This window comes from Paenarthrobacter sp. PAE-2, assembly GCF_026013155.1.
GTDB classification, from domain to species: domain Bacteria; phylum Actinomycetota; class Actinomycetes; order Actinomycetales; family Micrococcaceae; genus Arthrobacter; species Arthrobacter ureafaciens.
Genome location: NZ_JAPDNV010000008.1, coordinates 57,672 through 173,014, shown reverse-complemented (window position 1 = coordinate 173,014; position 115,343 = coordinate 57,672). Strand labels below are relative to the sequence as shown.

At 63.2% G+C, this 115,343-nt stretch carries 104 protein-coding genes (2 of these 104 cut by a window edge); 57 read left to right on the top strand and 47 right to left on the bottom strand.

The features are described from left to right. The 12 genes in view from OCL88_RS07465 to OCL88_RS07410 are tightly spaced (at most 45 nt apart) and all read left to right on the top strand, a layout consistent with a single transcriptional unit that may run on beyond the window. A protein-coding gene (locus OCL88_RS07465; RefSeq protein WP_264962082.1) for a sugar transferase crosses the window boundary here: on the top strand, positions 1 to 1,286 show its 3' portion. The gene continues 394 nt to the left of window position 1, outside the view; the window shows 1,286 of its 1,680 coding nt (coding positions 395-1,680); its start codon lies off the left edge, out of view; its stop codon occupies positions 1,284 to 1,286. Between the two features lie 45 nt (positions 1,287 to 1,331). Continuing rightward, positions 1,332 to 2,441: a Gfo/Idh/MocA family protein gene (locus OCL88_RS07460; RefSeq protein WP_264962081.1), complete on the top strand. Its 1,110-nt coding sequence runs from the start codon at positions 1,332 to 1,334 to the stop codon at positions 2,439 to 2,441. Then, on the top strand, positions 2,438 to 3,457 hold the full coding sequence (locus OCL88_RS07455) for an NAD-dependent epimerase/dehydratase family protein (protein ID WP_264962080.1): 1,020 nt from the start codon (positions 2,438 to 2,440) through the stop codon (positions 3,455 to 3,457). Before OCL88_RS07460 ends, OCL88_RS07455 begins: the two co-directional genes overlap by 4 nt. Next, complete coding sequence (locus tag OCL88_RS07450) at positions 3,454 to 4,626, top strand: DegT/DnrJ/EryC1/StrS family aminotransferase (protein WP_264962079.1); 1,173 nt, start codon at positions 3,454 to 3,456, stop codon at positions 4,624 to 4,626. Before OCL88_RS07455 ends, OCL88_RS07450 begins: the two co-directional genes overlap by 4 nt. Continuing rightward, on the top strand, positions 4,623 to 5,285 hold the full coding sequence (locus OCL88_RS07445; RefSeq protein ID WP_264962078.1) for an acetyltransferase: 663 nt from the start codon (positions 4,623 to 4,625) through the stop codon (positions 5,283 to 5,285). Before OCL88_RS07450 ends, OCL88_RS07445 begins: the two co-directional genes overlap by 4 nt. Continuing rightward, complete coding sequence (locus tag OCL88_RS07440; protein ID WP_264962077.1) at positions 5,282 to 6,748, top strand: oligosaccharide flippase family protein; 1,467 nt, start codon at positions 5,282 to 5,284, stop codon at positions 6,746 to 6,748. The genes OCL88_RS07445 and OCL88_RS07440 overlap by 4 nt, the downstream gene beginning before the upstream one ends. Next, positions 6,745 to 8,040: a glycosyltransferase family 4 protein gene (locus OCL88_RS07435; protein ID WP_264962076.1), complete on the top strand. Its 1,296-nt coding sequence runs from the start codon at positions 6,745 to 6,747 to the stop codon at positions 8,038 to 8,040. Before OCL88_RS07440 ends, OCL88_RS07435 begins: the two co-directional genes overlap by 4 nt. Then, the gene (locus tag OCL88_RS07430) at positions 8,037 to 9,203 is read left to right on the top strand and encodes a glycosyltransferase (protein ID WP_264962075.1); all 1,167 of its coding nucleotides are present in this window, start codon (positions 8,037 to 8,039) and stop codon (positions 9,201 to 9,203) included. The genes OCL88_RS07435 and OCL88_RS07430 overlap by 4 nt, the downstream gene beginning before the upstream one ends. Further along, positions 9,203 to 9,979: a hypothetical protein gene (locus OCL88_RS07425; RefSeq protein ID WP_264962074.1), complete on the top strand. Its 777-nt coding sequence runs from the start codon at positions 9,203 to 9,205 to the stop codon at positions 9,977 to 9,979. The genes OCL88_RS07430 and OCL88_RS07425 overlap by 1 nt, the downstream gene beginning before the upstream one ends. 2 nt (positions 9,980 to 9,981) lie before the next feature. Next, positions 9,982 to 10,701, top strand: a complete 720-nt coding sequence (locus OCL88_RS07420) for a hypothetical protein (RefSeq protein WP_264962073.1) — start codon at positions 9,982 to 9,984, stop codon at positions 10,699 to 10,701. Next, entirely contained in the window at positions 10,682 to 12,031 is a 1,350-nt protein-coding gene (locus OCL88_RS07415; protein ID WP_264962072.1) for an O-antigen ligase family protein, read from the top strand. The genes OCL88_RS07420 and OCL88_RS07415 overlap by 20 nt, the downstream gene beginning before the upstream one ends. Beyond that, the gene (locus OCL88_RS07410) at positions 12,028 to 13,359 is read left to right on the top strand and encodes a hypothetical protein (protein ID WP_264962071.1); all 1,332 of its coding nucleotides are present in this window, start codon (positions 12,028 to 12,030) and stop codon (positions 13,357 to 13,359) included. Before OCL88_RS07415 ends, OCL88_RS07410 begins: the two co-directional genes overlap by 4 nt. Here the strand turns inward: OCL88_RS07410 and OCL88_RS07405 are convergent, their stop codons facing one another. The 3 genes from OCL88_RS07405 to rfbB all read right to left on the bottom strand — a co-directional run bounded on the left by OCL88_RS07405 (position 13,360) and on the right by rfbB (position 18,735). Then, positions 13,360 to 16,107, bottom strand: coding sequence for a WecB/TagA/CpsF family glycosyltransferase (locus OCL88_RS07405; RefSeq protein WP_264962070.1), 2,748 nt, complete (start codon positions 16,105 to 16,107; stop codon positions 13,360 to 13,362). A 203-nt stretch (positions 16,108 to 16,310) separates the two neighbouring features. Beyond that, on the bottom strand, positions 16,311 to 17,732 hold the full coding sequence (locus OCL88_RS07400) for a bifunctional dTDP-4-dehydrorhamnose 3,5-epimerase family protein/NAD(P)-dependent oxidoreductase (RefSeq protein ID WP_264962069.1): 1,422 nt from the start codon (positions 17,730 to 17,732) through the stop codon (positions 16,311 to 16,313). Between the two features lie 4 nt (positions 17,733 to 17,736). After that, entirely contained in the window at positions 17,737 to 18,735 is a 999-nt protein-coding gene (gene rfbB, locus OCL88_RS07395; RefSeq protein ID WP_264962068.1) for a dTDP-glucose 4,6-dehydratase, read from the bottom strand. Between the two features lie 53 nt (positions 18,736 to 18,788). Here rfbB and rfbA point away from each other — a divergent pair, with 53 nt between their 5' ends. Next, entirely contained in the window at positions 18,789 to 19,655 is an 867-nt protein-coding gene (gene rfbA / locus OCL88_RS07390) for a glucose-1-phosphate thymidylyltransferase RfbA (RefSeq protein ID WP_193591339.1), read from the top strand. On the opposite strand, the gene OCL88_RS07385 is transcribed toward rfbA, so the two are convergent. Further along, positions 19,652 to 20,578, bottom strand: a complete 927-nt coding sequence (locus OCL88_RS07385) for an aldo/keto reductase (RefSeq protein WP_021470482.1) — start codon at positions 20,576 to 20,578, stop codon at positions 19,652 to 19,654. The two genes, rfbA and OCL88_RS07385, sit on opposite strands and share 4 nt — an antisense overlap. Before the next feature lie 51 nt (positions 20,579 to 20,629). Between OCL88_RS07385 and OCL88_RS07380 the strand changes: the two genes are divergently transcribed. Beyond that, positions 20,630 to 21,463 carry an undecaprenyl-diphosphate phosphatase gene (locus tag OCL88_RS07380; RefSeq protein ID WP_166184320.1) on the top strand — a complete coding sequence of 278 codons (834 nt, stop codon included), beginning with the start codon at positions 20,630 to 20,632 and terminating at the stop codon, positions 21,461 to 21,463. Between the two features lie 15 nt (positions 21,464 to 21,478). Then, positions 21,479 to 22,762: a cysteine--1-D-myo-inosityl 2-amino-2-deoxy-alpha-D-glucopyranoside ligase gene (gene mshC / locus OCL88_RS07375; protein ID WP_264962067.1), complete on the top strand. Its 1,284-nt coding sequence runs from the start codon at positions 21,479 to 21,481 to the stop codon at positions 22,760 to 22,762. A gap of 69 nt (positions 22,763 to 22,831) precedes the next feature. Here mshC and OCL88_RS07370 read toward each other — a convergent pair whose 3' ends face one another. Then, positions 22,832 to 23,737, bottom strand: coding sequence for a PAC2 family protein (locus OCL88_RS07370; RefSeq protein ID WP_166184324.1), 906 nt, complete (start codon positions 23,735 to 23,737; stop codon positions 22,832 to 22,834). 123 nt (positions 23,738 to 23,860) lie between these two features. Between OCL88_RS07370 and OCL88_RS07365 the strand changes: the two genes are divergently transcribed. From OCL88_RS07365 to OCL88_RS07280, 18 genes are all read left to right on the top strand, one after another. Continuing rightward, positions 23,861 to 24,601 (top strand): HAD family hydrolase, encoded by a 741-nt coding sequence (locus OCL88_RS07365; protein WP_264962066.1) that lies wholly within the window; start codon positions 23,861 to 23,863, stop codon positions 24,599 to 24,601. Then, positions 24,598 to 25,764: a site-2 protease family protein gene (locus OCL88_RS07360; RefSeq protein WP_264962065.1), complete on the top strand. Its 1,167-nt coding sequence runs from the start codon at positions 24,598 to 24,600 to the stop codon at positions 25,762 to 25,764. Before OCL88_RS07365 ends, OCL88_RS07360 begins: the two co-directional genes overlap by 4 nt. A 111-nt stretch (positions 25,765 to 25,875) precedes the next feature. Continuing rightward, positions 25,876 to 26,922 (top strand): tRNA (adenine-N1)-methyltransferase, encoded by a 1,047-nt coding sequence (locus tag OCL88_RS07355; protein WP_264962064.1) that lies wholly within the window; start codon positions 25,876 to 25,878, stop codon positions 26,920 to 26,922. A 97-nt stretch (positions 26,923 to 27,019) separates the two neighbouring features. Beyond that, positions 27,020 to 28,828: a proteasome ATPase gene (arc, locus tag OCL88_RS07350; RefSeq protein ID WP_264962063.1), complete on the top strand. Its 1,809-nt coding sequence runs from the start codon at positions 27,020 to 27,022 to the stop codon at positions 28,826 to 28,828. Between the two features lie 50 nt (positions 28,829 to 28,878). Then, positions 28,879 to 30,495 (top strand): depupylase/deamidase Dop, encoded by a 1,617-nt coding sequence (gene dop / locus OCL88_RS07345; RefSeq protein ID WP_264962090.1) that lies wholly within the window; start codon positions 28,879 to 28,881, stop codon positions 30,493 to 30,495. A gap of 115 nt (positions 30,496 to 30,610) precedes the next feature. Further along, positions 30,611 to 30,814: a ubiquitin-like protein Pup gene (locus OCL88_RS07340; protein WP_062096884.1), complete on the top strand. Its 204-nt coding sequence runs from the start codon at positions 30,611 to 30,613 to the stop codon at positions 30,812 to 30,814. A 76-nt stretch (positions 30,815 to 30,890) separates the two neighbouring features. After that, positions 30,891 to 31,700: a proteasome subunit beta gene (gene prcB / locus OCL88_RS07335; RefSeq protein ID WP_264962062.1), complete on the top strand. Its 810-nt coding sequence runs from the start codon at positions 30,891 to 30,893 to the stop codon at positions 31,698 to 31,700. A 1-nt stretch (position 31,701) separates the two neighbouring features. Continuing rightward, a complete protein-coding gene (prcA, locus tag OCL88_RS07330) occupies positions 31,702 to 32,409 on the top strand; it encodes a proteasome subunit alpha (RefSeq protein WP_264962061.1) in 708 nt (235 codons plus the stop codon). Between the two features lies 1 nt (position 32,410). After that, positions 32,411 to 33,775 (top strand): Pup--protein ligase, encoded by a 1,365-nt coding sequence (gene pafA / locus OCL88_RS07325; RefSeq protein ID WP_021470494.1) that lies wholly within the window; start codon positions 32,411 to 32,413, stop codon positions 33,773 to 33,775. A gap of 136 nt (positions 33,776 to 33,911) precedes the next feature. Next, the gene (locus tag OCL88_RS07320; protein ID WP_193591332.1) at positions 33,912 to 34,838 is read left to right on the top strand and encodes an FKBP-type peptidyl-prolyl cis-trans isomerase; all 927 of its coding nucleotides are present in this window, start codon (positions 33,912 to 33,914) and stop codon (positions 34,836 to 34,838) included. An 85-nt stretch (positions 34,839 to 34,923) separates the two neighbouring features. Further along, positions 34,924 to 35,319, top strand: coding sequence for an FKBP-type peptidyl-prolyl cis-trans isomerase (locus OCL88_RS07315; RefSeq protein ID WP_021470496.1), 396 nt, complete (start codon positions 34,924 to 34,926; stop codon positions 35,317 to 35,319). Positions 35,320 to 35,412: 93 nt separating this feature from the next. After that, positions 35,413 to 37,434 (top strand): helix-turn-helix transcriptional regulator, encoded by a 2,022-nt coding sequence (locus tag OCL88_RS07310; RefSeq protein ID WP_264962060.1) that lies wholly within the window; start codon positions 35,413 to 35,415, stop codon positions 37,432 to 37,434. A gap of 9 nt (positions 37,435 to 37,443) precedes the next feature. Beyond that, entirely contained in the window at positions 37,444 to 37,806 is a 363-nt protein-coding gene (locus OCL88_RS07305; RefSeq protein ID WP_264962059.1) for a hypothetical protein, read from the top strand. A 36-nt stretch (positions 37,807 to 37,842) separates the two neighbouring features. Continuing rightward, positions 37,843 to 38,112 (top strand): Sec-independent protein translocase subunit TatA, encoded by a 270-nt coding sequence (gene tatA / locus OCL88_RS07300; protein ID WP_021470499.1) that lies wholly within the window; start codon positions 37,843 to 37,845, stop codon positions 38,110 to 38,112. Between the two features lie 6 nt (positions 38,113 to 38,118). After that, positions 38,119 to 38,955, top strand: a complete 837-nt coding sequence (gene tatC / locus OCL88_RS07295; RefSeq protein ID WP_043426327.1) for a twin-arginine translocase subunit TatC — start codon at positions 38,119 to 38,121, stop codon at positions 38,953 to 38,955. Between the two features lie 24 nt (positions 38,956 to 38,979). After that, positions 38,980 to 41,940 (top strand): DEAD/DEAH box helicase, encoded by a 2,961-nt coding sequence (locus OCL88_RS07290; protein ID WP_264962058.1) that lies wholly within the window; start codon positions 38,980 to 38,982, stop codon positions 41,938 to 41,940. A gap of 85 nt (positions 41,941 to 42,025) precedes the next feature. Further along, the gene (locus OCL88_RS07285) at positions 42,026 to 43,675 is read left to right on the top strand and encodes an amidohydrolase (protein WP_264962057.1); all 1,650 of its coding nucleotides are present in this window, start codon (positions 42,026 to 42,028) and stop codon (positions 43,673 to 43,675) included. 141 nt (positions 43,676 to 43,816) lie between these two features. Next, positions 43,817 to 44,560 (top strand): polyprenol monophosphomannose synthase, encoded by a 744-nt coding sequence (locus OCL88_RS07280; RefSeq protein ID WP_021470503.1) that lies wholly within the window; start codon positions 43,817 to 43,819, stop codon positions 44,558 to 44,560. Positions 44,561 to 44,638: 78 nt separating this feature from the next. Here the strand turns inward: OCL88_RS07280 and OCL88_RS07275 are convergent, their stop codons facing one another. From OCL88_RS07275 to OCL88_RS07260, 4 genes are all read right to left on the bottom strand, one after another. Beyond that, positions 44,639 to 44,986 (bottom strand): RNA polymerase-binding protein RbpA, encoded by a 348-nt coding sequence (locus tag OCL88_RS07275; protein ID WP_021470504.1) that lies wholly within the window; start codon positions 44,984 to 44,986, stop codon positions 44,639 to 44,641. 286 nt (positions 44,987 to 45,272) lie between these two features. Then, positions 45,273 to 46,247: an SPFH domain-containing protein gene (locus OCL88_RS07270; RefSeq protein ID WP_264962056.1), complete on the bottom strand. Its 975-nt coding sequence runs from the start codon at positions 46,245 to 46,247 to the stop codon at positions 45,273 to 45,275. A gap of 82 nt (positions 46,248 to 46,329) precedes the next feature. After that, a complete protein-coding gene (locus tag OCL88_RS07265) occupies positions 46,330 to 46,791 on the bottom strand; it encodes an NfeD family protein (protein WP_264962055.1) in 462 nt (153 codons plus the stop codon). 78 nt (positions 46,792 to 46,869) lie between these two features. Further along, complete coding sequence (locus tag OCL88_RS07260; RefSeq protein ID WP_264962054.1) at positions 46,870 to 47,724, bottom strand: methyltransferase domain-containing protein; 855 nt, start codon at positions 47,722 to 47,724, stop codon at positions 46,870 to 46,872. Between the two features lie 68 nt (positions 47,725 to 47,792). Here OCL88_RS07260 and OCL88_RS07255 point away from each other — a divergent pair, with 68 nt between their 5' ends. Then, complete coding sequence (locus OCL88_RS07255; protein WP_264962053.1) at positions 47,793 to 49,844, top strand: alpha/beta hydrolase family protein; 2,052 nt, start codon at positions 47,793 to 47,795, stop codon at positions 49,842 to 49,844. On the opposite strand, the gene OCL88_RS07250 is transcribed toward OCL88_RS07255, so the two are convergent. Next, positions 49,841 to 50,563 carry a peptide deformylase gene (locus tag OCL88_RS07250; RefSeq protein WP_264962052.1) on the bottom strand — a complete coding sequence of 241 codons (723 nt, stop codon included), beginning with the start codon at positions 50,561 to 50,563 and terminating at the stop codon, positions 49,841 to 49,843. The genes OCL88_RS07255 and OCL88_RS07250 overlap by 4 nt on opposite strands. Positions 50,564 to 50,601: 38 nt before the next feature. Between OCL88_RS07250 and OCL88_RS07245 the strand changes: the two genes are divergently transcribed. Continuing rightward, on the top strand, positions 50,602 to 51,015 hold the full coding sequence (locus OCL88_RS07245) for a nuclear transport factor 2 family protein (RefSeq protein ID WP_264962051.1): 414 nt from the start codon (positions 50,602 to 50,604) through the stop codon (positions 51,013 to 51,015). A gap of 45 nt (positions 51,016 to 51,060) precedes the next feature. Here the strand turns inward: OCL88_RS07245 and OCL88_RS07240 are convergent, their stop codons facing one another. From OCL88_RS07240 to OCL88_RS07230, 3 genes are read right to left on the bottom strand one after another with little or no spacing between them, the layout of a single operon-like run. Next, positions 51,061 to 52,200, bottom strand: a complete 1,140-nt coding sequence (locus OCL88_RS07240) for an FAD-dependent oxidoreductase (RefSeq protein ID WP_264962050.1) — start codon at positions 52,198 to 52,200, stop codon at positions 51,061 to 51,063. Next, positions 52,197 to 52,907 carry a class I SAM-dependent methyltransferase gene (locus OCL88_RS07235; protein WP_264962049.1) on the bottom strand — a complete coding sequence of 237 codons (711 nt, stop codon included), beginning with the start codon at positions 52,905 to 52,907 and terminating at the stop codon, positions 52,197 to 52,199. Before OCL88_RS07235 ends, OCL88_RS07240 begins: the two co-directional genes overlap by 4 nt. Next, positions 52,904 to 54,040: a type III polyketide synthase gene (locus OCL88_RS07230; protein WP_264962048.1), complete on the bottom strand. Its 1,137-nt coding sequence runs from the start codon at positions 54,038 to 54,040 to the stop codon at positions 52,904 to 52,906. The genes OCL88_RS07235 and OCL88_RS07230 overlap by 4 nt, the downstream gene beginning before the upstream one ends. Positions 54,041 to 54,255: 215 nt before the next feature. On the opposite strand from OCL88_RS07230, the gene OCL88_RS07225 reads away from it, so the two are divergent. Then, positions 54,256 to 56,649 carry an excinuclease ABC subunit UvrA gene (locus tag OCL88_RS07225; protein WP_264962047.1) on the top strand — a complete coding sequence of 798 codons (2,394 nt, stop codon included), beginning with the start codon at positions 54,256 to 54,258 and terminating at the stop codon, positions 56,647 to 56,649. 71 nt (positions 56,650 to 56,720) lie between these two features. Here the strand turns inward: OCL88_RS07225 and OCL88_RS07220 are convergent, their stop codons facing one another. The 3 genes from OCL88_RS07220 to OCL88_RS07210 all read right to left on the bottom strand — a co-directional run bounded on the left by OCL88_RS07220 (position 56,721) and on the right by OCL88_RS07210 (position 59,365). Continuing rightward, on the bottom strand, positions 56,721 to 57,698 hold the full coding sequence (locus OCL88_RS07220; protein ID WP_166184359.1) for an aldo/keto reductase: 978 nt from the start codon (positions 57,696 to 57,698) through the stop codon (positions 56,721 to 56,723). A gap of 333 nt (positions 57,699 to 58,031) precedes the next feature. Next, complete coding sequence (locus OCL88_RS07215; protein ID WP_264962046.1) at positions 58,032 to 58,772, bottom strand: peptidase M56 family protein; 741 nt, start codon at positions 58,770 to 58,772, stop codon at positions 58,032 to 58,034. Then, complete coding sequence (locus OCL88_RS07210) at positions 58,769 to 59,365, bottom strand: RNA polymerase sigma factor (RefSeq protein WP_264962045.1); 597 nt, start codon at positions 59,363 to 59,365, stop codon at positions 58,769 to 58,771. Before OCL88_RS07210 ends, OCL88_RS07215 begins: the two co-directional genes overlap by 4 nt. Positions 59,366 to 59,844: 479 nt before the next feature. Here OCL88_RS07210 and OCL88_RS07205 point away from each other — a divergent pair, with 479 nt between their 5' ends. Next, positions 59,845 to 60,042, top strand: coding sequence for a hypothetical protein (locus OCL88_RS07205; protein ID WP_264962044.1), 198 nt, complete (start codon positions 59,845 to 59,847; stop codon positions 60,040 to 60,042). A gap of 72 nt (positions 60,043 to 60,114) precedes the next feature. Here OCL88_RS07205 and OCL88_RS07200 read toward each other — a convergent pair whose 3' ends face one another. Next, on the bottom strand, positions 60,115 to 60,438 hold the full coding sequence (locus tag OCL88_RS07200) for a hypothetical protein (RefSeq protein ID WP_264962043.1): 324 nt from the start codon (positions 60,436 to 60,438) through the stop codon (positions 60,115 to 60,117). 200 nt (positions 60,439 to 60,638) lie between these two features. Between OCL88_RS07200 and OCL88_RS07195 the strand changes: the two genes are divergently transcribed. After that, positions 60,639 to 61,469, top strand: coding sequence for a hypothetical protein (locus OCL88_RS07195; RefSeq protein ID WP_264962042.1), 831 nt, complete (start codon positions 60,639 to 60,641; stop codon positions 61,467 to 61,469). Between the two features lie 7 nt (positions 61,470 to 61,476). Here OCL88_RS07195 and OCL88_RS07190 read toward each other — a convergent pair whose 3' ends face one another. Further along, complete coding sequence (locus tag OCL88_RS07190) at positions 61,477 to 61,902, bottom strand: VOC family protein (protein ID WP_264962041.1); 426 nt, start codon at positions 61,900 to 61,902, stop codon at positions 61,477 to 61,479. A 216-nt stretch (positions 61,903 to 62,118) separates the two neighbouring features. On the opposite strand from OCL88_RS07190, the gene OCL88_RS07185 reads away from it, so the two are divergent. Together OCL88_RS07185 and OCL88_RS07180 are read left to right on the top strand one after the other, a co-directional pair. Continuing rightward, positions 62,119 to 62,508 (top strand): DUF3054 domain-containing protein, encoded by a 390-nt coding sequence (locus OCL88_RS07185; RefSeq protein WP_021470539.1) that lies wholly within the window; start codon positions 62,119 to 62,121, stop codon positions 62,506 to 62,508. A 71-nt stretch (positions 62,509 to 62,579) separates the two neighbouring features. Further along, positions 62,580 to 62,858 carry an Lrp/AsnC family transcriptional regulator gene (locus OCL88_RS07180; protein ID WP_018777675.1) on the top strand — a complete coding sequence of 93 codons (279 nt, stop codon included), beginning with the start codon at positions 62,580 to 62,582 and terminating at the stop codon, positions 62,856 to 62,858. A gap of 6 nt (positions 62,859 to 62,864) precedes the next feature. On the opposite strand, the gene trpD is transcribed toward OCL88_RS07180, so the two are convergent. Beyond that, positions 62,865 to 63,929, bottom strand: coding sequence for an anthranilate phosphoribosyltransferase (gene trpD, locus OCL88_RS07175; protein ID WP_264962040.1), 1,065 nt, complete (start codon positions 63,927 to 63,929; stop codon positions 62,865 to 62,867). 148 nt (positions 63,930 to 64,077) lie between these two features. Here trpD and OCL88_RS07170 point away from each other — a divergent pair, with 148 nt between their 5' ends. The 4 genes from OCL88_RS07170 to OCL88_RS07155 all read left to right on the top strand — a co-directional run bounded on the left by OCL88_RS07170 (position 64,078) and on the right by OCL88_RS07155 (position 68,412). Beyond that, on the top strand, positions 64,078 to 64,716 hold the full coding sequence (locus tag OCL88_RS07170) for a heme-copper oxidase subunit III (protein ID WP_079941267.1): 639 nt from the start codon (positions 64,078 to 64,080) through the stop codon (positions 64,714 to 64,716). An 87-nt stretch (positions 64,717 to 64,803) separates the two neighbouring features. Further along, on the top strand, positions 64,804 to 65,592 hold the full coding sequence (locus OCL88_RS07165) for a c-type cytochrome (RefSeq protein ID WP_264962039.1): 789 nt from the start codon (positions 64,804 to 64,806) through the stop codon (positions 65,590 to 65,592). A 98-nt stretch (positions 65,593 to 65,690) separates the two neighbouring features. Then, a complete protein-coding gene (locus OCL88_RS07160; protein WP_021470543.1) occupies positions 65,691 to 66,761 on the top strand; it encodes a ubiquinol-cytochrome c reductase iron-sulfur subunit in 1,071 nt (356 codons plus the stop codon). After that, positions 66,739 to 68,412: a cytochrome b gene (locus OCL88_RS07155; RefSeq protein WP_021470544.1), complete on the top strand. Its 1,674-nt coding sequence runs from the start codon at positions 66,739 to 66,741 to the stop codon at positions 68,410 to 68,412. Before OCL88_RS07160 ends, OCL88_RS07155 begins: the two co-directional genes overlap by 23 nt. Before the next feature lie 86 nt (positions 68,413 to 68,498). Here OCL88_RS07155 and OCL88_RS07150 read toward each other — a convergent pair whose 3' ends face one another. Beyond that, positions 68,499 to 69,287, bottom strand: a complete 789-nt coding sequence (locus tag OCL88_RS07150; RefSeq protein WP_166184375.1) for a GntR family transcriptional regulator — start codon at positions 69,285 to 69,287, stop codon at positions 68,499 to 68,501. A gap of 174 nt (positions 69,288 to 69,461) precedes the next feature. Here OCL88_RS07150 and OCL88_RS07145 point away from each other — a divergent pair, with 174 nt between their 5' ends. Continuing rightward, positions 69,462 to 69,746, top strand: coding sequence for an HPr family phosphocarrier protein (locus tag OCL88_RS07145; protein WP_264962038.1), 285 nt, complete (start codon positions 69,462 to 69,464; stop codon positions 69,744 to 69,746). A gap of 103 nt (positions 69,747 to 69,849) precedes the next feature. Here the strand turns inward: OCL88_RS07145 and OCL88_RS07140 are convergent, their stop codons facing one another. From OCL88_RS07140 to OCL88_RS07120, 5 genes are all read right to left on the bottom strand, one after another. Next, positions 69,850 to 70,251 (bottom strand): cytochrome c oxidase subunit 4, encoded by a 402-nt coding sequence (locus OCL88_RS07140; RefSeq protein ID WP_021470547.1) that lies wholly within the window; start codon positions 70,249 to 70,251, stop codon positions 69,850 to 69,852. Further along, complete coding sequence (gene ctaD / locus OCL88_RS07135) at positions 70,248 to 71,969, bottom strand: cytochrome c oxidase subunit I (protein WP_021470548.1); 1,722 nt, start codon at positions 71,967 to 71,969, stop codon at positions 70,248 to 70,250. The genes OCL88_RS07140 and ctaD overlap by 4 nt, the downstream gene beginning before the upstream one ends. Before the next feature lie 9 nt (positions 71,970 to 71,978). Then, positions 71,979 to 72,851 (bottom strand): cytochrome c oxidase subunit II, encoded by an 873-nt coding sequence (coxB, locus tag OCL88_RS07130; protein WP_021470549.1) that lies wholly within the window; start codon positions 72,849 to 72,851, stop codon positions 71,979 to 71,981. Between the two features lie 185 nt (positions 72,852 to 73,036). Then, entirely contained in the window at positions 73,037 to 73,426 is a 390-nt protein-coding gene (locus tag OCL88_RS07125; RefSeq protein WP_021470550.1) for a HesB/IscA family protein, read from the bottom strand. 200 nt (positions 73,427 to 73,626) lie between these two features. After that, the gene (locus OCL88_RS07120) at positions 73,627 to 75,090 is read right to left on the bottom strand and encodes a dipeptidase (protein ID WP_264962037.1); all 1,464 of its coding nucleotides are present in this window, start codon (positions 75,088 to 75,090) and stop codon (positions 73,627 to 73,629) included. A 73-nt stretch (positions 75,091 to 75,163) separates the two neighbouring features. Here OCL88_RS07120 and OCL88_RS07115 point away from each other — a divergent pair, with 73 nt between their 5' ends. Continuing rightward, a complete protein-coding gene (locus tag OCL88_RS07115; RefSeq protein ID WP_021470552.1) occupies positions 75,164 to 75,757 on the top strand; it encodes a DUF3043 domain-containing protein in 594 nt (197 codons plus the stop codon). 111 nt (positions 75,758 to 75,868) lie between these two features. Here the strand turns inward: OCL88_RS07115 and OCL88_RS07110 are convergent, their stop codons facing one another. Further along, positions 75,869 to 76,948 carry a quinone-dependent dihydroorotate dehydrogenase gene (locus OCL88_RS07110; RefSeq protein WP_264962036.1) on the bottom strand — a complete coding sequence of 360 codons (1,080 nt, stop codon included), beginning with the start codon at positions 76,946 to 76,948 and terminating at the stop codon, positions 75,869 to 75,871. 66 nt (positions 76,949 to 77,014) lie between these two features. Between OCL88_RS07110 and OCL88_RS07105 the strand changes: the two genes are divergently transcribed. Genes OCL88_RS07105 through OCL88_RS07095 form a run of 3 tightly spaced genes read left to right on the top strand, consistent with a single transcriptional unit; the run spans position 77,015 to position 80,787 of the window. After that, positions 77,015 to 78,691, top strand: coding sequence for an FAD-binding dehydrogenase (locus OCL88_RS07105; RefSeq protein WP_264962035.1), 1,677 nt, complete (start codon positions 77,015 to 77,017; stop codon positions 78,689 to 78,691). 9 nt (positions 78,692 to 78,700) lie between these two features. Continuing rightward, positions 78,701 to 79,717, top strand: coding sequence for an alpha/beta hydrolase (locus OCL88_RS07100; protein WP_264962034.1), 1,017 nt, complete (start codon positions 78,701 to 78,703; stop codon positions 79,715 to 79,717). Further along, entirely contained in the window at positions 79,714 to 80,787 is a 1,074-nt protein-coding gene (locus OCL88_RS07095) for an alpha/beta hydrolase (RefSeq protein WP_166184386.1), read from the top strand. The genes OCL88_RS07100 and OCL88_RS07095 overlap by 4 nt, the downstream gene beginning before the upstream one ends. A gap of 61 nt (positions 80,788 to 80,848) precedes the next feature. On the opposite strand, the gene OCL88_RS07090 is transcribed toward OCL88_RS07095, so the two are convergent. From OCL88_RS07090 to leuA, 3 genes are all read right to left on the bottom strand, one after another. After that, positions 80,849 to 81,670, bottom strand: a complete 822-nt coding sequence (locus OCL88_RS07090) for an isoprenyl transferase (RefSeq protein WP_264962033.1) — start codon at positions 81,668 to 81,670, stop codon at positions 80,849 to 80,851. Positions 81,671 to 81,672: 2 nt separating this feature from the next. Next, positions 81,673 to 82,428, bottom strand: coding sequence for a DNA repair protein RecO (gene recO, locus OCL88_RS07085; RefSeq protein WP_021470558.1), 756 nt, complete (start codon positions 82,426 to 82,428; stop codon positions 81,673 to 81,675). Positions 82,429 to 82,513: 85 nt separating this feature from the next. Next, entirely contained in the window at positions 82,514 to 84,253 is a 1,740-nt protein-coding gene (gene leuA, locus OCL88_RS07080) for a 2-isopropylmalate synthase (protein WP_264962032.1), read from the bottom strand. 252 nt (positions 84,254 to 84,505) lie between these two features. On the opposite strand from leuA, the gene OCL88_RS07075 reads away from it, so the two are divergent. Beyond that, positions 84,506 to 86,458, top strand: coding sequence for a M13 family metallopeptidase (locus tag OCL88_RS07075; protein WP_305082397.1), 1,953 nt, complete (start codon positions 84,506 to 84,508; stop codon positions 86,456 to 86,458). Positions 86,459 to 86,525: 67 nt separating this feature from the next. Here the strand turns inward: OCL88_RS07075 and OCL88_RS07070 are convergent, their stop codons facing one another. From OCL88_RS07070 to OCL88_RS07050, 5 genes are all read right to left on the bottom strand, one after another. Next, a complete protein-coding gene (locus tag OCL88_RS07070; protein ID WP_021470561.1) occupies positions 86,526 to 87,989 on the bottom strand; it encodes an LCP family protein in 1,464 nt (487 codons plus the stop codon). Between the two features lie 196 nt (positions 87,990 to 88,185). Next, positions 88,186 to 89,148 (bottom strand): GTPase Era, encoded by a 963-nt coding sequence (gene era, locus OCL88_RS07065; RefSeq protein ID WP_264962031.1) that lies wholly within the window; start codon positions 89,146 to 89,148, stop codon positions 88,186 to 88,188. Beyond that, complete coding sequence (locus tag OCL88_RS07060; RefSeq protein WP_062096907.1) at positions 89,132 to 90,463, bottom strand: hemolysin family protein; 1,332 nt, start codon at positions 90,461 to 90,463, stop codon at positions 89,132 to 89,134. Before OCL88_RS07060 ends, era begins: the two co-directional genes overlap by 17 nt. After that, positions 90,460 to 90,933 (bottom strand): rRNA maturation RNase YbeY, encoded by a 474-nt coding sequence (gene ybeY / locus OCL88_RS07055; RefSeq protein WP_264962030.1) that lies wholly within the window; start codon positions 90,931 to 90,933, stop codon positions 90,460 to 90,462. The genes OCL88_RS07060 and ybeY overlap by 4 nt, the downstream gene beginning before the upstream one ends. Continuing rightward, complete coding sequence (locus tag OCL88_RS07050; RefSeq protein WP_264962029.1) at positions 90,930 to 92,015, bottom strand: PhoH family protein; 1,086 nt, start codon at positions 92,013 to 92,015, stop codon at positions 90,930 to 90,932. The genes ybeY and OCL88_RS07050 overlap by 4 nt, the downstream gene beginning before the upstream one ends. 262 nt (positions 92,016 to 92,277) lie before the next feature. Here OCL88_RS07050 and OCL88_RS07045 point away from each other — a divergent pair, with 262 nt between their 5' ends. Then, positions 92,278 to 93,309, top strand: a complete 1,032-nt coding sequence (locus tag OCL88_RS07045) for a GerMN domain-containing protein (protein WP_410868227.1) — start codon at positions 92,278 to 92,280, stop codon at positions 93,307 to 93,309. A 36-nt stretch (positions 93,310 to 93,345) separates the two neighbouring features. Here the strand turns inward: OCL88_RS07045 and OCL88_RS07040 are convergent, their stop codons facing one another. Genes OCL88_RS07040 through hrcA form a run of 3 tightly spaced genes read right to left on the bottom strand, consistent with a single transcriptional unit; the run spans position 93,346 to position 96,309 of the window. Continuing rightward, positions 93,346 to 94,122: a 16S rRNA (uracil(1498)-N(3))-methyltransferase gene (locus tag OCL88_RS07040; RefSeq protein ID WP_193593603.1), complete on the bottom strand. Its 777-nt coding sequence runs from the start codon at positions 94,120 to 94,122 to the stop codon at positions 93,346 to 93,348. Positions 94,123 to 94,124: 2 nt separating this feature from the next. Beyond that, the gene (gene dnaJ / locus OCL88_RS07035; protein ID WP_021470568.1) at positions 94,125 to 95,252 is read right to left on the bottom strand and encodes a molecular chaperone DnaJ; all 1,128 of its coding nucleotides are present in this window, start codon (positions 95,250 to 95,252) and stop codon (positions 94,125 to 94,127) included. A 49-nt stretch (positions 95,253 to 95,301) separates the two neighbouring features. Continuing rightward, positions 95,302 to 96,309: a heat-inducible transcriptional repressor HrcA gene (hrcA, locus tag OCL88_RS07030; RefSeq protein ID WP_193593602.1), complete on the bottom strand. Its 1,008-nt coding sequence runs from the start codon at positions 96,307 to 96,309 to the stop codon at positions 95,302 to 95,304. 216 nt (positions 96,310 to 96,525) lie between these two features. On the opposite strand from hrcA, the gene OCL88_RS07025 reads away from it, so the two are divergent. Next, positions 96,526 to 97,377, top strand: a complete 852-nt coding sequence (locus OCL88_RS07025) for a DUF3097 domain-containing protein (RefSeq protein WP_264962087.1) — start codon at positions 96,526 to 96,528, stop codon at positions 97,375 to 97,377. 115 nt (positions 97,378 to 97,492) lie between these two features. After that, entirely contained in the window at positions 97,493 to 97,906 is a 414-nt protein-coding gene (locus tag OCL88_RS07020; RefSeq protein WP_021470571.1) for a DUF4870 domain-containing protein, read from the top strand. 40 nt (positions 97,907 to 97,946) lie between these two features. Here the strand turns inward: OCL88_RS07020 and hemW are convergent, their stop codons facing one another. Both hemW and lepA read right to left on the bottom strand, forming a co-directional pair. Continuing rightward, on the bottom strand, positions 97,947 to 99,176 hold the full coding sequence (gene hemW, locus OCL88_RS07015; protein WP_264962028.1) for a radical SAM family heme chaperone HemW: 1,230 nt from the start codon (positions 99,174 to 99,176) through the stop codon (positions 97,947 to 97,949). Then, positions 99,177 to 101,030 carry a translation elongation factor 4 gene (gene lepA / locus OCL88_RS07010; RefSeq protein ID WP_043426564.1) on the bottom strand — a complete coding sequence of 618 codons (1,854 nt, stop codon included), beginning with the start codon at positions 101,028 to 101,030 and terminating at the stop codon, positions 99,177 to 99,179. A gap of 174 nt (positions 101,031 to 101,204) precedes the next feature. Between lepA and OCL88_RS07005 the strand changes: the two genes are divergently transcribed. Together OCL88_RS07005 and rpsT are read left to right on the top strand one after the other, a co-directional pair. After that, positions 101,205 to 101,753, top strand: coding sequence for a type II toxin-antitoxin system PemK/MazF family toxin (locus OCL88_RS07005; RefSeq protein WP_264962027.1), 549 nt, complete (start codon positions 101,205 to 101,207; stop codon positions 101,751 to 101,753). A gap of 167 nt (positions 101,754 to 101,920) precedes the next feature. Beyond that, positions 101,921 to 102,181, top strand: coding sequence for a 30S ribosomal protein S20 (gene rpsT, locus OCL88_RS07000; RefSeq protein ID WP_021470575.1), 261 nt, complete (start codon positions 101,921 to 101,923; stop codon positions 102,179 to 102,181). Positions 102,182 to 102,286: 105 nt separating this feature from the next. On the opposite strand, the gene holA is transcribed toward rpsT, so the two are convergent. From holA to OCL88_RS06960, 8 genes are all read right to left on the bottom strand, one after another. Then, complete coding sequence (holA, locus tag OCL88_RS06995) at positions 102,287 to 103,321, bottom strand: DNA polymerase III subunit delta (RefSeq protein WP_166184402.1); 1,035 nt, start codon at positions 103,319 to 103,321, stop codon at positions 102,287 to 102,289. Then, positions 103,222 to 105,030, bottom strand: coding sequence for a ComEC/Rec2 family competence protein (locus OCL88_RS06990; protein ID WP_264962026.1), 1,809 nt, complete (start codon positions 105,028 to 105,030; stop codon positions 103,222 to 103,224). Before OCL88_RS06990 ends, holA begins: the two co-directional genes overlap by 100 nt. Beyond that, positions 105,023 to 105,901, bottom strand: a complete 879-nt coding sequence (locus OCL88_RS06985) for a ComEA family DNA-binding protein (protein WP_264962025.1) — start codon at positions 105,899 to 105,901, stop codon at positions 105,023 to 105,025. Before OCL88_RS06985 ends, OCL88_RS06990 begins: the two co-directional genes overlap by 8 nt. Before the next feature lie 64 nt (positions 105,902 to 105,965). Continuing rightward, complete coding sequence (locus OCL88_RS06980; protein WP_031215966.1) at positions 105,966 to 106,949, bottom strand: DegV family protein; 984 nt, start codon at positions 106,947 to 106,949, stop codon at positions 105,966 to 105,968. Positions 106,950 to 107,026: 77 nt separating this feature from the next. Further along, positions 107,027 to 109,555 carry a leucine--tRNA ligase gene (gene leuS, locus OCL88_RS06975; protein WP_193593597.1) on the bottom strand — a complete coding sequence of 843 codons (2,529 nt, stop codon included), beginning with the start codon at positions 109,553 to 109,555 and terminating at the stop codon, positions 107,027 to 107,029. Between the two features lie 301 nt (positions 109,556 to 109,856). Next, positions 109,857 to 111,371, bottom strand: a complete 1,515-nt coding sequence (gene glpK, locus OCL88_RS06970; protein WP_021470581.1) for a glycerol kinase GlpK — start codon at positions 111,369 to 111,371, stop codon at positions 109,857 to 109,859. A 62-nt stretch (positions 111,372 to 111,433) separates the two neighbouring features. Further along, positions 111,434 to 112,186 carry an MIP/aquaporin family protein gene (locus OCL88_RS06965; RefSeq protein WP_021470582.1) on the bottom strand — a complete coding sequence of 251 codons (753 nt, stop codon included), beginning with the start codon at positions 112,184 to 112,186 and terminating at the stop codon, positions 111,434 to 111,436. A gap of 92 nt (positions 112,187 to 112,278) precedes the next feature. Further along, positions 112,279 to 114,066 carry a glycerol-3-phosphate dehydrogenase/oxidase gene (locus OCL88_RS06960; RefSeq protein ID WP_264962024.1) on the bottom strand — a complete coding sequence of 596 codons (1,788 nt, stop codon included), beginning with the start codon at positions 114,064 to 114,066 and terminating at the stop codon, positions 112,279 to 112,281. Between the two features lie 120 nt (positions 114,067 to 114,186). Between OCL88_RS06960 and OCL88_RS06955 the strand changes: the two genes are divergently transcribed. Then, on the top strand, positions 114,187 to 115,173 hold the full coding sequence (locus OCL88_RS06955; RefSeq protein WP_193593594.1) for a sugar-binding transcriptional regulator: 987 nt from the start codon (positions 114,187 to 114,189) through the stop codon (positions 115,171 to 115,173). 10 nt (positions 115,174 to 115,183) lie between these two features. After that, on the top strand, positions 115,184 to 115,343 hold the 5' portion of the coding sequence (locus OCL88_RS06950; RefSeq protein ID WP_264962023.1) for an aldo/keto reductase. Its footprint extends 722 nt past the window's final position; the window shows 160 of its 882 coding nt (coding positions 1-160); it begins with the start codon at positions 115,184 to 115,186; its stop codon lies beyond the right edge, outside the window.

Here is a 115,343-nt window from a genome sequence, read left to right as displayed (position 1 = left end):
GGCAAACTGTCCTGGCCTTCGTGATCGCACTGGCGTGGATAGGGGCGCTTGAGGTCTACCGCACCCGCGATCCCAAAGTCCTGGGCATCGGCGCCGAAGAATACAAGCGCGTCCTCTCCGCGAGCCTCAGGGTGTTCGGTTTCCTGGCCGTCGCGGCGCTGGTCCTCAGAATCGAATCCGCGAGCACGTTCGTGCTCGTTTCCTTGCCTTTGGGGGTCACCATACTGGCCCTGAACCGATGGGTGTTCCGGCGATGGCTGGGACGGCAGAAGGCGAGGGGCCTTTGCTTGTCCCGTGCCGTCGTCGTCGGCGAACCGGAGGACGTGCGGTACGTCATTAAGCAGATCAACCGCAGGTCCTGCGCGCCCTACGACATCGTTGGCGCCTGCCTCCCGGGAGCCCGTCGCGGGGCCTCCCTGGTAGTGGACGCAGTGCGTGTACCGGTCCTTTCCTCGATCTATGGCGTCGCTCGCACGGTGCACCAGACCGGTGCCAATGCGGTCATCGTGGCAGGACCAGTGCCGGGCGGAAACCAGTTCATCCGGGAACTCGGATGGCGGCTCGAAGAAGATGCCGCCGAACTGGTCCTCGCGGCCACTTTGACCAACGTGGCCGGCCCAAGGATCCACTGGCGCCCGGTGGAAGGCCTCCCGCTGATGCACGTTGATATCCCGCACTATTCAGGGGGCAAGCACACCCTGAAGCGGCTCATGGATATTTGCATCGCCTCAATGGCCCTCCTGGTGCTGGCACCGTTGCTTCTGGTGCTGTCGATAATCGTCAAGGCGGACAGCGCAGGCCCGGTACTGTTCCGGCAGGAGCGGATCGGTAAGCGGGGCACCACCTTCAAGATGCTCAAGTTCCGTTCCATGGTGGTCAATGCCGAGGAACGGCTGGCTGAACTCACCGCGCAGGACGAAGGTGCCGGGGTGCTGTTCAAAGTCCGGAACGACCCCCGCATCACCAAGTGCGGGCGGTGGATGCGCAAATATTCCTTGGACGAATTGCCCCAGTTCTGGAACGTCCTCACCGGCTCCATGAGCCTCGTAGGCCCGCGTCCACCCCTGTTCCGCGAGGTGGACGGCTACGAACAACACACCCACCGCAGGCTGCTGATCAAACCGGGCATCACAGGCTTGTGGCAAATCAACGGCAGGTCCGACCTCCCCTGGGAAGAGGCGGTCCGGCTTGACCTCTACTACGTGGAGAACTGGTCCATCGCGGGCGACCTGATCATCATGTGGCGGACCTTCCGGGCGATGATGCGACCGTCCGGGGCTTACTGAGCCACCTCCCTATCCAAGTCAACATCACAAGAATCCGAGTGGAAAATGAGCATAGGAACCATTCCCTCAGGCCACCTGAACGGCCGCGCGCTGCTGCCCAAACTACGGATCGCCGTCGTCGGAGCGGGCTATTGGGGACCCAACCTGGCCCGAAACCTCAAGGCGAGCCCGGACTGGGAACTCGTGGCGATCTGCGACCTGGACGTTGACCGGGGCCTGCGGCTGGCCGAGACGGTAGGCGGTGTGGCCGTCGTCGAATCCTTGGACGAACTGCTGGACACCTACAACCTCGACGCGGTCGCCGTGGCGACACCGGCGCACACCCATCACGGCGTAGTGATGACGGCGCTGCGCGCGGGCAAACATGTCCTGGTGGAGAAGCCGCTCGCGGACAGCCGCAGCAAGGGCCTGGAAATGGTGGAAGAAGCCAGATCCCGCGGACTGGTGCTCATGGCGGACCACACTTATTGCTTCACCCCTGCGGTATTGAAGATCCAGGAGCTCGTCTCCAGCGGGGCCTTGGGGGACATCCTCTACGTGGACTCCGTACGGATCAATTTGGGCCTGGTGCAACCTGATGTGAACGTATTTTGGGACCTGGCCCCGCATGATCTCTCCATCCTGGACTTTGTCCTGCCCGGCGGACTGCACCCCACGGAAATATCGGCCCACGGCGCAGACCCCCTCGGAACCGGAAGGGACTGCGTGGGGCACCTGACCTTCGGCCTTCCCAATGATGCGATGGTGCACATCCACGTGAACTGGCTCAGCCCCACCAAGATCCGGCAAATGATCATCGGCGGCTCCAAAAGGACACTGGTGTGGGATGACCTGAACCCGCAGCAGCGGATCAGTGTCTACGATCGCGGAGTCAGCCTGGAGCACCAGCCCCGCTCCACCGCGGACAAGAAGGCGAGCGCCATCTCCTACCGGCTGGGGGACACATGGTCCCCGGCGCTGCAGGAACGTGAACCGCTCACCCAAGTGGTGGCTGAACTTGCTGCGTCCATCCGCAACCGGACAACACCGCGCACCAGCGGCGAATCGGGGCTCAGGGTGCTGTCCGTGCTGGAAGCCGTGACCCGGAGCCTCGGCACCGACGGACAGTCCGCCGTCGTAGCAGGTAACGATGCTTCCTTGCAGGTTTCGCCATGAATGCGCTGCTCGGCGCGACGGCGCTGGTGACGGGGGGAGCCGGGACCATCGGTTCTACCTTGGTGGACCAGTTGCTCGACGCCGGTGCGGCGCACGTGGACGTCCTCGACAATCTGGTTCGCGGGCGCCGGGCAAACCTTGACGACGCACTCGCCTCGGGCCGGGTCAGGCTGGTCGAGGGGGACTTGCGTGACCGGGATCTGGTGCACGATCTGGCCAAGGATAAGGACGTGGTCTTCCATCAGGCCGCCATCCGCATCACCCAGTGCGCAGAGGAACCCAGGCTTGCGCTTGAAGTTCTGGTGGACGGCAGCTTCAACGTCTTCGAAGCCGCTGCCGAGCACAATGTGGGAAAGCTCATCGCCGCCTCAAGCGCCTCCGTGTACGGGATGGCCGAGGAATTTCCCACCCCCGAAAGGCACCACCACCACAACAACGACACCTTTTACGGAGCGGCGAAGTCCTTCAACGAAGGGATGGCACGCAGCTTCCGGGCGATGTCCGGCCTGGATTACGTGCTGTTGCGCTACTTCAACGTCTACGGGCCCAGGATGGACGTCCACGGCCTGTACACCGAGGTGCTGGTCCGTTGGATGGAACGGATTGTGGATGGTATGCCGCCGCTCATCTTCGGCAGCGGTCAACAGACTATGGATTTCATCCACACGGCCGACGTAGCGCGGGCAAACGTCCTGGCAGCGGCGAGTGACGTCACCGAAGGGGTCTACAACGTGGCCAGCGGGACGGAGACGAGCCTGGCCGAACTGGCCCGGACGTTGCTGCGGGTCATGGAGTCGCCCCTTCATGTGGAGCACGGCCCCGAACGGGCGGTCAACGGAGTGGTCCGTCGACTGGCAGATGTCACGAATGCGCGCCGGGACCTCGGTTTCGAAGCCGCAGTGGGGTTGGAAGACGGATTGCGTTCCCTCGTCCAATGGTGGCGGCCCCTGCGGGAAGAGATAGCCGCAGCCCGGTTGACTGCCCGCCCTGACGCCGCACAGGCGGTGGCCCCATGACCACTTCCGGTGTTGAGGCGGCGGTGGCACGCATCGATGTGATGAAACCGTGGCTCGGCGAAGAAGAAACCCGGGCCGTCGCGGAAGTCATCGCCTCCGGATGGGTGGCACAGGGCCCCAAGGTGCAGGAGTTCGAAGAAGCGTTCGCCGGGGAACAGCATGTTGCGTGTGCGGTTGCCGTCTCAAGCTGCACTTCGGCGCTGCATCTTGCGCTCGCCGTAGCCGGGGTGGGACCGGGCCAGGACGTGGTGGTTCCCTCCTTCTCCTTCATCGCCACGGCCAACGCGCCGACGTACGTGGGCGCGCGTCCGGTGTTCGCCGACGTCGACCGCGTGACCGGTTGCGTGACGGCCGGGACAGTTGCCGCCGTCCTGACCCCTGAGACCAGGGCGGTCATCGCCGTGGACCAAGGCGGTGTCCCGGTGGACCTGGACCCCATCCGGGCGTTGTGCGACCCGCTGGGTATCACGGTCATCGAGGATGCGGCCTGCGCCATAGGTTCCCATTATCGCGGGAGGCCGGTGGGGGCCGCAGCGGAGCTCGCTGCGTGGTCATTCCATCCGCGCAAGATCCTCACCACGGGGGAAGGGGGCATGCTCTCCACCCCGAACGAAGGCCTCGCCGGCCATGCGCGGCGGCTGCGCGAACACGCAATGAGCGTCTCCGCGGCTGAACGGCACGCGAGCCTGCTGGCACCTGCGGAGGAATACCTCGAAATTGGCTACAACTACCGCATGACCGACCTTCAGGCCGCCGTCGGGCTGGTCCAGCTGGGGCGCCTGCACGCTGCGGTAGCCCGCCGTCGTCATCTTGCGGCGAACTACGCCGACGCATTTGCCGACGTCGAGGGACTGAGGCTGGTGGGCGATCCCGCTTACGGGACCGGCAACTACCAGTCATGCTGGCTGGAAATCGGTGAAGCCTTCCCGGTGGGCCGCGATGACCTGATGACGCACCTGGCAGGTGACGGGATCTCTGCCCGGCGCGGCATCATGGCCGCCCACCGGCAGCCCGCCTACTCTGCCCGGGACACCGGCAGCGCCACCCTGGACGCCACGGAATGGTTGACCGACCACACACTGATCCTCCCGCTCTACCACCAGTTGACTCTTGGCGATCAGTTGCGGGTTATCGATTCGATCCTCAGGGCAGCGGGGCGGGGACGATGAGCGAGCTCCTCCTCATCGCCGCCAGCGGCCTGGCCCGCGAAGTGCTGGCGATGGTGCGCAGCAGCGGCCCGTTCGACATTATCGGCATCCTCGACGACGACGAGGACAAGCTCGGGCGCGTGGTGGACGGCGCCCATGTGCTGGGACCGATCCGTGACGCTTTGAAGTTCCCGCACGCCAAACTCCTCGTCTGCATAGGCTCCGGAACCGGCCGCGAAAGCGTGGTGATGCGCCTGCGCGCCCTCGGATTGGCCGAAGACCGGTACGCCACGGCGATCGATACCTCGGTCCACGTTCCTGAAGGCTGCAAAATCGGGCACGGAAGCATCATCCTGGCCCACGTCACCATGACAGCGTCGGTGACCCTGGGAAACCATGTCGTGGCAATGCCCGGAGTGACTTTCACGCACGACGACGTGGTGGGCGACTTCGCCACCTTTGCCGCGGGCGTGTCACTTGGCGGAAATGTCCGCATAGGACGCGGAGCGTACATCGGGATGAACGCCAGTGTCCGCGAGCGCCGGTCCGTCGGTGCGGGGGCGACCATCGGCATGGGCGCCGCCGTTCTCAGTGATGTTCCCGACGAGGAGACCTGGGCCGGCGTGCCGGCAAGGGTGATCCGGAGGGGCAACTTTCCGGCGCTGGAGGGGATCTTGTGACACTTTCCAAGCAGTCCACGACGCGGGGCCGGCCCACGCCATCAAAGGCATTCGGGCTTGGTGTCATCAACGCGTTCGTGACCCGCTTGGGAACCATCGGCATTGGCATCGCCCTCGCCCGCTTGCTGGGACCCGAAGAGTTCGGCACGTACGCGGTGGCGTTCGTGGCACTTATTGCCGTGTTGAGCTTCAACGAACTGGGCGTCAGCCTTGCCATAGTCCGCTGGCCCGGGGATCCGAAGTCCATCGCTGCAACGGTCACCACCATTTCCACGGGATGCAGTGTCATCCTTTTTGCCGCTACTTACTTTGCTGCACCGTACTTTGCCTCAGCGATGGGGAACCCCGCCGCCACTGACGTTGTGCGCGTCATGGCCGCCTGCATCGTCCTCAACGGTCTGGTAGCCACCCCTGCTGCCTTGCTGCAACGGTATTTCCGGCAAGGCCAACGCATGGCCGTTGACCAGGTCAACGTGTGGCTGGGGGCAGGAGTATCCCTTGCACTGGTCATTGCCGGGATGGGTGCAATGAGCCTCGCCGTGGGGCGCGTGGCGGCTAGCGTCGTGTCGGGGATCCTGTTCGTGGCCCTCTCACCCCTGCCTTTCCGTTTCGGGTTTTCCGCGAAATCAGCCAAGGAACTCCTCCTGTTCGGGCTGCCCCTGGCAGGTGCCAGCCTGGTGGCTTTCGGGGTGGGCTACGTGGACCAGTTCGTTGCCGGCAACATGCTCGGTTCGGTGACCCTGGGCCTGTACGTCATGGCGTTCAACATGGCGGGCTGGCCCGCGGCCCTCCTGTCACAGCCCCTGCGCAGTGTCGCACCGGCCACGTTCGCCAGGCTGCAGGACAGGCCCGGAGACATGCGCGCGGCGTTGCTGTCACTGCTGGGCGTCCTTTCTGCCGTGCTGCTTCCGGTCTGCGCGGTCATGATGGGATGCTCAGTGGCCCTGGTGACCTTCGTGTACGGGGATGCCTGGGCACCGGCGGGACTGGCCCTGGTGTGGTTGGCTCCGCTGGCCGCGCTGCGGATCATCCATGAACTGCTCTATGACTACTTGGTGGTCCTTGGCCTTTCGATGTCCATCTTCAACGTGCAGGCGGCAGCCCTGGTGGCCCTGATTCCAGCTCTCATCGCGGGCGCTGCATGGGGCGGAATGCCCGGGCTTGCCGCTGCACCCTTCGCGGTTGCCGTGGCGGTAACCACCCCGATGTACCTGCGCACCCTGCGGCGGGCAGGGGTGCGAACCAAGGACATGGCCGGACGCCTGGCACTTCCGGTGGGGGCCGCCGTCGTGACCGGAGCGGGGTCCTTCCTTGCTGCGCAGGAACTGCGCTCGCCGGTTGTGGCGGTCCTCGCCGGATCCGGAATCGGCTTGGTTGCGATCGTCGCCACCCTGGCCTTCAAGCGCGCCGAGCTGCGGGACGTGCGCCGTTGGGGCAGGGGACGTGAGGAGGCAATGGCATGAGGATCCTCATCTACCCCCACGACCTTGGGCTGGGCGGCAGCCAGCTTAACGCGATCGAACTTGGTGCCGCCGTTCAGGCTTTGGGACACGGCGTGGTGCTGTTTGGCCAGCCGGGGGCTTTGGTGCGGCACGCGACGGAACTGGGCCTGGACTATGTGGAGGCGCCCCTGCCGGGCAAGCGTCCTTCTCCCCGTGTTGTCCGCGCCCTGGCAAAGACCGTCCGCGAGCGCAGGATCGAGGTGCTCCACGGTTACGAGTGGCCGCCCGCTTTGGAATGCCTGGCCGCCGCCAGGCTCGTCCCGGGCACGACGGCCGTGTGCACGGTCATGTCCATGGCGGTGGCGCCGTTCATTCCGTACACAATGCCCTTGGTGGTCGGCACGGAACAGATCCGCCAGGTGGAGACCGACGCCGGACGCCGCCGTGTGGCGCTCATGGAACCGCCGGTTGACACCTCCGTCAACAGTGTGGCAGCTGTCAGTGCGGCAACTGTCAGTGCGGCAGCTGTCAGCGGCGGCACTTTCCGCAGCCACTGGGGATTGGGCGATGACGCTTTGGCCGTCGTGTGCGTTACGCGCCTGGCTCAGGAGCTGAAGCTGGAAGGAATACTGGCAGCGATGGAGTCCGTACGGGCTCTTTCCCGGGAGTGGCCCGTGCGGCTCATTATTGCGGGCTCGGGGCCGGCTGCCGAGGTAGTGCATCACCATGCCCGCCGCATCAACGACGAAGCGGGCCGACGGCTTGTGATCCTCACCGGTGAACTGGCCGATCCCCGCCCCGCCTACGCCGCAGCCGATGTGGTGTTGGGCATGGGGGGTTCGGCGCTGCGGGGGCTGGCGTTTGGAAAGCCACTGGTAGTGCAGGGGGAGCAGGGCTTCTGGGAGCTCCTCACCCCGGAGACGTTGCCGACGTTCCTCTGGCAAGGCTGGTATGGCTCGGGTCCGGGCACCACCGGGGAAGGCATTCCGGCCCTTACGGCTATCCTGGCCCGCCTGTTCGACGACCCGGGCCTCCGACGGGCGTTGGGGTCGCTTGGGCGGAATGTGGTTGAGGACAGGTTCTCCTTAAGCCGCGCTGCCGAACGCCAAGTGGAGTTGTACGGGCAGTTCACCGTCTCCCGCCCCGGGGCAGCCGAGGCAGCACGTGCGGAGGCGGTCGCTTTTGCACGATACTGCTCCTACGTCGCCGGCAGGCGCTGGCAACGATTGACGGGCCGGGCCGCCACGGACGACTTCAATGCCCGGCCCGTCGCTGCTGCGCACATACCCGTTCCGGCGGTGTCCAGGCCATGACCGGGGCCATCATGTACATCTCCGGCGGCCGCTGGGACGGCATCCCGGGAACTGACCGGCTGCTGGCAGAGGCGCTGGCTGAAGCCTCGCCCGTCCTGTGGGTGGACCAGCCTGTCTCGATAGCGCGGCATGCCGATGTCCGCCGCAGCATCCTGGCGAGCATCCGTGGCCGCACCGAATTGGTTAAGCCAGGAGTCCGACGCCTGCGCTTACCCGCTTTGCCCGGTTTCAGCCGCCCCTTCATACGACGCAGCACCGAAGCAATCAGCCGTTGCTCCCTGCGGGCTCTGGCCGGGGACCACAACGGCCGCATCAAAGGAGTCATCAACGCATCGCCCCTGGTCCTGTTTCCCCGCGAAGTCCACGCACCACGGGTCCTTCACGTAACGGACGACTGGTTGGGGTCCGCCCCACTCCTCGGACTTGCGCCAGCGCATGTGGAACGCGTCCTGAGGGAGAACCTCGCCTTAGCCGACATCGTCACCGCCGTCTCTCCAGGTTTGGCGCACAAAATTCAGGCATTTTCCGGCCGGCAGGTGAATTTGCTTCCCAACGGCTGCAGGACACCCAAGGCACTGAAACACAGGGGAACGATGCCCGTCGCGGCTCTGGTAGGCCAGCTGAATGAGCGGTTGGACGCCCGTATACTCGAAGAACTCGGCGAATCGGGTCTTCCGCTGGTTGTATTAGGTCCCCGTACCGAAAAAGAAGCAGCGACCCGTCGCGCCCTGGACCGCTTCCTCTCCCGGCCAACCATCCAATGGCGCGGCCCGGTCGGTCCTGACGAAGTCAGCCATCTGCTCTCAACAGCCTGCGTTGGACTGACGCCTTATGCCGAATCCGAATTCAACGTCTCCAGCTTCCCCCTGAAGACCCTTGAATACTTGTCGTTCGGACTTCCCGTCGTCGCGACAGACCTGCCGGCCGCAAGGTGGCTAGGTAATCCGTACGTTTGCATCGCAGGTTCGCCAACAGAATTCGTCAACGGTGTCAGGGATGCCCTGCAGACTCTGCCTGCCCACCAGCAGCGGCTGCGCATCCAGTCAACAGCCCGATCCCACACCTGGTGTGTCCGGGCCGAACAGATGCTTGCCCTCATCGAGGGCCGGCAAACCACGGAACCGGGCACTTCGAGCGGTCCACATCAAGTTGGGAGCAGATGATGCAATTTCGTACCGTTCTAGCGAGCGTCGCGCGGCGGTGGTATGTCGTGGTTGCAGGCCTGCTGGTGACCGCCATGCTCTGCGTTGCCGTGCAAATGAACGCCCCGGACAAATTCAAAGCCCAAGCCAGCCTGGTGCTTATGCCTTCCAGCCAAAGCATCGGGGAAGCCGGAAACCCATACCTCTACCTTGGCGGCATGAGCGAAGCCCTGGACATCCTTATTCGGAAGCTATCCTCCCAGCCGGTCAAGGAGCGTGTCACGGAGAACTTCGGAACCGCCACCTACACCGTGGAACCAGACCGAGGTACCAACGGAGCCATCCTTGTCATCACCGCCAACGCAGACACGCCGGAAGTCACCATGTCCTTTTTGAAAGCAGTCATGGACGAGGCCCCGCGCTCTCTCAACGAGATGCAAGAAGCACTCAACGTAGCTGCGCCCGCAAGGATCACCACCATGAGCCTCCTCGTGGACCGGCAAGCCACACCAGAGGTGAAAGCCCGCACGCAGTTGGTCCTGATATCCGGCGCAGGAGGCGCAGCACTGACACTCCTCGTAGCAGTCCTCCTTGACGGACTGCTCCTCACCAGGAAACGCCGCAAGCAGGAGATCCCAACAGACGAATCCACGCAGCCCAACGGTGCGGTGATTATGGAGGCAATCAACATCGACGGTGTCCTCAAAGGGACCACCGTCAGCACCACCGCCAAACAGCCAGCCGACGATGCCCGTAAGACCGGCGGGGTCATGCCACTGCCCTCCGGACCAAGCTAGCCATGACAGCGGCAACATTTCTGGGGATCCTCCTACGCCGTTGGTATCTGGTCGCCTTGGGCCTCGTCCTCGGAATAGCAGCACTAGGAGCCATCCGATCGTCCGAACCGGTCTTCTGGACCGAAGCTGACGTCACATTCCTTGCCCCGGAGCGGGAACCGGCCTACTGGATCTCAGGCGGCAGCGCCATGACCCTGGTGGAGTTCGCGGACATGGTCAAACGACGCGTTAACCAGGACCAACAGGCCGTGGACCTTTCCCTGACAAATGGCACCCTCTACGGGGCCGGCGTCCAAAATGGCTTCTCCGTGACGCTGCCCAACAACGGAGGGCAATGGAATAAGACGTTTACACAGCCGGTCCTGAAGGTCCAGGTAGTGGACTCCAGCGCCGAAGCAGTCAACAACGTACTGAACAACCTCCTGGATCGGATCACCAACGCCACCAAGGATCTCCAAGCCGAACAATCGGTAAAGGGAGACCTCATCACAACACAAACAACACCGTCGAAGTCCGAGGTCGTCTTCGGCGGCGGCACACCGGTCACCCGGCTCAAGGGGGCAGTGGTGTTGGAGGGCTTGTGCCTGGCCGTAACCAGCGTCGCTACCGTCTACGTGGACAGGCTGCTGCTGCGCCGCCGGGCGAGCCGGCACGCCAAGCATTCCGCCGGCCCCACGACTAAGAGCCGCCAGGAGATGTCCCATGACCTATCGCGCGCCTGAGACGATGACCCTCCCGGCCGCTCTCCCGGAACGAACGGAACGGCGCGACGTTTCCAGGTTCGTCATCGCTTACCTGCTGCTCACCTGCGCCTTCCCTTCGAACCTGACCATTTCCGCGTTGGGGTCGGTCGGCAAGCCCTCCACACTCTGTGGACTCCTGGCGCTCGCATGGTGGCTGCTTTACCAACTTCAGCGAACCAACCCCACCCGGGCCGGACGACAAATGGTCCGCACCGCCATGGCCGTCTTCCTCGGAGTGGCGCTCGCAAGCTATGCACTGGCTATGTTGCATGGTGTGCCGGCGCCGGAGACCAGTCCCGCTGACAGTGGCTTAATTCGCCTGGCTGGCTGGGCAGGCATCTTCCTCCTCGTCAATGACGGCATCGCCAGTCAGCAGACCCTGACAAAAGTACTGCGTGCTCTGGTCTGGGTGGGCAGCGGAACAGCCCTCCTCGGCCTTCTGCAGTTCGCCACAGGGTCATCGCTGGTGGACTGGATCAGCCTCCCGGGATTCAGCGCAGCCACGGAATTGACCGGAGTGCAGTCCAGGGGCGGATTCATCCGCGCCGCAGGCCTGGCCAGCCACCCGCTTGAGTACGGGGTAGTCCTCGTGGCCACTCTTCCGGTCGCCATCTCACTCGCGGTCACTGACCGTGCCCGAAGCTGGTTTTTACGCTGGCTCCCTCCGGCAGTCATCTCCTTCGCCGCAGTCATGTCGGTGTCCCGGTCGGCACTGGCTGCGTTTGCCGTAGCGGTCGCGGCACTGATCCCCGCCTGGCCCAAGAAGCTCCGCCGCGGTGCCATGCTCCTGGCCGTGGTCCTTGCCGCGGCCATGTACGTCCTTACCCCCGGGATGCTCGGAACCCTGCGCGGCTTGTTCACCGTGGGGACTGCAGACCCCAGCATCAGCTCCCGGACCAGTGCCTACACCACAGCATTTGGCATGTTGGCCAACAACCCTGTGATCGGACGGGGCTTCGGCACCTTCCTTCCGGATTACGTGATCGTGGACAACCAGTACCTCGGCATCCTCGTGGAGCTGGGATTCCTCGGTTTCTTATCCTTCCTTGCCCTGCTCGCTTGCGCACTCATCGCCGCTTGGCGGGCCCGGAAGCTGGCCGCCACTCCTGGTCCGCAGCAAACCGCCCAGGCGGTGCTGGCCTCCATAGCAGCCATCGCCGTAACGTACGCCTTCTTTGATGCGTTGTCCTTCACGATGTCGGCCAACCTGTTGTTTGTCATGCTGGGCATAGCCGGGGCTCAGTGGCGGCTGGCGCGAATGCCGCAAAGCATCCCGCCAACCACAAACCACACCGCCGACCGGGCATGAAGAAGAATGCAGCGGCAGCCCTCGGCGCTCTGGCGTTGCTGGGATTCCTGGGCGCAGTTGCTGTGAGCGATGCCGTGCCCATCTCTTTCCATGGCAACCAGTCCGGCGAAACAGCCCAGCCACTGTTCACACCCAGCCACCCCGCAGGAACAACATTGCGCACCATTGACGGCGGAGCAGCGTTCTACGCCCAGTTCGCCAATCCGCTCCCCGTCAGTGAGGACTACTTCCCTGTGGGTGTTTGGTTCGAAAGCGCCCTCGAGAAGGATTACGTCGCAAAGGACGCCGCCGCTGGCCTGAACGTCTACGTGGTTCTCACACCCGATTCGGATCTGGAACTTGTCCGAAACTCTCATATGTACGCCATACCGACCTTCCCGGCCGCCCGTGCATCAGGTTTCGCCCTGGGGGATGAGGTGGACATGTGGGCCGGAGGAGGAGATGCCATATGGACCGGAAAGTACCCGGGCGAGGGGCCTATCTGCGAACCCGAACAGGCCAAGTGCGGCCACACCGTTCAACGTCGCCTCAATGCCGAAGCTCCTCCCGGAGTCATGAAGTATGCCAACTACGGCAAGGGCGTCACCTTTTGGCTGAGTGACGACCAAGCACGCAGCTTCGTCAACGACTACCAAGACGTCGCATCAGCAGACAACTACTGGTTCACCGACCCCAACATCTGTGCGAAATCAGAAGGCGGAGCCCTCAACGGCCACCTCCGGGACCTCACCGACGAAGAATGCCGCCTGGCCGCAAACTACGGATGGACGGTTGAACGTGTTCGCGAGCTGGCCGGCAAGGACTCACCAGTGTGGGCTTTCGTCGAAGTTGGACACCCATTTGAAGACGCCCCCTCGGCCGGAACCATCACAGGACCGCAAATACGTGCAGCCGTCTGGAGCAGCCTCATCCACGGCGCACGCGGCATCTTGTACTTCAACCACAGCTTTGGCGGCACGTGCGTCACCCAACACGTTCTGCGCGACTGCCCGGGTGACGCCCGCCCGGCGGTGACCGCCGTGAACAAACAAATCAAGGAACTCGCGCCCGTGCTCAATGCCCCCTTCCTTGATGGAGCGGTTACCAGCACCGGTCCCGTTGACCATGCCACCAAGCTCCACGACGGCAAACTGTATATCCTCAGCGCCGCCAACAAGCACACCGGCGGACAGGCCGAATTCCACACCTCCTGCGGCGGCAGCTCCGCCGTCGTTATCGATGAAAACCGGACGCTCTCCGTCACTGACGGCAAATTCACCGACGCCTTCGCCGACGGCAACGCCGTCCACCTCTACCGCATCGAAGGCGGCGGAAGCTGCGGCTTCTAGCTAACGGCTGGTTTCGTCCCGCTCCCACGCCACGGGCGGGCGGCCGGAGAAGAAAGCACGACGCCGGCCAGCACCGGCAAACGCCGCGTACACCGCAGCATCAAGAACGCTGACAGGCCCCCGCACCGAGGCCGCCAACTGCCGCACCCTCCGGCGCATGGAAGCACCTCCGTCGCGTGCGTCCTGCTCGGCATTGCCCCGGTAAGTGCGCCGCAAAACCGCCATCAATCCATCCACGGAGCGCGGCGTCCTCACCACCACAGGGTCTGTCCCAACCACAGCCTTCTCTTCAGGTGAAAATATCCGGTCAACGTAGTAGTCGTCACCGGTCAATGGGGGAAACTTTCCCAGACGCGCGTGCCCCGCCTCACTAAGCGCATACGCCCCCGCGCCCCACAACGCCTCCGAGTTTCCCCGGATCCTGAGCCGGGCCCGGTAGTAGGCCCGGACGGGCACGGAGGCTCCCGCGGTGTCATATCGAAACGCAGGACGGGCAGCCAACAACCCCTCCCCGCCCAAAGCCGCGAAAACGGCAGCCACAGCCCCCGCACTTACCTCGATATCTGCATCCAGGTACAACCGGGGCCAACCCTGCACGACTTCATCGGCAGCATTCAAAGCCGCCGTTTTCGATGCCTGGCCAACGCGCAGCACCCGGACACCGGCAAATCCGGCCGCGATCTCCTCGGTCCCATCAGTACAGCCGTTGCAGGCGACAACAACCTCCACAGTGCCCCACATCAAAACCCCGCGAAGAGACTCCAACGTACGCCCAATCACAGCGGCCTCGTTATGGGCCGGGATGACCACCGCACCGGCGGCGGGCACGTGTTGAACACTGTCACCGGTGGTCGCATGGGGCAGGGAGGACCAACGACGCCGGTTCAACAGCGCCAGCAACGCCTCGCGGTGACCAGGGAAACCCAGACGCGCCACTTCGCCGGCCACAACAGCGGCACGGAACAGCCCCGCTTTCCCGGCACCCACATGCTTCTGCACATAACGAACCCGGTTGACCGCCATCAACGCCGCCAACTGCGCGGACGTACCCGACCCACCTCGTTCATGCCACATCCGGGCAGCGGGTTCGAACCAGATCGAAAAGCCGGCCCCACGCACGCGATGGCAATAGTCCGTCTCCTCCGAATACAGGAAGAACTGTTCATCCCAAGCACCCACAACCCGAGCCGCACCCGCGTCGATCAGCAACGCAGCACCGGTAGCCCACTCAACGCAGTGTGCATACTTGTAGCTCTCCGGTTCATAGTCCATTTCCGACAACCAGCCCGGCCGGCCGGCAAAATGGCTGCCGCAGACAGCGTCGCCCAGAGCCCGCAGGAGGGCGGGCTCGCGCCTGAGGGAGGGGTACACGCTGCCGTCATCATCCAACAGGACTGGCACCACCACGCCGGCACCGCATGCTTCCATGCGGCGGCGCAGTGCCTGGACAGATCCCCGCTCCACCCGCAGGTCCGGGTTCAACACAAGGTAGGAATCCGCCGGTCCGGCTTCCCGCAGGGCTGCATTGATACCTCCGGCGTAGCCCAGGTTTCCACCTGTCCCGTGGGCGATCACGTCCGGGAACGCGGCCAATGCTGCCATCGTCCTGCCGTCCGGGGAATTGTCCGCTACGACCACTTTCATCGACTGATCGGCGGTCTCGGCCCTGAGGCTGGCGATCAGTGGACCGACGTCGTCCGCGTTGTTGTAGGACACCACGATGACGGCGACGTCCGCGAATTCGCGCGCAGGCACGAATGAGCCCGCAGCATGACTGAAGGCGGCACTCTCATGCGGCGCACCGTTGAGCCGTCGGTGGGCCAACGCATCTGTTGTGCCGCTGTCCCGCCGAAGCCTCCAGTAAGCTTCGGGACCGTCAACAAGGTAGCGGCGGGCGAGCCTGCGGGGTTCCAACATCAGCCGCCACGCCCACTCCATGCCGTGGCCACTGACCCACGCAGGGGCGCGCTTGATGTGACCGGCAAGGAAGTCCACCACTGCTCCAAACGCGAGCAGGACTTTGGCCCCCGTCAGTTCACCGTACTGATGGATCCATAATTCCTGGCGTGGTTTGCCCAGCCCGACCACCAGTATGTCGACTGAACTGCCGGCAATATCCGCCGCAAGTCGGCGGGATGCGTCGTCGTCCGTGACAACCTCCCTGTCCGGAGCCCACCATCCGGCCACCGTCAGCCCGGGCCGCTCCACCGCGAACCGCTCCTTGATCATGCGGTGTGCTTGCTCCGAACCGCCCAGGAACCCGACCCGCAACCTCCGACGTTCCGCTTCTTCAAGAATCGGTTCCACGAGGTCGCTGCCGGCCAATCGTGGCCACGGGATTCCGGTGAGGCGGAGGGCTTCACTCGCCAGGGGAGAACCATCGATGAGGGTCAGCCACTCCACGCCAGGCGATTCCAGTGTGCCGGACCACCTGCCGCCGACACCAAAATGGCGGATGTGATCAAGGTTTGCTGAGCAGACTCCCAATACAGGTGCACCGGCCGATGCTGCCCTCGCGGCTATGGCTTCCAAGGCCGAGGCAGCATCCAAGAGGTCGACGCGAACGCCGCCGAGGTTCACCGCGTTACGGAACCCGTCCGTGGCAGGCGCGGGGGAGTGGTCCGGGCTCTTGGACGGGGCGGTGGCCGCCTTGCCCGACCGGACCCGGGGGCCCGGGACAGACCTGCGGTGCCGTGACACCAACACATGGAACAGGGCTGCGATGGAATAGATGCGCGGCAGCAGCATTATCGGCTCTCCAGACTCCGGGTTCGCGCAAGCGCGCCAACTCAAGGCACAAACAATGACCGGCGATCCCGGGCTGCTGCACCGCCTTGGATCGCCGTGGGCGGCCGATGCCACCCTGACCAACTTGTTTATTTGAGTTGTCTCCCGGCCCCGTCTGTTCGAGGTTGCCGTAGGGATACTTTAGGCCCAATAGGCCCCGGCCGCTAGGGCACGCGGGACTCCTTGAGGCTGGATACGTAGCCGGCAAGCCGTGATTCCACGGGCGCCGGAACAAATCCGGAAGCCTCGATCTTAGACAGCGCCAGGGTGCTGTTGCGCGGGCGGGGCGCCGTACCTGGTTTGGAATACTGCTCAGTGCTCACAGGCACCACCATGTCCGGGTCCGAACCGCACAGCCGGTACACCTCACGGGCAATCCCAGCCCACGATTTTGGTTCCCCTCCACCGCTGAGGTTGTACGTGCCGTAGGGGGCGCCCGAGGCCAGCAGATGCTTGATGCCGGCAGCAATATCGGCCGCGAATGTCAGCCGTCCTCGCTGGTCGTCCACCACGGAGGGCCGCACGCCCCGTTCAGCCAGTTGTGCCATAGTCCGCACGAAGTTCGGCCCGTCGCCAACCACCCAGCTGCTTCGCACAATGTAGTGCTTCGGAATGGCTGCCACGGCTGTGTCACCGGCAGCCTTGCTCTGCCCGTACACGCCCAGCGGACTCAGTGGCTCATCCTCGGTATGGACCTCCGCCGAGCCGTCAAAAACGTAGTCGCTGGAGACGTGGACCAAAGTCAGGGAATGTTCGACGGCGGTCCTCGCCAGGCGGGATACGGCGCCTGCGTTGACACTCCACGCAGCGATCCGTCCCGCCGCTGTCTCCGCCGCATCGACGCCAGTGAAGGCCGTGGCGTTGATGACGGTGGAGTACTTGCGCCAGGGAATGCTCCGGTAGGCGTCTTCGTCAGTTACGTCGAATTCATCCCGGGTGGCGAAGTCGACGTAATCGACGTCCGCGAAAGCCTCCCGGAGTGCCCTGCCCAACTGCCCGTTGGCCCCTGGAACCAGGATTCGGCGGGGTTTCACGGGGACCACGGATTCAAGGCGGGGATGATTTTTGTCCTGCTCGGACAGGGTGGCTTGGTTCAATGGCAGGGGCCACGGTACAGCGGCGTGGGGGTCCGCCAGATTCAGGAAGGTGTATTCATCCTGGGCGCCGGCGCTCCAATGGTCGTTGACAAGGTAGGTGTACGCAGTGTTGTCCTCGAGGGTCTGGAACGCATTTCCGACGCCCCTGGGCACGAACACCGCGTCTCCGGGTGTCATCTCGCAGTGGAACACTGCCCCGAAGGAAGGCCCCTCCCGCAGGTCCACCCATGCCCCGAATATCTCTCCGGACGCCAGGGAGATGAACTTGTCCCACGGCTCGGCATGGATTCCCCGCGTGGTTCCGCGGCGGGCGTTGAAAGAAATGTTGTTCTGGACGGGACCGAAATCCGGGAGGCCGAGGGCGCCCATGCTGCTCCGGTTCCAGTTCTCCTTGAACCACCCCCGCTGATCGCCGTGCACGGGCAGCCCGAAGACCAGCAGGCCCGGGATTGGTGTGGTCCGGGAGGTTACTGCTGCTGCCGCTGCCATGGCCTCAGTGGCCCTGTCCTGCGTACTTGAGTTCCGTTTCGGCCTTTTTGGGCCGCCACCATGCCTCGTTCTCCCGGTACCAGCGCAAGGTGGCAGCCAGCCCGGCGTCGAAGTCACCGTAGCGCGGTGTCCACCCCAATTCCCTTCGCAGCTTGCCCGAGTCGATGGCATAACGGAGGTCATGGCCGGGGCGGTCCGTTACCAGGTCGTAGGCATCGGGGGACTGGCCCACCTGAACCAGCAGCTTCTCCACGACGGTACGGTTGGACAGTTCACCGTCCGCTCCGATCAGGTACGTCTCACCGATCCTGCCCCGTTCGAGGATGGCCGCCACTGCCGAGGAATGGTCCTCCACATGGATCCAGTCCCGCACATTCCGGCCTTCCCCGTACAGCCGGGGCCGGATGCCGTCCAGGAGGTTGGTGATTTGGCGCGGAATGAACTTCTCCACGTGCTGGTACGGTCCGTAATTGTTTGAGCAGTTGCTGATGGTCGCCCGCAACCCGAACGACCTGACCCAGGCCCTGACCAGCAGGTCCGATCCCGCCTTGGTGGCCGAGTACGGACTCGTGGGCCGGTACACGGACTCCTCCGTGAACCGGGCGGGATCATCCAGGGCGAGGTCGCCATAGACCTCGTCGGTGGAAATGTGGTGAAACCGCGTTCCGTATTTGCGGGCCGCCTCGATAAGGGTGAAAGTGCCCACGAGGTTCGTGTCCACGAACGGCCGCGGCTCCTCCAGTGAATTGTCGTTGTGCGATTCGGCCGCGAAGTGCACAACGGCATCCACTTGCCCGGTCAGCTTTTCCACCAGGGCCGCATCGCAGATATCGCCTTTGACAAACTCGAACCTCTCCGGCGGTAAACCCGCCAGCGACGCGCGGTTGCCTGCATAGGTCAATTTGTCCAGGACGGTGACATGAAGGCTGCTGTGGCCCATGATGTAGTGAACAAAGTTGCATCCGATGAACCCGGCCCCGCCGGTGACAAGGATTCTCTGCATGGCGATAGCGTAGCCGCGCACGCCGCGCCACGGCAGGGGAGAGGACAACAATGATGCGAGGAATTATCCTGGCCGGTGGAACAGGTTCACGGCTTCACCCCATAACGCTCGGAATCAGCAAACAATTGGTTCCCGTCTTTGATAAGCCGATGATTTATTACCCTTTATGCACCCTCATGTTGGCCGGCATCCGGGACATTCTGGTGATCACCACTCCCACGGACGCCGACCAATTCCAGAAGCTGCTGGGCGACGGTTCCCAGTTCGGCATCTCGCTCAGCTACGCGCAGCAGCCGACGCCTGATGGCCTGGCCCAGGCTTTCGTCCTTGGCGAAGATCACATTGCCGGAGGCAAAGTGGCGCTGGTCCTCGGCGACAACATCTTCAACGGCCCCGGCATGGGCGCCCAACTGCGCCACTACAGCGACGTCGACGGCGGAGCAGTCTTTGGTTATTGGGTCAAGGACCCCAGCGCCTACGGCGTTGTGGAGTTCGACGACGACGGCCTCGCCATTTCCATCGAGGAGAAACCAGCCGAGCCTAAGAGCAATTACGCAGTTCCGGGCCTGTACTTTTACGACAACGACGTCGTTGCCATGGCAAAAGAGCTGCAACCGTCCGCGCGGGGTGAATTGGAAATTACCGATATCAACCGCCAATACATGAAGCTGGGAAAACTACATGTGCAGAAATTCCCCCGCGGCACGGCATGGCTGGATACAGGAACCTTCAGTGACCTAAACGACGCGTCGAACTACGTCCGCACCACCGAGAACAGGCAGGGCCTGAAGATCGGCGCACCCGAGGAAGTGGCGTGGAGGATGGGCTACCTCGACGACGACGGTCTTCGCCAGCAAGCAGCGAAGCTCGCCAAAAGCGGCTACGGGAGCTACCTGCTGGACATCCTGGACCGTCGCTAGGAAACGTCTTCCAAAGCCCGGGATATCTCGGCAGGCAGGACGGCGAGCTGAGCGTCCAGAAGCTCCTTGAGGTGGACCGCGTTCCGGGGTCCAACAATTGCCGTGGAGACCCCCGGACGGGAGAGCAGCCAACTCAATGACACATCCAGGGGTGAGCGCCCCAGTCCGCGGGCTGCCATGGCAACAGCTTCCACCACCCGTGATCCCCGCGGCTCCAGGTACGGTTCAACGTAGGCTGTGAGGCGCCCTTGCGCGGCCCGGGAATCGGCTGGAATCTGGCCGCGGTACTTTCCGCTGAGGACGCCGCGACCCAGCGGTGCCCAGGCCATGAGCCCCAGGCCGGCGTCCTCGATCGCGGGAATCAGCTCTTCTTCGGGCTTGCGCTGCAGGAGGGAGTACTCGGACTGGTTGGCCACCAGCGTGAAGCCGGCCACCGCTGCGGCCTTTGCGGTCTGCCACCCGTTGTAATTGGAGATTCCTACGTAACGGGCACGGCCCGTCCGTTGCGCCAGTTCCAACGCGGACAGCGTTTCGTCGAGCGGCACGTTCGGATCCCACTCGTGCGCAAACCAGATGTCGATGTAATCGGTACCGAGCCTGGCAAGGCTCGCGTCGAGGGCAGCCAGCATGGCCCCCCGGGAGGCATTGATGCTGCGCCTGGAGTCGGACAGGGATACCCCTGCCTTGGTGGAAATCACCACCTCGGAGCGCGCAACAACTACGCCGAGCATGGAACCAAGCAACGCTTCGGCCTGCCCTTGCGCATAGGAAGCAGCCGTGTCGATCGTCGTGCCGCCGGCATCCACAAAAGCATGAAGCAGTTCGGAGGCATCCTGCTCATCAGTTTCCTGTGCCCAGGACATCGTTCCGAGGGACAATGACGACACCCGGAACCCGCTGTTTCCGACATAACGCTGCTGCATGCTGATAGCTTACGGGGAGTTCCCATACTTCATGACGTAGGGTCTATTCACGTGAACTGGATAGAAGCAGCCTTGCTGGGCCTGGTGCAGGGCCTCACCGAATTCCTCCCGATCTCCTCGAGCGCCCACCTGCGCATTGTCGGCTCGTTCCTGCCGAATGCCGCCGACCCCGGCGCTGCCTTTACGGCCATCACGCAGCTGGGCACGGAGACAGCGGTGATCGTGTACTTCTGGCGGGACATCGTCAGGATCATCGGAGCCTGGTTCGGCTCACTGACCGGGAAAGTAGCCAGGAACAATCCCGATGCCCGCATGGGCTGGCTGGTCATTCTCGGCAGCCTTCCCATCATTGTTCTCGGCCTCCTCTTCCAGGACCAGATCGAGTCGGTGTTCCGCAGCATGTGGATTGTGGCCACCATGCTGATCGTCTTTGGCATGATCCTCGCCGTGGCCGACGCGATCGGCCGCCAGGAACGCGACCTCACCCAACTGACGTACAAGCACGGCATCCTGTACGGATTTGCCCAGGCCATGGCCCTGATCCCGGGGGTATCCCGCTCCGGCGGCACCATTACGGCCGGCCTGCTCATGGGCTACACCCGCGAGGCAGCCGCCCGCTATTCCTTCCTGCTGGCCATTCCGGCCGTCTTCGGCAGCGGGCTCTACCAGCTGTACAAGACCGTTTCCAACGACGGCATCGCCGGGCCCTACGGACTTGCCGAGACTGCCTTGGCCACCGTCATCGCGTTCGTGGTGGGTTATGTCATCATCGGATGGTTCCTCAAGTTCGTTTCCACGCGAAGCTACCGGCTGTTCGTCTGGTACCGGATCCTGCTGGGCCTGGCCCTGTATGTCCTGCTCGGTTTCGGTGTGATCAGCGCCTAGCACTAAGGTTGAGTCGTGAAATCGTGGATCTCCCGCCCTGTTCCCGGGCTGCCCGGCAGCCTTCCGCACCTGCGCCTGTTCGACACCGCGTTGGGCCGCGTCGTTGACATTGCTTCTCAACCGGAACAGTCCATGTATGTGTGCGGCATTACGCCGTACGACGCCACGCACATGGGGCACGCTGCAAGCTACGTAGCTTTTGATCTCCTCAACCGGGCTTGGCGGGATGCCGGATCCAAGGTTTCCTACGTCCAGAACGTGACGGACATCGACGATCCCCTTCTGGAGCGGGCCAACGCCACCAACGTGGACTGGCGTGAACTGGCAGCCAGCCAGATCGAGCTGTTTCACACGGACATGGATGCGCTCAATGTCCTGGCTCCGGATCACTACATCGGCGCCGTCGAAGCCATCCCGGACATCGTTCCCGCCATCGAGAAACTCATTGCCGACGGAGTCGCCTACCGCGTCCACGGAACCGACGGGGAGCCCGACGGTGATGTCTACTATGACGTCGAGGCGGCAGGAAAGCACTCCTCGGCGACGGACGCCTGGACGCTGGGGGCTGTTTCCGGCCTCGGCGAGGCCGAGATGATGGAACTCTTCGCCGAACGCGGCGGGGATCCCGCCCGGCCCGGTAAGAGGCAGGCCCTGGACCCTCTCCTGTGGCGTGTTGCCAGGGAGGGTGAACCGAGCTGGCCCGGAGCAAGCCTGGGCGACGGGCGCCCCGGGTGGCACATCGAATGTACCGTGATCGCACAGAAGTATTTGCCTGCCCCGTTCACGGTTCAGGGCGGTGGCTCTGACCTCGTCTTCCCCCACCACGAGATGGGGGCGGGACATGCTTACTCACTGGCCGGAGTTCCTTTGGCCCACCACTACGCCCATGCCGGCATGGTGGGGCTTGACGGCGAGAAGATGAGCAAATCCAAGGGCAACCTGGTGCTGGTCTCAAAGCTGCGGGCCGCGGGGGAGGAGCCGGCTGCCATCAGGCTGGCCATCCTGGCCCACCACTACCGCTCCGACTGGTCCTGGACCGATGACGGGTTCGCGGCGGCGAAGGACCGGCTGGCCACGTGGCGCAAAGCTGTAACCCGGGCGGCTGCCGGTTCGGCCGCGCCGCTCATCGCCGCCATGCGCACCGAGCTGGCGGAGGACCTCAACGCCCCCGGCGCCCTCGCCGCCGTCGACCGTTGGGCGGCAGAATCGCTCCGCACCGAAAGCGGCAGTGCCGCATCTTCGGCCGATGGCGCCTTGGTGAGTGATGCCGTTAACGCCTTGCTCGGCGTCGAACTCTAGGCCCCTGCTGAAACGAACGGCCCCGGCGTCCGCCAGACGCCGGGGCCGTTCGTTCGTGCAGCTACGGCGTCAGGGCCGGTCCTTGCCCCGCCGCTTGAGGTAGCGCTCAAATTCCCTGGCAATCGACTCACCGGAGGCTTCCGGGAGGTCTGCTGTGTCCTTTGCTTCCTCAAGCTGCCGGACATAGGCCGCGATTTCCGGATCTTCGGTTGCGAGTTCGTCTACGCCCCGTTCCCAGGCCTCCGATTCCTCGGCCAGCGCCTGGCTGTCCACCGGAACCTGGAGCAGGTCCTCGATCTTGTGAAGGATGGCCAGCTGCGCCTTAGGGGACGGCGGCTGGGCGACGTAGTGCGGAACTGCTGCCCACAAAGAAACGGTCGGCAGCCCGGCGAGCATGGCAAACTCCGCCAGGACTCCAACGATCCCTACCGGGCCTTCATACTGCGATGCCTCCAGATTCAGGCGTTCGCGCAGTGAGTCGTCCTCGGTCGTAGTGCTCACGGGGATGGGCCGGCTGTGGGGCACATCGGCCAGGAGGGCGCCCACCAGGATTACTGCATCCACCTTGAGGGCTTCGGCGTGGACCAGCAGCTCGGTGGTGTAGGCCCGCCAACGGTAGGACGGTTCCGTGCCGAGGACAAAAACCACGTCCACGTTGCTGTCCGGGACCGCCGCCTTATAGATACGGGTGGACGGCCATTTCACCTTCCGCGCACCCGATGATGTGCGGCGAACGGTGGGGCGGGTGAACTGGAAATCGTAGTACTCCTCGGCATCTACGGTTCCAACCTTCTTGCCGTCCCACAATTTGTTCAGGTAGTGCAAAGCATCACTGGCAGCTTCTCCGGCGTCATTCCAGCCTTCGAACGCAGCGATCATTACAGTGACGCGCTGGCCCTCCGCAGGTTCCTTGAGGAAGCGCTCAACCTCAGCAGCACCATCGTGTCCATCCGGGTTCCCGTCCACACTGTTCATCCACTCACCCTACGTCCAAGACCCTCGCCGATGCATGGCATTTACGCGGGCGCGTGTCCCGGATTCGCGGACAGCAAAATGACCCGGCAAGGGCGGGCCCAGGTTCCACGTAGACTTGAACCCATGCATTCTTCACCCAGCCAGCCCTCCCTGAAAGCCGTGCTCTGGGATATGGATGGCACGCTCGTGGATACGGAGCCCTACTGGATTTCCGCGGAACGGGCGCTGGTTGAAGCGCATGGCGGAACCTGGTCCCACCAGCAGGCCATGCAGCTCGTGGGCCAATCCCTCCTCCATTCCGCAGGGATCCTGCAGGCGGCAGGCGTGCGCATGGAAGCCCGCCACATCATCGATACCCTGAGCAGTGAGGTCATCGCCCAGGTCCGGAACCAAGTGCCGTGGCGTCCCGGCGCCCGGGAGTTACTGGATGACCTGCACGGGGCCGGAGTCCGGTGCGCTCTCGTCACCATGTCTGAAGGCCCCTTGGCGTCAGTAGTGGTTGAGAGCCTGGCCAAGCCCTACTTCGAGTTCCTGATCACGGGAGACACCGTCACTAACGGCAAACCCCATCCGGAGGCCTACCTCACGGCCGTCGATCGACTCCGGCTCGACGATCCTTCCCTGGGGATCGAGCACTGCGTGGCGTTGGAAGACTCTGTTCCCGGCGCCACCGCGGCCATGGCTTCGGGCGTCATCACCGTGGGAGTTCCGCACCAGGTCCCGTTGCCTGATGATGCCCGCATGATTCTGTGGGAAACGCTGAGCGGACGGACGTCAGCCGACCTGGCGCAATTGGTGACCGACCGTCATCTTCAGTCCGCTCCGACGCCCACCGGAAACACGCTCGAAGGGGCATATAAGTGAGCAGTCCCTCTGCGCCCCATCACCACGCTGCCCCCAAGAAGGACGGCATCCCCCTGGGGAAAATTGCCGGGATCCCCGTTTACCTTGCCTACTCCTGGTTCCTGATCGCGGCTTTCACGGTGATCGTCTACGGACCGGCCGTCCTGATCCAGTTTCCGGGCTTGGGCATCGGCGCGTACTTCGTGGCGTTCGGGTACGCCCTGCTACTGGCCGTTTCGGTACTGGTCCATGAGCTTGCCCACGCACTGAGCGCAAAAGCCTTCAAGTGGCCCACCGACAGGATCGTGCTCAACCTCTGGGGCGGGCACACACAGTTCCAGAACTTCACCTCATCGCCCGGCCGTGCCGTGGTGGTGGCCATGGCGGGCCCGGCCTCGAACTTCATCCTGGCCGGGGCACTGGCCCCCTTCGTCTTTGGCGGGGTTTTTGAGGGCGTCATCGAGATGCTGGCAAACATCCTCATGTGGGCCAACTTCCTGATAGGCATCTTCAACGTCCTTCCCGGCACCCCCCTGGACGGCGGCCGGCTGGTGGAGTCCGCCGTCTGGAAGGCCACCGGAAGCCAGGAGAAGGGCGCAATCGCCGCAGGATGGTCCGGTCGCGCCATTGCCGTGGCACTGTTCATCTGGTTCATCGCCCTGCCGTTCCTCAGCGGTTCGCGGCTGGATCTGAACCTGACGCTGATCACGGTCCTCGTTTGCGGCTTCCTCTGGGTAGGCGCTTCCAGCTCCATCCAGCACGGTAAACTCCGCAGCCGCCTCTACCTCGTCAGCGCCGCCGGCCTGGCCGATCCCGCCGTCGGAATTCCGAACACCGCCACGGTCGCCGACGCCTTGGCCTTGGCCCCCGCCGGAACTCCCGCCGTCGTCATTTGCGGCCCGGACGGCAAGCCCCAGGGCGTCCTCAATCCCGGAGCCGCAGCCGCGGTGCCACCCCAGGTCCATTCGACGACGCCGGTCACCGCCGTTGCGCACCCGCTGGCCGCCGGTGCGTACGTCCCTGAATGGTCCAAGGGCCAGGAGCTCATCCAGTACCTGGCCAAGCTCGACGGCGGTGAGTACGCGGTGGTGGACCACAACGGATACGTCACCGGCCTGCTCCGGCAAGAAGCAGTAGTGACGGCTATAACAGGTAAAGAAGCCCGCCGGAGCGGGCGCGCCTGACACTCTTGCCGGTAGAGTTACCTGCCGGCCCGCAATAAGAACAAACAGATTTTTAGCGTCCATGGGCAGCAAGCCATTGCAGTCCAGCCGCACAGGAGCGAGGAAAACCAGATGAGCAGCGAAACCGCCGCCACGGAGACAAGCGCAGCCACGGGCGCTGCCCAGCCAACCGGGGCAGCCCGCCGTCGGGGACCTTTCCGGGTGGGGGAACGCGTCCAGCTCACTGATGAGCGTGGACGCATGAACACCATCACCTTGGAAGTCGGCGGCGCCTTCCACACCCACCGCGGGTTCCTGAACCACGACGAGATCATCGGCAAAGTTGATGGTTCCGTTGTCAGCAACAACATCGGCCAGCAGTACCAGACCCTGCGTCCGCTGCTTTCGGACTTCGTGCTGTCCATGCCTCGCGGCGCTGCGGTGGTCTACCCGAAAGACGCCGGCCAGATCGTCACCATGGCCGATATCTTCCCCGGCGCCCGGGTAGTGGAAGCCGGTGTCGGCTCCGGCGCGCTGTCCATTTCGCTGCTTCGGGCAATCGGCGACGGCGGTTACCTCCACTCGTTCGAACGGCGCGAGGAATTCGCGGACATCGCCCGCGGAAACGTGGAAACCATCTTCGGCGGACCGCACCCTGCCTGGCAGATCTCCCTCGGGGATTTCCAGGAGGAAGTGGTCAAGGCCGAGGCACCCGGTTCCGTCGACCGCGTGGTACTGGACATGCTCGCGCCCTGGGAATGCCTCGACGCGGTCGCCACGGTCCTTGCTCCGGGCGGGGTGTGGATCAACTACGTTGCCACCGTTACCCAGCTTTCGCGCACTGCCGAAGCCATCAGGGCCGATGGCCGTTTCACTGAACCGGATGCGTGGGAATCCATGGTCCGCGGCTGGCACCTTGAAGGCCTGGCTGTCCGACCGGACCACCGCATGGTTGCCCACACGGGGTTCCTTCTGGTGACCCGCCGCCTGGCCGACGGCGTGACCGGAATTTCGGTCAAGCGCCGCCCGTCCAAGACTGAATTCAGCGAAGAGGACCTCAACGCCTGGACACCGGGTGCCGTGGGAGAGCGCTTGGTCTCCGACAAGAAGCTTCGCCGGGCCGCAAGGGACGCCATTGCCGGAACCAACGTCCAGGATGATCCCCCGGTCACAAACTGACAAAGGTCACAATAGGGTCCGCATTCCGGATGTCACACAGCCCCCTGAGCTTTTCGGGACTATGGTCTTGTTAAGCGCAGGAAGGGGCTGATGAATCGTGGATACGTCGAACAACGACATTGGACGGCCGACGCCGGAAGAAGCGAATGCCGCAGCGGAAGAGGCTGCCCGCCAAAGGCGGGGCACCATCCAACCGCCGGACCCTTCCAGTGAATTGACTGTGGCTGAGCGGCAGATCAACATCCTGAGGGACAAACTTCGCCACATCGACCGCCAGCTCGCAGCCGCCACCCAGAACAACAGCAAACTGGTCAACATGCTGGAAACAGCCAAGGCTGAGATCCTCCGGCTCAAGGGTGCCCTCGAGCAGGAAGGCCAACCGCCGTACAGCTTCGGCACCGTTGTCCAGATCAATCCCCGCCGCCAGCCGACGGCAGGAAATTCCGGGCAGGCAGCCACTGAAGAGTCAGTGGACATCTTCAACGCCGGCCGGAAGATGCGGGTTGGCATCAGCCCGTTGGTTAACGTCAACCAGCTCGCAGTCGGGCAGGAAGTCCTCCTCAACGAGGCACTCCTGGTTGTTGCGGCGCTCGGCTATGAACGCGCCGGCGAACTGGTAACGCTCAAGGAGCTTCTGGGCAAGGACCGTGCCCTGGTGGTCGGCCGCGCTGACGAGGAACGCGTTGTCCGGCTCTCGGGTGCCCTCCAAAACGTCCACCTGAAGGTGGGAGACGCACTGTCCCTGGATTCGCGGACGGGCTACGCCTTGGAAAAGGTGCCCCGCGCCGAGGTTGAAAACCTCGTGCTGGAGGAAGTCCCTGACATCACCTACCAGGACATCGGCGGCCTCGGTCCGCAGATCGAACAGATCCGCGACGCCGTTGAACTGCCGTTCCTGCACCCCGACCTCTACCGGGAGCACGGCCTCAAGGCACCCAAGGGAATCCTCCTTTACGGTCCTCCGGGGTGCGGCAAGACGCTCATCGCCAAGGCAGTGGCCAATTCCCTGGCTGCCCGGGCTGCCGAGCGCGCAGGCAACACCGACCTCAAGAGCTACTTCCTGAACATCAAGGGGCCGGAGCTCCTGGACAAGTACGTCGGCGAGACCGAGCGGCACATCCGCCTGATCTTCGCCCGGGCCCGCGAGAAGGCTTCGGACGGCAGCCCCGTCGTGGTGTTCTTCGACGAGATGGATTCGCTGTTCCGCACCCGCGGCACCGGTGTCTCTTCCGACGTCGAGACCACCATCGTCCCGCAGCTGCTCAGCGAGATCGACGGCGTGGAACGGCTCGACAACGTCATCGTGATCGGTGCCTCAAACCGCGAGGACATGATCGACCCCGCCATCCTGCGGCCGGGCCGCCTGGACGTGAAGGTAAAAATCCAGCGGCCCGACGCTGAGGCAGCAGCTGACATCTTCGGCAAGTACATCACCACCGACCTGCCGTTCCATGCCCAGGACCTCGCCGAATACGGCGGAGATGTCCAGGCCACGGTGGATGCGATGATCCAGCGGACCGTGGAGGCGATGTACTCCACGGAGAAGTCGAACGAATACCTCGAGGTCACCTATGCCAACGGTGATACCGAGATGCTGTATTTCAAGGACTTCAACTCCGGGGCAGTCGTGCAAAACGTGGTTGACCGCGCCAAGAAGTACGCCATCAAGGACCTCCTCACCAACCACCAGAAGGGCCTGCGCATCGATCACCTGCTCAAGGCGGTAGTGGATGAGTTCCGCGAGCACGAGGACATGCCCAACACCACCAATCCGGACGACTGGGCCCGGATCTCGGGCAAGAAGGGTGAACGCATCACGTACATCCGCACCATCGTCCAGGGCAAGGCCGGCCAGGAACCCGGCAAGTCGATTGAAACTACGGCGAATACGGGCCAATACCTGTGACCTCACGAGACGACAACCTGCCCCAGGAGAAACTGCCTGCAGGCGGGGCAATGCGCGTCATGGGTTCGGAGACGGAGTATGGGATCCATGCTCCGTCTGCGCCCGGCGCCAATGCCACCATGATGTCTGCCAGGATTATCCAGGCGTACGCGACCGTCACGCGGCAGCGAGCTGCCGGGGGAGCGGAGACGCGCTGGGATTACACCGACGAGGAACCACTCCACGACGCCCGGGGCTGGACCTTGGAACGTTCGGCCGCGGATCCGAGCCAGCTCACCGACCAGCCGCCGGTGCTCGACGCCGAGGCCGTCGCCTTGGCGTACGGGCGCCAGGAACTGGAGCTTGACGGCGCGGACGAATCCGGCTCCCTCCTGATGAACATGGTGCTCGGCAACGGCGCCAGGCTGTACGTAGACCATGCCCACCCCGAGTACTCCAGCCCCGAAGTCACCAACCCGCGCGATGCCGTGACCTGGGACGCAGCAGGGGACCTGGTTGCCTTGGCCACGGTGCGCAAGGTTGCCGCAGATACCAACCTGCCGCCGATTAACCTCTACAAGAACAACACGGACAACAAGGCCGTGTCCTACGGCTCGCACGAGAACTACCTCATGCCGCGATCGGTTCCGTTTGGGGACATCATCCGCGGGCTGACTCCGTTCTTCATCTCGCGGCAAGTGGTCTGCGGGGCGGGCCGCGTGGGCCTGGGGCAGGATAGCTCCACCCCCGGCTATCAGATCAGCCAAAGGGCGGACTTCTTCGAGGCTGAGGTGGGCCTTGAGACGACCATCCGCAGGCCGATTATCAACACCCGGGACGAACCGCACGCCACGGCGGACAAGTACCGCCGCCTGCACGTCATCATCGGCGACGCCAACCTCAGCCAGCTGTCGAACTTCCTTAAGTTCGGCACCACTGCCATGGTGCTGAGCCTCATCGAGGCCGGCCAGGCGCCCAGGATCGAAGTCCACGAGCCGGTTCACGCCCTGCAGGCGGTCAGCCACGACACCAGCCTCACCGCCACCGTACGGCTCACGGACGGCCGTCGCGTGACAGCCTCGGACCTGCAGTGGATGTACTTCGAGGCGGCGGCGAAGCTCGCCCAGGAAACCGGCGTCGCGGATGCCATCAGCGGTGACGGCCACACCCATGAGGTGCTGGAGCGCTGGGAGTCCACGCTGACGGCGCTGGGCACGGACCCGGCCTCGGCAACGTCCGTGGAATGGGTGGCCAAGAAGTCGCTCCTGGAGGGCTACCGCAGCCGCGACGGGTTGGAGTGGGATGACGCCCGGCTGGGCCTCGTGGACCTGCAGTGGTCAGATATCCGGCCGGAGAAAGGCCTCTACTATCGGATGCTTTCCAGGAACCGCATGCTGCGGATAGTCGACGACGCCGATGTCACCAGGGCGGTAAGCGAACCACCGGTGGACACCCGGGCCTACTTCCGCGGTAAATGCGTTTCCACTTTTGGCAAGGACGTCGTGGGAGCCAGCTGGGACTCGGTTATTTTCGATGTCCCGGGACTGGGGAAACTGCAGCGCGTACCCACCAGGGAGCCATTGCGCGGTACGCAGGCGCTCACGGAACCACTGTTCCGGAAGCACCAGGAAGCAGGCCCGTTCCTTGCCGAGTTGCTTGGCCGGAAACCTGCGGCGCCCAGAGACTGACCAACAGCAGTCACCTGCGGAAACAGCCCGGCCGAAGCCGGGCGGAGCAGCCCATCGCGTGGCAATATGGCAGTAGGAAGTCCGCATCCCGCGGACGGACAGTAGGGAGAAAGAAATGGCAGGTCAGGAGCAGCAGCAACCCCAGGCGCGGGAAACTGAGACTGAAGTCGACGTCCCGGAGGCACCTCCCGCCGCTCCTGAGGCCCAGGCCTCGGAAGCTACACAAGGCGTGGACGATCTCCTTGACGAAATCGATGGCGTCCTGGAATCCAACGCCGAGGAATTCGTGAGGGCTTTCGTCCAAAAGGGCGGCCAGTAACGAACCACCACAGGATGTACTGCCCGGCCGGCGCGAGGCCGCCGGGCATCGGAATGCGAGTCGAAGGAGTGCAGCAATGCAGGACCCATCAATCGGCCCCCTGGCCAACCAGGCAACGTCTTCATTCACAGAGCATCTCCAACGCTCGCGTCCCGAACTCCTTCCGTTCAACCAAACACTTCCCGCCGGCGCAGCTCCGGCCGCACCGCACGCCACCACCATTGTGGCCATGACCTATGCCGGCGGCGTGCTGATGGCCGGCGACCGGCGGGCCACCATGGGCAATGTCATCGCGAGCCGGCACATTGAGAAGGTCTTTCCCGCAGACCAGTACTCCGTGCTGGGCATAGCCGGCACCGCAGGCCTTGCGATCGATATCACCCGGCTGTTCCAAGTGGAGCTGGAGCATTACGAGAAGATCGAAGGCACGCTCCTCAGCCTTGTGGGCAAAGCCAACCGCTTGGGGGCCATGATCAGGGGTAACCTGCCCATGGCGATGCAGGGGATGGCTGTCATACCGCTCTTTGCCGGATTCGACCACGGATCCGCCACCGGCAGGCTCTTCTCCTACGACCTGACGGGTGGCCGGTACGAGGAGTACGAGCACCACTCGGTCGGCTCGGGTTCCGTCTTCGCCCGGGGTGCCCTGAAAAAGCTGTGGCGGCCGAACCTTAGCGAGGACGAAGCCGTGGCTATAGCCGTCGAATCCCTCTACGACGCCGCCGACGACGACTCCGCGACCGGGGGACCGGACCCCGTCAGGCAGCTGTGGCCGGTGGTGTACGCCGTGAACCGCGCCGGGCACAGGAGGATTCCGGAACGTGAGCTCGCTGCGATTTCGGCGGCCATTGTCGAATCACGCGCTATCGCCGGACGGGAGGCCTGAGATGACGCAGCAGTTCTATGTCTCACCAGAGCAGCTAATGAAGGACCGCGCAGACTTTGCGCGGAAGGGCATCGCCCGCGGCCGCTCGGTCATCGTCATCAGCTGCGCGGACGGGATCGCCTTGGTGGCTGAGAACCCCTCTCCTTCGCTGCATAAGATCGGCGAGATTTACGACAAAATAGCGTTTGCTGCCGTTGGGAAGTACAACGAATTTGAGAGCCTGCGGCAGGCAGGAGTCCGCTACGCCGACGTGCGCGGCTACTCCTACGACCGCGAGGACGTCACCGCCCGGGGCCTGGCCAGCGTCTACGCCCAGAGTCTCGGCGCCGTCTTCACCGCCGAACAGAAGCCCTTCGAGGTGGAACTGGCCGTGGCAGAGGTTGGCCCCCGGCAGGAGCTGGACCACTTGTACAGGCTCACCTTCGACGGCTCGATTGCCGACGAAAACGGCTTTGTGGTGATGGGCGGTGTCGCGGACCAGATTTCGGACGTCGTCAAGGACACCTGGGACGCCGGCCTGGACTTTCCAGGCGCGCTGCGGCTGGCCCTGCGGGCCCTCGCCGCGGACAAGGACGTGGATGCCCTTCCACCGACGGCCGTCGAAGCCGCCGTCCTGGAGCGCGCATCCGAAAGCAACCGCGGAACACGGCGGGCTTTCCGTCGCCTGCTCCCCGAGGATCTTGCCCAGTTGCTCGTTGAGGAGGCCTGAAATGGACAAGCGGATATTCGGCATCGAAACAGAGTTCGGGATCTCTTATTCGAGCCCCGATTCCAGGCCTTTGGCGCCGGAAGAAGTAGCAAGGTACCTCTTCCGCAAAGTAGTCAGCTGGGGCAGGTCTTCCAACGTCTTCCTGACCAACGGTTCAAGGCTGTACCTTGACGTCGGCTCGCATCCCGAATACGCCACAGCCGAGTGCGACGATCTTGCTCAGTTGATTGCCCACGACCGCGCCGGGGAACTCATCCTGGACGACCTCGTGGATGAGGCCCAGGCGCGCCTGGCCGCCGAGGGTTTCAACGGAACGGTGTACCTGTTCAAGAACAACACGGACTCGGCAGGAAACTCCTACGGCAGCCACGAGAACTACCTCATACCGCGGCGCGGTGAGTTCTCCCGGTTGGCCGAGATTCTGATCCCTTTCCTGGTGACGCGGCAACTGATCGCCGGCGCGGGCAAAGTGCTTAAGACCCCGCACGGGGCCACATTCGCCTTCTCGCAGCGGGCGGACCACATTTGGGAAGGCGTTTCCTCGGCCACCACAAGGTCCCGCCCCATCATCAATACCCGTGATGAGCCTCACGCGGACGCCGAGTTCTACCGCCGTCTGCACGTCATCGTCGGCGATTCGAACATGTCGGAGACGTCCGCCCTGCTCAAAGTGGGCACGGTAGACCTGATCCTCCGCATGATCGAGGCGGGCGTCATCATGCGCGACATGCGCATGGAAAACCCCATCCGGAGCATCCGCGAAATTTCCCATGACCTCAGCGGCCGGGCGCTGGTCCGGCTGGCCAACGGCAGGCAGCTCTCAGCACTGGATATCCAGAGGGAGTACCTGGCCAAGGTCACAGAGTTTGTTGCAGCCAACGGGGCCCACAATCCACACGTGCCGTTGATCATCGATCTTTGGACCAGGACGCTCGACGCGATCGAGAGCGGGAACAGCAGCAGCATCGACACCGAAGTTGACTGGGCCATCAAGAAGAAACTCATGGAAGGCTATATGAAGCGCCATGACATTGGCCTGGATTCGCCGAGGATTGCCCAACTCGACCTCACCTACCACGACATCTCGCGGCAGCGGGGCCTGTTCTTCCTCCTCCAGTCAAGGGGAGCGGCACGGCGCTTGGTCACGGAGACCGAGGTCAAGGATGCCGTGGACGCTCCGCCGCAGTCGACGCGGGCCAAGTTGCGGGGAGACTTTGTCCGGCGGGCGCAGGAACTGGGCCGCGACTACACCGTGGACTGGGTCCATCTCAAGCTCAATGACCGGGCGCACCAGACCATTCTCTGCAAGGATCCGTTCCGCAGCGTGGATGAGAGGGTCGACGCCCTCCTTGACTCTATGAGCTGACTCCCAGCTTCGGCGGTTACTCTGGATGTTGGTCTCTTTCCAAGAGGCACCTGATTGGATGCGGCACGGCAATGTCCGTTGCTCGAATATCCGTCCGCTGCTCCAATATCCATTGTCCCGACGAAAGTGTCTTTTTGTGCGACGACTCCTAGCCATACTCCTTCCTGTCCTGCTGCTGTTGACCGCGTGCGGAGGCGGGGATGCCCCCGAATCAGAGCCCACGAGCAAGTCCACGGGAGACATCTCCAAGCTGTCCTCCCTGAAGGTAACCGACAACGGTGACGACAAGGCCCCGGGGCTTGATTTCACCAAGCCCCTGGCTGTCTCCGAACCCACCGTCAAGGTTGTGGACGAAGGCGACGGGGAAACGATCAAGGCCGGCCAGACCGCCGAACTGGCGTATATCGCCGTCGACGGTACAGATGGCAAGACCATTGAGGATACTTACCCTTCCGGCCCCCAGCCGATCGAGCTGGGCGAGGACCTGAAGGCAGGCAACGAGGCCATCTACAACGCTATTGTCGGCGCCAAGGTCGGCTCGCACGTTGCTTTCGCGGCCCCCGGCAACGCCTCCGCCAGCGGACAAACGGGCACCCAGATCGTCGTGTTCAAACTGCTTGGTGCCAAGGAGACCCCCAAGGCCCTTGAGAAGCCTGAAGGCGAAACCGTGACCCCGCCCGCAGGTCTGCCCACGGTCAAGGAGAACGAGCAGGGCATTCCGGAAATCTCCGTGGCGGGCGTCGCCGCTCCCAAGGAACTCGTCTCGCAGGACCTGATCAAGGGCAATGGCCCCGTGGTGAAGGAAAGCGACACCCTGACCGTCAACTACGTGGGTGTCACCTTGAAGGACGGCACCAAGTTCGATTCCAGCTATGATCGCGGCAAGCCCACTAGCTTCCCGTTGACGGGCGTCATCAAGGGCTGGACGCAGGGCCTCGCCGGCAAGACCGTAGGCTCCCGGGTCCTCCTTGTCATCCCGCAGGATCTGGCGTACGGCGCCGAAGGCCAAGGCGAGGCCAAGGGCGACCTCGTGTTCGTCGTCGACATCCTGGGCGTCAAGTAACAGCCACCGAAGAGCTTGCCGGGCAGTTGACCGGACACCTGGCTTAGGCTTGAACCTGACACCCCACACATTCAGAGGAGCAACCATGTCATTTGGACAGCGCGATTACGACCGCACCAAGCCGGAGATTGAGTTCCCGGAAGGCGATGTACCCACCGAACTGCGCATCACCGACCTCATTGAGGGCACCGGCGCCGAGGCGAAGGCCGGCGACACCGTGTCAACGCACTACGTAGGCGTTGCTTGGTCGACCGGCGAAGAATTCGACGCTTCCTGGGGCCGCGGCGCTCCGCTGGACTTCCGCGTTGGCGTGGGCCAGGTTATCCAGGGCTGGGACCAGGGCCTGCTCGGCATGAAGGTCGGCGGCCGCCGCCGTTTGGAGATTCCCTCCGAGCTGGCTTACGGCTCCCGCGGCGCCGGTGGAGCCATCAAGCCCAACGAGGCCCTCATCTTTGTTGTTGACCTCGTAGCAGTCCGCTAGGCGCTGCTTCTTCCAAGGGCGCGTCACCTCCGGCACAACCGGCGGTGACGCGCCCTTGCGGTTTTAAGCCGCGACTTTAGTAACGTAGCAACCGTGTCCGCATCCCGTACTGAACGCCTCCTGAACCTGCTCCTGGCCCTGCTCAATACCAAGGTGGGGTTGAGCCGCGCCGTCCTGAGGGAGAAGGTGTACCGGGGCGCCGCAGACAATGACGCAGCCTTCGGCCGCATGTTTGAACGCGACAAGGTGGACCTCAAGCAGTTCGGTTTCGAGATCGAGACCCTGATGGACACCGGATTCGGCAATGACGATCCTGCCTCCACCCGGTACCGGATCGGCAAGGACTCCAACAGGCTCCCCGACGTGCACCTGACACCTGCGGAGGGAACAGTCCTCCTCCTCGCGGCCCAGCTCTGGGAGAGGGCGGCACTGGGCAAGGCGGCCGCAGATGCCGTACGGAAGCTCCAGGCGGCAGGAGGCTTTAGCGAAGCAGAACTCCCTGCGGGCGTACAGCCGCGGATCAAACCGGCGGGACAGGCCTTCGACGACGTCGTTGCCGCCATGCATGGCAGGCACCCCATCCGCTTCGGCTACCTGGCAGGAAGCACGAACAAGGAAGAAACCCGCGACGTCGAACCGTGGGGACTCGGCAGCCGGTTCGGCCAGTGGTACCTCGTGGGGTTCGACCTGGGCCGCGGAGCCAAGCGGTTTTACCGGCTCTCCAGGATGACCACGGCGGTCACCGTCCTCACCAACCGCTCCTTTGACCCGCCGGCTGACTTTGATGCACGGGCCGAATTGGATTCGCTGCGCGAACTTCCCCTGCGGACGGCCACGCTCGACGTCGCGCCCGGCCGGGTCCTTGCCCTCCGACTTCGCGCCACGGCCGCCACTGGCGGCGCAGGCACCGGACGGGACCTATTGTCGGTGCCCTTCCGCGACCCGGAACAATTCGCCGAGGAGCTTGCCTCCTACGGCCCCCACGTTGCGGTGAGGGAGCCTGCAGACCTGCGCACCGCCGTCGTGCGTCGGCTGGAAGCAGCAGCAGCCTTCAACGCCGCCCCGCCGGTTCCGGTGTCCTTCCCGGACGCTGCGCCCGCTACACGGGCCCGCAAGCGGACATCCGAGGACCAATTGGCCAGGATGCTGCAGCTCGTTCCTTTCCTGGTCCACCATCAGGGACTGCATATCCAGGAGGTGGCGGACCATTTCGGGATCACGCGGAAGGCCCTCATCGACGACCTGAAGATCCTCATCTGTTCGGGACTTCCTGAGGGGTACCCCGACGATTTGTTGGACATCCAATGGGAGAACGACCATGTCTACATCACCGAACACCTGGACTTGAGCCGCCCGGTCCGGTTCAGCGAGGAAGAAGCAGCAGCGCTGCTGACCGGCCTGGCCATGTTGGGCGACCTCCCTGCGCTGGCGGGGCTGCCGGAAGGTGACGCCGGAAGCGCCCTGGAATCGGTGACCATCAAGCTTGCCGGCGCAGCCGGGGACGCAGCGAGGCTGGCCGGTTCGGTAGCCGGGGCGTCCGTGGCCCCGCAGCAATCCCAGGCATTTGCCGCCATCTCGCAGGCCTTGCGGGACGGAAGCCAACTGCGCTTGAGGTATCTGTCCCCGCAACGCGACGAAGTCAGCGAACGCGACGTGGACCCGCTGAGGCTCTTTTCCATGGACAACACGTGGTATTTCGAGGCGTATTGCCACAGCAAGTCCGGGATCCGGAACTTCCGGCTGGATCGGATTGAATCGCTCGAGCCCAACGGCCGGCCTGTTTCAATGGCAAGCACACCGGAGACCGACGTCCCGGCCAGGCTTTTTACTCCGGGCGACGATGACGCGGTGGTGGTGCTCCAGCTGACCCGCCAAGGAGCCGGGCTGGCCGATGACTACTACGCCGAACGCACGGCACCACTGCCCGACGGCGGTTTGCTCGCCGAGGTCAGGTTCGGCAGCACGGACTGGTTGCCCATGTTCGTGGCCCAGCATGGGGGATCGGCACGGATCATCGATCCCCTGCAGCTCAGGGACGACGCCCAGGCCTGGCTTCTGGCGGCCCTGAGGCAATACAGCGGTCCTTCGTCGGTGCAATCCCAGGAAGCTGGCTAGAATACTCAGATGCCTTGGTGGTTTTGGATCCTTTTGTGGATTGCTCTGATAGCACTGTCCCTGCTTCTTCATCTGACGTTGGGGTACCGCTTGTTCCGGAAGTTCATGGCCACCGTCCGCGAATTGGGGGAGGCCGGAAGGCGCTTCGGTACGCTGGGGAAAACAACGGAAAGCAACACTTTGGTGTCGGCAGCGGAAGCGACCGGGGAACGGCCTGCACCTGGGTCCGCGGTTTTTGCCTCCCCGGAACAGATGCGTCATGATTACGTGACGGCCAAGGCCGCCCGGCGGGAAATTCGCCGCCTCAAGCGCGTCCAGCGCAAAGCCGATCGTGGGCAACCCCAGTCCTTGCACGACATAGAATTCAGATAGACGTAGGATGTATCCAAAAGGAAAGGACCTCCACACATGAGGCTTGAAGGCTGGCATCTCATCATCATCATCGTCTTGGCCCTGGTGCTTTTTGCCGCGCCCAAGCTGCCCTCCATGGCACGCAGCATCGGACAGTCGATGCGCATTTTCAAGTCCGAGGTCCGGGAGATGAAGAAGGACGGTGCATCCGAAACAAAGGACACCCAGGCTTCTTCCGACGCCGTCGAAGGCAGGGTTGTGGACCACCCGGACGCAAAGGCTAAGAACAACGGCGAAACGGACGTTCCGCCCTCCAACCGCGTCTAAAGAGAAGTGGTACAGACGAAGGGGCGCAAAGCCAATCCCGAAGCCAGGATGGCGCTGCTTGACCATTTGAAGGAGCTTAAGAACCGGCTCTTCAAGGCAGCCATTGGCGTCATTCTGGGCACTGTGGTGGGCTTCATCATCTACCAGCCCCTCCTCGAGGCCCTGATCAAGCCCATCAAGGACCTTAACGAGAAAGAGGGCCGCGCGGCCACCCTCAACTTCGACGGCGTGGCAAGCTCCTTTGACCTCATGGTCCAGGTGTCGGTGTTCCTCGGCGTGCTCGTTTCGAGCCCGGTCTGGATCTATCAACTATGGGCATTCATCGTTCCGGGCTTGCACAAGAAGGAACGGAACCTGGCGTTGTCCTTCGTGGCAGCGGCCGTTCCGCTGTTCATTGGCGGCGTGTTGCTGGCATGGCTGGTATTGCCGAATGCGGTACGCGTCCTCACAGATTTCACCCCGTCCGGTGCCTCGAACTTCATCAGCGCCGAAATCTATTTGGCCTTCGTCCTGCGGCTGCTGCTCGCCTTCGGAATCGCTTTCCTTGTCCCGGTGGTCCTGGTCGGCCTGAACCTTGCGGGAATCGTCAAAGGCAAGCAACTGGTCAAGAGCTGGCGAATCACGATCTTCCTGGTGTGCCTGTTCGCAGCCATGGCCGCGCCCGGAGCCGACGCCATGAGCATGTTCTACCTCGCCGCTCCCATGCTTCTTCTCTTCTTTGCGGCCATCGGGGTCTGCCTCTGGAACGACCGCCGGCGTGAACGCCGGGCCATTAAGCGTGCTGCTGAGACGGAAGCCACGGCAGATATCGCCACCCCGGCGACCGATCTGGAGAATCTGTAGACACCGGGCTACTAGGCTTGAGGCATGTCCTCGATTTCCGGCCCACCATCGCCATCGGACCGCTACCGTGCGGCCGCCAACCGGACAGCGGAAGCCAAGACCTACCTGGGCTCCTTCGCACGCACCCTCGACTTTGAACTGGATGACTTCCAGCGTGAGGCGTGCCGTTCCCTCCAGGAAGGGCGGGGAGTCCTGGTTGCGGCTCCCACCGGTGCGGGTAAAACGATCGTCGGCGAGTTTGCCATCTACTTGGCGCTCCAGCGTGGGCTCAAAGCGTTCTACACCACGCCCATCAAGGCACTGAGCAACCAGAAGTTCACCGAACTCAGCGCCAAGTATGGCGCACCCAACGTCGGTTTGCTCACGGGCGATACCACCATCAACGGTGATGCTCCCGTGGTGGTCATGACCACCGAAGTCCTGCGGAACATGCTGTACGCCGATTCCGAAACCCTGGGCGACTTGGGCTTCGTGGTCATGGACGAGGTCCACTACTTGGCTGACCGTTTCCGCGGAGCCGTGTGGGAAGAAGTAATCATCCACCTTCCAAGCGAGGTCCAAGTGGCTTCCTTGAGCGCCACGGTCTCCAATGCCGAAGAGTTCGGGGCCTGGCTGGACACAGTGCGCGGCGACACCGACGTCATCGTGTCCGAGCACCGTCCCGTGCCGTTGTGGCAGCACGTGATGGTGGGACGCGAAATTGTGGACCTTTTCGCGGGGGACACCACCTTCGACGAGATTGCTCCGGCCCTTCCGGATACGGAAGTTCCCGATCTTGGCGAAGCGGAGGAAACCCCGGCGTCGGAATCGATGGCCGTCTCCGGGAAGTCGGCCAAGCGTGCTGTGGAAGCCACCGTCCGCCACGCCGTGACCGGGCCTGAGTTCGAGGTCAATCCGGACCTCCTTGCCATGGCCCGTTCCGAGAGCCGGATGAATGTGAACGCCCGCTACTCGCACGGCGGGAGGAGCCGCCGTCGCCAGGACCGGCAGCGTGAGGAGCGGCAGACCGCGCAGCGCAGCCCTGTCCGCAGGGCCAGCCGTCCGCAGGTGATTGACAGCCTGAACCGCCAGGGTCTCCTGCCCGCCATCACTTTCATTTTTTCGCGGGCCGGCTGTGACGCCGCCGTGGCCCAGTGTGCGGCCTCCGGGCTCTGGCTGACCACTGAACGTGAGCAGCAGATCATTGCCCAGCGCGTTGACGAAGCCAGCCACGAAATCCCCGCCGACGACCTTGATGTCCTGGGCTTCTGGGGTTGGCGGGACGGCCTCATCCGGGGTTTCGCCGCACATCACGCCGGCATGCTGCCCACCTTCAAGGAAGTGGTGGAAAAGCTCTTCGCGGACGGCCTTGTCAAAGCTGTCTTCGCGACGGAGACCCTGGCGCTGGGGGTTAACATGCCCGCGCGCTGTGTTGTGTTGGAGAAGCTTGAGAAGTTCAACGGCGAAGCACACGTCAACATCACGGCGGGGGAGTACACCCAGCTCACAGGCCGCGCCGGACGCCGCGGGATCGACGTGGAGGGCCACGCGGTGGTCCTGTGGCAACCAGGCACTGATCCCGCAGCGGTGGCCGGGCTCGCGTCGCGGCGTACCTATCCGCTGAACTCCAGCTTCCGGCCCACCTACAACATGAGCATCAACCTCATCGCCCAGTTCGGCCGGGCCCGGGCGCGCGAAATTCTTGAATCGTCCTTCGCGCAGTTCCAGGCCGATCGCTCGGTGGTGGGGCTGGCCCGCCAGGTCCGCGGGCGGGAAGAGTCCCTGGCCGGCTACGCGAAGGCCATGGAGTGCCATCTGGGCGACTTCAGCGAATACTCGAAGCTTCGCCGCGAGCTGAGCGATGCCGAGCAGCACGCGGCCCGCGACCACCAGCGCGCGCGACGTTCCAGGGTGTCCGATTCCCTGACGCGTCTCATTCCGGGGGACGTCATCAGCGTCTCCGGTGGCAGGCTGGCGGGTTACGCCGTCGTCCTGGAAGTAGACCCCAACGCCCGCGAACCGCGTCCGTCGGTCCTGACCGCGGACAATCAATTGCGCCGGCTCGGCGTCCATGACATCGACGCGCCGGTGTCTGCCGTGACGCGCATCCGGATCCCCAAGTCGTTCAACGCCAAAGTTCCCAAGTCGCGCCGCGACCTGGCCGCCTCCATGCGGAACGCGGTCAACGGCGACTCTTCGCGGCAGCGGCGCAACAGCCGGCACGAAGACTTTGGCCTGGGTTCGCGTGCACAGGACCAGGAACGGAAGATCGCGGAAATCCGGCGAGCCCTCAGGGCGCACCCGTGCCACGGATGCAGCGACCGTGAGGACCATGCCAGGTGGTCCGAGCGCTGGTGGAAACTCCGGAAGGAAACCGACGGACTGGTACGGCAGATCCAAGGCAGGACCAACACCATCGCCAAGACTTTCGACCGCGTGTGCGACGTCCTGTCGACCTACGGTTACCTGGACACCCACGACGACGGCCGGGTCACCATCAGTGCCGACGGCCAACGCCTCCGCCGGATCTACGGCGAGAAGGACCTGCTTATTTCGCAATCGATCCGGCAGGGTGCCATCAACGACCTCGATGCCGCCGAGCTCGCATCCCTGGCCAGTACCCTTGTCTACCAAGCCAAGCGCGAAGACCGCGGCCTGCGGCCCAGGATGCCGTCCGTTTCCCTGGAAACAGCAGTAGACATCGTCATCCGTGAATGGTCCAGGCTCGAAGACACGGAGGAACAGAACCGGCTGCCATTGACCGCTGAGCCCGAGCTGGGCCTCATGTGGCCGATGTACAAGTGGGCCAAGGGGCGCCACCTCCAGGAGGTCCTCAGCGGGACTGACCTCGCAGCCGGTGACTTTGTCCGGTGGGCGAAGCAGGTGGTGGACCTGCTGGACCAGCTGGCAAAGATTCCGCAGCTAGACCCCCGGCTCGCACGCATTTGCCGCGAGTCCATAGACCTGGTCCGCCGCGGGGTAGTGGCGTACTCGACTGTTGCGTGAGACAACCCGAAGCGCCTGCCATCACGGAACACACCCTGCAGTGCCAGAAAACTCTGCAATGCCAGAACAGCAAGGAGCTTAGCGAATGAACCAGCTTGGCGTGCCCGCCGGCAACACACCCGACCGCAAGGTCACCCTATACCGCAACGGTTCCATCTACACGGCGGCCGACCCCTTTGCCACCGCCATGGTGGTGGATGGAGACACGGTTGCCTGGGTTGGTTCAGAGCAGGCCGCGACGTCCATCGCCGATGCAAGCATGGAGATCATAGACCTCCACGGAGCGCTGCTCGCCCCGGGATTCGTGGACTCGCACGTGCACTTGACCGAGACGGGAATTGCGCTCGAGGGGCTCGCGCTCGATTCGGTGCGCTCAGCGCGGGAACTCCTGGATGCGGTCGCTGCGGCCCCCGGGACCGGCCCGGTCCTGGGACATGGCTGGGATGAGTCAACCTGGGGTGAACGAAGCCTGCCCACCCTCGAGGAACTGGACAGGGCATCGGGTGGCAGGTCCGTCTACTTGTCCCGGATCGATGTGCACTCAGCATTGGTGTCCTCTTCCCTCGCAGAGGCGGCAGGACTGCGCGGACTCGACGGTTTCCAGGGCACTGCACACGTCCTGCGGACGGCCCACGCAGCTGCAAGGATCCACGCGCGGACATTCGATGACGCCACCCGCCGGACCTACCAGGAAAAGGCCCTGGCAGAGGCCGCGAAGAACGGCTACGTCGCGCTGGCGGAGATGGCCGCACCCCACATCTGCGGCCCGGAAGACCTTAGGCTTGCAGCGTCATGGAACGCCTCCGGCGTACATCCCCTTGTTCTGCCGTACTGGGGTGAGCTGGCCACCTCAGCTGAAGAGGGGCGGCAGATCCTGGACAGCCTGGGCACCGAGGTGCTTGGCCTCGCCGGGGACTTGAACATGGACGGCTCCCTTGGTTCGCGGACCGCGGCTTTGAGCGCTGACTACTCCGACGCCGAAGGCAACAGCGGAAACCTCTACCTTTCCGTGGAAGAAGCCGCCCAACACCTTGCCGCTTGCTCATTGTTGGGAATCCAAGGCGGATTCCATGTCATTGGTGATGCCGGACTGGCCGCCGTGCTGGATGCCTTGGATGCAGCCGCGTCAGAGGTCGGCGAGCAGCGCGTCAGGGCAGCCGGCCACCGCCTGGAACACGTGGAACTCGCAGATGCGGCCGCCATTGAACGCCTCGCCAAGCACTCCGTTACCGTCAGCGTTCAGCCTGGCTTCGATGCCGCCTGGGGCAAGCAAGGCGGGCTGTACGAACAGCGGCTGGGTGGACGCAGCCGGGCAATGAACCCCTTCGCCTCCTTCTATGCCAACGGGGTACCCATCGCCTTCGGCAGCGACAGCCCGGTAACCCCGCTCCGCCCGTGGTCAAGCATCCGCGCCTGCCTGGAACACAGCAACCCGGAACAGCGGATCTCGGCCAGGGCAGCCTTCCTGGGGCATACCCGCGCGGGCTGGCGTGCCGCCAAGCACCGGAATCCGCTCATGGGGCAACTGCTCCCGGGCGCCCCCGCGAGCTTCGCGGTATGGGAGGTGGAGGAGCTCATGGTTCAGGTAGCGGACACCCGCGTGCAGTCATGGAGCACCGATCCGAGGGCACGTACTCCCTTGCTTCCCGCACTGGATACGGGCACCGATCCTGTGTGTCTCCAGACGGTGCGGGAGGGCCTGGAACTCTTTGCCCACGAGTCCCTTCGTGCCTGACTCTCCCTGTGCCGTGATGTGCGCGGCGCCACAAAGACAGGGAGCTTCAGAACCGTCACCCTATAATGGAGAGTTGCGCCAGAACGCCAGCACCTACGCTGGTCCGGCACACCGACCGCTCCATCAAGGAAAGGCCTCTTCTTGCGTGTCCTGACGATCATCCCTACCTACAACGAGCTGGAATCGCTCCCGAAGACACTGGGCCGCCTGCGTGCAGCAGTTCCGGAATCCGACGTCCTCGTGGTGGACGACAACAGCCCGGACGGAACGGGGCAACTCGCGGACGGCATCGCCGCCGAGGACAGCCAGGTCCATGTCCTGCACCGCAAGGGCAAGGAAGGCCTGGGCGCTGCCTACATCGCCGGTTTCAAGTGGGGCCTCGCGGCTGGTTATGACGTCTTGGTGGAAATGGATGCCGACGGTTCCCATAAGCCTGAGCAGTTGCCGTTGCTGTTGGATGCTGTCAAGGACGGCGCCGACCTCGCCATGGGTTCACGGTGGGTTCCCGGCGGCAGCGTCGTCAACTGGCCGCTGTACAGGCAGGCGATTTCGCGGATCGGCAGCACCTACGCCCGACTCATGCTCGGAGTGAAGATCAAGGACGTGACCGGGGGCTACCGGGCCTTCCGCCGGACCACCTTGGAGGCACTGAAGCTGGATGAAGTCGAGTCGGTCGGCTATGGCTTCCAGGTTGACCTTGCGTGGCGTGTGGCCAAGCTGGGCCTGCGCATTGAGGAGCGCCCCATTACGTTCGTTGAGCGTGAATTGGGCGCCTCGAAGATGAGCGGAAACATCGTGGTGGAAGCCATGATCAACGTCACCAAGTGGGGCCTCGCTGCCCGCTGGGCGAAACTCACCGGAAAGAAAGCCGGCGTCACCAAGTAGGCGGAAGTCTCCGATACCAAAAAGTCCGGGTCCGGTTCCGAAAGGAACCAGACCCGGACTTTTCGCTGTGGGCTTCGGTTACGCCGAACGACGCTCGCCGCGGCGTTCGCGGAGGATGTTCAAACGATCCTCGAGAATCTGCTCCAGCTCAGGAAGGCTGCGGCGTTCCAGCAACATGTCCCAGTGGGTACGCACGGCTTTCTCGTTCGCATCGACAGGACGTTCGCCGTCCACCAGCAACGCTTCCTTGCCGGTCTTGGAAACCCAAACAGGGGGAATCTCGGCCTCGGCGGAGAAAGTCACGAAGACCTGCTCGCCATCCTCGCAACGGTACTCGACCCGCTGGCGCGGTGCCGGTTCTACACCGGATTCGGTTTCCATGCTTTGGGCGCCAAGACGCATGCCCCGCAAGCTGCGATCGCTCATGATTACTCCCTCTGTCTGTTCGCAGGGCCATCAACCCCGCGCTAGCCGCAGGTCGGCACATCGTTCGCCTGCGGACTACTTCTGCACACCTTGCATCACATATTGCAACGCCTGGCCAAGCTTTTATGTTCCATCCGCGCTGAACAGCCGGACAAAGATCTCATTATACGCCGCGCTGGGAGGCTGCCCGAACACAGGGCCGAAAAGAACACAGCGCAGAAACGAACAGAGCGCAGAAAAAAGGGAGCAGCCGGCGCGATGACCGGCTGCCCCCTTTCTTCAGCTGCTACTCGGCAGGCCGTCCCTGCTCAGCAGTTTCCGGCTGGCTGGAAACTGCACCCGAACCGCCGAAGAGCCCCTGGACGGGGGAGTCTCCGTTGGCCCCACCCAGTGCGCCTCCGATGCCCTTGAGGGCCTCGCCCACTTCGCTGGGAATGATCCACAGTTTGTTGGACGTACCCTCTGCCAGCTTCGGGAGGGTCTGCAGGTACTGGTAGGCCAGGAGTTTCTGGTCCGGGTTTCCCTTGTGAATGGCGTCAAAGACCTTCTGGATGGCTTGGGCTTCACCGTCGGCGCGCAGGATGGCCGCTTTGGCGTCACCTTCGGCCGCAAGGATTGCTGCCTGCCGTTGACCCTCGGCTGTCAGGATCTGGGACTGCTTGGTGCCTTCCGCAGTGAGGATCGCGGCGCGACGGTCACGTTCGGCCCGCATCTGCTTCTCCATCGAATCCTGGATGGAGTGGGGCGGATCGATGGCCTTCAGCTCAACCCGTGAGACCCGGATGCCCCAGCGGCCCGTCGCTTCGTCCAGTACTCCGCGGAGTTGACCGTTGATCTGGTCACGGGAAGTCAGGGCTTCTTCAAGGTTCAGCCCGCCCACGACGTTACGGAGCGTTGTGGTGGTGAGCTGTTCCACGGCCTGGATGTAATTGGCGATCTCGTACGTGGCAGCCCGAGGGTCCGTCACCTGGAAATAGACCACGGTGTCGATGGAGACCACGAGGTTGTCTTCGGTGATGACCGGCTGCGGCGGGAAGGAGACCACTTGTTCGCGGAGGTCGAGCAACGGCAGGAGCCGGTCGACAAAAGGAATCAGGATGGTGAGTCCCGGGTTGAGCGTCCGCTGGTACTTGCCGAGTCTTTCAACGACGCCGGCGCGGGCTTGCGGGATGATCCTGACCGAACGGACCAACACGATGATGACAAAAATAACGAGAACAATCAGCACAATTGCTGCCGCTGTTCCTCCTAGGCCGTCCATACATCTCCTTCATTCCCCAATTGAGTGGTTTGGTGCGGCGACGAGGGGCAGGCAACGGCCGCCCGTCGGCAAAAGTGCGTAGTCAGTGCGGGCTGTCTCCGGCAGTGGAGGCCACTACCGCCGTCGCGCCGTCGATCCTGGTCACCTGAACTGTGGCGCCGGCGTCGAGCGTTCCCGAAGTGCTGCGGGCAGTCCACACGTCGCCCCCGATCTTGACCAAACCGCTGGTTCCGTTGACGGCTTCGATGACGACGGCGGACTGTCCAATCAGGCGGTCAATGTTGGTCCGTTGTTCTGCGGGCCCTTTACGGAGGTGCTTCAGCGCAACGGGGCGGACGAAGGCGATCATCAGCAGGGAAACGACGCTGAAAATAACGATCTGCAGCCAGAAATCGGCACCGGCGAACTCGGCGATCAGGCCGGCAAGCGCGCCGCCGCCCAGCATGATGAAGAAGAGGTCGAGGGTGAGCATCTCCACCACTGCGAAAGCGAGGAAGACGGTGAGCCACAATGCCCACCAATTCTCGCCGAGCCATTCGAACATCGGTTCCCCCTTGGTCCCGGACTCCGAAGACGGAATCAGTCGCTGTTATTCCATCCTAGCCCGAGCTGGAGGCCCACGTCAGGACGGCATGTCGGCCAAAGTGAAGACGCTGATGCTGAACTTCGCGGTGGTGGATAGCGGCCCGCCTGTGCGCGCTTGTTCGGCAAGCTCCGCGGCGTCGCGGTGGTGTCCCGCCGGACCCATGAAGGCAAGGTCTGCCAACGCACCGGGGTCCAGAGTGAGCGGCACGTCCAGGTCCCCGGATTGTTCCAGGCTGAAGTGTCCGCCCAGCGAGCCGGCGAGCCGTTCCTCTTTGTCCTGCTGGATGGAGAGCATGCCCGTACGCGCGGCAGCTTCGGCAAGGTGGCCTTGGCGCGGAGTGACAATGACCAACCGTCCGCCCGGGCGGAGAACGCGGGCGAACTCGGCAGCATTGCGCGGAGCAAAGACCACGAGGACAACGTCCACGGAAGCATCAGCCACAGGAAGCGGCCGCCAAATATCCCAGACGATGTTTGCCACCTGAGGGTTCACCCGGGCAGCACGCCTGAGGGCGAACTTGGAGATGTCCAAGCCAATGGCGTCCACTGACCGTTTCTGAAGGACAGCATGCAGGTAGTGCCCGGTACCGGTACCCGCATCGAGCACCAGCGCCTCGGGGCGATCGAGGAACTGTGCTGCAAGTTCAGCCACGGCGTCGGAAAGTGGCGCATAGTGCCCGCCGTCAAGGAAGCGCTGCCGGGCGGAAACCATGTCCGCAGTGTCGGCTTCAAACACCGTGCCTTTGCCGGTCAGGAGGTTGAAGTAACCCTGCTTGGCGGCGTCGAAAGCGTGGCCGGAGGCGCAGAGCAAACCCCGCACCTGCCCAACGCCCGTTTGGAAGCCCGCCCCGCACACAGGGCAACGAAGCACAGCGATGGCATCCTCAAGCATGGGTTCAATCCTACGGGGACGGAGTGTCCGGCCCGCGCCCGCGACGGGGGACGGCTAGGCTCACCAACGTGAAACCCGAACAGCTGCCCTTGGTGAACTCCGTCTCCGCCCCCGCGATCCACCCGGACGGGTCAAGGGCCGTGGTGTCAGTCACCAGGCCCGATTTCGACGGCGACGCCTACGTTGGACAGTTGTGGACGGTTCCGCTGGACACCACAAAACACCCGCGACGCATTACGCGGGGATTCCATGACACGGCGCCCGCTTTCTCCCCGGACGGCCTCGTCCTGGCGTTCCTTCGGCGCGAACCGGACGGCAAACCACAGCTCTTCGTCGTGGAGTCGGCCGGCGGTGAACCGCAGCGCATCACCGACGTCCACTCCGGCGTCGAAAGTTTCACCTGGGCGCCGGATTCACACAGGGTGGTTTACACCGCCCGGGTCCCGGAAGCGGGACGCTACGGAACGGTCGACGGCGTCACCTCCGGACGTGAGGACGCACGGCTTATCCGCGCCAAGCAATACAGGCTCAACGGCATCGGCTACCTTGCCGACCATCGGAAGCACTTGTTCCTGGTGGAAGTACCGGAACTTGGGGGTGAGCCTGCAGTCCTACCGACAGGGCGCGCTGCCCGTGAGTTGGCGCCGGGAACGTTCACCGGCGTTCCCTATTCCAAGCAGCTCACCTTCGGGGACGCCGATCACGACTCACCGTGCTTTTCGGCGCACGGCGAGTCCATCTATTTCGTTGCGTCATTGCACGAGGGGCGCGACGACGATCTGGTCCGCTCCGTTTATCGCCTGAACGCCGCGGGAGGGGAGCCGCAGCCGGTATTGCCGGCAGACGGAACCAAACGGACTGTCACGGCGATCAAGCCTTCGATGAACGGTCAATGGATCTTCTTCACCGCGCAGGACCTGGGCGAAACGGGCCTGGATTTCGTAGCCCGCAACTCAGTCCTGTACGTCATGCCGACCGACGGGGGAGAGGCACGTGCGCTTACGGACACGGAATATTTGGATGTCTCCGGCCCGCTGGAGCAGGGAGGCGCAGAGAGCGTCCTGGTCCTGAACACGGCGCTCGGATCCGTCGAACTGCTCAGGGTCCCGGCCGACGGCCCCATCGAACCCCTCGTACACGGGGCGAGGGTAGTGCTTGGCGCAACAATGGCCGCCAACGGAGAAATCGCCCTCACCTTCACGGATGCGTCTACCGCTGGAGACGTGGCATCCCTGGAACGGGACGAGTTGCGTCTCCTGACAGACTTCTCGGCGGAACTGCGCAACAACTCCCGACTGTCCGAGCCCCTGGAAGTGGAGGCAACCTCGTCTGACGGTTATCCCGTGCAAGGTTGGGTGGTACTCCCTGACGGTCCGGGACCCCATCCCGTCTTGCTGAACATTCACGGCGGACCCTTCGCCCAGTACACGGGCGCATTCTTCGATGAGGCCCAAGTGTATGCGGCCGCGGGTTACGCGGTAGTGATGTGCAACCCACGAGGCTCCGCAGGCTACGGCCAGACGCACGGACGAGCCATCCGCGCGCACATGGGCAGCCTGGACATGCAGGACGTCCTGGCCTTCGTGGACGCAGCAACAAAGGAATTTCCAGCTTTGGATGCCGAACGCCTGGGCATCATGGGCGGATCCTACGGCGGTTACCTCACGGCATGGACCATCGCGCACGACCACCGCTTCAAGGGCGCGATCGTGGAGCGCGGTTTTCTGGACCCAGTGAGCTTTACCGGTTCGGCGGACATAGGTTGGTACTTCAGCCAGGAGTACTTGGGCACCTCTGAAGAACAGTTGATTGCCCAAAGCCCCATGGCGGTGGTCGGGAAGGTGAGAACTCCCGTCATGGTCATCCACAGCGAAAACGACCTCCGCTGCCCGTTGGAACAGGGGCAGCGGTATTTCGCCAAACTTCAGGCTCAAGGGGTTGAGACGCAGCTCCTGGTCTTCCCCGGCGAGGACCACGAGCTCTCGCGGTCCGGAACGCCGCACCACCGCAGGCAACGGTTTGACCACATCCTCGCGTGGTGGGCGCGGTACCTTCCCGCCCCGAAGAACGGTCCTTCTCCGGAAAGCGGCCCGGACCGCCACATCGTCTCTGGCCGCTAAGACCCTGACCGCCGGGCCGACGGAGCATGGGTTCCGTTGTTCTGGTCCGGCAGGAACCCCAAGGTATGCCTGGCTTCATCGATGCCCGGCTGCGCCCAACGCGCCGAGTGCTCGGCGTTACTGGACAGGGAACGCAACTCTGCCCGATCAAGGTACAACGTTCCGTCCAGATGGTCCGTTTCATGCTGGGCGATCCTGGCCTGCCAGCCGGAGAGCAGTTGTCGGTTCGGCTGCCCTTCCGGTGTCAGGTACGTGAATTCGATCTGCTTGTGCCTGGAGACGACGGCTTGGTACCCGCTGACGGACAAACACCCTTCATAAAAGGAAGCCGTCTCCGTCCCCACGGGCCGATAGCGGGGGTTCAGTACAGCAAGGAACTCGAGCGGCTCCCTGTCCCGGGCAGCGGACGACGCCGGGTCGATGGTGTATTGGTCCTCCAGAACAGCCACCCTCAGGGGAACACCGAGTTGCGGCGCAGCAAGTCCCACACCGGGCGCAGCGTGCATGACCTCACGCATCCTGGCAATGAAAGCTCCAAGTTCGGCGGCGTCGAGCTGGTCATCGAAAGGAGCTGCCTGCTGCCGGAGAACGGGGTGGCCGGCCTGGACGATTGGTGGCATGGCCTCAGCGTCCAGAATGCGGCGGACGGCGTCCCTGATCCGGACAGGAGTGAAATCTGTGGCAGGGGCTGTTGCACCCGAATCGGAAAGATGGGTCATGGGTCGAGCTTACGGGCACGTGGGATAGGCTCGTGACGATGAGCAGCGATACCAACCCTTTGGATGTAGTACTGGGCTTCGTGCGGACAGTCGAAGCAGGCGGTGGCTCCGCCGACATCGAGCCGTTTCTCACCGAGGACTTCACCTTGACGGAGTGGCCTCACGCCTTATCCAAGAACGGTTCCACGCGAACGCTGCAGGAGACTTTGTCGGGGGCCGACAGTAGTAAATCAATTGTCTCCGACCAACGCTTCGAGGTTGTGCGCAGCACCACCGAGGGAAACCGTGTGGTGCTGGAGATGAACTGGTCCGCCACGCTACTGCTTGACCTGCCGCACTGGGATGCCGGTGAAAGGATCCGTGCGCGGAGCACCGCAGTGTTCGAACTGCGCGATGGACGCATCGCCAGCCAGGACACCTACGACTGCTACTACACGCAGCCGGAGCAGTAACGGAACGCGGCCGTCGTAGGTCAAACACCCGGGCACGGCCGGTCGCTACCGCATGGTGAAGCGGCGCTCCACAAGTTCGGTGACAGGTCTGAGCTGCAAGGCGCGGGCAAAAGCCGCATTCCTGGCAGCCATGACGGCCGGCGGCAGCGGCCTTCCCAAGGCCATGTTCAGTCCGGCTTGGCGCGAGGCCCTTATCGCGGCACGACGCCGATCCTTCTCAACGAGCCGGAGACTGCCTCCCACATCCTGGCCAGACATTGAGGCGTCCATGAGTGGCACCACAGCGGCTGCATCCAGCCATCCCAGGTTCATCCCCTGGCCGCCGATCGGGCTGATCTCATGTGCCGCGTCGCCCAGGAGGACAATGCGGCCGTGCACCATGCGGGGAGCCAGGCGCGCCCGCACGTCAAAGGCACTGAGCATGCTGTTGGAACTTTCATCCGGGAACACGCCTGTCCTGGCCCCCACCAGCGTTGCCAGGCCATCCGCCGTCGGGGAGTTGGCCGGGGACCCCAGACGCACCACCCATCGGCGGACGCCGCCGGGTAAGGGAAAGGATTCGACGATGCCGTCGGGCTCCAGGTACAGGACTGCTGCGGGGCCGTGTCCCGTATCATCCGCGAAATCGCCCATCAGGTAGCTGTCCGGATAGCCCTTTGAATGAAGGCACGGCAGCAGCCGCTCACGGAAGGACGAGTGGGCACCATCGGCTGCCACCACAAGGCGTGCCCGCATTTCCACGGCGCCTTCCGGCGACTCCGCAACAACGGTGACTCCACCGACGTCGTCCGTGGCGTCCACGACCCTTGCCCCACGCACGACGGCGGCCGGGTCCAGTGCGGCGACCGCTTCTTCCAGGGTCCGCTCCGTTACGGGCTGCGGAACTGCCAGGATGAAGGGAAAATCGGGATCGCTGCGGAAGGGCAGCTCGGCAACACGTTTGCCCCTGCTGTACGCCAGGCCTGTATCGATCCGGACCCCCTCGGCAACCAGGGAGTCCGCAATCCCGGCCCGATCCAGTGCCCGCAAGGCCGGCGGATGGATCCCTATGGCCCGGGAACGGTTGCTCCTGCCGACGCGTCGTTCAAGGATCCGCACGGACCGGCCGCGCTGAAGGAGCAGCAAGCCCGTGAACAATCCGACGGGGCCGGCGCCAACCACCACCACATCAGGCCCGGCCGTCACAGTGGTTCATCCCGTCGATACACAAGGAAGTGGTGCCAGGGCCCGTTGCCCTCCACTGTCCAGCGGGCCGGCGCTGCGTTCCGCAGTTCCGGGGCTGTGTAGCTCCGGGCGATGGAGGTCAGCCCGTCGCCGCAGATAAAGGAGCCCAGGCCCAGGGGCCAGAAGCCGGCGGCGAACAGTGCATAGGAGAGGTTGCTGCGCTTGAGGTCATTGTGCAGGACGATGCCGGAGGACAGCGCTTCGGAATCACGGAGCATGCCGGCCAGTTGCTCCGGATTCAGGTGATGAAGCACGTGGTTGGACAGGACAACGTCGAATGCCAGCCCTTCGGCCACCAGTTCGGAGGTATGGGCACGCCGGTAGCTGACGCCCTTCACTGCAGGTGCCCGGACTGCGAAACCGTTTGCCCGTTCGTCCGGGTCTATGCCGGTCACCTGCAATTCATAGCCGTCCTTCGCGGCCCAACGGGCCAGGCTGCGGGCAACATCTCCACCACCACAACCCACATCAAGCACCGTGGCCGAACCGCGTGTTTCCAGGATCGGCCGGAGCCGCTCCCGATAAGTCCGGTGCCAGCCCGAGAGCAGATAGTTCACCACTGGAAACCGGGCATAGCTTCGGTTGAGCCTTTGCAGGTCGCAGTCAGGGCGATCCATGTCCTCGACGGCGTGGGGGTCCCTTTCCCGCAGCGGCCCCCACGGGCTCACAAGTCGGGGGAGACCAGCGTAAAGAGCCCAGTCTCCACGGTGAGGCCCGGGCCGAATGCCATGGAGCATATGCGTTCTTCCCGTTCGGCGGCGCGGCGGTTGAGCATGCGCTTGAGCACGAAGAGGACTGTTGCGCTGCTCATATTGCCGTATTCGCGCAAGGTTTCGCGGGCAGGCACGAGCTGCTCGGGAGTCAATTCAAGCTTGGACTCCACCTTGTCCAAAATGCTGCGGCCGCCGGGGTGGATGGCCCAGTGCGTGATGTCCCGGTAGGGCTTCTCCGGGAGGCCGGGTTCCTTGGCCAGCAGCGGTTCGAGAGCTCCGGTGATGTGCTCCTCGATGATGTGCGGAACGTAAGTGCCGAGGACCATTTCGAATCCTTCATCACCGATATTCCAAGCCATGGCTTCTTCGCCTACAGGCGTGAGGACGGTTTCAAAGTGGTCCAGCCTGATGACCGGTTCCGGCCCTTCGGGCTCCCGTGCCGTGACGATCGTTGCCGCTGCTCCGTCTCCGAAGATCGCAGAACCCATGATCGTGTCAGGATCGTTGGAAGTCCTGACATGCAATGAACAAAGTTCGGCGCAGATGACCAGGACCACCGCTTCCGGGTCCGAGAGGCAGAACTGCCTGGCGGCGCGCAGGGCCGGGAAGGCGGCGTAGCATCCCATGAATCCCAGGTGGTAGCGCTGGACAGAAGGCTGGAGGCCCAAGGCGCGGACCACTTTGTAGTCTGGGCCCGGGTTGAAGAAGCCCGTGCAGGAAACTGTGATGACGTGGGTGATGTCCTCCAACCCGAGCCCGGGCGCACCCGCGACGGCGGCCTTCCCGGCCTCGATGAACAGCTTGGTCGCTTCGGTCGCAAAGATCTCGTTCCGCACCTTGGTGCTGGGGCTGAGGACACGGTTGCTGGCGGGATCGAAAAACTTCGGATTCTCCGGATGTGCGTCAAGGCTCAGTTCCGCTACGGCGGTGTACCGGGTGTCAATGGCAGCTGAGTCGAAACAGGTGGAGACCAAACGCGACCCGAGGCGCGTGAGGCCCGGTTGAGCTGCGAAGACGTCGCGGGCTTGGGACTGGACGAGGATAGTTGGCGGAACTGCGGTTTCCAGGGACCTCATGTATACCGGCATGCTTCATTCTTAGCGAGGATCGTCGGGAAGACAATGGCGCATCTCCGCCTGCTCCTTCATGGGCAGCTCCACCGCGGCCCATTACTCTGGAACTATCGTTGCCGCTACGGCGCCAACGAACGAGAATCGGACGTAGCCGCCAGGGCCGTCCGGCACGGGGACAGGTGACGCCGACGGGGGACTGTTGGGCAGCGCCGCCTACAGATGGAGAAACCATGAGCATAGCCGCGGGCACGTACACGGAACCGCAAACGCCGCACGTCGCTGACACCCACGACCTCATCCGGGTGCAAGGTGCGCGGGAAAACAACCTGAAGGACATCAGCCTGGAGATCCCAAAGCGACGGCTGACGGTCTTCACGGGAGTTTCGGGGTCCGGCAAGAGTTCGCTCGTGTTCGGCACTATTGCGGCCGAATCGCAGCGCATGATCAATGAGACCTACAGCGCCTTCGTGCAAGGGTTCATGCCTTCCCTGTCGCGTCCGGACGTGGATGTCCTGGAAGGGCTGACGACGGCGATCATCGTCGACCAGGAGCGGATGGGATCCAATCCCAGGTCCACAGTGGGGACGGCCACCGATGCCAATGCCATGCTTCGAATCCTGTTCAGCCGCCTGGGCGAGCCGCACATTGGATCGCCCAATGCGTACTCGTTCAATGTCCCCACAGTGAAAGCCAGCGGGGCCATCACTGTGGACCGCGGGGAGGGCAAGACCAAAACCGAAAAGGCTACGTTCAACCGATTGGGCGGCATGTGCTCCCGCTGCGAAGGCATGGGCTCGGTCAGCGACTTCGACCTGACGGCACTCTATGACGCAACAAAGTCGCTCAGCGAAGGCGCCCTTACGGTCCCCGGCTACAGCATGGACGGCTGGTACGGGCGCATCTTCAGCGGAACCGGCTACTTCAACATGGACAAGCCGATCGCCAAGTTCACCAAGAAGGAGCTGCACGACCTCCTTTACCGCGAGCCCACCAAAGTGAAGGTAGAGGGCATCAACCTCACATATGAAGGACTCATCCCCAAGATCCAGAAGTCGATGCTGTCCAAGGACGTCGATGCGCTGCAACCGCATGTCCGCGCCTTCGTTGAACGGGCTATTACCTTCACTACCTGCCCCGAATGTGAAGGGACGCGCCTCAGCGCGGAGGCACGTTCGTCCAAGATCCAGGGCAAAAGTATTGCCGATGTCTGCAAAATGCAGATCAGCGACCTGGCCCAGTGGATCCGCGGGCTTGAAGAGCCGTCCGTGGCGCCCCTGCTGAAAGGGCTGCAGCATCTGATGGATTCTTTCACCGGGATCGGTCTTGGCTACCTGTCCCTTGACCGGCCGGCCGGCACATTGTCCGGGGGAGAAGCCCAACGGACCAAAATGATCAGGCACCTCGGTTCATCATTGACCGATGTCACGTACGTCTTTGACGAACCAACCATTGGACTGCATCCGCACGACATTGAGCGAATGAATCAGCTGTTGCTCCAGTTGCGGGACAAGGGCAACACGGTCCTGGTGGTTGAGCACAAACCTGAAACCATTGCGATCGCTGACCATGTGGTGGACCTCGGTCCCGGCGCCGGAACCGGCGGAGGCATGGTGTGCTTCGAGGGCGATCTGGCCGGCCTGCGGGGGAGTGACACCATCACGGGGCGCCATCTCGACGACCGCGCGTCCATTAAGGCGGATCTCCGGTCAGCTACCGGCCAGCTTGAGGTCCGGGGAGCATCGACGAATAACCTGCAGAACGTCGACGTCGATATTCCTTTGGGCGTCCTGTGCGTCCTCACAGGCGTTGCCGGTTCCGGCAAGAGTTCACTGATCCACGGTTCAGTGGCCAAGCGTGACGGCGTGATTGTTATCGACCAGGGCGCCATCCGCGGTTCGCGGCGCAGCAACCCCGCAACCTACACAGGGCTGCTGGAACCGATCCGAAAAGCTTTCGCCAAAGCCAACGGCGTGAAACCAGCTTTGTTCAGTTCCAATTCGGAAGGCGCCTGCCCCACCTGCAACGGTGCGGGCGTCATCTACACCGACCTCGGCGTCATGGCGACGGTGGAATCCACGTGCGAAGAGTGCGAAGGCAAACGCTTCCTGGCATCGGTTCTGGAGTTCACGCTGGGCGGCCGCAATATTGCAGAAGTGCTTGCAATGTCTGTCGAGCAGGCGGAGAAGTTTTTCTCCGAAGGCGATGCACGTACGCCTGCTGCGCATAAGATCCTCGATCGGCTGGCCGACGTCGGGCTTGGTTACCTCACGCTGGGCCAGCCTCTGACAACGCTCTCCGGCGGCGAACGCCAGCGGCTGAAGCTGGCCACCCAGATGGCCGAGAAGGGCGAGATCTACATCCTGGACGAGCCCACCACAGGCCTGCACCTGGCCGACGTCCAGAACCTTCTGGGCATGCTGGACCGGTTGGTGGATTCCGGCAAGTCGGTCATCGTCATCGAGCACCACCAGGCAGTCATGGCCCATGCGGACTGGATCATCGACTTGGGCCCCGGGGCAGGGCACGACGGCGGACGCATAGTTTTCGCCGGCACGCCGGCTGAGCTGGTGTCGGGCAAGGATACGCTGACGGGCAAACACCTCGCAGCCTACGTAGGGGCCTGACAACGGCACCACCATGGGATGCCGTTGGTTGCGCCGGGGACCCGAATCAGGATATTCGGGCCCCGGGCCGGCTAGAATCCTTCGACGGCGTGAGGCACGTAATTCTCTTCCAGCCTGCGCATTTCGTCATCGCTCAGTTCAAGATCGACTCCGCGAACAGCATCCTCGAGATGGTTCGGCTTGGTGGCACCTATGATGGGGGAGGAGACCCCCGGACGATGCAGGAGCCACGCCAACGCAACCTGGGAGCGGCTCGCCCCACGTTCCTCGGCGATGGCACCTACCTGGTCGGCTATCTTGCGATCCTCCGACTCAAACTGCTGGTAGAGGACCTGGGCAAGCGGATCCGACTTGATGCGTTCGCTGCCGACATCCCAAGGGCGCGCAAGCTTCCCGCGCGCAAGTGGGCTCCACGGAAGCAGTCCAACGCCTTGGTCCACACAGAACGGGTGCAGTTCGCGTTCGTCTTCGCGGGTCAATAAGTTGTACTGGGACTGCATGGAGATGAACTGCGTCCACCCGTTGAGCTTGGCCGTGTACTGGAGCTTGGCAAACTGCCACGCCCACATTGACGAGGCTCCGATATAGCGCGCTTTGCCCGATTTCACTACATCGTGCAAGGCCTCAAGGGTTTCTTCAATTGGCACGGCCGGATCGAACCGGTGAATTTGGTAGAGGTCCACATAATCGGTGCCGAGCCGTCTCAGGCTGGCATCGATCTGCTCCATGATGTGCCCGCGGGACAGTCCGCCGCCGTTCGGGCCGGGACGCATGGTTCCATGGACCTTGGTGGCAACGACGACTTCCTCGCGTTTGGCGAAGTCTTTCAGTGCCCGACCCAGGATTTCTTCACTGCTGCCAATCGAATAGATGTTGGCCGTGTCGAAGGTCGTGATGCCGAGCTCAAGGGCATTTTTGATGAAGCTGCGGCTTTCTTCTTCCGGCAACGTCCACCCATGGTTGCCACGGTCAGCATCGCCGTAGCTCATGCAGCCGAGGGTCACGGCGGAGACTTCGAGTCCGCTGGTGCCAATTTTCCTGTACTTCAAATGACGTTCACCTCTGGTTGAATGCCGGTTCGTGGGACGTTGGTGGCCGTTGCATCCGGCAAGTCCGAGCCTCGCGGTGCGGGACCACGCTGCTCCCATTCAACCCGAGGATCCCTGCAAACCCGGGAACGCAGGCCCGGGTGTTTGCTATATCTCTCGGACCCCTTCTGCCCACCCTGTTCAAACGCCGATAATCTACATTATGTAAAGTAGAACGAGGATTATCGCATCTGATGCGCGATCGCCCCTCCTCCGCCCATTGCGTACATGGTTTGCACATGGAACGGGTTTCTCACTCTGGGCATCCGTAAATCTGGCTGGCAGAGCCAGACATCACCCCGGTCCCATGAACACGCCGACCTGCGTCGTGCCGTCACTGAGGTAAACCGGGATTTCCCGTTGCGGCTTGGGCAAGTTCTTGGCAGCCTCTTCCGGACTTGCCGGATCGGTTTCCTTCATCTGACTCGAGTACACGTAGCCCTTGGCCCCGTTGGTGGCGATGACGGCGAGCAGGTCCGGGGTTCCGCGGCCTACTACCTCAACGCCGTAGGTTTCGCCCTTCGCATTGATCTTCCACTCGGTAGGCGCCTGGGCGATGTACCTGGCGCTGATCTGCCATCTGTTTCCGGGATCGGTGGTGATGGTCATACCTTGCACTGCGGGGTCGAAGGGGACGATGTATTTTGGCCAGGCACCAGGGGTTCCCGGATCAACCGTCGAGCAAGAGACGCTGGCACCATCGGGGAAAACGAACCTGCCTTTGGTGAAGCAGGTAAGTTCCACTTCAATGCCCGTCGTACCGGCGGGTGCCTGTCCTAGGTCAACTGTTGCCGTGCCCTGGTAGACAGCAGTCGATGCGGAAGTTAGGACAGTGGTTGTCGGCACCCCTGGCAGCGTGAGAAACCCTGCGGTCGCTACGCCCACGCCGCCCAGCATTCCTGCTCCGGCAAGAGCACCGGCCAGCAGCAGACGTCGGCGCTTGCGAGGCTCCCGTTGCGGGCTGTTGCGAACCTGATCAAGGAGTACTTGCCGGAGCGCCCGGTCGAACTGCGGATCAATGAGGACATCGTTCATGACGGATCTCCTTTCAGCGCTGGTGAATACGAATGTTGGACTGAGCGCGGCAGCGCCGCTTTCAGTTTCTGGCGAGCCCGGTGCATACGTACCCTGGCGGCCCCATGTGAAATGCCAAGCGCTTCGGCTGCCGCTGGCAGTGGCATTTCTTCAAAGACAACAAGACTGACCAGCCTGAGGTCCGCTGGCTTCAAGACACCAAGCGCCTGGGCTACTTCCTCGTTCATTGAAGATTCGAGGCTCGAATGGGCCGGGTCCAGTTCCGCGTCGAACTCACTACGGCGTGGAAGCGCCGTCAGTAACCTCCGGTGGCGGGCTTTCGCCCGCTGAAGGTTCCTGGCTGTGTTAGTCGTGGTCACCAAGAGCCACGGCAGGATCGAGCCGTCAATCAGTTTCGCGTTCTCCCTGCGACGCCATAACTCCAGGAAAGCGGACGCCGTGGTGTCTTCGGCGTCTTGACGCCCACCAGCCAGACGGTAGGCGTGCCGAAAGACGCGATCACGGTGTCGGTCGTACAACAGACCAAACGCCTCAGCGTCGCCCCTCCGGCTCTGCGCCCAGAGGATGTCGTCCCCCAGCTGAACGTTCTTCATGCCCTGTATTGTCCGGGACATCCCGGATAGTTACAGATTGGGGAACCTTTTTCGGGTATCCCTTGATCACGAACTCACGGTTCCCAGGGTGTGATTCGGGACATCCGAGTTCGTTCCAGCTTCTCCATCAGATGAGGCTGCCCGGATATTCGGGCTGCCAATGTTCCATAGGTTGGCATCCTCGCTCCTACTTCCTCCGCAGGGACGCACTAATGGGCCTTACCGCCAAAGGACTCCCCCAGGCGACTCACCGGCACCACGGTCTTTGACATGCAACCCCGGCACTGGAATAGTGAGCAGTTCGCCCTTGCAGACCGGCGATTCTATAGCTATGGCCGGAGGCCTCTGCAATGAACGACACTTCCATACACGATTTCCTAACGCACAGCACTGTCAAGACTTCGACGGATGACGGCCTGGACCTTACAGCCCTTTACGGCCTGTACGTGAGTTGGAGTCTCACAAACGGACACCAGCCGATGGACAATGGCGCATTCGTGACGGCGCTCAGGCACTACGGCCTGGAGCATGACGACAACCGCGGAAGCGTCCGCTTCTACCCGGGAATCACGATGCTGGATCCTACCGCCACGCTTGCGACCCCGGAAAATCCACTCAAGATCGACCTCACAACTGATGATTCCGTCGCGGATAAGCCGGACGCACTACCCGTCTGATAACGAAAAACAGGTGTGGCCCGATCTGAAAAGATCGGGCCACACCTGTTTTTGCTCTTTGTCGCACCTTTGTCAGGCGACGGCGTTCGGAACCTCCAGGAATTCAGGGGCTCCGATGGAACGCATGGGAGCCGAGCCGGAAAGCACGTAGTCACGCGCCGCCGGCCCCACCATCCTCAGGCCAACCAGAACCCAGTTTCCCTCGTATCGACCCCAGTGCAGATGGTGCCTGCGGAGCATTGACCCAAAGGCCCGTTCAGGTATCCGTTCCAGGTTTTCCAGCCGACACCAACTGATGTATAGGCCATAAAGGGTATCGAGGTCCAAGCCCTCTTCAGTATCTTCTTCCACGACCAGGCATTCCTGGAGGAAGCGTGCGAAATTGTCAGTGGCCATGATGGCCTCCAATGGGTAAACAAGGCATGTAACGCCGGGCTGCATCGGCGAAGGAGCCTATAGGCCCACGCTACGCATGCAGGACCCTCTCCACAAGGGGTTCGGTTTGCGCTCCCCCGCTGCTTTCCAGGACGTGCGCCGCTCCTACGGGACGGACGGCCATACTTTCCACGCGCCGTCGGGACTAAAATTATGCAGTAATGACCCGCGCCCCAGTCCACGTTGTACGGATCGCGATCGCCGCGACCCTCTTGGCTGGCTGCACCCCTGGCGTTGGAATTCAAGACTCCTCCCCCAGCGTGGTTGCCGCGCCGGCGACTTCGGCAGCGGGAACGTCCCCGGAAGCTTCTGCTACTGCAGTTCCCACCGCTCCTCCCCCGCAACCGCCCGCTCCGGAAGCACCGGCACCAGCTCCCCAACCCTTCGTGTTGAACCTCTACGAGGAAGGTGACTTCGTCCCGCAGTACACGTTCGACTGGTGCGTCGCAGCGAGCATCCAAATGGCGTACAACCTTACCCGACCCAACAGTTCGGGCACGTGGGCAGGTCGCGAGCAGCAGAACGAGCTGTGGGACATGGCGCGTGCACGCTCCTCCAACGCCTTCAACGGTGCCAACCCCCTTGGGTGGGCCCAGGTACTGAATGAGGTTGGCGTGGGCCCTTACGAGGTGGTCAGCATCGCCGACTACAACGAGGCACTTCGTACCGCGGCCAACGCCTTGGCAGCAACCGGCCGTCCCGTTGGACTTGTGATGTGGAGCGGACGGCACGCATGGGTCATGAGCGGCTTCCAATCAGTTGGCGACCCCCGAATCCACCCCCGCTTCGAGGTGACCGGAGTTAACGTCCTGGATCCTTTGTATCCCTACGGCAGCGGCCAATGGGGGCCGTCTCCGGCCCCCAATACACTCCAGAGCCCCGATGAATTGGCCAGGCAGTTCGTAGTGCGCGAACCAAGGAGGTGGAGCAGCGCACTGCCAACGGGATACATGCTGGTACTTCCGGTTGCGACCGGAGACGGCGTCCGCTGAACAGCAGTTATTGCTGTTGCACGCCGGCGATGTTTACCAGCCAGGCGATCCCGAACTTGTCCACGCACATCCCGAAGGTGTCACCCCACGGCGCGCTTTCAAGCGGCATGGTGACCGTACCGCCGTCGACGAGTTTGTCCCAGTAGCCCCGAAGTTCCGCTTCGTCCGCGGAGTCGCCGCTGAGCGAAACCGAAATATTGTTGCCGGGGTTGTACTCCATGCCGTTGGGCGTATCTGACGCCATCAAAGTAAGGCCTTGGGGTGACACCAGCATGGCGTGCATCACCTTGTCTGCTTCCTCGGGATCCTGGCTGGCCTGATAGTCGCCAAACGTGCTGATGTTCAGCTCTCCCCCAAAAACGGACTCATAGAAAGTAATCGCATCGCGGGCATTGTCGCGAAAGGAAAGGTAAGGGTTGAGGCGGGAAGTCATGGGTGAATACTCCTCAGGTTGTGGATGGTGCGCGCGTCACCGTGCGGATATGGTAACAGCGCTACCAACGGCCTGTCCCCTGATTTCCCAGGCGCCGTGGTAAGCCTTTCGGCGCCCGTTGCAGGGTCAAGACGGTCGTCCCCGCGGACAAAGATCCACAGGACTTTCGCTTCACCGGCTTCACCCATTGCGTCGTCCCCGGATATTGTCGGAGTCATGCCCTCCCCAAAAAGATCTTGGATTCCCGCTGCCGCCGGCGACTTGCTGCTCATCCTTGCTTTCGCCGCAATCGGACGCGACGCCCACAGCCGTGGGGATATCATCACCGGGGTCTTCTTGACTGCCTGGCCCTTCCTGGTGGGAGCCGCGGCGGGATGGTTGGCCGGGCGCGCATGGCGAAAACCGTTTGCGCTCTGGCCGTCGGGAATTGTCATCTGGGCCGGAGCCCTGCTTGTAGGCATGTTGCTGAGAGCCCTTACCGGGCAAGTGGTGGTGCTGCCGTTCTTCATTGTCGCGTTTGCCGCACTGGCCGCCCTGCTGCTCGGATTCCGCCTGGTGGTCGGCATCGCAGTACGCCTCTACGCCCGCGGCCGTCGACCAGCCTGATCGGCCATTTGGCACAGCACATGCACTAGGCTTGTTTGCGTCCGCACTGACGACTTCCGGAAGGGCTTCACGTGATCACCGCCTTTGTCCTGATCAAGACCGACGCTTCACGCATTCCGGAGACAGCCGAACAGATTTCGGCGATCCAAGGCATCAGCGAGGTCTACTCGGTCACAGGCGAATGGGACCTGATCGCAGTCGCACGCGTGAGCAAACACGAGGACCTGGCCGATGTCATCGCCGACCGGTTGTCGAAAGTCCCTTCAGTGGTCCACACCACCACGCACATCGCATTCCGGGCCTACTCCCAGCACGACCTCGACGCCGCGTTTGCCCTGGGGTTCGAATAGCCGGCCCTAGGCCTGATCTTGACTGAGTGAAGTCCACTTGGAAAGAACTGCCGCAGCTTTGCCGGAATCCACCGATTCGGCTGCGCGCTCGAAGGCTGTCCGCATGCGATCCACCAAAGGGCCCTCGGCCGTAAGGTCAGCAGCAACCAACCCTGCAGCAGCGTTCAACAGCACGGCATCCCGGATTGGACCGGTCTTTCCGTTGAGTATCTCCCGGACGACAACTGCGTTGGCCGCAGCGTCTCCGCCCCGCAGGTCGGCCACTGTGGATGCAGCTACGCCAAGATCCGCGGGTGAAAACACTTGTTCATGCACTTCTCCCCCACGGATCTCCCAGACGGTGGAAGGCCCCGTGGGAGTGAGTTCGTCCAGGCCATCGTCACCACGGAACACGAGCCCGCGGCTGCCGCGGCGAGCCAGGACACCCGCCACCAGAGGTGCCATCCTGGCATTTGCGACCCCCACGGCCGAGGCCTGCACATGCGCCGGGTTGGTCATGGGACCCAGGAAATTGAAGGCGGTGGGCACTGCGAGCTCACGGCGGGGCACAGCCGTGTGCCGGAAGGATGGATGAAATACCTGCGCGAAGCAAAACGTGATTCCGGCTTCCTCAGCGTTGCGGGCCACCCGTTCGATCGGGAGGTCCAGACGCACGCCAAGGGCTTCCAGGACATCGGCTGAACCCGACGTCGATGACGCAGCACGGTTACCGTGCTTTACTACCTTCGCGCCCGCCCCGGCAGCAACGAGGGCGGCCATCGTGGAGATATTGACGGTATTCAGGCGGTCGCCACCCGTACCGACGATGTCCAGCTTCTCCCCCGAAATCTCGATGGGGTTGGCATTGCGGATCATGGCCTCCACAAGCCCGGCCAGTTCTTCCACGGTTTCGCCCTTGGCGCGCAGGGCCACCAGGAAGCCTGCAATCTGCGCTGGCGTCGCATCGCCGGCCATGATCGTGTTCATTGCCCACTCGGTGTTATCCGCAGCCAGGTCGTCGCCGTTGATCAGTGCAGAGATGAGCCCTGGCCAGGTGTTGCTGGCTACAGGTGCCGATGCCGGAGAAGTCACCCACTGATGCTATCGACCGAGCCACGCCGATGACCAATGTGAACGAGGCCGGGAACTTTTCCGCGCGATTTCGCGTCTTTGTAGAAAAAGTCTCCCGATTCGGTGGTTTGCATTGGGAAGTCTGGACTTTTACAGACATAATGTCCTTGTGACATCTGCGACCCATGCCCCCAGTACCCCGGCGCACCCGACGCTGAACCGCCCCAACTTGGTTTCTGTAGGAACCGTAGTTTGGCTGTCCAGTGAGTTGATGTTCTTCGCCGGCCTCTTTGCCATGTACTTCACTCTGCGCTCCACGTCTGGACTGATGTGGGCGGAGGAGACGGCCAAGCTCAACTTCCCGTTTGCGCTCGTCAACACCATCGTCCTTGTGGCAAGTTCCTTTACTTGCCAGATGGGTGTGTTTGCTGCCGAGCGGCTCGAACCCCGCCGGACGGGTGGACCACTGCAGTTCACCCGCTGGGGCATGAGCGAATGGTTCATCCTCACATTCGTCATGGGCGCCTTCTTCGTTGCCGGCCAGACGACCGAGTACGCAATGCTCGTCTCCGAGCACGTTTCCTTGTCGTCCAACGCTTACGGCTCCGCCTTCTACATGACCACCGGCTTCCACGGCCTCCACGTCATCGGCGGCCTCATCGCCTTCCTCTTCATCATTGGCCGCGCTTTCGCCGCCAAGAAGTTCGGACACTTCGAAGCGACGTCGGCGATCGTCACCTCTTACTACTGGCACTTCGTTGACGTTGTGTGGATCGGCCTCTTCCTGGTCATCTACGTCCTCAAGTAGCCCGGCTTTGACTCTTTTTCTACAAGAGGCAGAATTTCAAGAAGCGGCTCACGGAGCCGACGCAGGATCGAATAAAGGAACCACCACGTGAAGGCACTCTCGCAGAAGCGACGTCACCCACTGGCAGCCATTGCGCTGCTGTTGATGGGCCTCCTCCTCACTGGTGGGCTTTACGCCATTGCCACATCCGTCAACCAGGCCAAGGCCGACACCACGAGCTTCAGCGCCAGTGACGTAGAAGAAGGCGGCAAACTCTTTGCTGCCAACTGCGCCACCTGCCACGGCATGGGTGCAAGCGGAACCCAGGACGGCCCCTCGCTGGTCGGCGTGGGCGCTGCAGCAGTTGACTTCCAGGTTGGCACCGGCCGTATGCCCATGCAGATGAATGGCCCGCAGGCTCAGAAGAAGCCCGTTCAGTTCAATGACGAGCAGACCAAGCAGCTCTCCGCCTATGTCGCATCGCTCGGCGCAGGCCCGGCCATTCCGGAGGAGCACCTCCTGGATGAAAAGGGTGACGCAGCCAAGGGTGGCGAACTCTTCCGCGTCAACTGTGCAATGTGCCACAACGCAGCAGCAGCAGGCGGCGCGCTGACCCGCGGCAAGTTCGCTCCCGGTCTTGCCGATGTCACAGGCAAGCACATCTACGAGGCAATGGCCACGGGTCCGCAGAACATGCCCGTGTTCAACGACTCCAACGTCACCCCCCAAGACAAGCGCGACATCATCACCTTCCTGAAGACGATCGAAGCCAACGGCTCCCCGGGTGGCGCGGAGCTTGGCTCCCTGGGCCCCGTAGCTGAAGGCCTGTTCGTATGGGTTGCCGGCCTGGGCGTCATCATCGCCTTCACCATCTGGCTGACGTCCCGCACGTCCTAGTCCTCACGGACATAAAACTTCTGCTGCACGGTCAGCAGTTTGGAACTGAAAATTAACTCGGCTCAGACCGAGACAACGAGAGAAGGATGAGGCGAATTATGGGCAACCATAGTGACGGCAGTCCGAACCACTCGGGCACCGTAGCTACGGCTGGTCAGAATGAGGTGGAGAAGTTCCAGGATCCTGGTCTTCCTCCGCATCGTTTGCGCCTGGCTGACACGGACCCGGTAGCCGCGAAGCGCGCCGAGCGTCAGGTAGCCATTCTGTTTGGCATTTCCGTCATCGGAACGCTGGTCTTCCTGGTGGCGTACTTCGCCATCGATCTGGGCGATGACACGAGCATCGCAACGATTCGTACGCAGAACCTGCTTCTGGGTCTGGGAACGGCCTTTGCAATGCTGGGCATCGGCACCGGCATCGTGCACTGGGCCAAAGCCCTGATGCCCGATCACGAAGTCTCGGAAGAGCGCCACGCAATTCGGACCGAGGATGACCGCCAGGCCGCGGTCCGGATCGTCGACGACATCGTCGAGGAAACCGGAATCAAGCGCCGCCCGCTGATCCGCAACACCCTCCTGGGTGCTGTGGCCCTTGCTCCCCTGCCGGCCCTGGCCATCTTCGGCGACCTGGGTCCCCGCCCCGACGACAAGCTCGCACACACCATGTGGGCCCCCGAGGGCGGCAAGCTCAAGCGACTGACCCGCGACCCCGACGGAACCCCGATCAAGGCATCGGATGTCACCATCGGTTCCGCGTTCCACGTGATTCCGGAAGGCCTGAACGAACTCCACGAGGGCAAGCTGAACGAGAAGGCCAAGGCCGTCGTCCTCCTGATGCGCCTCGATCCGAACTCGCTCAACCCGTCACCGGGCCGTGAAAACTGGGGTTACAACGGAATCGTTGCCTACTCCAAGATCTGCACCCACGTTGGTTGCCCCGTTGCTCTCTACGAGCAGCAGACGCACCACCTTCTGTGCCCGTGCCACCAGTCCACATTCGACCTCACGCAGGAATGCAAGGTCATCTTTGGACCGGCAAGCCGTCCGCTTCCCCAGCTGCCGATCGCAGTTGACGCAGAGGGCTACCTCGTCGCCACCAGCGACTTCAAAGAACCTGTAGGACCGAGTTACTGGGAGCGTGACGAGCATGAGCGCCTCATCAACAGCTGAAGCCCCCTTCGTAGCGAAGACCAAGGTAGGACGCTTTACTGACTTTGTTGACCAGCGTGTAGGCGGCTCCGGCATCCTGCGTGAATTTGGCCGCAAGGTCTTTCCGGACCACTGGTCATTCATGTTCGGTGAGGTGGCGCTGTACTCCTTCGTCATCCTGCTGCTTTCCGGAACGTTCCTGACTTTCTTCTTCGACCCCTCCATGGCTGAGACCCACTACCAGGGTTCCTACACGCCGCTGTACAACGTCGAAATGTCCGTCGCATACAACTCCTCCCTGAACATCTCATTCGATGTCCGCGGTGGTTTGTTCATGCGCCAGGTGCACCACTGGGCTGCCCTCCTTTTCGTGGCGTCCCTGGGTGTACACATGCTGCGCGTTTTCTTCACGGGCGCTTTCCGCAAGCCGCGTGAAATGAACTGGGTTGTGGGCGGTGTCCTGTTGATCCTTGCGATGGCAGCAGGCTTCACCGGCTACTCCCTCCCCGATGATCTCCTCTCCGGCAACGGCCTCCGCATCATCGACGGCGTCATCAAGTCCATCCCGGTCATCGGAACGTACATCTCCTTCTTCCTTTTCGGTGGAGAGTTCCCGGGCACGGCAATCATCGGCCGTCTTTACGTGCTCCACATCCTGCTGGTGCCTGCGCTCATCCTCCTGATGATCGTCATCCACCTCTTCATGGTTGTTGTTCACAAGCACACGCAGTACCCCGGCCCCGGCCGTAATGACGGCAACGTCGTCGGCTATCCCCTTGGTCCGGTCTACGCTGCCAAGGCCGGTGGATTCTTCTTCATCGTCTTCGGTGTCGTTGCCCTGATGGCAGCCGCGTTCACTATCAACCCGATCTGGAACTACGGTCCCTACGACCCTTCACCGGTGTCTGCCGGTACCCAGCCTGACTGGTACATCGGATTTGTTGACGGCGCACTCCGACTTATGCCGGGTGTCATCAATGACTTCCACTTCGAGTACGTCATCTTCGGCCACACGCTGACGCTGAACGTCCTGCTGCCGGCCCTGGTACCGGCCGGTATCATCTTCACCGTTCTGTTCATGTACCCGTGGATCGAACGTTGGATCACCAAGGACGATCGTGAGCACCACGTACTCGACCGCCCCCGGAACGCCCCGACCCGTACCGCAATCGGCGTAGCAGGCTTCACCTGGTACTGCGTGATGTGGGCTGCTGCAGGCTCCGACCTCATCGCCACCCACTTCCACGTCTCGCTGAACGATGTCACCTACTGGCTGCGTGCCCTGTTCTTCATCGGACCGGTCATCGCGTTCATCGTGACGAAGCGCATTGCCTTGGCTCTGCAGCGCAAGGATCGCGAAATCGCACTCCACGGCCGCGAGACCGGACGTATCGTGCGACTCCCCCACGGCGAGTTCATCGAAGTGCATGCACCTCTCGACGAATACAAGCGCTACAAGCTCGTTGGCTTCGAGTCCCCTGCACCGATTCCGGCTCAGCCCAACGAGCACGGTGTGGTAACCCGCAAGGAAAAGCGCCGCGCGGCTCTTTCCAAGTGGTTCTTCGAGGACCGCGTTGCCCCGGCGACTCCGGCCGAGCTCGAGGCGGCCCACGCACATGGCCACCACGAGGCCATCGAAGCAGGCGAAGACCAGAAGAGCCTGAGCCACTAGTCAAGGTTCAAAGACAGTAAAAGCGGGCCCGATCCAATGGATCGGGCCCGCTTTTTGCATGCTCGGCCTCATCAGCATCCGAGGCGTTATTGGACGCGATACCCGGAAGAGTAATTCCTGGTTGGACGCACGCCGGGGCGCTGCAATGGTACCCAGAGCTTGTACCGGTCGGCCCGGTAATAGGACACGGAGTAGTCCACCATGGCCCGTGCCACAAACGCGTGGCGCTGGATTTTGAGGAGCGGCGCACCGACGTCGACATTGAGCAGCCTGGCAGTCGACGGTGACGCAGCGGTGGCCTCGATCATGTCCTCGCCCCACTCCATAACGAGCCCGTACCGCTCGCTGAGAACGTTGTAGAGCGACGTTGGTGGTGCCTCGTCAAGGAGGCCAGGCACACGGTGGGCGGGTATGAAGTTCTCATCCACGCTCATGGGCTCGTTGTCAGCAAGAAGCAAGCGCCGAAAGCGCACAAGGGGCGTTCCTTCGTCCAACTGGAGCTCCCTCGCCAGGAAGGCACTGGCGCCAATCTGTTCGAAACTCAGAACCTTGGCTGCCGGCACCATGCCACGGCGCTGCATTTCCTCGCTGTACGAGGTGAGCTTCACCTGCAGGTCCAGCTTGGGCTTCTTGACGAAGGTGCCAAGGCCAACCACCCGCTCCAGCACTTCCTCGCCGACCAGCGCATCGATGGCCTGCCGCACAGTCATTCGAGCCAGGCCAAACCTGAGAGACAGATCCCGCTCGGAAGGAAGCGACGAACCGGGAGGACACGACTCTCCGATGAAGGCCCTGAGGATCTCCCTCAGCTGGATGTAGATGGGCGTACTGCTGGTCCGGTCTATTTCACCGACGATTTTGGCCGCCTCAGGCATGTCCCGTCCCCAAGTTTGTTTGGCTCATAGAACAAGGGTAGATCAACGGCAGCACGGTCTAGACCACTACGGCTATAGGAATGGGCGGGGGACCGAAGACGCGGTTACCCTAGGAATGATCCGTTCCCATCCCGCTCTCCAACAGACCAGCCGGGACCCATTTTAGGAGCAGGCTTGCCCCAGCAGCATTCCTTCGTCGCAGCCGAGATCGGGCTCCACGCCCGAGCAGCTGCCGTCTTTGTCCGGGCCGTCAACGAAACCGGCCTGCCTGTCACCATCCGCAAACCCGACGGCCTCCCCGTCGACGCCCGATCCCTCCTGCAGGTCATGACCGAGGACTTTGCCCACGGCTGCCAGGTGGTCCTGGAAGTGGACCAGGACGAGCTCTCAGGCCATGAATCCTCTCAGGACCTATCCGAGGCTCTGGTGAGGTTGTCAGCCGTCCTGGAGGCCTCCTAGGGCTGCTGGCCCACAGCCACCAAGACCCGCGGGCCTCGCCATCTGGTTAAACAACAAAGGTCCCCACCATCCATGGTGGGGACCTTTGCTGTTGGAAATTGACCTAGTGTGCGTGGTCGCCGCGGCTGTACTCGAAGACCCAACCAATAAGGGCCACGATGGCCAGGCCACCGGCAACGTAAGTCACCCAGAAACCGATAGCCAAGCCGAGGAATCCGCCTGCGCATGCAAGGCCGAGGACCAGCGGCCACCAGCTCCACGGGCTGAAGTGCCCCTGCTCGCCGGCACCCTCGTGGATCTCAGCGTCCGGACGGTCTTCCGGGCGCATGCCGATCCTGCGGCCTGTGAAGCCGAGGTAAGCACCGATCATGCCTGCAAGACCACCCACGAGGAGGATGCCCAGGATACCGACCCATTCGGACCATTCCGTCAGGAATCCGTAAATGATGGTCACGGGGATGAAGAAGAATACTCCTGCTCCGAAGAGCCACGATTCAATTTTCACTTACGCACGTCCTTCTGGTCAGCGTTGCCGAGAATTACGGCTGCCGGGTCCGGAGCCTGGGCAGTGTGGACCTGTGCCAGTTCGGGGTGGTGCAGGTCCAGAGCCGGGCGCTCGGAGCGGATGCGGGGCAGGGAGGTGAAGTTGTGACGGGGCGGCGGGCAGGAAGTTGCCCATTCCAGCGAAGCGCCGAAGCCCCAGGGATCGTCAACCTCAACCTTCTTGTTGCTCCGCCACGTGATGTAGACGTTCCAGAAGAACGGCAGGAGTGACGCACCAAGAACGAAGGACGAGATCGTGGAGAACTGGTTCATCCAGGTGAAGTTGTCCTGCGGCATGTAGTCGGCGTAACGGCGGGGCATGCCTTCAACACCGAGCCAGTGCTGGATGAGGAAGGTGCCGTGGAAGCCAAGGAACAGCAGCCAGAAGTGGATCTTGCCCAGGCGTTCGTTGAGCATCTTTCCAGTCCACTTGGGCCACCAGAAGTAGAAGCCGGCGAACATTGCGAACACCACGGTGCCGAACACGACGTAGTGGAAGTGCGCCACCACGAAGTAGGAGTCCGAAACGTGGAAGTCCAGCGGCGGGGAGGCCAGGATGATGCCCGTGAGGCCACCGAAGAGGAAGGTCACCAGGAACCCGATGCTCCAGAGCATCGGAGTTTCGAACGTGATGGAACCTTGCCAGAGCGTACCGATCCAGTTGAAGAACTTCACGCCGGTGGGTACCGCAATCAGCATCGTCATGAAGGCAAAGAACGGCAGCAGGACCGAACCGGTGACGTACATGTGGTGGGCCCACACCGTTACCGACAATGCGGCAATGGCGATGGTCGCGTACACAAGGCCCTTGTAGCCAAAGATCGGCTTACGGCTGAAGACAGGGAAGATCTCAGAGACGATGCCGAAGAACGGCAGGGCGATGATGTACACCTCGGGGTGTCCGAAGAACCAGAACAGGTGCTGCCAGAGGACAGCGCCACCGTTCTCGGGGTCGAAGATGTGTGCGCCAAAGCGACGGTCAGCACCGAGGGCGAACAGTGCAGCTGCCAGCGGCGGGAATGCCATCAGAACCAGGATTGCCGTCACCAGGGTGTTCCACGTGAAGATCGGCATACGCCACATGGTCATGCCGGGGGCACGCATGCAGATGATGGTGGTGATGAAGTTGACCGCACCAAGGATGGTACCGAAGCCTGACAGTGCGAGGCCGAAGACCCACAGGTCACCGCCCACGCCGGGGCTGAAGGTTGTATTCGACAACGGAGCGTAGGCGAACCAACCGAAGGATGCAGCACCCTGCGGGGTGATGAAGCCGGACACCGCGATGGTGGAACCGAACAGGAAGAACCAGAAAGCCAGGGCGTTCAGTCGCGGGAACGCGACGTCGGGGGCACCGATCTGGAGCGGCATGATGACGTTGGCGAAGCCGGCGAACAGCGGCGTTGCAAACATCAGGAGCATGACCGTGCCATGCATGGTGAACATCTGGTTGTACTGTTCCTTGGTCTGCAGGATCTGCATACCGGGTTCGAACAGTTCAGCACGGATCAGCAGCGCCATGACGCCACCGAGGCAGAAGAACACGAACGAGGCGATCAGGTACATGTACCCGATGGTCTTGTGGTCCGTGGAGGTAATCCAGTTGACGACGATTCGCCCCTTGGATTTAGGAACAACGGGAGTCTCAAGGACCCCGGCGGATTGAGTGTACGTAGCCACTTCGCTCCCTTACTTGGTTGCGTTCAGGTTCGGGTTGCGGTCATATTCCGCACCGAGCAGGCCAGTGTTGCCTTCCTGGCGGAGCTGGTCCATGTGAGCCTTGAACTCAGACTCGGACACAACCTTGACGCGGAAAAGCATTTCGGAGTGGTACTCACCGCAGAGTTCAGCACACTTGCCGTCGAAGGTGCCTTCCTTGGTGGGCGTGAACCGGATGTAGTTGGTCTTACCCGGGATCATGTCGCGCTTCTGAAGGAAGGCGGGGACCCAGAAAGAGTGGATGACATCGCGGGAGTTGAGCTCCAGATCAACGGACTTGTTGACCGGCAAGTACAGGGTGGGGAGCAGTTCCTTGTTGACTTCATTGCCAGTAAGGTGCGCCTGCACGCCGGCTTCGTGAACGTCTTCGGTGATGACCTGGCCCTGCTTGTAGTTGAAGTCCCAAGCCCACTGCTTGCCACGGACATCAACAACGACGTCTGCAGGCTGCGAACGGTCATCGATCGCACGCTGGTCTTGGTCGGTGAAGTAGAAGAACACCAGCACCATGAACAGCGGTATGGTCAAGTAGAAGACCTCGAGCGGCAGGTTGTAGCTGAGCTGCTTCGGGAAACCGGTGGTGCCCTTACGGCGGCGGTAGGCAATGATGCACCAGACCAACAGGCCCCACGTGATAATACCGACTGCCAAGGCGGCGATCCATGAGTTGACCCAGAGGTCCATGATCCGGTCAGTGTGGTTGGTGGTGCCGCGCTCTGTAGGCAGCCAACCCTTCTCTACCTCTGGTGAACATCCGGTCAAAACCAACGCGCCGGCTAGTGCCAAGCCAGTGATCGAAGTGATCTTTATGCGTCGGCTGCCGGTTCGGTTCTGCGAACTCACAGACGGCCCTTCCTCTTGTTGCTGTCTCCCGGCAGGCCGAAGGCCCTCCGGGCACACTAAAAAGTTTTACTACCCGATGTAGAGCTTACCGCTATGAAGCGGTTTTCGCGCACATGTCGGCGCCGTGGCTCCGAACGCGATGAAACGCGACCGGGACGGCGCCGACATGAGGCTGCTAGCTCGGATCAGTGGAACGAATCGCCGCAGGCGCACGAGCCGCCGGCGTTGGGGTTGTCGATGGTGAACCCCTGCTTCGAAATGGTGTCTTCGAAGTCGATGCTCGCTCCGCTGAGGTAAGGAACGCTCATCTTGTCTACTACCACCTCGACGCCGTCGTAGTCACGGACGGCATCGCCATCAAGCAGACGCTCGTCGAAGTAGAGCTGGTAGATCAGACCGGAGCAGCCACCGGGCTGGACTGCAACACGAAGCCGCAGATCGGTGCGCCCTTCCTGCTCGAGGAGGCTGCGGACCTTGCCTGCTGCGACCTCGGTCAGGTTGACCTCGTGCGTGGGAAGCTCATCGCTCGGGGCGAGCTCGGCTCCAGTGCTGTTTTCGTTGGTTGCAGTGCTCATTGGCCTACCTTCTTATAACGCGCTTGGCAGCGGCGCCGGGGACGCAGCCTGCCCTTACCCAATTACGTACGGGTTATAGCTCCATGCTACGTCGCGCGGACGCATAGCTATAACTCCCTGACGTAACCGCGCCATGCACGGACTTGTTCCCGGCGGACCCCACTGGGCGTCCGCCGGGCTTCGCCGGACAAACGTTGCGGCTAGGACCTCAGGCCTTCGACATCCAGGCGTGCAAGCATCAGGGCCTCGGCCAGCACCGCATGGCGGAAATCCTCAATGTGGAGGGACTCATTGGCGCTGTGGGCTCGCGAATCCGGGTCCTCCACGCCTGTCACCAGGATCTGCACCTCGGGATATACCTCCATCAAGTCGGCGATGAAGGGAATGGACCCGCCAATGCCCATCTCCACGGGCTTGACACCCCACGACTCACCCAGCGCCCACAGGGCTACCTGTGCGGCAGCAGAGCCTGTATCCGTTGAGAAGGCATTGCCCCGCTCCCCCGGGGTGAAAGTGACCTTGGCACCGAAGGGAGCATTGGCTTCAAGGTGGGCCTTCAAAGCCTCCATGGCATCGTCGGGGTCCTGGCCCGGTGCGAGCCGCATACTGAATTTGGCCCGGGCTGCCGGGATGAGGGTGTTGGAGGCCACATCCACAGCCGGAACATCCATGCCAATGATGGAGAGCGCGGGTTTCGTCCACAGACGGGAAGCCAGGGTCCCGCTGCCAGCGAGCCGAACGCCGTCGAGCACTGAAGCGTCAGCCCGGTAGTCCTCTTCGGTGAGGTCCACTTTGACGTCGTCCTTGGCTACAAGTCCGGCAACGGCCACAGTGCCGTCGTCGTCATGGAGGGTGGCAATAAGCCTGGCAAGAAGGGTGGGCGCGTCCAGGACGGGACCGCCGAACATTCCCGAGTGCACGGCATGCTCCAGGACCCTTACTTCGAACGTACCGTCGACGAGGCCGCGGAGGCTGGTGGTCAGTGCCGGGACGCCCACTTTCCAGTTGCTGGAATCTGCAACCACAATCACATCGGCACGCAGGAGTTCGCGGTGTTCTTCCAGGAACGTCCGGAAGGTGGGCGAACCGGCTTCTTCCTCTCCTTCGAAGAAGAAGGTCACGCCCAGGCCGAACTCATCGCCGAGGACCTTTACTGCAGCTGCGTATGCAGCCAGATGGGCCATGATGCCGGCCTTGTCATCCGCCGCGCCCCTGCCGTAAAGGCGTCCGTCACGCTCCTCAGCTACAAACGGTTCCGAATCCCACAGTGCGCGGTCTCCCGGCGGCTGGACATCGTGGTGCGCGTACAGCAGGATGGTGGGCTTGCCGTCCCGGGCTTCGCGACGGGCGACGACGGCGGGACCCCCGTTGGTGCCATCGGCCTTGGCCGACCGCAGGATGCGGACGTCCTGCATACCCGCAGTGCGGACCATGGCCGCAACTGCCTCCGCGCTCCGGTCCAGTTCGGCGGGATCGAAGCTGGCCCAGGCAATTCCGGGGATCGCTACGAGTTCCTTAAGTGATGAGATTGTTGCGTCAAAGGCGGCGTTGACGGCCTCGGACAATGCGTGGCCGTCCACTCCGTCGACTGCCGGGGAAGCGACCCCAGTGTGGCCTGCGTTCCCTTGCTGGTTCTGCGGGATCTCCGCGTGTGCTGAAGTCATGCCCCTCACCTTACCGCCGGGGCCTTGCGGCCAACGTAACCTGCGCCACCTGCCCGCGCTGTATTCTTGAGTGGTGTTCGGACGCAAAAAGGAAGAGCCCAGCGCTCAATCAGTAGTAGACCAGGCCCACGCCGCCTCCACGGAGCCGGTTGTCGGAAAGGGCGCCCCTACGCCCAAGCGGAAAGTCCAAGAGGCCGCCCGCAAGCGCCCCCTGGTACCCACCGACCGCAAGGCTTCCAAGGAAGCCGAGCGTGTGGCGATTCAGGACCAGCGCCAAAAGATGCGCCAGGCATTGGACACGGGCGACGAGAAGTACCTGCCGCTGCGGGACAAGGGACCGCAGAAGCGCTTTGTCCGGGACTACGTCGATGCCCGCTTCACGCTGGGCGAGTATCTGATGTTCGGTGCCCTGCTGTTCGTAGTGGTCTCCCTGGTGGTGCCGACCAACAGCGCGCAGATCACCTACGTCCTGGTGGGCTTCTGGATCATGTTCCTGGCCGTGTTCGTTGACGTCTTTATTCTTTCCCGCCAACTCCGCAAGCGCCTGATGGCCAAGTTCGGCGAGGTGGAGCGTGGCAGTGTCTGGTACGGGTGCATGCGCGCACTCCAGTTCCGCAAACTGCGCCTGCCCAAACCGCAGGTCAAGCGCGGACAGTACCCTTCCTAGCGGACCGCCATTAAGACGTGGCCCCGGACCCTGGCAATCAGCCAATGGTCCGGGGCCTTTTCCTTGCCCTGAATTGCTTGCCCCGGATTGCTTGCCCCGAAGCCGCCGGTCTTAGTGGGCGGCCCGCTTGCGGAGCTTTGCGAGATCCCTGTTGATACGGGCAGCCCAGAACGGTCCTTCGTAGAGGAAAGCTGTGTAACCCTGGACCAGCGTCGCTCCGGCGTCAAGACGTTCCTGCACGTCGTTTGCCGTCTGTACGCCGCCGACGGCAATGAGGACAAGCTGGTCCCCCACCGCCTTTTTCAAGCGCCGCAAGACCTCAAGGGACCGCTGCTTCAGGGGGGCTCCGGATAGACCGCCGGCGCCAAGTGCCGCGACCTTGTCCGGATCACTGACCAGGCCTTCCCGCCCGATGGTGGTGTTGGTGGCGATGATGCCGTCAAGCTTCAGGTCAAGCGCCAGCCGTGCGACGTCGTCGATGTCTTCATCACTGAGGTCTGGAGCGATCTTGACCAACAGCGGAACGTGCCTGCCGGCGGCCTCGTCCGCGGCATCGCCGACGGCCCTGAGCAAAGGACGCAGGGTCTCCACGTTCTGGAGCAACCGCAGGCCCGGCGTATTGGGCGAGCTGACATTGACCACCAGGTAATCCGCGGCTGGTGCGAGGCTGCGGGCACTAATCAGGTAGTCCTCGGTTGCGTCGTCCAGTTCCACCACCTTGGTCTTGCCGATGTTGACCCCGATCACCGGCCGGACGCCGGCGTGTACCCGCTGCAGGGCTGCCCGCGCGGACTTGAGCCTGGGGGCCACGGCGGCAGCACCGTCGTTGTTGAAGCCCATCCGGTTGATGACCGCTTTGTCCTCAATTAAACGGAATAGCCGCGGCTTCTCGTTTCCCGGCTGGGCCTGTCCCGTGATGGTGCCCACCTCGACGTGTCCGAACCCAAGCTCGGCGAGAGCCTCAATGCCATGACCCTCTTTGTCGAAACCTGCAGCGAGGCCGAAGGGCGAGGGAAACGTCAGACCCAGCGCCTGAGTGCGGAGGGAGGGATCCGGAGCAGTCAGCTTGGCCAGGATCCGCCCTGCTCCGGTACGGTGCGCCGTCCGGATGGCAGTGAAGCCTATCTTGTGTGCTTTCTCGGCATCCATCCAGGAGAAGGCGAGCTTGAAGAAGGTGGGGTAAACACGCATGTTCCTAGTTTTCCGGTTTCCGCACTGCTCGCCAAACCCATGACCTGCCGGGGCTAGCATGTAGCCATGCCGGTACAGGGAAGCAGCGCACACCAGAATGGGCGGTTCACCGCTGACGTGGTGGTGGTCGGCGCCGGCCTTTCGGGGCTCGTGGCCGCCGCTACCGCCTATGCCGCAGGTAAACGGGTGGCAATTTTCGACCAGGAGCCCGCCGCTTCGCTGGGCGGCCAGGCACCCTGGTCCTTTGGCGGACTCTTTATGGTCGACACGCCGGAACAACGCCGCCTCGGCGTACGGGACAGTACCGAACTTGCCCTCGGCGACTGGATGGCGTCAGCCGCCTTCGACCGGCCCGAAGATGCCATGGCCCGTCAATGGGCCGCAGCCTACGTGGACTTCGCCTCCGGTGAAAAACGCTCATGGCTCCGGAGCCTGGGCGTGGGCTTCTTTCCGCTCGTCCAGTGGGCTGAACGTGGCGGGTACGGGCCACAAGGGCATGGAAATTCCGTTCCGAGGTTCCATGTCGCGTGGGGTACCGGACCCGCCGTCGTCGAGCCTTTCGCGGCCAAGGTGCGTGAAGGCGTGGAAAAGGGCAGGGTGTCCCTTAACTTCCGGCATCGGGCTACGGCCCTCCTGACGTCGTCGGGTAGCGTCACCGGAGTCTGCGGTGACGTTTTGGAACCTACGACGGCGGTCCGCGGCCAGCGTTCGACGCGTACCGTCGTCGGGCACTTCGAAGCCGAGGCGGGCGCGACCGTGGTGACCACCGGGGGCATCGGCGGCAATCACGAGGCCGTCCGCCGGCAGTGGCCGGGCACCCCGCCGAGGGAATTGCTCAGTGGCGTGCCTGCCTCCGTTGACGGGGAGTTCCTGGATGTCGTACAGCGCGTTGGTGCTTCGCTGATCAACGGCGACCGGATGTGGCACTACCCCGAAGGCATTCACAACTACGATCCCGTCTGGCCAAAGCATGGCATCCGTATCCTTCCCGGTCCTTCATCCCTGTGGTTGGACGCCTGCGGAAGGCAACTGCCCGCTCCGCTGTTCCCGGGTTTCGATTCCCAAGGGGCATTACGGCATATCGTGTCCACGGGACACGGGTACTCGTGGTTCGTCTTGAACCGGACCATCGCGCTCAAGGAGCTGGCTCTCTCAGGTTCGGAGCAAAACCCCGACCTGACGGGCAAGGACGTCAGGCTGCTGCTGACGCGTTTGAAGCCCCGGGGCGATACGCCTATTGAGCGCTTCCTTGAGCGCGGTGCAGACTTTGTCCAGGCCGCGTCCGTAGCTGAATTGGCCGGACGGATGAACGACTTGACGGGCTCCGGACTCATCAATGCCGACTCTCTTGGCCGGATGGTGCTGGCAAGGGACCGGCAGGTGGAAAGCGGCCTGGGCAAAGACCCGCAGCTGGCCGCCATTCACGCCGCCCGCAGATTCTCCGTGGACAGGCTCATGAGGGTGGCTCCCCCACACCGCCTGGCGGACCCCGCGCACGGTCCGCTCATTGCCGTCCGCCTCTCGGTCGTTACCCGAAAGAGCCTCGGCGGACTCCAAACGGATCTTCGCTCACGGGTGCTCAATGACGGGGGCCAGACGATCGACGGTCTTTACGCAGCAGGCGAAGCCGCCGGCTTCGGCGGAGGCGGAATACATGGTTACCGCGCTTTGGAAGGAACGTTCCTCGGCGGCTGCCTGTTCAGCGGCCGGGCTGCCGCGCGGGACGCAGCCCTGAATGTCTAAGCTGAAGCCATGGAATGGGCTACAGACATCCTCGGCGCGGACTTCCAGTCCTGCACCATAGAAACATCCGGAGCCGACGGCACCATGCGTCGCGCCACCGTGGTTCGTTACCGCCCGGATTCCCTCGCGGCAGGAACCGGGAAACCGCGCACCGTGCACGGCGCAGTGCTCTTCCTGCACGGCTGGAGCGATTACTTCTTCAACAAGGACCTCGCCAGGTTCTGGGCCCGTTTGGGTTACGAGTTCTACGCGCTCGACATGCACAATCACGGACGCAACCTGGACGAAGCAACCACCGGCGGCTATGTCGCAGACCTTGCGGACTATGATGCCGAGATCACCATGGCCTTGGACATCATCAGGGCGGACCACACCGGCTCGGAACAGCCCGGCATTGCCCTCATGGGCCACTCCACCGGGGGCCTCGTCGCTGCCCTCTGGGCCAGCCGCCACCCCGGCAGCGTCCAGTATCTGATCCTCAACAGCCCTTGGCTGGAGATGCACGGGAACAGGTTTGGACGGCGGGCCGCCCAGGCCATGGTGGCTCCATTGGCCCGGTTCCGCCCCGAGATGGTCCTCCGGCTTCCCGAACGGGGCTTCTACTTCCGGAGTATCAGCATTACCGCCGAAGGAGAGTGGCCGCTGGACGAACGGTACCGGCCACCGTTTGCGTTCCCTGTCCGGGCTGGTTGGCTGCGGGCAGTCCTCGCCGGTCATGCGAAGGTTGACCGCGGGTTGGAACTGGATATTCCCGTGCTGGTGCTGACATCGGCGGCCAGCGCGAACGGCATGGTCTGGCAGGAATCCATGCGCCGTTCGGACGCAGTGCTCGATGTGGACGTCATCGCGGCCAGGGTCATGGCGCTGGGCCGAAGCGTGACCCTGGAAAGGGTAGAAGGCGGGCTGCACGACGTGTTCCTTTCTGCCCCCAAAGTACGGGAAGACGCCTACGCCAGGCTGGCACGCTGGATCCACGGTTACATGGAAACCGGCCCGTCGGAAACTCAGGAGAAGGGAGACACATGACTACCACGGGGGAAGCTGTTGCGACGTGGCAGCCGGACTTTTTGGGCTACGGATACGAACGCCTCGATCTTCCTTTGACACCGGACGAGGAGGGCGAGGTCAAAGCCACGCTCGTCCGGCATCATCCTGCGCCCGCATCCCCGGCCCCGCACGGCCTCCTCGACTATTTGTCCTCATTCGCCAAGCGTCGCCGCCGCCACGTTCCTGCCGACCCGTCCGGAGCACCACGGGCCGTGCTTTATCTGCACGGCTGGGCGGACTATTTCCTGCAGACTGAGCTCGCCGAGTACCTGACCGCTTCCGGCTTCCACTTCTATGCAGTGGACCTCCGCAAGTTCGGGCGCAGCCTTCTACCCGGGCAGACTCCTGGATACACAGCTGACCTTGCCGTCTACGACGAAGACCTGGACGTTGCGTTGGCCGCCATTGAACGCGACATAGCCGAGCGCACCGGAGACACGGCGCCGCCAACGATCCATGTGTTGGCCCACAGCCTGGGCGGCCTCATAGCTTCCCTGTGGGCGGACCGTAATCCCGGACGGATTGGCACATTGGTGCTGAATTCCCCGTGGCTGGAACTACAAGGCAGCAGCCTGGTCCGCAGCGTGGCCGTGCATCTCATCGAGCCTTTTGCACGCACTGACCCCAAGCGCCCCTTCCGGTTTCCGGACATGCCCGCCTATTGGGAAAGTGTCAGCAGCGAAGCCCACGGTGAGTGGTCACTCGATCCCGTGTGGCGGCCACGAACGTCATTCCCCATCCGCGCCGGTTGGACCAAGGCAGTCCTGGCGGGCCACAGCGCTGTTGAACGCAAGCTCAACATCGACTCACCCGTCCTGGTGCTGTTGTCCGGGCGAACCAGGATCCAGGCCGAATGGACAGCAGACCTCATGCGGGCGGACGCGGTGATCGATGTTGAAGAGACGGCCAGACGCGCGTTGGGGCTGGGCCGTCGAACCGCCGTCTTCCGGTACCCGGGTGCGTTGCATGACGTGTTCCTCTCCCGCAGGAGCGTGCGGGAACAGGCCTACCGGGACGTAGCGGTGTGGCTTCAGTCCTACCCCTATTGAGGCCCGGCGGCGTTAGGGCCCGACGGCGACATGAGGACTCCGCGGAAGAAGCACGCCTGCGCTATTTAGCCGCAGGTGCCGCGTCCACCGCTCCCCCGTAGCGCCGGTCGCGCTTGGCATAGATTTCGACGGCGTCCCACAGCGTGCGCCGGTCAACATCGGGCCAAAGAGTATCCATGAAGACAAACTCGGCATAAGCGGACTGCCACAAGAGGAAGTTCGAAAGGCGCTGCTCACCTGAACTGCGCAGGAAGAGGTCCACATCCGGGAGATCGGGTTCATCCAAGTACTTCTGGATGGTCCGCTCATTCACGGATCCCGGCTTGAGCACGCCGAACGCAACATCGTGTGCGATGGCCGAGACGGCGTCCGCGATTTCCGCGCGGCCACCGTAATTAACACACATGGTCAACGTGCAGGTGTCGTTGGCGCGGGTGTACTCCTCGGCCTCTTCAAGCTCCCGGATCACCGAGCCCCACAGCTTGGGCCGGCGACCCGCCCAGCGGATCCGCACACCCCATTCGTCCAGTTGGTTCCGCTGCCGGCGCAGCACGTCCTTGTTAAAACCCATGAGGAAGCGAACTTCCTCCGGTGACCTCCGCCAGTTCTCCGTCGAAAAAGCGTAGACACTCACATACTTGATTCCGAGCTCGATGGCTCCGGCCATGACATCCAACAGGGCCGGCTCGCCGGCTTTGTGTCCTTCGATGCGGGGCAGGCCCCGCTGGTTGGCCCACCGGCCGTTGCCGTCCATGACGATCGCCACGTGCTGTGGGATGAGTTCCCGGGGAATGTCGGGAGGGAGCGCGCCGGAAGGATGCTTGTAAGGGGGAACCACAGGCGCGGTCCGTGCTGCAATCCTGCTTTTCTTTCCAAGTGCCACTGTCAGCTTCGCTCCACGTGTTTGAGGGATTTAACGGCACGCTCCAGATGCCATTGCAGGTAACTGGCCACCAACCCGGCGGCCTCCCGGCGATGCCGCAGATCCGATTCATCGGCAACAGCCCAGTCTCCGGTCAGGAGGGCCGCCAGCAATACCACAGTCTCCGGTGCCGGCGCCGGCGAACCCGGCGGACGACAGTCTCCGCACACCATGCCGCCCAAAGGGGCCGAGAAAGCCGTGTGCGGGCCGGGCCTGCCGCAGCGGGAGCAATCGGTAAAGCTCGGCGCCCATCCGCCCGTGGCCAGGGCCCGCAAAAGGTATGAATCCAGGATCAGTTCCGGCGGATGATCCGATCGGCTCAACGCCGCCAGGGCGCCCACCAGCAGGTTGTATTGGGCCGTGCCGGACTCAGCGTCGGCGTCGGTCAGTTTTTCCGCGGTCTCCGTCATGGCTGCCGCCACAGTAAAGCGGCTGTAGTCGGCGGCAATGCTGCTTCCGTAAGCGCCCTTCGCCACTGCCTGGGTCACGATGTCCAGGGTCCGGCCGGAGACCAGTTGCAGGTCTGCCACCATGAACGGTTCCAAGCGTGCGCCGAACCGGCTGCTTGTCCTGCGGACGCCCTTGGCAACGGCACGGACTTGTCCGTGGTGTTTGGTCAGCAAGGTGATGATGCGATCAGCCTCACCGAGCTTATGGGTGCGGAGCACCACGGCATCGTCCCGGTAGGAACGGGCTGCGAACGAGGACTGATTGGCCACACCCTATCTTCGCACCGACACGGCTGCGGGGAGACCACCGGGCCGTGCAGCGGATGTATTTCCCATCACTGCACGGCCCCGGAGCCTAGGCCTGGGCGTCCCGGACGGCCCTGTTGACTGCTGAAATCAAGGCCTTCAGGGATGACGTGGTGGTGCTGGGATCGATACCGACGCCCCACAGAACCCGATCCCCCACGGCGCATTCAACATAAGCTGCAGCACTGGCGCTGCCGCCCTCGGACAGTGCGTGTTCGCTGTAGTCCAGGACGCGCACGTCAACGCCGTCCTGGTGCAGGATGTCCAGCAAGGCCGCGATCGGACCGTTGCCGTGCCCGGTGCGGCGGACCTCGGCGCCTTCAATGCGGAGGTTCGCAGTCATGGTCATGGCGCCGGACTCGTCTGTCTCCGTGCTGACGCTGCCCAGGGAATAACGGCCCCACTGTGCCTGCTCCTCTTCCGAGGGCAGGTATTCGTCCTGGAAAATCTGCCAGAGCTGGGCTCCGCTGACTTCTCCGCCCACAGCATCCGTCCGGCGTTGGATGACGCCGGAGAATTCGATCTGTGCCCGGCGCGGCAGGTCGAGGTTGTGCTCATTTTTCAGCAGGTAGGCCACGCCTCCCTTGCCCGACTGGGAGTTGACCCTGATGACGGCTTCGTAGCTGCGGCCCAGGTCCTTGGGATCGATGGGCAGGTACGGTACCTGCCACGTGAAGTCACTGACGGGTACGCCGGCTGCCGCGGCGTCCTTCTCCAGCGCCTCGAAGCCCTTCTTGATGGCGTCCTGGTGCGACCCGGAGAAGGCCGTGAACACGAGGTCTCCACCGTAGGGAGAACGCTCCGGCACGGGCAGCTGGTTGCAGTACTCCACCGTCCGGCGGACCTCATCGATGTCCGAGAAATCGATCATGGGATCGACTCCTTGGACGAACATGTTCAGGCCCAGGGTCACCAGGTCCACGTTGCCGGTCCGCTCACCGTTGCCAAACAGGCAACCCTCAATCCGGTCTGCTCCGGCCAGGTAACCGAGTTCCGCCGCAGCTACGCCGGTGCCGCGGTCGTTGTGCGGGTGCAGGGAGATAATGATGCCTTCGCGCGGGTGGAGGTTCCTGTCCATCCATTCAATGGAGTCCGCGTAGACGTTGGGGGTGGCCATCTCCACCGTCGCGGGCAGGTTAATGATGACCTGCTTGTCGGCGGATGCCTCAAAGACATCGGCGACGGCGTTGCACACACGCGCGGCGTACTCGAGTTCGGTTCCGGTGAAGGACTCCGGCGAATACTCGTAAGTGATGTGGGTATCGGTGAGGGTTTCCTCATACTTCTTGCACAACCTCGCGCCCTGGAGGGCGATGTCCAGGATTCCGTCCTCATCCTGGTTGAAGACCACCCTGCGCTGCAGGACCGACGTCGAGTTGTAGAGGTGGACGATCGCTTGCTTTGCGCCTACCAAAGACTCATACGTGCGTTCGATCAGGTGTTCGCGTGCCTGGGTCAGGACCTGGATGGTGACGTCATCCGGGATATGGCCGCCCTCGATCAGCTGACGGACAAAATCGAAGTCTGTCTGCGAAGCTGACGGGAAACCGACCTCGATCTCCTTGAAGCCCATCTTCACCAGCAGCTGGAACATCTTCAGCTTGCGTGCGGGGCTCATGGGATCGATCAGCGCCTGGTTGCCGTCACGGAGGTCTACTGCACACCAACGCGGGGCCTTGGTGATGACCTTGTCCGGCCACGTGCGGTCGGGAACCTCAACCTTGATTTGGTCCTGGAACGGAATGTAGCGGTGGACGGGCATTCCGGACGGCTTTTGTGCATTACGCATGACGTGTGGCCTTTTCTTTCTGTAAGAACTAAGTGAAAGCTTAGCCGGGCACAACGAAACTCCGCGGCGAGGATGGCCCAGCTTTCAGTTAGCTTTCAGGCCTCGCCGCGGCAGCTAAGAAGAAGCATTTCCGCACGCACATGATCACAGTAACACGGTGCGTATGATGACATTGCAACACCCAATGCAACGTCCACTATGCAGACGCTGCGCGGTGCAACGCCGGCAGCAGCGTCCCTTCAAGGAGCCACAGTGCCACAGTCGGGGATCACTCTTTCCAACATCGACCGCAACGTCCGGCCTCAGGACGACCTCTACCAGTTCGTCAACGGAGCCTGGCTGAACAGCACTACCATTCCGGACGACCGGCCCTTGGAAGGTACTTTCACGTCCTTGCGCGATGAAGCCGAGTTGGCAGTCAAAGCAATCATCGAGGAAGCCGCGGCCAAGGGCGCCGGGGCTAGCGGCGTTGAACAAAAAATCGGCGGGCTCTACGCCAGCTTCATGGACGAAGCGGCAGCCGAAGCCAAAGGACTTGACCCTCTCAGGGACCGGCTTGAAGAGGTGCGTGGAGTTACATCTGTGCAGGAGTTGATGCGGCTCATCGGACGCTTGTTCCGCGCGGACGTCTCCGGACTGTTCGGGATCTATCCGGCACCCGACGCCGGCAACCCGGAGCGGGTCCTGCTCTACATCGCCCAAGGCGGACTCGGGCTCCCCGACGAATCGTATTACCGCGAAGAAAAGTTCGCTCCGATCGTCAGCGCCTACAACGCCTACATCGCCAAGCTCTTCGGTTTGGCGGGCATTCCGGACGCCGGCGCTGCTGCGGACCGGATCGTGGCGCTGGAAAAGGCCATCGCATCACACCACTGGGACAACGTCACGTTGCGAGATCCCCAGAAGACCTACAACTTGAAGACCGCCGAAGAAGCTGCGGGCCTGCTGCCGCTGCTGGATGACTGGTTCGAAGCTGCCCGCATCGACACGGCCAAGCGCAGCGAAATCGTGGTCAGCACCCCGGACTTCTTCACCGGCGCTGCGGCTTTGCTGGAGTCCGAAGACCTCAGCACGTGGAAGGAATGGTTGACGCTGCGTGTGCTTTCCTCCGCAGCGCCCTACCTTTCAGCAGACTTCGTTGACACCAACTTCGACTTCTACGGGACCACGTTGAGCGGTACGCCCCAAAACAAGGAGCGCTGGAAGCGCGGCGTGGCCGTCGTGGAAGCCGCGCTCGGCGAGGCTGTAGGCCAGATCTACGTGGAGCGCCACTTCCCGGCGGGCCACAAAGCGCGGATGCAGACCCTCGTAGCAAACCTCATCGAGGCCTACCGGCAAAGCATCACCTCGTTGGAGTGGATGGGTGAGGCTACCAAGGCTGAAGCCCTCAAGAAGCTGGATGCTTTCCGTCCCAAGATCGGTTTTCCGGAAAAGTGGATCGACTACTCTTCGGTCGAGATCGATCCCAACGACCTCCTCGGCAACGTGGAGCGTGCACATGACGCCGACGTCGAGCGGCACCTTGACGAGGTGGGCAAGCCCGTCGACCTGGACAAGTGGCTCATGACCCCCCAGACCGTCAACGCCTATTACCACCCCATGCTGAACGAGATCGTCTTCCCGGCAGCCATCCTGCAGCCTCCCTTCTTCAACGCCGAGGCCGACGATGCCGTCAACTACGGCGGCATCGGCGCCGTCATCGGTCACGAAATAGGCCATGGTTTCGACGACCAGGGCTCCCAGTTCGACGGCAGCGGGGCGCTGCGCAACTGGTGGACCGAAGAGGACCGCGCAGCATTCGAGACCCGCACGGCCAAGCTCGTGGCGCAGTACGACGCGCTCTCCCCCTATGCCGCGCCCGGCCACACAGTGAACGGCAAGCTGACCCTCGGCGAGAACATCGGCGACCTTGGAGGTTTGACGATCGCGTACAAGGCGTACCAGCTGAGCTTGGACGGGGCGGAGCCGGAGGTCATCGATGGCTTCACAGGCCAGCAGCGGTTCTTTATGTCCTGGGCAGCGGGATGGCGCCAGGTCATCAGGGCCGAGGAAGCGATCCGCAGGCTCGCCACAGACCCCCACTCCCCCAACGAATTCCGTACCAACGCCATTGCCCGTAACCTCGACGCTTTCCACGAGGCTTTCGCAGTGACGGAACAGGACAGGATGTGGATGGACCCGGCCGAGCGGGTCAGCATCTGGTAAGGACGTCCAACAAAAAATCGGCCGGGCCCTCGTTGGCCCGGCCGATTTTGTTGGCGAAAGAATTTGCCTATTGCGTGATGTACAGCGGGTTGACCTGCTGGCAGACCGCATCGCTGGCCGTCTGGTTGACGACGTCGTCGGGGACCGAGGCCGCGCCATAGGCGGTTCCCGTGCCAAAGTCCGTACCGATGTACAGCTGGACTCCGGTCACGCCCGGCGCCTGCTGGACCTGCGTGGCCGGGATCCCGAACAAAGTAGCGACATCGGTTGCGACGTCAGCAAATTCGGGACCGTAATAGACCACGGTCTGGTCGACGGGGTTGGCCAGGTAGGAGACGGACTGGGCAAAACCGTTGCTGGTCAGGACTCCGAGGATCTCCTGCGCCCTTGTGCCGATTCCACTGCCGTTGGCGACAGCTACGGGCTGGAGCGCCTTGTCGTACGCGGGTGGGGCAGGAGGTGCACTGGTGGGAGCGGCCGTCGGGTCACCGGGCGCAGGCGTGGCGGTGGCCCCTGGATTCGTCAGGTCCAGATCGGCGCGCAGCGCTGCAAACAGCTGCGACGCCTGCGGCTCCACCAATTCAAGCCTGTTCGGATCGATAGCAGCGGCCTGGGTGGGCACCGAAACGAAAGCCACCTTGGAAACGTCGATGTCCTTGAGCCTCCCGCCGATGGTCAAGAGGGTAGGCACGGATGCCAGACCCTCATCAACGGTCAGGTTCTGCGTCACAACGTCCGCAATCTGGAGAAGGCGCTGGGGGTTGCCAAGAGTTCCCTCGTCCTTCAACTTTCGGGTCAGGGAGGAAAGGAACGCCTGCTGGCCCTTGATACGGCCCAGGTCTCCACCGTCTCCAAAAGCGTGGCGGGTCCGGAGGAATGCCAGCGCCTGCTCGCCCTCCACCTGGGAATTACCCTTGGCCAGCCGCAGGCCGGAGTCGGGGTCGAAGACCGGATCGCTGACGCAGACATCCACGCCGCCGATCGCCTTGGAAAGTTCCTTCACGGCATTGAAATCCGCCATCATGAAGTGGTCCACGGTGAGGCCCGTGAGCTTGTTGATGGTGTCCACTGCACAGCCGATGCCGGCTTCGGCCATGGCTTCGTTGATCATGACGCCACTGCGCGCCGGGAACGTCTGGTTGGTGGTGCGATCAGTGCATTGCGGTACGTCCACCAGCAGGTCGCGGGGGAAACTCATGACGCTGACCCGCTTGTTGTCGGCCGAAATGTCCAGCAGCATCATCACGTCGGAGTGGCCGTACCCTGTTGAGTCCTCGGATGAGCCGTATTGGGAGTTTTTGCCATCGCGGGTATCCGAGCCGAGGATCAGGATCTGCAGCCGGTCCGATTTGTCGTTGACCACGGCCTCACCGGTGTCCCGGGAATCCCCTGCGCTCAAGGGCGCTTTAGTGATGTTGTTCTGCAACCGGATGAACCAGAAAGCGGCGAAGGCAACTCCGGCGACGAGGGCCACTGAGACGACACCCGTGACAATCTTCAACCACAGCGGCAGCCCTTTAGGCGCGTTCATGTGGCGGGGAGTCCCTTCGGGGTCTCCCCCGTGACGCGCCTCACCGGGTGCAGCGGTGCCGGTGCCCTGGGGCCGGGCTTCACGACGTCGCACTATTCGGTTACCTTTCCTCAAACGCTCGAATTCCCGCAATCATAATGGCCGATTCTGGGAAGTTCCTTATCCTGCCTTCGGCCACGCCGACGCGGGCACGGGCTCAGAAGCCGAGCTTCACCAGCTGTTTCGGATCACGCTGCCAGTCCTTGGCCACCTTGACGTGCAGATCGAGGTAGATCCTGGTGCCCAGCAAGGTTTCGATCCCCTTGCGCGCATTGGTTCCGACCTCCCGCAGGCGGCTGCCGCCCTTGCCGATGATGATGGCCTTCTGGGACGGCCTTTCCACGTAGAGATTGACCCTGACATCGAGGAGGGGGTTCTCTTCGGTCCGCCCTTCGCGGGGAACAATCTCTTCCACCACCACTGCCAGTGAGTGGGGCAGTTCATCCCGGACCCCCTCCAGTGCGGCCTCGCGGATAAGTTCGGCGATCATGACCGCTTCCGGTTCGTCCGTCAGTTCACCGTCCGGGTACAAAGGAGGCGATGGCGGCATGTGGCTGATCAGGACGTCGGCAACAGTGCTGACCTGGAAGCCGTCAGCTGCTGATACGGGAACGATGTCAGCCCAGCCTTGCTCCCCCAGCACCTCGCGGCCGAGTGCGTCGACCGCCATGAGCTGCTCCGTGAGGGCCTTGCGGTCCACCAGGTCGGTCTTGGTGACGATCGCGACGATCGGTTTACGTCCGACGGCGGCCAGTTGCGCAGCGATGTATTTGTCACCGGGGCCGATTTTCTCGTTGGCGGGAAGACAGAAACCGATCGCGTCCACCTCGGCGAGGGTGTCGGCCACGAGCTCGTTGAGGCGTTTGCCGAGCAGGGTCCGGGGGCGGTGCAGCCCCGGGGTGTCCACGAGGATCAACTGTGCATCTTCCCGGTGGACGATACCGCGGATGGTGTGGCGCGTCGTCTGTGGTTTGGCGGAGGTGATCGCGACCTTCTGCCCCACCAAGGCGTTCGTCAGGGTTGATTTGCCTGCGTTGGGCCTGCCAACAAGGACGGAAAATCCTGCGTGGAAGCCGCCGAAGGCATCCTCGGCGTCGCGGTTCTTACTTTGCTTGCTCACGTGGAACTCCCTGTTGCGTTGTATCTGACTCGTCAAGAAGGTCTTCAAGGTCAGTTTCTTCTTTTGGCATCGCCGCCGCAATGATGTGGCTTACCCGGTTTCGCCGACCCTCAAGCCTATCGGCGCGCAGCGAGACGCCGTCCACTTCCACGGAACTTCCCACAATAGGGACTTGTCCGAGGGCCTTGGCCAGCAGGCCGCCCACCGTATCGACTTCGTCATCGTCAAGGTCGATGTCGAACAGTTCGCCAAGATCGTCAATGCTCATCCGGGCGCTCACCCGGTATGTTCCATCGCCCAGGTCAACCGCCTCTTCTGCGGCTGCATCGTACTCGTCCACGATTTCCCCGACGATTTCTTCAATGAGGTCCTCCAGGGTGACAAGCCCGGCCGTCCCTCCGTACTCGTCGATCACGATCGCGACGTGCGTCGATTCTTTCTGCAGCTCCTTGAGCAGGTCGCTGACAAGCTTGGACTCGGGTACGTAGCGGACCTCCCTCGACAAGGAGTCGACGTCGTGCGGCTGCAGTCCGGGCTCCCGCCGGTGCAGTGCGGCCGCCACGTCCTTGAGGTAGAGGATCCCCTTGATCTGGTCCGTGTTCTCGCCGATAACCGGGATACGGGAGTACCCGGACCGCAAGAACAGGGCCATTGCTTCTTCCAGGCTGGAACCCGTGGTGATGCTGACGATGTCCGTTCTGGGAACCATGACGGAACGCACCAAAGTGTCACCGAATTCGAAGACAGACTGAATCAGTTCAGCCTCATTGTCTTCGATCATGTCCGACTCGGCCGCACGGTCAACAAACTCACGGAACTCTTCCTCGCTGACGAACGCGTCATCGCCAGCGGGCGCCCCGGGAGCAACGGCACTTCCCAAGGACACCAGCCAGGCGGGAACGGGACCGAGCACCCAGCAGAGAAACCGAATGAGCGGAGCAGTGAAGCGGACAACCGGACCCGACTGCGCCCGGCCCAGTTGCCGCGGCGAAACACCCACCAGCACAAAGCCGATGACGGCCATGATGCCGGTGGCTGCCAGTCCGGCAAGCCATACGTTGTCCAACAGGCTGTGAAGCACGACGGCGACTGCAACCGCGGCTGCCATCTCGAACCAGACGCGCCAAAAACGGAGCGCCCGCATATGGGCAACAGGATTCTTCAGGATGCTCGCCAGGGCTTTGCCCTTGCTGCGGAGCACCGATTGTTCAGCTTCGTGCCTGGGCAGGAAGTTGAAGGCAGCCTCCGCTGCAGTCAGCAGGGCGACGAAACTGAGAAAAACCAGCGCCATGCCGACCAGGATGAGCGAGGTCACTGCATGGTCTCCATGGGGGCATCCTTGCCCAGGAATTCAGACAGCAGTTCACGCTGCAAGCTGAACATCTCTTCTTTTTCCTCGGGCTCGGCGTGGTCGAAGCCCAGCAGGTGGAGGATGCCGTGCGTCGTGAGCAGCAACATCTCGTCCTGGGTGGCGTGGCCTGCGTTGCGGGCCTGCACTTCGGCCACCTGCGGGCAGATGGCGATATCTCCGAGCATGCCCTGCGGCGTGGGCTTGTCCGGAGTCCCCGGCGTCAGCTCATCCATCGGAACCGAGAGGACATCGGTTGCTCCAGGCTCGTCCATGAGTTCGATGTGCAGCTTTTCCATGGCAGCTTCATCCACCAAAAGGATGGACAGTTCGGCCTGCGGGTGGATATACAGGCGTTCGAAGATGAACCGGGACAGTGTTACCAGCTGTTCCTCGTCCACCTCCACGCCGGACTCGTTGTTGACTTCAATGCTCATTTGCGTTCTCCACGTTTGTGTTGTGCGCCGGCCGCTGCTACGGGCCGGTGGGCGTCATCCCACTTGCTGTACGCGGAAACGATGTCTGCCACAAGGCGGTGCCGGACGACGTCGCCGGCCTCAAGGATCGAGAAATTGACGTCGTCGATCCCCGTGAGGATTTCCCGGACAATGCGCAGGCCGGAGGTGGCACCGAACGGCAAATCGATCTGGGTCACATCGCCGGTGACAACCATCTTCGAGCCGAACCCAAGCCTGGTGAGGAACATCTTCATCTGCTCAGGCGTGGTGTTTTGTGCCTCGTCCAAAATGATGAAGGCATCGTTCAGGGTGCGGCCACGCATGTAGGCGAGCGGGGCAACTTCAATGGTCCCCGCCGCCATGAGCCGCGGAATCGATTCAGGGTCCATCATGTCGTGCAAAGCGTCATACAACGGCCGAAGATAGGGATCGATCTTGTCACTCAGGGTTCCGGGCAGGAAGCCAAGCCGCTCCCCCGCTTCCACCGCCGGCCGGGTCAGGATGATCCTGCTGACTTCCTTGTTCTGGAGCGCTTGCACGGCTTTCGCCATTGCCAGGTACGTCTTGCCGGTACCGGCAGGACCGATGCCGAAGATCACCGTGTTCCCGTCGATGGCATCGACGTAGTTCTTCTGGTTCAGGGTCTTGGGCCGGATGGTCCTGCCCCTGCTGGACAGGATGTTGTGGGTCAGCACGTCCACGGGGTTCTGCACGGACTGGGAACGCAGGAGGGAAACCAGCTGCTGCAGCACATCCGGAGTGACCACGGTTCCCTTGGCCACCAGCCCCCGGACTTCCTCCAGGAGCCGCATGATCCGCGGAATAACAGTCGAAGGCCCGGACATGGACAGCTCGTTGCCACGAACGTGGAAATTGACGTCGGGAAACTGATCCTCGATGTAGCGCAAGGCCTCATCATGGCTGCCCAGCGAGTGAATCATTTGATCGGAGTTGTCGAACGTGACGATTTCCGTGCGCGTGCCCGGTAGCGTGTGCGGGAACTCGGTGGCCGCGGCGTTTCCGTTTCCGGTCCGCAACCGCCCATTCAGGGATTCACTCATAGTGCTGGCCGTACGGCCTGATCTCCTCCGGTTGGTTCAGTCATTATCCATATGTCCGTGGTGCGCCCATCCTCACGGATGCCCGCCTGCGGGAATGCCTCCAATCCTACGCCAGCAGACCGCAGCCCGGCCCCTTTCCGTGGGGGCTTTCACAGCATCGAATCAAGGCCGTTACGAATTTGTCTCAACTCGGCATCGGGCCGATATCAATCCTGTTGCAGTTGCCCCGGTACCCCCAAAAGCCGGCAGGACGCCGTCGTTCATGTGCCAAGCTGACAAAGCAGGAAGAAGCAGGAACAACACTGTACGCACTACCGGCCGCCCGGAAACGTCGGCCGCGAGGCAAGGAACCCCCATCACCAAGCCGGCAAACAACCAGCAAGGCGCGCAGCGGCGGAGAAAATCCGCAGTAGCGGCGCCTGCGATGCTTGCTGTCCTTTTGCTGACGGGCTGCATAGCCAACGGCGGCAACACACCGGCCACCTCGGGACCTCCCATCAGCGTCCAGGACGCTCCCGCCAGCAATGCCCCCCTTGAGACAACCCAGGCTTCGACCAAAATTCCCGTCTATTGGATCGGGCGCAGCAAGGACAACGTCTACCTGTACCGAGAGTTCAGGGACATCTCCGGCGATGAGAACCCGGTGACCACGGCGCTTCGGATCATGATGGCGCAGAAGCCCTTGGACCACGACTTCTTCACGCCATGGCAGGATCCCGGAAGCCTGGCCACTTCCATCTCCGGCAAGAACGTCATCACAGTGGACATCTCCCGGGATGCGTTCAACGCCAACCTCGACGCCGGGATGGCCCAAAGAGCCGTACAGCAGCTGGTCTACACGGCGTCGGCGGCGGCGTCCTCCTCGGGCCTGATCAACTCGGGCCAGCAGATCCAGGTAGTCATCCTGGTGGACGGGCACACGGACTTCATGGCGTTCGGGCAGGTGAAGCTGGGCCAGCCCATGGCACGTGATGCATCACTGGTAGCGCCGCTGTGGATCATCGATCCTCAGGAAGACGCCTCGGTGCCCGCGGGTGCGGTGAAGTTCAACGGGCGCAGCACCGACAGTTCAAAGCCCGTGAACTGGCAGATCCTCCAGGACAACGGCTCCGGAACGCGGATCAGCAAGCTCACCGGCCAGGCGAAGCCGACCGGAGATCCCGGACAGTACGGGGTTTTCTCCTTTGGGGCCACGCTGAAGCCCGGCAAGTATGAACTCCGGGTTGTCCAGGTGGATGAATCCGGCCGCGCAGACGAGACCACCCTGGACACCCGCCTCTTCAAGGTCGAGTAAGACGTGGCCCGGGTGGTTGGGCCGGTCCGCCGCCCGCTAGCGCCAGCGGCCCAGGATATCGCTCAACAGAACGACGGCGGCTGGTCCGGCCGTTGACGATCGCAAGACGTGGTGGCCCAAAAGCGCCGTCACCGCGCCGGCATCGCTGAGCCTGGTCACCTCACGGGGAGCCATCCCACCCTCTGGACCGACGATCAGGAGGACTTCCCCCGCGGCGTCCGGGCCGCTGTCCGCGAGGATCCCGGCCTCCTCAATCACCGAACGCAGGGAGTTCTTGGCATCCTCGTGGAGGATCACCGCCAGGTCCGCCGCGGCTGCCGCTTTGGCCAAGGCTGTTGTGTCCACCAGGTTCCTGACCTCAGGAATCCAGGCCCGGCGTGCTTGTTTCGCTGCTGCGGTCACTACGGACTGCCACTTTGCGTGCGCTTTCGCGGCGCGATCGCCCTTCCACCGCACAATGGAGCGCTCCGCCTGCCAGGGGATCACAGCATCAATGCCGAGCTCGGTAGCCGTTTCGATGGCGAGTTCGTCGCGGTCTCCTTTGGCCAGCGCCTGCACGAGCACCAACCGGACAGCGGGACGTTCCTCAAAGGCTACTTCTTCCGCAACCACGGACAGCAAGCCTTGCCCTGCCTCGGAGACCCTACCCGTCAGCCTGGCGCCCGCACCATCGGAAATATCCACCGGTTCGCCTGCGGACAGACGCTTCACTGTCACGGCGTGCCGCGCCTCCGGGCCCTCCAGGACAAAGACGGACCCGGACACCAATCCGTCAAGGCTGCCGGTGGGGGCGAAGAATACGGGGTTGCTCACCGCTACAGGTTACCGAGCTTGTCCCGCAGCTTTGCGAACATCCCGCCGCTGGCAACGAGCTTCCCGTCCGTGAACTGTTCTCCGCGGAGTTTGGCGAGTTGACGGAGCAGGTCTTCCTGGGCGGCGTCCAGCTTGGTTGGCGTCTCCACGTGCAGGTGCACTTTGAGGTCGCCGCGGCCGTAACCGCGAAGATGCGTCACGCCGAGCCCGCGCAGGGTGATGATCTCGCCGGACTGCGTACCGGCCTTCACATCGATCTCCTGCGGACCGTCGAAGGTCTCCAGGGTCAACTCCGTGCCCAGGGCGGCTGCAGTCATGGGTACACTTAGCGTGGCGTGGAGATCGTCCCCTTCGCGGATATAGGTGGAATCGCTGTTGACGCGGATCTCCACGTACAGGTCGCCTGCCGGACCACCGGCGGGGCCTGCCTCGCCCTGGCCGGACAGCTGGATACGGGTCCCCGTGGCCACACCGGCGGGTACTTTGATGGTGAGGGACCGGCGGCTGCGGATCCTGCCCTGGCCACTGCACTCGTTGCAGGGATCCTTGATGATGGTGCCGAATCCTTCACAGGATCCGCAGGGCGCGGTGGTCATGACCTGGCCCAGAATGGAGCGCACAGCGCGCTGGACCTGGCCACTGCCGCCACAAATGTCACAACGTTCCGGGTGGGTACCCGGACGGCAGCAGCTGCCGTCACAGGTGGGGCACACAACAGCCGTGTCCACTTCGAGCTTCTTGTTGACGCCGAACACGGCGTCCTTGAGATCAATGCGCACGCTGATGAGGGCGTCCTGGCCACGACGCACGCGGGACGCGGGACCTCCGTGACCCCCGCCCCCGCCGAAGAAGGTGTCGAAAATGTCCTGGAAGGCAAAGCCTTGCCCGGAATAGCCGCCGCCGAATCCGTTGTCCGTTCCGTTTTCATTGCCCGTGGCGTCGTACACCCTGCGTTTTTGCGGGTCTGACAGGACTTCGTAAGCGTGGGTCACGGCCTTGAAGCGTTCGGCGACATCCTCCCCCGGATTCACATCCGGGTGGAGCTTGCGCGCCAACTTGCGGTACGCCTTTTTGATCTCTTCCCCGGTGGCTTCCGGCGAGACTCCCAAAACGTCATAGTGGCTGCTCAAAGTCGGTATCTCTTCCTTGTTGTACTGCGGTCTTTGGTGACGGCCGGTTTCAGCCGCCGAGAATTCGGGAAAGGTAGCGCGCTACGGCGCGGACTGCCGCCATGGTGGTGGGGTAGTCCATACGGGTGGGACCGAGGATTCCAACCTTGGCGCCGGAACCGTAGCCGGTAGCCACCACGGAGGCCTCGGCCAGGCCGTCGTAGGGATTTTCCCGGCCGATGCTCACCGTCACGCCGCGCGGATCATCCCCCATGTCCGACAACAACCGGAGCATGACAACTTGTTCCTCAAGGGCCTCCAGCACGGGTCCTATGCTCAGGGGGAAGTCCACGTTGGAACGGGCGAGGTTGGCCGTGCCGGCCATCAGGATCCGCTCTTCCTTGCTGGTATCGCTGAGGGCCTGGAGTCCGTTGGCCAGCATCTGGGCGAGTCCCCGCAGCTCCGGCGGGCACAACGCCACCACGGACGGCAAGACCTGTGGAAGGAGGTCCATCTGCGTGCCTGCGATGCTGCCCAGGAAGCGTGAACGCAGCGCCATGAGGGCCTCGTTGGCAACGTCGGCACCGGCATCGATGACCTTCTGCCCAACGCTTCCAGTGTCGGCAATCAGCACCACGAGCACTTGCTTTGGCCCGAGGAGGACGAACTCCACATGGCGCACCACGGCGCGCTTGGAGTGCGGATACTGCACGACGGCGACCTGGTTGGTCAGCTGCGACAGGAGCCTGACGGTCCGCTCAAGGATGTCGTCAATATCATCCGGACCCTCAAGCAGGGAGTGGATGGCACGACGCTCAGCGGCCGACAGGGGCTTAACCTGGGAGATCCGGTCCACGAACAGGCGGTAGCCCTTGTCCGTCGGAATACGGCCGGCGCTGGTGTGTGGTGCTGCGATCAGCCCCTCTTCTTCAAGCACCGCCATGTCGTTGCGGATGGTCGCACTGGATACGCCCAGGTGGTGGCGTTCTACCAGGGCCTTGGAACCAACAGGCTCCCGCGAATGTACGTAGTCCTCAACAATGGCACGCAGAACTTCGAGTTTGCGTGGCTCACTCATTCCAACACCTCCTGACAGACCATCCGGCCCATGCACTGATGCACGAGGGACCTTCAGCTGACCCTTTTGCTTAGCACTCGACATGCCCAAGTGCTAACAAGTCTAGTATGGGCCACCGCGTTGCTAGCATTGAAACCGCCCGCGCAGACATCCATGGCAGGCCCGGCGGCGACTGCGGCCCGGCAGCCGTCCAAGCCCGAAGAGTTAGGTCATTCCTTGGCTTATGACACCTGGGGTCCACAGGACCTGACCGCTCCTGCCCAACGCCGGCTACCGGAGGTACCCGTGCAACGCGGGATGGTGCTGGAGGATGCCCAATCCGGTTGGGTGGGTGCGGTCACCCGCGTGGAAAAGTCCGGCGGGATGCACATCGTAGCCCTCGAAGACCGGCGCGGAAAAACCAAGTCCTTCCAGCTGGGCTTCGGCTTCCTGCTGGAAGGTCAGCCCATCCGGCTCCTGCCTCCCGCGCCCAAGGCACCCGCCACTGCAGCCTCCCCCACACGGACAGCCTCGGGTTCCGTGCGCGTCAGTGGCCAACGCGCCCAGGTGGCCAAAGCGAGCCGTATCTGGGTGGAGGGCAAGCACGATGCGGAACTCGTGGAAAAAGTATGGGGTGACGACCTCCGCGTGGAGGGCATCGTCGTCGAGCCCCTGCACGGGGTGGATGACCTCAAAGCCGCGATAGCAGCCTTCAACCCCGGCCCGGGGCGCAAGCTGGGAATCCTCGTGGACCACCTCGTAGCCGGCTCCAAGGAATCGCGGATCGCCGCCGAAGCGATGACTTTGCCGGGCGCTGCCGGCAACGTCCTGATCGTGGGACACCCCTACGTAGATGTCTGGCAGGCGATCCGGCCCAAGGTCCTTGGCATCGCCCAATGGCCCGATGTTCCCCGCGGTACGGACTGGAAGACGGGGATCCTGCGTGCTTTTGGCTGGCCGCACGAGACTGCGGAGGACATCGGACTCGGCTGGCAGCGCCTTTTGGGCGCGGTCCGCACCTACGCCGACCTTGAAGCATCCCTCCTGGGCCGCGTGGAGGAAGTCATCGACTTCCTCACCGTGCCCTGACTCCAGCGCCTGGGCGTCCGACGGCGGCGGGCGGCGGGTTGGTCCCGGAACAGCCCCGGACCCTATATTCTGGGACAGCAACACCGCAGCATTTTTTAAAGCAAAGGGAACCAACGTGTCAGAGAACGCCCCAGAAGAACCGGGCAGGGCCGCAGGTCAGCCCCAGTACCATGGCGCGCCTGCAAACGCACTCCCTCTCACAGCCAGCGAGGACCGCCAGTGGGCAACCCTGGCGCACTTCGGTGGAATCCTCGGGTGCCTTCCCTCGCTGCTGATTTACTTGATTTTCCGCGACAGGGGTCCCTTTACAGCGCAGGAATCCAAGGAAGCGCTCAACTTCACGCTGCCGCCCACCATTGCAGCGGCCGTAGCGAACATCCTCGTGCTGCTACCGGTTGTGGGGAACATCTTTGCCGTCATCGCCACGGCAATCTGGGTGGCACTGACGTGCTTCTCCGTCTCCGCCGGCATCCGCGTGAACCACGGCCAGCCGCACCGCTACCGCTTCAACCTTCGCTGGATCAAGTAGCGGCGACGCCGATCTTTCCGCAGGGCCGATCTTCCGTAAGTCAGTCCGGCAGGATGCGCCGCACTACCGCATCGGCCAACAAACGTCCCTTAAGGGTCAACACCAAGCGTCCTTGGAAGGCCGCAGCAGGTTCGGCCAGGCCATCGGCTATCAAACCCGCCACAGCACGCCTGCCGTCCTTGTCCAAGCCATCTATGGCCAGGCCCGACACAAGCCGCGCCTCCAGCATGATCCGCTCCACATCCCGTGTTCCGGCGTCGAGCGTTTCCCTGCCCGCAGCCGGAGATTCTCCGGCCACCAGGCGGGAAGCATAGGCAGCGGGGTGCTTGACGTTCCACCACCGGACGCCGCCCACATGGGAATGCGCTCCGGGGCCGATACCCCACCAGTCGTCGCCGCGCCAGTACGCCAGGTTGTGGCGGCAAGCCTGTTCCGGTGTCCTGGCCCAGTTGCTGACCTCATACCAGCCCAGGCCGGCTTCCGAGATCAGCTGGTCGGCAAGTTCATACTTGGCGGCGTGGTCGTCGTCGTCGATGCCGGGCACTTCGCCGCGGCGGATCTGGGCGGCAAGCTTGGTCCCCTCCTCCACGATCAAGGCGTAGGCGCTGACGTGGTCGGGCTCGTAGGAGAGCGCGGTCTCCAACGACTCCCGCCAGTCAGCCATGGACTCCCCCGGCGTCCCGTAAATCAGGTCGAGGCTGACGGCCAGCCCTGCTTCCCGGGCCCACTGGACAACCTGGGGGACGCGGCTGGGCGTGTGGGTCCGGTCCAGTACCTTGAGGACGTGCGGGACTGCCGACTGCATGCCAAAGGAGACGCGGGTGAAGCCGGCGTCCTTGAGGACCTGCAGCGACTCACGGGTTACCGAATCCGGGTTGGCCTCCGTGGTGACCTCAGCGCCGTCTTCCAGTCCCCAATGCCCCACTGCGGTCCGCAGTATCTCCGCGAGGTCTTCGGCCGGCAGCAGCGTGGGCGTGCCACCGCCAAAGAAAACGGTACTCATGGGACGCCGCGGCAGGCCTGAATCCTCAAGCACTTTTGCGGCGAAGTCGACCTCCGACGCTGCGGTACCTGAGTAGGCAGCTTGTGAGGCTCCCCCGCCCAGCTCAGTGGCGGTGTAGGTGTTGAAATCGCAGTAGCCGCACCGCACCGCGCAGAACGGTATGTGGACGTACAAGCCGAACTTCCGGCGTCCGACGTCGGCGAGCACCTGCGACGGCAGCAAGCCGTCAGCAGGTGCCGGGTCGCCCAAAGGCAGGACGCTTGGCATTTACTTCTTTGCCTTGTCCTTCGACTCGTCAGTGGTGAGGGCAGCGATGAAGGCTTCCTGCGGCACCTCGACGCGACCCACCATCTTCATGCGCTTCTTGCCTTCCTTCTGCTTTTCCAGCAGTTTGCGCTTACGGGTGATGTCACCGCCGTAGCACTTGGCAAGAACGTCCTTGCGGATGGCCCGGATGCTCTCGCGGGCGATGATGCGGGAGCCAATGGCAGCCTGGATGGGCACCTCGAACTGCTGCCGGGGAATGAGCTCGCGGAGCTTCCCGGTCATCATCACACCATAGGAATAGGCCTTGTCGCGGTGCGTGATGGCACTGAACGCGTCCACTTGTTCACCTTGAAGCAGGATGTCCACCTTGACGAGGTCGGCCACTTGCTCGCCGTCGGCCTTCCAGTCCAGCGAGGCGTACCCGCGCGTCTTGGACTTCAGGAGATCGAAGAAGTCGAACACGATCTCGGCCAGCGGGATCCAGTAACGGAGTTCGACACGGTCCTCGGACAGGTAGTCCATGCCCTTCATCTGGCCGCGGCGGCTCTGGCACAGCTCCATGATGGCGCCGACGAACTCGTTGGGTGCCAGGACGGTAGCGGAGACCATCGGTTCGCGGACCTCGGCGATCTTGCCCGTGGGGTACTCGCTGGGGTTGGTGACGTGGACAACCCGCTTGTCTTCCAAGGTGACCTCATACTCCACGTTGGGAGCAGTAGAGATGAGGTCGAGGTTGTACTCGCGTTCCAAACGTTCGCGCGTGATCTCGAGGTGCAGCAAACCGAGGAAGCCGACGCGGAAACCGAAGCCCAGCGCAGCTGACGTCTCAGGCTCGTAGACCAGGGCGGCGTCATTGAGCATGAGCTTTTCCAAGGCGTCGCGGAGTACCGGGTAGTCCGTGCCGTCCAAGGGGTAGAGGCCGGAGAAGACCATCGGCTTCGCATCGGCGTACCCGCTGAGCGATTCCGAGGCCGGTTTGGCCTGGTTGGTGACAGTATCGCCAACCTTGGACTGGCGGACATCCTTCACGCCGGTGATGAGGTATCCCACCTCACCAACGCCCAAACCCTTCGACGGGGTGGGCTCAGGAGAACTCACGCCGATTTCGAGGAGTTCGTGGGTTGCACGGGTAGACATCATCTGGATGCGTTCGCGGGGGTGGAGCTTGCCATCCACCACGCGGACATAGGTGACCACGCCACGGTACGTGTCATAGACCGAATCAAAGATCATGGCACGCGCGGGAGCGTCCGGATTGCCAACAGGTGCCGGAAGGTCGCGGACGATCTTGTCCAGCAGAGCCTCGACGCCTACGCCCGTCTTACCGGAAACCTTGAGGACATCTTCCGGATCTCCACCGATGAGGTTGGCAAGCTCAGCCGCGTACTTCTCCGGTTGCGCAGCGGGGAGGTCGATCTTGTTCAGCACCGGAATGATGGTGAGGTTGTTCTCCATAGCCAGGTAGAGGTTGGCCAGGGTCTGGGCTTCGATACCTTGGGCAGCGTCAACCAGCAGCACTGCTCCCTCGCAGGCTGCCAGGGAGCGGGATACCTCATACGTGAAGTCCACGTGGCCCGGGGTGTCGATCATGTTCAGGGCATAGGCCGTGCCGTCAACCTCCCAGGGCATGCGGACGGCCTGTGACTTGATGGTGATGCCGCGCTCACGCTCGATGTCCATGCGGTCCAGATACTGGGCTTTCATGTCGCGCTGTTGAACGACGCCGGTGTACTGCAGCATGCGGTCGGCCAAGGTGGACTTACCGTGGTCGATATGGGCAATGATGCAGAAGTTCCGGATGATGGCCGGATCTGTTGCGGCGGGCACCGGTGCGGTGCGGGCCATGGGAGACACGCAGGGTCCTAACTGTCGGCATTCAAGCGGCAGTTCCGCAAGCCGGGCAGGGGCCAGCTGAGGAGATACCGCACATCTGATCCTCCAGTGTCCCATGAACCAGCCGTTCCCCGTACATCAGGGCAGGGCGGGGCCATCACTATCCGGCGGGGATGGGGACGGTAGCTTGGTCCTATGGCTCTGGACTTACGACCACTCGGCAAAGCACTCCTGCGATCCTTGAGGGCATTGGGTGGCACCCCAAGCAGGACGGCGACTCCTCCCCGTCCCCGGCCAGGCGGGACCCGGCAAGCAACCCGGCCATCCGACGTCGTGCCTAAAACCGGGACCTACCCCGGCGACTACCGCGGAAGCGTGCGCGCCAGCTACTCCCCCAAGCCTGACGGCAAGCCTGATCCGGGGGAGATCGTGTGGAGTTGGGTGCCCTATGAGGAAGACCACTCCCGCGGCAAGGACCGCCCGGTTCTCCTGGTGGGGCGTGACGGCCAATGGCTCCTCGGACTCATGCTGACTTCCAAGGACCATGACAACGGAGCGCGCGCCGACGATTACGTCGATGTCGGCAAGGGTCCGTGGGACCGTCAGGGCCGGCCCAGCGAGGTCAAGCTGGACAGGGTCATCCGGCTGGATCCGAACGCCATCCGACGCGAAGGGGCGGTGCTCGGCCGGCAGGCTTTCCAGGAAGTCATCAGGGCCCTTGCGGACTCATCTCTGCGGCGTTGAGCGATAGTTCCTGCCACGATGGTCTTTCTGCTATCCTTTATAGCTGTGTGTCCGTGCAGGTCGACGGCCATACATGGTTGGCTGCCATAGGCATCCCCACGCCGCTCAGTCGATGGCCAACCTGACAACCCTCTAGACCATTTCCGCATTAAAAAGAGAGTTCATACGTGGCTAATATCAAGTCCCAGAAGAAGCGCATCCTCACCAACGAGAAGGCTCGCCTGCGTAACAACGCCGTCAAGTCCGAGCTGAAGACGGCCATCCGCGCCGTCAACACCGCCGTTGCGTCTGCTGACAAGGATGCTGCTGCAACTGCACTTGTTGCTGCCAGCCGTAAGCTGGATAAGGCTGTCAGCAAGGGCGTTATTCACAAGAACAACGCTGCAAACCGCAAGTCGGCGATCTCCAAGAAGGTCAACGCACTCTAAGGTTTTTCCCGTTCGACTGAGCTGAACAGGAGGCCGGCACCCCAGGGTGCCGGCCTCCTGGCTTTAAGCGCCATCGTGGGCCCCTGAGTGCCGGCCCACTTTCTGCTACCGCCGTTGGGCGGACGTCGCAATCACTGTCACGGCGTGCTCCACGGCATAAACGGGATCGCGGGAGAGGCCCTTTACCTGGGCATCTGCTTCGGCGATGACCTGGATGGAACGAATCAGCCCCTCGGGAGTCCAGCGGCGGACATCCCGCTGCGCCTGCTCCACCAACCAAGGCTGCATTCCGAGATTCTTGGCAATGGACGCCGAAGACCCCCTGGCGCCCGCGACCTTGGCAAGTGTCCGCAGCTTCGCCGCCAGCGCTGCCACCAAGGGAACCGGGTCCACGCCGGTGGACAACGCGTGACGGAGGGTGGAGAGGGCCAGTGGTCCGTTCCCACTCATAGCCGCGTCTGCAACCTTGAAGGCCGTGGCCTCCACCCGGCCCCCGTAATAGCGATCCACCGTCTCAGCGGTGACGGCCGTGGTGGCGTCAGCGATCAATTGGCTGCATGCCGCGGCAAGCTCGGAGAGGTTGGCTCCCACGGCGTTGACCAATGCCTGGACCGCGTCACCCTGGATCCTCCGCCCGGACGCCTTGAACTCTGCAACCACGAAGGACGTCTTGTCCGCGTCCTTCTTCAGGGGCTGGCAATCGACGACCGGCCAGCCCCCCGCCTTAACGGCATCCAGGAGCTTCTTCCCCCGGACTCCGCCGGCATGGCGAAGGACCAGGACCACATCATCTTCCGGCTGTGCAAGGTACTTGATGGCATCGGCCAGGAAAGCGTCGTTCATGGATTCCAGGCCCTCCACCTCCACCAATTTCCCCTCGCCAAAAAGCGACGGAGCGACAGTCATGGCCAAGGAACCGGCCTCATAGGAAGCCGCATTGAGTTTGGTGAGCTCAACATCCGGGGTGGCCGAACGCACTTCGGCGCGGATACGGTCCATGGCACGAATTCCCAAGTACTCCTCGGGCCCTGTGACGAGGACTACCGGGGCGGGCGACGCGTCACGCCAGCCGACGCTATTCGCCGCAGCGCCCTTGGCCCGGGCCTCGCTCTTGGTCCGGGAATTTTGGGCAGCAGCCACTGGGGGTTCCTTCCGGAGGGATGTTTGCAGGATTCAAGTCTGCCATGTTTGCTCCGGCGCTTCCTATGGAACGTGATGGAACCGCCAGGGCGGGCACCATTGCGCACCTCCCGATCCTGCAGACTCCGCACAAGGCGTTGATGAAGACCACGCACACCCACCATGACGCCGGTCGGATGAAGCGCAGCCCACGTCCCCAAGAGGGTAAGAGCCGACAAGAGCACCATGGCACTGACGCCCACCGGGCCGTCTGCCCATGGCAGACCGGAACCGGGCAGGCCGGCAAAGTACCGGGCTGTTGCCGCTACGGCGGCCGCGGCGTTCCCGGCTACGAAGAAGAGGACGGGCGCCAGCCCCGGAACCAGTGCTGAAACAGGGACGGCCAACGTCCCGAGGATGGTCACTGGCGCCACGAAAATTCCGGCCACAACATTTGCCGAGAGGGCGTACGGCGACAGCTGCGGTTGAACGAGGACGATCACGGGCCCACACGCCAGCTGGGCGGACAACGGAACGGACACTCCCGCCGCCAGCCACCGGGGCACCCAAGGGGGAAACCACGACGTCAGGCGCCGGGCCAGCAACACGATGCCCAAGGTGGCAAGGACGGACAGAAGAAATCCGAAGCTGACCGCCAGGCCCGGGCTGATCAAGAGAAGGGCGGTGGTCGCGAGGCAAAGGAACGACAATGACCTCCCACGTTGGCCCGTCGTGAGGGCCACCAGGCCCACGAAGCCCATCACTGACGCCCGCAGAACACTCGGATCAGGTCCCACCAGGAGGACAAATGCCGCCAGGCCCAGAACAGCGGCTATGGCTGCCAGAGGCCGTGACAGCCGCAGCGAACGGGCAAGCAGGATAAAGCCGGCCAAAATCAATGAGCAATTGGAACCGCTTACAGCCGTTAAATGTGTCATCCCGCAGGTTTCCATCGCTGCTTTCAGGCTCGCGGGCAGGGTACTGGTGTCCCCGACCACCATTCCCGGCAGCAGCCCCGCCGGGTCCGGTTCCAGCAACTCCGCGGCGGACTGGCTGAACCGTTCCCTTGCCCGGGCTGCCGACTCCTTGGGATCAAACGCCGTACCCACCTGAGTGGGACCGGTGGATGCTGACAGCGTGGCAGCATCGGGCTCTCCGGGCCTTGGCTCCTTGGGAATCCCCGTTGTCCTGACGGATTGACCCGGCCTGACATCTTTCCACGCATCATTCCCCAGGACCGTAAGTGTGGCGGTTCCGCTGACTTTGCTGCCGTGCGCTGTGAGGTTCTCAAGTTCAGCCTGCACCATCCAACGCCCCTCGCCGCTGCCACCCGGCGCAGGAACAGGCGCCGGAATCCCGGCCACCCGTACTTGGATGACCACAGGGCTCCCCTCGCTGACGGCAGCAGCCAACGGCCCGGATTCACGCTTTGCCGCGTCCACCGTGCAGTGGAGGGCAACCGCAGCACCAAGGAGGCAAGCAACCGCGAGGGTGACGGGGAGCGACCGGCCCCGGCCGGCTTGCTTCCCGCGCATTCCCCCGGCCTTCCTGCGAACCGGACCTGCCAGCAACAACGCAGCAGCCCCTGCCGACAGCAAGGCCGTGAGGGCGGCCCCCGATTCCCGCAGGAAGGTGGTCCCGGCCAGCGCGGTCGCCCAGACCACGATGACAGCCGGAACCAGGCGAACGTCGAGGCGCCCGTCATCGCCGTGGTCGCTACTCTCAGCCACCTCGCACCGTCACAAGGGGCCGCAGTGACTCCATCAGCTTGGGACCAATACCGTCCACGGCGTCCAGGTCATCAACGGACAGGAACGGTCCGTGGTCTTTCCGCCACGCGACGATCCGTTGCGCCATGACCGGCCCAACGCGCGGAAGGGTGGAGAGTTCTTCCACCGACGCCGTGTTGACGTTGATCTTGCCACCTGACGCGCCGGAACCGTCGCTGCCGGAGCCGTCGCTGTTGGAACCGCCGCCGCCGGAAGCACTACGGGACCCCACCGCAGATTCGGGGATGTGGGACACGGCCCCTGCCACCGGTACCGTAATTTTCGCGCCGTCGGCAACCAGCTCCGCAAGGTTCAGAGCGTCCGTGGCAGCCTCGGGCGTGGCTCCCCCTGCCGCCGCCAGGGCTTCGAACACCCGGCTTCCCTCAGGCAAGGACACGACTCCTGGCCTGTTGACGGCTCCGGCGACATGCACGGTGACCTTGGGGCCCCCACCCGCGGGCGCCGTGGTGGGCGCAGCGTTTTCATCTGCCACGGGCTGTCCGGCGCCGTCCGTGATGCTTCCAGCTGATTCAAGGGGCGTGCTGGTGGTCCGTTCTGCCGAGGCCTGCCACATCAGCACGACGAGCAACATCAGGCAGGCGCCGGCAACCAGGAGCGCCACCCGCCGCGAGGTGCGGAACCGTATCCGGGACGGCGGGGCCGACTCTTCTCCGGGGCCCTCCGAGTCAGGCTCCGCAAAGGTCAACAGGGCCTCGCCGCGCGTACCCGGCGGGGCCTCGTCGCTGGTTCCCGGCCCGACGTGCCGGGAGAGCCGGTGCCGGAATGCCTCGGCTGCAGCGTCCGTGGACGCGTCCCTTTTCCGGCGTGGCATACAGCAAGCCTAGGGTCGGCTCAGCACTCCCCTGCTGGGCGTATCAGGCTATGTGGAAAACCCATCAGTTGCCGGGCGTACTGCTCTCTCCCACAATGACGGCCAGGACCCCCAGGCCGGCGTGTGCCGCGAGGACAGCCGGCAGGGAACTGATCTGCGCAGGCGGGCATTCGGGGCATCTTTCGGCAAGCCGCGCCGCCAAGGACTCCGCTTCCCCGGGGTTTCCGAAGTGATGCACCGCCAACCTGGCCTGACCGGTCGGTCGTGTGGCAATATCCGCGGCCACGATTTCCTCGAGCCGGGCTACAGCCCGGACCGCGGACCTCACCTTTTCCAGCGGAACGATCCTGCCGTCGTCGACCGCCAGGATCGGTTTGATGGAGAAGACCGTCCCCAGCAGGGACGCCGCGGCCCCAATGCGGCCGCCACGCCGCAGTTGTTCGAGGCTGGGAACGTAGAAATAGACCCGTGTGCGCTCCAGGCGCCGTTCAGCGAACGCGCGCACCTCCTCGGCCGACTGACCGGCAGCGGCAGCAACAACGGCACTTTGCACTCCCATGCCCTGTGCCATGCCGACGGTCCGGGAGTCCAGCACCTCGACGGGGATGTCCACCCGTTCGGCCGCAAGCCGGGCGGCGTCTACCGTGCCGGAGAGTTCGGCGGAGATGTGCACCGACACCACGGCTTCAAAGCCACGTCGCTTGGCGGCCGCATAGGCTTGCTCAAACTGGCCGGGCGAAGGCCGGGATGTTTTCACCGGGGATCCGGAGGCGAGGGCGACCGCGAGGGTCTGCATGATGTCGTCCTCACCCTCACCGTAGATCTCCTCCCCCACCATCACCGGCATGGGGACCACGGCGAGGCGGCCATCGGCGGCAAACGCGGAAACCCAGTCCGCCGGCAGTGCCGCCGCGGAATCAGTCACCACTGCTGTGCGCACGACGGCGGCACCCGGGTCTTGCGCGACCGGCACAGGCACAGTAGGCAGCCGCAGGCGGGAGAGGCGCTCTTTCAGCCACATCCAGGCGGGCGGTTCTCGATCCGGCACCCGGACCTCCTTTTAACGGTGCGCGGCCGCCGGCAATCGGAGCCGGCGGCCGCAATGTCCAAAAACCTGAACGATTGTCAGGCCGGAACGATGTTCACCAGTTTAGGCGCCCTGACGATGACCGTGCGGATGCCACGGCCGTCCATTGCACGCTGGACGTTTTCAGAAGCCAACGCCAACTCCCGGAGTTCATCCTCGGAGATGTCCGGAGAAACTTCGAGGCGGTCGCGTACCTTGCCCTGGACCTGCACCACGGCAGTCACGGTTTCCTGGACGAGGAGCGCATCGTCATGCTTGGGCCATCCGGCGTTGGCTACCGAGGCGGGGTGCCCGAGGGCGCTCCACAGGTCCTCTGCCGTGTACGGGGCAAAGAGGCTCAGGATCACTGCCACCGCTTCCACGGCTTCGCGGACAGCGGGGTCGGCTCCGCCTGCGCCGGAGTCGATGGTCTTCCGGGTGGCGTTGACCAACTCCATGAGGCGGGCCACCACAACGTTGAATTTGTTGTTGTCCAGCAGCTCGGCAGCGTCAGCGATGGTCTTGTGCGTGACAGTGCGCAGGGCCCGGTCACCGGTGGCGGGATCCGTTCCGGGCTCGCTGGTGACGTCCTGGCCAAGGCGCCAGGCGCGTGCCAGGAACTTGCCCGAGCCGGACGGTGAAACGTCAGCCCAGTCGACGTCGTCTTCCGGTGGGGAGGCGAACACCATGGTGAGCCGGACGGCGTCCACGCCGAACTTGTCCAGCTGTTCGCCCAGGTCCACGCCGTTGCCGAGGGACTTGCTCATGGCTTTGCCGCCGTTGAGCACCTGGCCCTGGTTGAGCAAGGCGCTGAATGGCTCGTTGGTTTCAATCAGGCCCATGTCCTTGATGACCTTGGTGAAGAAGCGGGCGTAGAGCAGGTGCAGGATCGCGTGCTCCACGCCGCCCACATACTGACCGACGGGCATCCAGTCGTTGATCTTTGCGGGATCGAACGGACCTTCGGTGTAATCCGGAGACACGAAACGCAGGAAGTACCACGAGGAATCGACGAACGTGTCCATGGTGTCCGTATCCCGCTGGGCTGCGCGGCCGCAGTTGGGGCATTCGACGTTGACCCATTCGACGGCGGCGGCCAAGGGCGAGGTGCCCTTCGGCGCCAGTGCCTCGCCGCGGAGATCCGAAGGCAGGGTGACGGGAAGCTGATCGTCCGGAACGGGCACCTCGCCGCACTCACCGCAATGGATGATCGGGATGGGCGTGCCCCAGAAACGCTGGCGGCTCAACAGCCAGTCACGCAGGCGGAAGTTGACGAATTTCTCGCCGGTACCCAGTTTCTCCAGGACCTCGATGGCCGCGGGAATTGCTTCGGCCTTGCTGAGGCCGTCAAGGTCGCCGGAGTTCTTCAGCGTCCCCTCGCCGGCCGTCGCGATGCCGGTTTCGGCGGGATCGTCCTCGCCGGTGTCCAGGACTGCGCGCACCGGCAGGTTGAAGGCCTTGGCGAAGTCGAGGTCGCGCTGGTCGTGGGCAGGGACGGCCATGATGGCACCGGTGCCGTAATCCGCCAGGACGTAGTCGGCGGCCCACACGGGAAGCTTTTCGCCGTTCAGCGGGTTGATCGCGTAACGGCCCGTGAACACGCCGGTCTTTTCGCGCTCGGTGGACTGGCGTTCGATTTCCGAGAGCGCCTTGACCTTCTCGCGGTAAGCCATGAGTTCGTCGTGCTGCTCAGGGGTGACCAGGTCCAGGGCGAGGTGGGCGTCTGCAGCCACAACGAAGAACGTTGCCCCGTACAGGGTGTCCGGGCGGGTGGTGAAGACCGTGACTTCGCGTTCCGGGCGGCTGTCCGCAGCCTCAATGACGAAGCGGACGTGTGCGCCTTCGGAACGTCCGATCCAGTTACGCTGCATCGCCAGGACGCGCTCGGGCCAGTGGCCTTGGAGCTGGTCCATGTCCTCGAGCAGGCGGTCGGCGTAGTCGGTGATCTTGAAGTACCACTGGTTCAGCGACTTCTTGGTCACGGCGGTACCGCAGCGCTCACAGGCTCCGTTGACAACCTGTTCGTTCGCCAGGACGGTCAGGTCCTTCGGGCACCAGTTGACCGGCGAGTCCTTACGGTAGGCCAGACCACGCTCGTAGAAACGCTTGAACAGCCATTGCGTCCAGCGGTAGTACTCAGGATCGGAGGTGTGCAGGCGACGCGACCAGTCCGCGGAGATGGCGTACCTCTTGAAGGACGCGGCCTGGGTGTCGATGTTCGCGTAGGTCCACTCGCTGGGGTGGGCGTTGCGCTTGATCGCGGCGTTTTCCGCCGGCAGCCCGAAGGAGTCCCAGCCGATGGGGTGCAGGACGTCGAAGCCCTTTTGACGCAGGTAGCGGGCAACAACGTCACCCATCGCAAACGCCTCAGCATGCCCCATGTGAAGGTCGCCGGAAGGGTACGGGAACATGTCCAGCACATAGCGGCGTTCCTTGGAGCCGTCATCGGCCGGAGTGAACACCTTGAGGTCTTCCCAGACCTGCGGCCACTTGGCTTCCATCGCAGCGAAGCTGTAGACGCCTTCTTCAGGCGCCGCGGCTGCGGCTGTCTGTGCTGTTCCGGTCTCTGTCTCCGGCTGAACGCTCACTGCTGCCCTCTTCTGTTCTTGATGGCGGAATAGTCCCCTGCTGCTGTTACTCGCACCGGGACCGAAATGCCCCGGACACACAAAAGCCCCTCAGCAAAGGAGGGGCGGCCGCTCGGCTGGTAACTGCCGGGCGGCTAACTAAGCAGAAGGTTCGCACGCATACACATACCTTACCGCACCAAGCCACTGCGGTTGGTGCGGCGACGGCGGGCTCGCAGGAAAGGGGCCGGTGACTGCCTCCATGGTGTGGTGGGCACCGCGAAGCCGGCGGGCGGTAGTTGCCGGCCCCTTTCCGTACTACTTACTTAACGTCCTCGTCGACCCAATCCATCGACTTGGTGACTGCCTTCTTCCACAGCCGCAACTGCCTCTCCTGCTCTGCCTTGTCCATCTGCGGTTCCCAGCGCTTGTCCTCGCCCCAGTTGGCACTGAGCTCGCCGAGGTCGTTCCAGAAACCGACTGCCAGGCCGGCGGCGTAGGCAGCACCCAGGGCCGTAGTCTCGATGACCTTCGGCCGTACCACGGGGACACCGAGGATATCCGCCTGGAACTGCATCAGGGCATCGTTGGCGACCATGCCGCCGTCGACCTTCAGCTCGGTGAGCGGTACGCCCGAGTCTGCGTTGACGGCGTCCAGCACCTCGCGGGTCTGGAAAGCCGTAGCCTCCAGCGCGGCACGGGCGATGTGGCCCTTGTTGGCGTAACGGGTCAGGCCCACGATGGCACCCCGGGCATCAGCACGCCAGTACGGCGCGAAGAGGCCCGAGAACGCAGGAACAATGTAGACGCCGCCGTTGTCCTCCACAGCGGCGGCCAGTTCCTCGACCTGCGGCGCGGAGCTGATCATGCCGAGGTTGTCGCGCAGCCACTGGATCAGCGAACCGGTCACCGCAATGGAACCTTCCAGCGCATAGTGCGGCTTCTGGTCGCCAAGCTTGTAACCGAGCGTGGTGAGCAGCCCGTTCTTGGAGTGGACGATTTCCTCACCCGTGTTGAAGATGAGGAAGCAACCGGTGCCGTAGGTATTCTTCGCCTCGCCGGCCTGGAACGCCGCTTGGCCGAAGGTGGCCGCCTGCTGGTCACCGAGGATGCCGGCCACGGGAGTTTCGCGAAGCAACTGCGACGTGTGGACGTGGCCGTAGACCTCGGAGGAGGACTTGATGGCCGGCATCATGGATGCCGGAACGCCGAAGATATCCAGGATTTCCTGGTCCCATTGCAGCGTTTCGAGGTCCATGAAAAGCGTGCGTGAAGCGTTGGTGACGTCCGTGACGTGCACGCCGCCGTCGGTGCCGCCGGTCAGGTTCCACAGGACCCATGCGTCCGTGTTGCCGAACAGCAGGTCGCCGGCCTCCGCGCGTTCACGGGCACCGTCGACGTTGTCCAGGATCCATTTGATCTTGGTGCCGGAGAAGTACGTTGCCAGGGGCAGGCCGACTTTCTGTTTGAAGCGGTCTCCCCCGCCGTCCTTGGCGAGCTCGTCCACGATCGGCTGCGTGCGGGTGTCCTGCCAGACGATGGCGTTGTAGACGGGCTCACCAGTGTTCTTGTCCCAGACGACCGCGGTTTCGCGCTGGTTGGTGATGCCCACGGCCGCGATGTCGTGCCGGGTCAGGTTCGCCTTGGACAGGGCCGAGCCGATGACCTCGCGGGTGTTGTTCCAGATTTCAGCGGCGTCATGCTCCACCCAGCCGGCCTGCGGGAAAATCTGCTCGTGCTCCATCTGCCCGGACGACACGATGCTGCCGGAGTGGTCGAAGACGATGGCGCGGGTGCTGGTGGTGCCCTGGTCAATGGCGATGACGTATTGGTTCATGGTGACGTCCTTGTCTTGGTTCTTGTTTGATAGGGGGTTCTAGCCTTGTGTGGAACGGATTGTTAGCCGGCGATCGCGGGCATGATGTCGGGGACCCAGAGCGCCACGAGCCCTGCCAGCCCGCCACCAACCAGCGGCCCGACGACGGGAATCCACGAATACGCCCAGTCGCTGGTGCCCTTGCCCTTGATCGGAAGGATTGCGTGCGCGATGCGGGGTCCAAGGTCACGGGCCGGGTTGATGGCGTAGCCCGTGGGACCACCGAGTGATACACCGATACCGACGACCAAAAGTGCTACGGCCAACGGCCCCAGGCCGGACGGGGTGCCGCCGAAGGTCAGGATGACGAAGACGAGGACGAACGTGCCGATGATCTCAGTGATCAGGTTCCACGGGGTGGAGCGGATAGCCGGCCCGGTGGAGAAGGTGCCCAGCTTGTTGGCAGCCAGCGGTTCGGCATCGAAGTGCTGCTTGTAAGCCAGCCAGCACACAACAGCGCCGAGGAAGGCGCCCAGCAGTTCGCCGCCGAAGTAGGTCAGCGTGGAACCGAAGGTCACAGCGACGTCGGGCGCGTATTCGCCCTTCCCATTGACCAGCAGGCCGAGGGTGACTGCAGGGTTCAGGTGCGCGCCGGACTTTGCAGCCACGAAGACGCCCGCGAAGACCGCAATACCCCAGCCCCACGTCACCATCAAGAATCCAGCGTTGTTGCCCTTGGTGCCTTTGAGTGCAACGTTGGCCACGACGCCGCAACCCAGAAGGGTCAGCATCATGGTTCCGAATACTTCGGAAAGGAAAACAATTCCAAGAGACATCTTTGACTCCTCATTTTTCTGTTGTCAGCCTCCTCGCGGGTTGAAGAGGCTGTTGGAACGGCACCGTCGCCGGTGCCGTTCCGATGGTGGGTTTAGTCCACCAAGCTGTGTACGTTGACCCTGTGGTAACGCTGCAGGACCTCCTGTGCATGGCGTACTTCGCTTTGTTGGGCCGCTTCATCCCATCCCATGGGACCGGCCAGCACCGCGGCGAGCTCATTGAGCAGCTCACCCGTGACCAGCCCCCGGAACGCCAGGGAAGTGCGTCGGATGAGCACATCCACCAAGTGGCCAACCTGCTCGTTCTGTGCCATGAATTCGAGTTCGCGGACGCTCAGCTCCCGGGTTGAACGCAGCGGAGCGTCATTTCCGGCCTTGAGGTAGGCGATGACGTCCTCGGCACGGGTGCCGTAGCGGGTCAGCAGGCCTTCCACCCGGCCGGCGTCGAGCCCGGGTCCCATGTGCTTCTTGATCCACTCCTGCTCGCCTTCGGCCGTTGCCGGATAGCCGGCGCCACCGCCGATGGGGAGCTTCGCCGTCGAGATCTTGCGTGCCAGTCCCAGTTCGCGGAGGACGTCGTTGGTCATGTGTTCGGCCAGCGCGCGGAAGGTAGTCCACTTGCCGCCAACCAGGCTGAGTACGACGGCGGCCTTGCCGCCTGGCGTGGCCACTGCGGCATCGCCGGTGCGGACGCTCCGTTCGATCCTGTAGTCCCTGGACACGAAGCCGGGCTGCGTTTCATCGTGCCGCGGTAGTGGCCGCACCCCCGAGAAGCTGTAGACGATGTGGTCGCGGTTCACGGAAATGGTCGGGAACACATGCCCCACCAGGTCGAAGAAGTAGTCCACCTCGGCGTCGGTGCATACTGCGTCTTCGCCCATGTCCGCGTCAACGTCGGTGGTGCCTACCAGGACGCGGTCGCCCATGGGGTAGATCAGGACAATGCGGCCGTCGGTGTGCTCAAAGAAGATTTCCCGGCCGTTGCAGGCTTCCAGGAGCTCAGGATGGTCCAGGACGATGTGGGATCCCTTGGTACCGCCCATGAAACGGCTGGCAGCACCCATGGCCTGGTTGGTGAGGTCCACCCAAGCGCCGGTCGTGTTGACGATGACGTCAGCCTGGAAATCGAACTCTTCGCCGGAGAGCTCATCCCGGAGCCTGGCGCCGTGTGGGCCCATGCCTGCAAGCGAGACGTAGTTGCTGGCCCTCGCTGTTCCGCCCTGCTGTTTGCCGGAGGAAAGGCCGGCCTTTTCGCCGTCCTGCAGCACGTCAAGGGTAAGGCGCTCGGGATTGTGGACCGATGCGTCAAAGTAGGTGGCCGAGTACTTGATGTCCTGGCGGAGCCGCGGCAGCTCAGCCAGCGCCTTGTCACGCCCGAGGAACTGGTGGCGCGGTACGGTGCCGCCGTCACGGGAGAAGAAGTCGTACATGGTCAAGCCGAGCTTGATGAGGAAAGCACCGCGCTCCTTCGGCTTGCCCTGCTTGTGGGTGAGGAAGCGGACAGGTGCAGCCAGGATTCCGGAGAACGTGCTGAAGATGGGGATGGTGGTCTGCAAAGGCTTGACGTAGTGCGGCGCGATGCGAAGCAACCGGTTCCGCTCCACGACAGATTCCTTGACCAACCGGAACTCACCGTTCTCGAGGTAGCGGATCCCGCCATGGATCATGTGCGACGAGGCGCCGCTGGCGCCCTGGCAGTAGTCGCCACGCTCCACGAGGGCCACATCCACGCCTTGGAGTGCCAGATCACGGAAAGTCCCGACGCCGTTGATCCCACCACCGATGATGAGGACCTGCGCTGACGGCCGTTCCTGCAAGGCCGCCGCAGATCCACGTCGCTGTGTTCCAACTGACTGGCCGGAATTCCTGTTGTGTCCCAAAACTGCTCCCTTGGGCTTGGCTTGTGCGCAACTTTTTGTCACGGCACCTGTCACCACTAATCTGGCGAAGGTGGAAAATGGAGTCAAGCTATTTGCACAAACGTGCAGCAAGGAAATGAGATGGGACGATCACGTCACTCGGATGCGCTTCGGGCCGCACAAATGTATTACTTGCAGGACCTGACCATGGACGCCATTGCCCGGGAGCTGAGAACCTCGCGGTCCACGGTCTCGAGGCTGCTGTCATCGGCACGCGAAACCGGGCTGGTACAGGTGCAGATCCGCAGCCCGTTCGATACGGCGCCGGAGTTGGAAGGCCAGATCCGGGACCGGTTCGGCGTCGATGTCCATGTGGTTCCCGTGCTGGACACGCTGAACGAAGCCGAAACCCTTGACCGGGTGGCAATGCAGGCCGCCAGGACGATCGGGCCGTTGGTGGATTCGAACGCGATCATCGGGGTGGCATGGGGTGCCACCCTCAGTGCGGTCAGCCGGCACTTGACCCGGAAAGTCACCCACGACAGCATCGTGGTCCAGTTGAACGGTGCGGGAAACATGCAGACCACCGGCATCACCTATGCCAGCGACATCATGCGCCGTTTCGGCAATGCCTACGGGGCGCGGGTGGAGCAGTTTCCGGTTCCTGCCTTCTTCGACCACGCCGCCACCAAGACGGCCATGTGGAATGAACGCAGCGTCCAACGCATCCTGGACCTGCAGGCGAGGATGAGCATTGCCATCTTCGGCGTGGGATCCGTGGATTCGGATTATCCCAGTCACGTGTATGCCGGCGGCTACCTCGACGAACAAGACCTTGCTGAACTGGCTGCTGATGACGTCGTTGGCGACGTGGCCACTGTCTTCTTCCGGAGCGATGGCTCCTCGGACGGCATCACCCTGAACGAGCGGTCAACAGGTCCTACCCACGACCAGCTTCGCCAAGTGCGTCGCCGGATCTGCGTGGTGTCCGGAGCTTCCAAGATCAACGGCCTCCAAGGCGCATTGGCCGCGGGCCTGGCCACGGACCTGATCCTTGACGAAGCCTCGGCCCGCCGCCTGGTCAGCTTTACCGGCCAGCCAGCGGGTATTCCTGCCGGTAATAGGTAGAGTCGTTGTCATGAGAATCCCGGCGCGGCAGAGCTTGAACAACGGCGTGATGATGGACTCCGTGGGATACGGGTTGTATAAAGTTCCCCCGAAGGACGCCGAGTCCCTGGTCAGCACCGCACTGGGGGAAGGCTACCGTCGCTTCGACACCGCGGCCATGTACGGCAACG

Coding starts and splice junctions, on each gene's coding strand:
- OCL88_RS07460 (WP_264962081.1), top strand. CDS start 1,332: ATGAGCATAGGAACCATTCCCTCAGGCCACCTGAACGGCCGCGCGCTG.
- OCL88_RS07455 (WP_264962080.1), top strand. CDS start 2,438: ATGAATGCGCTGCTCGGCGCGACGGCGCTGGTGACGGGGGGAGCCGGG.
- OCL88_RS07450 (WP_264962079.1), top strand. CDS start 3,454: ATGACCACTTCCGGTGTTGAGGCGGCGGTGGCACGCATCGATGTGATG.
- OCL88_RS07445 (WP_264962078.1), top strand. CDS start 4,623: ATGAGCGAGCTCCTCCTCATCGCCGCCAGCGGCCTGGCCCGCGAAGTG.
- OCL88_RS07435 (WP_264962076.1), top strand. CDS start 6,745: ATGAGGATCCTCATCTACCCCCACGACCTTGGGCTGGGCGGCAGCCAG.
- OCL88_RS07430 (WP_264962075.1), top strand. CDS start 8,037: ATGACCGGGGCCATCATGTACATCTCCGGCGGCCGCTGGGACGGCATC.
- OCL88_RS07425 (WP_264962074.1), top strand. CDS start 9,203: ATGCAATTTCGTACCGTTCTAGCGAGCGTCGCGCGGCGGTGGTATGTC.
- OCL88_RS07420 (WP_264962073.1), top strand. CDS start 9,982: ATGACAGCGGCAACATTTCTGGGGATCCTCCTACGCCGTTGGTATCTG.
- OCL88_RS07415 (WP_264962072.1), top strand. CDS start 10,682: ATGACCTATCGCGCGCCTGAGACGATGACCCTCCCGGCCGCTCTCCCG.
- OCL88_RS07410 (WP_264962071.1), top strand. CDS start 12,028: ATGAAGAAGAATGCAGCGGCAGCCCTCGGCGCTCTGGCGTTGCTGGGA.
- OCL88_RS07405 (WP_264962070.1), bottom strand. CDS start 16,107: ATGCTGCTGCCGCGCATCTATTCCATCGCAGCCCTGTTCCATGTGTTG.
- OCL88_RS07400 (WP_264962069.1), bottom strand. CDS start 17,732: ATGGCAGCGGCAGCAGCAGTAACCTCCCGGACCACACCAATCCCGGGC.
- rfbB (WP_264962068.1), bottom strand. CDS start 18,735: ATGCAGAGAATCCTTGTCACCGGCGGGGCCGGGTTCATCGGATGCAAC.
- rfbA (WP_193591339.1), top strand. CDS start 18,789: ATGCGAGGAATTATCCTGGCCGGTGGAACAGGTTCACGGCTTCACCCC.
- OCL88_RS07385 (WP_021470482.1), bottom strand. CDS start 20,578: ATGCAGCAGCGTTATGTCGGAAACAGCGGGTTCCGGGTGTCGTCATTG.
- OCL88_RS07370 (WP_166184324.1), bottom strand. CDS start 23,737: ATGAACAGTGTGGACGGGAACCCGGATGGACACGATGGTGCTGCTGAG.
- OCL88_RS07365 (WP_264962066.1), top strand. CDS start 23,861: ATGCATTCTTCACCCAGCCAGCCCTCCCTGAAAGCCGTGCTCTGGGAT.
- OCL88_RS07355 (WP_264962064.1), top strand. CDS start 25,876: ATGAGCAGCGAAACCGCCGCCACGGAGACAAGCGCAGCCACGGGCGCT.
- dop (WP_264962090.1), top strand. CDS start 28,879: ATGCGCGTCATGGGTTCGGAGACGGAGTATGGGATCCATGCTCCGTCT.
- OCL88_RS07340 (WP_062096884.1), top strand. CDS start 30,611: ATGGCAGGTCAGGAGCAGCAGCAACCCCAGGCGCGGGAAACTGAGACT.
- prcB (WP_264962062.1), top strand. CDS start 30,891: ATGCAGGACCCATCAATCGGCCCCCTGGCCAACCAGGCAACGTCTTCA.
- prcA (WP_264962061.1), top strand. CDS start 31,702: ATGACGCAGCAGTTCTATGTCTCACCAGAGCAGCTAATGAAGGACCGC.
- pafA (WP_021470494.1), top strand. CDS start 32,411: ATGGACAAGCGGATATTCGGCATCGAAACAGAGTTCGGGATCTCTTAT.
- OCL88_RS07315 (WP_021470496.1), top strand. CDS start 34,924: ATGTCATTTGGACAGCGCGATTACGACCGCACCAAGCCGGAGATTGAG.
- OCL88_RS07305 (WP_264962059.1), top strand. CDS start 37,444: ATGCCTTGGTGGTTTTGGATCCTTTTGTGGATTGCTCTGATAGCACTG.
- tatA (WP_021470499.1), top strand. CDS start 37,843: ATGAGGCTTGAAGGCTGGCATCTCATCATCATCATCGTCTTGGCCCTG.
- OCL88_RS07290 (WP_264962058.1), top strand. CDS start 38,980: ATGTCCTCGATTTCCGGCCCACCATCGCCATCGGACCGCTACCGTGCG.
- OCL88_RS07285 (WP_264962057.1), top strand. CDS start 42,026: ATGAACCAGCTTGGCGTGCCCGCCGGCAACACACCCGACCGCAAGGTC.
- OCL88_RS07275 (WP_021470504.1), bottom strand. CDS start 44,986: ATGAGCGATCGCAGCTTGCGGGGCATGCGTCTTGGCGCCCAAAGCATG.
- OCL88_RS07270 (WP_264962056.1), bottom strand. CDS start 46,247: ATGGACGGCCTAGGAGGAACAGCGGCAGCAATTGTGCTGATTGTTCTC.
- OCL88_RS07265 (WP_264962055.1), bottom strand. CDS start 46,791: ATGTTCGAATGGCTCGGCGAGAATTGGTGGGCATTGTGGCTCACCGTC.
- OCL88_RS07260 (WP_264962054.1), bottom strand. CDS start 47,724: ATGCTTGAGGATGCCATCGCTGTGCTTCGTTGCCCTGTGTGCGGGGCG.
- OCL88_RS07250 (WP_264962052.1), bottom strand. CDS start 50,563: ATGACCCATCTTTCCGATTCGGGTGCAACAGCCCCTGCCACAGATTTC.
- OCL88_RS07245 (WP_264962051.1), top strand. CDS start 50,602: ATGAGCAGCGATACCAACCCTTTGGATGTAGTACTGGGCTTCGTGCGG.
- OCL88_RS07230 (WP_264962048.1), bottom strand. CDS start 54,040: ATGCCGGTATACATGAGGTCCCTGGAAACCGCAGTTCCGCCAACTATC.
- OCL88_RS07225 (WP_264962047.1), top strand. CDS start 54,256: ATGAGCATAGCCGCGGGCACGTACACGGAACCGCAAACGCCGCACGTC.
- OCL88_RS07215 (WP_264962046.1), bottom strand. CDS start 58,772: ATGAACGATGTCCTCATTGATCCGCAGTTCGACCGGGCGCTCCGGCAA.
- OCL88_RS07210 (WP_264962045.1), bottom strand. CDS start 59,365: ATGAAGAACGTTCAGCTGGGGGACGACATCCTCTGGGCGCAGAGCCGG.
- OCL88_RS07205 (WP_264962044.1), top strand. CDS start 59,845: ATGGACAATGGCGCATTCGTGACGGCGCTCAGGCACTACGGCCTGGAG.
- OCL88_RS07200 (WP_264962043.1), bottom strand. CDS start 60,438: ATGGCCACTGACAATTTCGCACGCTTCCTCCAGGAATGCCTGGTCGTG.
- OCL88_RS07195 (WP_264962042.1), top strand. CDS start 60,639: ATGACCCGCGCCCCAGTCCACGTTGTACGGATCGCGATCGCCGCGACC.
- OCL88_RS07190 (WP_264962041.1), bottom strand. CDS start 61,902: ATGACTTCCCGCCTCAACCCTTACCTTTCCTTTCGCGACAATGCCCGC.
- OCL88_RS07185 (WP_021470539.1), top strand. CDS start 62,119: ATGCCCTCCCCAAAAAGATCTTGGATTCCCGCTGCCGCCGGCGACTTG.
- OCL88_RS07160 (WP_021470543.1), top strand. CDS start 65,691: ATGGGCAACCATAGTGACGGCAGTCCGAACCACTCGGGCACCGTAGCT.
- OCL88_RS07155 (WP_021470544.1), top strand. CDS start 66,739: ATGAGCGCCTCATCAACAGCTGAAGCCCCCTTCGTAGCGAAGACCAAG.
- OCL88_RS07150 (WP_166184375.1), bottom strand. CDS start 69,287: ATGCCTGAGGCGGCCAAAATCGTCGGTGAAATAGACCGGACCAGCAGT.
- OCL88_RS07125 (WP_021470550.1), bottom strand. CDS start 73,426: ATGAGCACTGCAACCAACGAAAACAGCACTGGAGCCGAGCTCGCCCCG.
- OCL88_RS07120 (WP_264962037.1), bottom strand. CDS start 75,090: ATGACTTCAGCACACGCGGAGATCCCGCAGAACCAGCAAGGGAACGCA.
- OCL88_RS07110 (WP_264962036.1), bottom strand. CDS start 76,948: ATGCGTGTTTACCCCACCTTCTTCAAGCTCGCCTTCTCCTGGATGGAT.
- OCL88_RS07105 (WP_264962035.1), top strand. CDS start 77,015: ATGCCGGTACAGGGAAGCAGCGCACACCAGAATGGGCGGTTCACCGCT.
- OCL88_RS07100 (WP_264962034.1), top strand. CDS start 78,701: ATGGAATGGGCTACAGACATCCTCGGCGCGGACTTCCAGTCCTGCACC.
- OCL88_RS07095 (WP_166184386.1), top strand. CDS start 79,714: ATGACTACCACGGGGGAAGCTGTTGCGACGTGGCAGCCGGACTTTTTG.
- leuA (WP_264962032.1), bottom strand. CDS start 84,253: ATGCGTAATGCACAAAAGCCGTCCGGAATGCCCGTCCACCGCTACATT.
- OCL88_RS07070 (WP_021470561.1), bottom strand. CDS start 87,989: ATGAACGCGCCTAAAGGGCTGCCGCTGTGGTTGAAGATTGTCACGGGT.
- ybeY (WP_264962030.1), bottom strand. CDS start 90,933: ATGAGCATTGAAGTCAACAACGAGTCCGGCGTGGAGGTGGACGAGGAA.
- OCL88_RS07050 (WP_264962029.1), bottom strand. CDS start 92,015: ATGAGTGAATCCCTGAATGGGCGGTTGCGGACCGGAAACGGAAACGCC.
- OCL88_RS07045 (WP_410868227.1), top strand. CDS start 92,278: ATGTGCCAAGCTGACAAAGCAGGAAGAAGCAGGAACAACACTGTACGC.
- hrcA (WP_193593602.1), bottom strand. CDS start 96,309: ATGAGTGAGCCACGCAAACTCGAAGTTCTGCGTGCCATTGTTGAGGAC.
- hemW (WP_264962028.1), bottom strand. CDS start 99,176: ATGCCAAGCGTCCTGCCTTTGGGCGACCCGGCACCTGCTGACGGCTTG.
- OCL88_RS07005 (WP_264962027.1), top strand. CDS start 101,205: ATGGCTCTGGACTTACGACCACTCGGCAAAGCACTCCTGCGATCCTTG.
- OCL88_RS06985 (WP_264962025.1), bottom strand. CDS start 105,901: ATGCCACGCCGGAAAAGGGACGCGTCCACGGACGCTGCAGCCGAGGCA.
- glpK (WP_021470581.1), bottom strand. CDS start 111,371: ATGAACCAATACGTCATCGCCATTGACCAGGGCACCACCAGCACCCGC.
- OCL88_RS06965 (WP_021470582.1), bottom strand. CDS start 112,186: ATGTCTCTTGGAATTGTTTTCCTTTCCGAAGTATTCGGAACCATGATG.
- OCL88_RS06955 (WP_193593594.1), top strand. CDS start 114,187: ATGGGACGATCACGTCACTCGGATGCGCTTCGGGCCGCACAAATGTAT.